Genomic DNA, 114,865 nt, shown 5'->3' on the forward strand with positions numbered 1-114,865 from the left:
GGAAGAACGAGGCGAGCACGCCGAAGGCGGGGACGAGGGGCATCAAGGGCAGGCGGAAGGTGCGGGGAGCGTCAGGCCTGGTCTTCCTGAGGACGATGACCGAGGCGCATACAACGACGAAGGCGGCGAGGATGCCGATATTGGTCAAGTCTGCCACCACGCGGATGGGGAAGACACCGGCCAGGAGTGCGGAGACGACCCCCACGATCCAGGTGGTTCGCTGCGGGACACCGCGCTTTGCGTCCGTTTTGGCGAACCACTTCGGCAGCAGTCCGTCCCGGCTCATGGAGTACCAGACCCGGGTGACGCCGAGCATGAAAGTGAGCATGACAGTCAGGATGGAGACAACGGCAAAGGCGGAAATAATCGTGGCGATGGTTGGCATGCCTACCGCATCGAAGGCGGAAGCAAACGCACTCTTCGGGTTGATCTCGGTGTATTTCTGCATCCCGGTCAACACCACGGTGGCCAGGACATACAGCACCATGGCGATGGCCAGGGACAACAGGATGGCCTTGGGCATGTGCTTCTTGCCGTCGACGGCCTCTTCTGCCGCGGTGCTCATCGCGTCGTAACCGAACACTGCGAAGAATACTGTCGCTGATCCTGCCAGGACCGGGCCGAAGCCGCTGGGCATAAACGGGGTGAAATTGTCTGCGTGGACGTGGAAGACGCCGATCCCGATGATGGCCACAATGACGAGGATTTTCAGGCCGACCGCTACCAGTTCAAAACGCCCGAAACTCTTGGAGCCGCGGCTGAGGATCCAGGTGACAATGAGGCAGGTGAGGATGGCCGGGACATTGACGACTCCATCGGGCGTCTCGGGGGTCCGGGCGTAAGCCAGTTCAGCCGGCAAGGGGATCCCGACGCCGGCGAGGAATGCGGAGGCATAACCGGAAATGCCGATGGCAACAACGGACACAATGGCTGTGTATTCCAGTAAGAGGTCCCAGCCGATGAACCATCCGATGATTTCACCCAGTGCGACGTATCCGTAGGTGTAGGCAGAGCCGGCCCGGGGGATCATGCCGGCGAACTCGGCGTAGGAGAGAGCAGCTGCCGCGCTGGCAAGCCCCGCAATCAGGAACGAGATGATGACGGCTGGCCCGACGGCAGGATTGACGCCGTCGCCCCGAGCCACTACGCCTGCAAGTGTGAAGATGCCGACTCCGATGATGCCGCCGACACCGATGGCCGTCAGCTGCCACAGACCCAAGGTCTTCAGCAGGCCACCGTGTGAGCCTTCATCAGTAATTTCGTCGATGGGTTTGCGACTCAGCACCGAGTGAAACGCAGGTCTAGACATGGGTCTCCTGAAGTAGAGGTCGGCCAGGATTCGGGCCGAAGGATGTACTGCCGGGGAGCAGGCAGCAGGGGCTTCCAAAGATTGTGGTTCGCGCCACGTAGTATTGTCAACAATAAGACATTCCTCTAGTCAGGGCGAAGGCGCTCAAGTATGATTGTTGACAATACTTTCGCCCTGTCCCGCTGAGGAGAACACATGAAAAGCCGTGAAGGGCTGCAACCTCTCGCCCAGGAGTCTGCGCCCGCAATGATTGCAGCGCAGCTCCGATCGCTGATCGCCCAGGGGACGATGCAGCCAGGTGCTCAACTCGTCGAGATGGACATCGCCGGCAAGCTGGGAGTGAGCCGGGGACCGGTTAGGGAAGCCATTAACCGCCTCACTCAGGAGGGGCTTCTGGTCAGCATCAGAAATCGCGGGGTCTTCGTCGCCGAATTCGGAGAGGCCGACATCCGGGACATTTATGAGGCGCGGACTGCCGTTGAAAAGGCCGCCGTCGGCATCCTTCTCGCAACCGACTGCCAGCGGGCAGGCCAGGAACTTCTGGAGCGCGTTGGGGATATGGAGGAGGCCAGATTGAGCCACGATCCCGAGGCGATGTCGGAAGCCGACATCGCATTCCATGAATCCCTGGTGGCCATGGCATCAAGCCCGCGGCTCTCAAGGATGCATGGCACCCTGCTCACAGAAACGCGGATGTGCCTGAACCGGCTTGAAGGCCGCTATGACGACGAGGCTGTCCGTGTTGCCGAACACCGGGCCATTGCCGAAGCACTTCGGGACGGCGACCACCTGCTGGTCATGACTCGGCTCGACGCCCACAAGGATGACGCACTGGACCGTCTGCTGCCTAATGGCTCGGGGACTCCCCTCGTTCACAGCGCCTAACACCCTGCAAACAGCGAAGGAGCAGAGTCATGCTTGATGACCTGCAGATGCGGGTGAACGACCTCGCCCAGATCCTTGGCCTCCCGGTTTCACTGACTACTCCAGAGCTGCAGTCAATCGTTTTCAGCCCCCATTCCGGAGCAATCATCGACGCTGTCCGGTCAAAATCGCTGTTAAGCCGGGACACGGATGACTGGGTTGTGCGGTGGTTCCGGAAAGCCGGCGTTGGGGGAACCACGGCACCTGTCTTCGTTCCCGGTATTCCGGAAAAAGAGGCAATGTCCAGATGGGTCGTCCCAGTCCACACAGGCAGCCGAATCATCGCATTCCTATGCATCCTTGATCCGGACGGCAGCTGCACTATGCCCGCACTGACCGCACTGTCCCCCCAGGTGGGCGAGATCAGCCGCATCATGCAGGCGGCGGAAGAATCAGCCATGGCAGCCGGAGCGCACCTGCGCCATCTCCTCACCGGCACTGACAGCGAGAAGTCAACAGCAGCAGTGGAGCTGTTCGACCGCGGGAACCGGACCGCTCAAGCGTGGACAATTGCCGTGACCGCGACGCTCAACCACCCGGGGCATCCTCTGGCAGGGGGCAGCCGTGCCCCCGAGCCGATGCGAGGGGCGACCTTGGCGGCAGGGGCACGTATTGTCACCTGCAGATTCGAGGATCACCACGCATTCCTGATAGAAGCAGCAGAAAACCCGCCCAACATCCAAGTCCTGGCCGACCTTACCCCTTGTTGTCCACGGCCCCTGGCGGCAGCCGGAAGTGCCGTTCAGCATCCGATGCAGCTGGCCCGCTCCTACCGCCAAGCCTTCGGAGCGCTTCGTTCCGCATCAGTCCAAAGGACACCTCCCCCCATGACTGCATGGAATGACCTGGGTCCGATCAAGGTCCTGGCACTGCAAACCCCTGAAGTCCTCACAGACATCACCCACGACAAAATCACCGCCCTCGCTCCATCGGACGCTGAGCTCATCGATACTGTTGCCCACTACCTTGAACAAGGACGCAAGCCGGACCTCGTGGCCAACAGTCTCCACATCCACCGCGGCACGCTTTACTACAGGCTGCGCAAATTCGAAGAAGCCACTGGCCTGAACCTCGAATCGGGGTCAGACCGCCTCACCATCCAGCTCTCGCTTGAAGCGCTCAAACTGATCAACGCGCCGAAATGGCAGCACGCCCTGTCCTAAGCGCAGTATGCCGGAAAGGCCCCCACATGATCCTCACCTACCTTATTCTTCGCCCTACCCCTGGCTCCTTGGAGCCCCTGGTGGAGTACTACCGCAGGGAAGGCGTCATCGAAGCAGCCGTCCCCTACGGACTGCTTCTCGGGGCACTAGCCCACCCCAGAAACAGCGCCGCCACAATCGCCGTCGGCTCCCTGTGGCCGGACACCAATGCCTATGACAGCTGGCTGGTTGCCCCTGAACGCGATGCCCTTATCAAGGGCATGAGCGGATATCTCGACGCTCTCGAACCGCCCATCGGCTGGGCCGAAGAAACGTCCATCGGCGCTGACATTGATTTCACGCCGGTGTATGGGGAACGTCAGCTCTCGGTCCGGCTGACCACCGGGCAGCCTGGGTTCCTTCCCCGCGCCTGACTTCGCATGCCACCAGCATGGTGCGCGGCCGGAACTGAACGGGCGTTGAACAGGCGGTGAAGATCACTGGTCCAGCGTCCATAGGACTGGCGTGACGCGGCTCATAGAGTTTCAGTCAACAATCCGACAATTTCCTGCAGGAGACTGAAAATGACCTCGTCAACCATCCTCGCCAATGCCAGGCTGATCAAAGGCGACGGCAGCGATCCGGAAGACAACGTGTTTATCCACGTTGAAGGCTCCCGCATCGTCAAGGTGTCCCGCCAGCCGATTTCACACGCTGGCGCGACCATGATCGACGGCTCAGGAATGACCGTCATGCCCGCGTTGATCGATACCCACACCCACATCTCTGCCGGCGACTACCTGAATAAAGTGCACCTGCTTCCCAAGGCAGTGAACGCTGCCCGCGGTTTCCGTGCCCTCAGCGAATGCCTGGACTACGGAATCACCACCATCAGGGATGCCGGGTTCACAGACTACGGTTTCAAGCAGGCCGTACAGGAAGGCAGTGCCGACGGGCCCAGAATGCGCCTGGCCATCGCCCCGCTCAGCCAGACCGGCGGCCACAGCGATTTCCGTACCCGGGAAGAAGACGACTACCGCCAGGCTGACGGAATTTACCATCCAGGGCTCGTGGCCGACGGACCCGATGGCTGCCGCCGGGCGGCCAGGGAAGTCCTTCGCCGGGGAGCAGACCAGATAAAGATCATGGCCAGCGGCGGTTGCACCTCCCCCACCGACAGCGTCGATCACTGCCAGTTCACGGATGAAGAAATGAACGCCATCGTCTACGAGGCCAGGGCACAGGACAAATACGTCATGGCGCACGCCTACACACCCCAGTCAATCCTCGCCTGCGTTGCCGCCGGAATCCGAAGCATCGAACACGGCAACGGTGTCGACGAAGAAGCAGCCGATGCAATGAAGGAGTCCGGCGTCTTCGCCGTCCCGACCATCGCCACCTACGAACTCCTGCTGCGCGACGGCCTGGCCGGCGGCATGCCCGAAGACCAGGTCACCATGGTCAAAAAAGTTCTCGGGACCGCCTACGAAGCACTCGAAATCCTCAAGGACCGCGGCGTCAAAATCGCCTCCGGCTCCGACGTCCTGGGACCCCACCAGGGCTACAAAACCTACGAACTCGAACTTAAAGCACGGGTTTTGGGCCCCCTGGCCACCATCACCGCCGCCACCCTCACCAACGCCGAACTTATCGGAATGAGCCAGGACCTCGGCACCGTCGAGGAAGGAAAGCTCGCAGACCTGATCGTCCTCTCGCGCGACCCCCTCGCCGACATCACCTCACTGCAGGACAAGAGCACCTTCCAGCTCGTCATGAGCGAAGGCCGCATCCTTCGCGACAACCGCGGCGCCTAGCCCCCAACTGAATTAAGGACAAGACCATGACAACCAGCAGCAGCACCATTTCACCACCGGATAAGTTGGAGGCAGCGCAAGCCCGCAAAGCCTACGTCGCCGCCGGCATCGGCTGGGGCCTGGACGGCCTCACCTGGACCATCTACGGATTCGCGCTCACCGCCGTAGGACCCGTCCTCGGCTTCACGTCCACCACAGCCGGCTGGATCACAGCCATCAGTATCGTCGCCTCGGCGTTCGGCGGCGCCCTTGGCGGCGTCCTCGCCGACCGCTTCGGCCGCGTACGGACGCTGACCTGGGTCATCCTCGGCTACTGCATCTTCACGGGCCTCACCGCCACCTCCCAGGACGTAACCCAATTCGCTATCTGGCGCGTCCTCGAAGGCCTCGCCTTCGGTGCAGAATGGGCCGTCGGCGCCGCTCTCGTCTCCGAATACGCACCCTCCCACAAGCGCGGGCGTATCCTCTCCGCCATCCACAGCTGCTACGCACTGGGCTGGGCGCTGTCCACCGCAATCTACCTGTGGGTCTTCTCCGTCACTGACCCCGCAGTGGGATGGCGCTACCTGTTCTTCATTGGCGTGATACCGGCAATCGTGGCCTTCTGGATCCGCCGCACCGTTAAGGACAAAGTCCAGGTCGCACCCAAGGAAAAGGGCGCCAAACTGCCCCTGACGATGCTCTTCAGCCGCGGCCAGATCCGCACCACCATCCTGGCCACTGTTCTTGGCATGGGCGTCCAGGGCATCTACTACTCAGTCTTTGTCTTCCTCCCCCTCTTTTTGAAGACGGAACGCGGACTCAGCGTCGTCGGCACCGCCACCTACACGTGGACCGTCATCATCGGATCCTTCCTCGGCTACGTCATCTCCGGGCACATCCATGACCGGTTCGGACGTCGCCCCACCTTCACATTCTTCTTCCTGGCCTCCATCGCCAGCATCGTCCTGTTCGTCCTTACCCCGGCGGCCCAGCCCTTGATTGCTCTGCCTGTGTGCTTCTTCCTGGGCTTCTTCGCATCAGGCCAGGCCGGTGGCCTGGGCGCATTCCTCGCGGAACTGTTCCCAACGCAGATGCGAGCAACCGGACAAGGGTTCGCCTACAACGTTGGCCGTGGCGTAGCCGCCTTCGGCCCGCTCTCGATCGGCCTGTTCACCGCCAGCATCGGCCTCGGCAACGCCATCATGATCGTGGGCAGCATTGGCGCAGCACTTGCCCTCTTCGCGGTCTGGTCCCTCCCGGAAACCCGCAACAAAGACATCCTTCACTAATAATTTTTCCGTAGGATTGTTGACAATCAGGCAATCGTGAAACCACAATGGAACTAGGCGGAAAGGTTCGCTAAAGAACCCCCAATCCCGACGAGTTTCACCCACCTTTGAGAGTGCAGACAATGTCGGCATCCTCACCTCACACCACCAAAGGGAAAGCACAATGTTCGAAGAATTCGACGCTCTTAGCTTCGACTGCTACGGCACACTCATCGACTGGGAAGCCGGCATCGCCGCGGTCCTCGGGCCCTGGGGCCGTGCCGCCAGGCCGGAACTGACGGACGAAGACCTGCTGCTCGCGTACGCGGACGAGGAAGCCCGCGTGGAGCAGGAAAAGCCGACGGCCCTCTACCCTCAGGTCCTGGCAGAGGCATTCCGTGCCACCGGCGCCAAGCTCGGTATTCCCGTTTCCGACACGGATGCAGACAAGCTCGCTTCCTCTGTCCCGGACTGGCCGGCCTTCCCGGATTCCACCGAAGCCCTTCGCAAGCTGGCCACCCGGTTCAAGCTGATCATCCTTTCCAATATCGACAAGAAGAGCTTCGCCGGCAGCAACGCCCGCCTGGGCGTCGAGTTCGACCGCATTATCACCGCCGAGGAAGTCGGCAGCTACAAACCGGCATCCAAGAACTTCGACGCTCTGAAGGAATACGTCGACAGTGAGGGCCTGAAGGTCCTGCACGTGGCCCAGAGCCTCTTCCACGACCATGTACCCGGCAGGAAGGCAGGCCTTAAGGGCGTCTGGATCAACCGCCGCCACAACCGTCCCGGCTGGGGAGCGACTCCCGACCCCGGGGCTGACATCACCCCCGACTGGACCTTCAACTCCATGGCCGAATTCGCAGACGCTGCGGTCTCCGAGACCGTCGCCTCCAAATAAGCCACCGGCTTACTCGAACCCGCGGCCAGCACCCTTGACGCCCCTAGAGGCAACGCAGGGTGCTGGCCGCACCACTATCGCATGAAGGTGTAACCCCCATGACTTCCCTCAGCCCCATCCTCAAGCAAGCAACCCCAGTGGTTGTCGACCATGCCCTCGGCAGCTGGATTTACGCCACCGACGGCAACGAGTACCTGGACTTCACCACCGGCATCGGGGTGACCAGCACAGGCCACTGCCACCCCAAGGTTGTCGCAGCCGCCCGGGAGCAGGTCGGCAAGATCATTCACGCCCAGTACACAACCGTGATGCACAAGCCCCTGCTGGAACTGACTGAAAAACTCGGAGACGTCCTGCCCGCAGGTCTGGACTCCGTGTTTTACGCCAACTCAGGATCTGAGGCAGTCGAAGCAGCCATCCGACTGGCCCGTATGGCCACCGGCCGGCCCAACATTGTTGTCTTCCAGGGCGGGTTCCACGGCCGCACCGTCGCTGCAGCCTCCCTCACCACCGCGGGCACCAAGTTCTCCGCGGGCTACGCCCCGCTCATGGCCGGTGTGCACATGTCCGCCTTCCCGTACGCCTACCGGTACGGCTGGGACGAAGCCACGGCAGTCGAATTCGCACTCCGGGAACTGGACTACCTGCTCAAGACCCGCACCGCACCCAATGACACCGCCGCATTCCTCATTGAACCGGCACTTGGTGACGGCGGGTACCTGCCCACTCCCCCGGCATTCATGGAAGGCCTGCGCGAGCGTGCTGACCAGCACGGCATCAAGCTGATCTTCGACGAAGTCCAGGCCGGCGTCGGCCGCACCGGCAAGTTCTGGGGCCACCAGCACTCAACCGCCACCCCCGACATCATCATCACCGCCAAGGGCATCGCCTCAGGCTTCCCGATCTCCGCGATTGCAGCCTCCACCGAAACCATGTCCAAGGCATGGCCAGGCTCCCAGGGCGGCACCTACGGCGGCAACGCCGTCGCGGCCGCTGCAGGCGTCGCCACCCTGGGCGTAGTGGAAGAAGAAGGCCTGGTGGAAAACTCACGTGTCCGCGGCGACCAGTTGCAGGCAGGCCTGAAAGCGATCCAGAGCCGTTTCCCCGTGATCGGCAACGTCCGCGGCCTGGGCCTGATGCAGGGCATCGAATTCACCTCCGAAGACGGTACCCCCGACGCCGCCACCGCCGCCGCCGTGCAGCAGGCAACCACCGAACAAAAGCTCCTCACCCTCACCTGCGGCCCGGAAGGCAACGTCGTCCGCCTTATCCCTGCCCTGGTTGTCACCGAGGGCGAAATCGAAGCCGGCCTGTCCCGTTTTGAAGCGGCAGTTGCCGCCGTTGTGGGCGCTGTGCCCGCCGAAGCTGGAGTCTAAGAAACGCCATGACCCACAATGTCCTCTCCGCCCCGGGGCGTGCACCGGTCCTTGACCTGCTCGAAGCTGCGGGCGTGCCCGCCGAAACGTCGGGCCACAGGATCGCCACGTACTCCTATGACGCGTCCAACTACCGGCTCCCGCCCGTAGGCGTGGTCTTCCCGCGCAATGCCCAGGATGTCGTCGCTGCCCTGGCGGCATGCCGGGAAACCGGGACGCCCCTGGTCAGCCGGGGCGGAGGGACATCCATGGCCGGCAACGCCATCGGCCCCGGCATCGTGCTGGACTTCTCCCGGCACATGAACCGGATCATCAGCATAGACGCAGCCACCAACACCGCCGACGTCGAGGCCGGCGTCATCCTCTCCAACCTCAGCCGGGAGACCGAGACTGCCACCGGTGGCAGACTCACATTCGCGCCGGACCCTTCGTCAAAGAACCGCGCCACCATCGGCGGCTCCATCGGCAACGACGCCTGCGGCAACCACTCCGTACGCTACGGCCGGACCTCCGACCACGTCGTGGAGATCGACGTCATTACGTCTGACGGCGCTCAGTTGACCGCCACGGTCACCGGCCTTCGCGCAACCGACCCCGCCGATGCATTCTCCGTCTCCCGTGCCTTCGAACTGGGTGAGGAGCTCAAGCAGCTGGCCCAGGACAACCTGGCAGCCTTCCGCGTCGAGCTTGGCCGCATCCAGCGCCAAGTGTCCGGTTACCACCTGGCCAACCTCCTGCCCGAGAACGGGCTCAATGTTGCCCGCGCGCTGGTAGGAACAGAAGGCACCTGCGCCGTAGTTGTCCGCGCCCGCATGAAGCTTGTACCCAAGGCGCCCAGCGCGCTGCTGGTATGCCTGGGCTACGCCGACGTCGTGGACGCAGCCAAAGATATCGAAACCATTCTGGAATTTGCCCCCGCGGCCGTTGAAGGAATCGATGAAGCCATCGTTGACACGATGCGGCTGCGCCGCGGACCGGACTCGGTCCTCGGCCTGCCCGAGGGCAAAGCATTCCTCTATGTCGACCTGGATGGAGACAACCCCGATCAAGTAGCCCGCGAAGCTGAACGGCTCCTTGAACGCCTGGCCGCCAACGGGCGGCTCGTTGATGGACGCGCCGTGCCCGACCTGGTGCAGCGGGCAACGCTCTGGCGGGTCCGTGAAGACGGAGCTGGCCTCTCCTCCCGCCCGGCAAGCGGCGGCGAATCCCAGGCCGGCTGGGAGGACTCCGCCGTCGCCCCGAAAAACCTTGCCGCCTACCTGGCTGACTTCCGCAAGCTCCTGAACGAATACGGCCTGACCGGGATCATGTACGGGCACTTTGGTGCCGGCTGCATGCACATCCGCATCACCTACGACCTGCGCAGCGAAGAAGGCCGGACGGTTTTCCGCAAGTTCACCCAGGCCGCGGCAGAGCTGGTGGTGTGGCATGGAGGTTCACTGTCCGGTGAACACGGCGACGGTCGCGCGCGCTCCGAATTTCTGCCCGTCATGTACTCCCCCGAGATGATCACCGCATTCGAGACCTACCGCGGCCTCTGGGACACAGCCGGCATCCTGAACCCGGGATCCATTACCGATGCCGACCCGATGGACGCCAACCTGGCACACGAAGGTATTCCCCAGCGCGAGTGGCGGACCCACTTCGAGCTCCGTCCCGTCGAGGCTGCAGCAGCCGGCGCCGACCCCTGGGTCCACGCCGTCCAGGCCTGCATCGGCGTGGGCCGGTGCCGCTCAGACGCCGGTGGCGTTATGTGCCCCAGCTACCGCGCCACAGGGGATGAAAAGGACTCCACGCGCGGCCGTTCCCGCGCCTTGCAGGACATGGTCCGCGGTGCCAAAAGCATCGATGAGGGCTGGAAATCAGAGGACGTCCGCGAAACCCTGGACCTCTGCCTTGCCTGCAAGGCATGCTCCAACGACTGCCCTGCCGGTGTGGACATGGCGACTTACAAGTCCGAGTTCTTCTCCCACTACTACGAGGGCAAAATGCGGCCGATGTCGCACTTCTCCCTGGGATGGCTGCCGCGCTGGCTGAAGCTCACCACGGTGATCAGCCCCCTCGTCAACCTCGTCATGGGGAGTCCCCTGGGCAAGGTCGTTGCCGCCGCCGGCGGCCTGACCACCAAGCGTTCCATGCCGAATTTTGCCTCCCGCAAGATGCTTAAGGATGCGCTCGGACCGTTCAGCAAGAACAGCGCCCCAGCAGACACGGTGTTGTTCATCGACTCGTTCACAAAAGGTTTCCGCCCTGAAGTGGCCGGGGCGGCTGCCCGCGTTATCGAAGGCACGGGACGTCAGGTGTCCTGCGAGAGCGACGCCTGCTGCGGGCTGACCTGGATCTCCACCGGCCAGCTGGACACCGCCAAGAAGATGATGGCCAAAACCGTCGAGAAGCTTGATGACGGCACGGATACGCCGATCGTCGTCATCGAACCCAGCTGCGCCTCAGCACTGCGGAAGGATGCCCCCGAACTCCTCGGCACCGAAGCAGCTGAACGCGTCTCACACCGCATCCAAAGCTTCGCCGAAGCGGTAAAGGGATGGATCGACGCCGGCTGGCAGCCGCCGGTCGTGCCGCAGGCAGTTACCGTGCAGACCCACTGCCACGAATACTCGACCTTCGGAGCGACCGTCCAGCGCAAGGCACTCGCCGCCCTCGGCGTGGCCAACGTCAATGAAGCCACCGGCTGCTGCGGCGTGGCCGGCAACTTCGGCTTCGAAGCCAACCACTACGACCTTTCCATGAAAGTCGCCGAACAGGCCCTTGCCCCGGCCCTGAAAAACACCCCAGCGGAAACGCCGGTCCTCGCCGACGGTTTCAGCTGTGCCATGCAGGTCAAACAGCTCGACCCGGACCGCAAGAGCCTGCATCTGGCCGAACTCCTCGATCCCCAGACCACCCCTCGTACTAAAGGACAGTCATGACCACCATTACCCAGGCCCCGGCAGGGCTGAAGACCGAACTCTTCATCAACGGACGTTGGGAGGACCTTCCCGACCGGCCCCGCATCCAGGTAAAGAACCCGGCAACCGGAGAAACCATCGCCTCCATCCCCGATGCCAGCCCGGAAGACGGACGCCGCGCAGTTGCCGCAGCCAACGCCGCCCAGGCCGGTTTCGCAGCGATGTCCTCACGCGCCCGCGCCGACATCCTGCTCGCCGCACACAAGCTGCTGCTGGACTCGAAGGACGAGCTCGCGGCAATCATGACCGCCGAAATGGGCAAGCCGCTGGCCGAAGCCCGCGGCGAAATCGAATACTCCGCCGGTTACCTCCAGTGGTACGCCCAGGAGGGCGTGCGTGTACAGGGATCGCACGCCGAATCCCCCAGCGGCAGGGGACAGATCGTCCTGTCCCGCGAACCCGTTGGAGTGTCGCTGCTCATCACCCCCTGGAACTTCCCCCTGGCCATGGGCGCGCGCAAGATCGCTCCCGCCATCGCCACCGGCTGCGCCGTCGTCGTCAAGCCCGCCGAAAAGACCCCTTTGACGATGCTGTTCCTCGCGAAGCTTCTCGAGCAGGCAGGTGCGCCGGCAGGTACGGTCAACGTGATCACGACCTCCAGCTCCAGCGCTCTGGTCGCACCCCTCCTTAGCGAAGGACAGGTACGCCACCTTTCATTCACCGGTTCCACCTTTGTCGGCAGCAAGCTGCACAGCCAGTGCTCCGACCACATGATCCGGACCTCACTCGAGCTCGGCGGCAACGCACCGTTCATCGTCTTCGACGACGTCGACCTGGACAATGCCGTTACAGAGATCACCGCAGCCAAAATGCGCAACATGGGCGAGGCCTGCACCGCGGCCAACCGCGTTCTCGTCCACGAAAGCATCGCCGAGGAACTCACCGCCCGGCTGGCCGAGAAGTTCGCCTCGTTGCGTGTCGGCAATGGACTGGAAAAGGGCACGGACATCGGCCCCATGATCGATGACACCAGCGTCGAACGCATTCAGTCGCTCGTGGATGACGCCGTATCCCGTGGCGCCGACATCCGCACCGGCGGGGCCATCCCTTCGGGGGCAGGGTCGTTCTACCCGCCCACCGTGCTCGCGAACGTGCCGCGCGAGTCCCGGCTCATGCAAGAGGAGATCTTTGGGCCGGTTGCACCAATCATTTCGTTCACCGACGAAGATGATGCCGTTACCCTCGCCAATGACACCGCCTACGGGCTGGCCGGTTACCTCATGACCAATGATCTCGCCCGAGCCCACCGGGTCGCCCGGCGGATGGAGGTCGGAATGGTAGGCATCAACTCCGGCATCATCTCCGACGTCGCCGCGCCTCTGGGAGGCGTTAAGGCGTCCGGAATCGGACGTGAGGGCGGCGTGCTTGGGATCGACGAATTCCTCGAGTACAAGTACACCTTCATCCCCCACCAGTGACGAAGTGCAACGCGATCACGGTCGTGATTGCCAAAGCCTAAGACCTGCGGCAGCAGGAACCACTGCCCCCTAAACTGCGGCCCGCGCCGCCCCGCCATGGCACTGTGTCAGTGCGGCGCGGTTCGCTCCCACCACCAATCAGATCGGATATCAGATGAAAAAGAGAACGCACCAGCCCCCGCTGCCGCCCTTGACCCTCGCTCCCGTGCACACCCGCAGACGGCAGGGTAGGAACGCAGATCAGACACCAAGGCATTTTCCTGCTGAGTCCCCGGCTCAGAGTGCACCCTTCCAGGAACAGCGAAGTTCTTTGGCGCCACAGGTCCACGCGCGCCAGGACCCGATAACAGCCCGGTAGTTCGTCGGGAACAGTGACAGGTTCGCCGCATTAAGCACAAGGGAAAGACCCCGCATTCGTTCAAGTGAGGAAGCCACATGGAAGTCGACAACCATGCCCTTGCCGCAGACATCCTCAACGGCTTTTTTGCGGGGCTGGCCTCCGCTGGCGTGCGCAGCATAGATCCCCAGCCTGCGGAATTCGAAGCCGCGTTCTCCCACGCCTGGGCGGACTGGCCACCAGCCTCATCGGGGCAGCTGGCCCACTTCAAAGCAGGGCGCTACGGATACAAATCGCTCCTTTACAGGGCTCGAAGGCCAGATTCCATCTTCTGCGACTATCGCACATCCATCGAGACTCTCCCGAACTGGCTCACTATCGAGCAAATCCTCAACGACTGCGCGGCACATGCCACACCGGATCAATGGCACGACCTCGCCAACCTCTATCTCCGGCACTCCAGGGGAAAAGTCGGCCCGGTGTCGCGGGAACTCGCAATCAAGACTGAGCAGGCCCGCCCGCCTTCGAAACCCGTGACTGTTCCGGTTGTGCAGCGGAACGGGATACGGGTCCCGGGCGGGATCATCAGGCGTTCAAGGAGCACTACAACGACGAACGGTAATTTTTCGGAAAGGTAAGACGGTGGCTACCAGCAAACACATCACCTCCAGCGGTTCACTTCAGGACCCTCCGAGCAGCTCCGTCGATGCGCAGTTCAAGCCTCACTCTTTCCCAAGCTCTTCAAGCATTGTTTTCCACGATCCGCTCGCTCATCCCAATCATTCGGCCTATGCGACTGAAGCCCCACTCCCGTCTTCTTCGACTGATCCAGTAGGAACAAAGCCGACTGATGCCAAAATACGGTCGCGAGCTGACGCGATAAGAGCCGTGGAACGAGACCTGACGAGGTTGTCACTGATGGTCAGGCCATAGGTGTGCATGCACCACCTAGCGGAGTCCGGTCCCTGCTTCCCGGAACCAAAGGATTCACCCCGCATAGGTGGCTCAGGTATTCATCCCTTGGTTTCGTGAACCAAGAGGAACACCACCCCAGAGCTGCACGCCACCCGGGGACAAATGAGCGAGTCCACCAAATCCCAGCAAAGGATAGAAATGTCTCAAGTCATTGATAGTACTTATGTCCTCGAAGTCAGAGGTGACAAGCAACGCCAGCTATGGGAAGACGTTGACCGCGCCGTCGAGCAAGCAATTGCCCACGCCATCGAGATCGGCCATCACGGAGTCTTGGTAACCCAACACAATTGCCACTTCTACAGCGTCACCCTCAGCAAGAACGTCCCTTACGGGCAAACCCAGGAGCTTCGATCAACGCCGTTCGAAAGCGCGAAAAGAGCGACCGAGCTGCTGCCAGTTGTTGACAGTTCGCGCTGAGGACCAATAGGCCCACACCTGTTCGAAGCAAGCAGAATCTCCTCGTGGATTCTTGAGTTGACGCCAGCGATGAGAGCATCGTCCCGAGCTGCGATTGCTTCCTCCGCTTCACTCAGTACGGCGTTCAAGCCGGCCGCCACGGCCCCTCGGGCGCACTCCGCAGCCGCTAGCCTCGCCGGTATGGACGGCTCAGAGTGCCCTCACTTCCGGCAGCGGTATCAGCAAGCACGACTTAGTCGGCCCAAGCAGGTTGACGGAGGCGCGGTTATTGGCTCTTTGGCTTGGCTGCTGGAAGGGGGCCGGTAACGCGCCCCTTCGCCGCCCTTGTTTCATTCGCCCGCTTGAGCTGTCGGTGGCATCCCTAGCGCGGGCCGTTGGTTTCTAATTCCCTACAGAAGCGGCGAAACCCCGGCGCCTAAATTTTCGAAATCCCGGCAGGGTTCGGTGACAAGGCTGACTTGGCCACGCTAGGCCCTCGGCACCACCTGTGAAGCGAGGGTCGCAGCGGAGATGAGTTCCTCCCTGGGTGCCCCGGAGGCGGCTTCAACGCTCAGGCCATAAACTGCGGCCATAACGTAGCGGGCCAGGCTCGAGCAGTCCGTGCCAGCCGGCAAATCCCCGTCTGCGAGAGCCTTCTCGAACCGATCCAGCACGGTTTGCCGCATCTTCTCGCGTGCGGCGGTGAGGAGATCGACTATTTCATGGTGCGGCTCTCCGGAAGCCAGCCCAGCTTGGACAGTCATGCAGCCGAAAGGCCGACCCGGGGCAGTGAACACTTCCGCTCTTCCCGTGAGGAGGTGCAACACCGCCTGATGTGCCGTGGGCTGCGACATCGCTTGCTCAAGTTGAACGCTGCGTTCGCACATGTACCGGTCCAGCGTCTTCTCGAACAGGTCCCGCTTACTGCCAAAGGCGGCGTAAAGGCTCGGGGGGTTGATACCCAAGGCCTTAGTCAGATCAGCGACGGATGTGCCTTCGTAGCCCTGGCGCCAAAACAACTCCATGGCCGTCTGCAAGGCCTCTTGGTCATCGAATTCGCGCTTCCGGCCTCCCGGCATCTCAGGCCTTCCTGGTCTAGCAAGCTCGTCGTTTGCGTTTTCTGTAATAACCACTACAGTATAACCCATGAGTTCTATAGTGATCGCTACAGAATCTGGATCTGGCTGGTGTCGAGACGGCAGGGATCACGGGAGCGACGTCGGCCGGCGACAGCATTGCTGTCGGGGTCCGCTCGTGCATCTCACCGTCGCCACGAGCAGGGTGGTCTCCGATTCTGTTCCTCGCTGCGGACGATTACAGCTTCGCGCAGGAACAGGTCTGGCCGTTAAGTGCCTGACCGCTCGGCTTTATAAGTTCCAGCTGGGTGACCACCTGGCACCGCCCAAAAGCCTCGAATTCAGCGTCACTCCACTACTACTTCCCACCACGGCAGAGCCTTCTTGCTGAGTTCGTAATCCTGCCCTTATCAACAGATGAAAGAGGTACCCATGTCTGTACGATCAACAACCACTGCGGCGTTCCAAGCCGATGTCCTCCAGAACGACCTGCCGGTCCTCGTCGATTTCTGGGCGCCGTGGTGCCCGCCATGCCGTGCCGTGGGGCCCGTTCTCGATGAGTTGGCGCAAGAGCAGGCCGGAAAGGTCGCTGTCATCAAAGTGAACGTCGATGACAACCCAGAGCTCGCCCAGAGGTACTCCGTCTCCTCGATTCCCGCTTTTCGGGTGTTCGACAACGGGGACGTCGTCGGTTCGTTCGTTGGGGCCATGCCAAAGGAAGCATTCGAAGATCGCTTGGCCCCTTACCTGAGCTCAGAAGTCCGCAACTGACTTAAACGAACCTGCAACCAGGAACCGGACACCGAATTCCGTCACTCCCACCACCTTGCCTCCCACACGAAGGAAACCATGGGCTACCACGAGCACACAGACCACCGCTACCTCCGCCACCTCCGGAACGCTGCCCCTGAGGCCGTGAAGTCCTTTCTGGCATTGGACCAGGAAGTACTGAACGGCAGCAGCAAGGCCATCTCCCGGAAGAACACCGAACTCATAGCCGTCGCCGTGGCCCTCACCACACAGTGTGCGTACTGCATTGAAGCGCACGTCAAGGCCGCCAAGGCTGAAGGTGCCACCGAAGAGGAACTGGCCGAAACCGTCATGATCGCTTCATTACTGCGCGCCGGCGGCAGTTTCTCCCACGGCTTCATGGCCATGAAGTTCTTTGAAGGCGCACCGGATCCGGCGGCAGCAGCACACACCCACGCTGCCGCCGGAGTTTCCTAGGCTCCGCGCAATACCACGGTTCCGGCACAAGGGCGGGAAGTCCTGGGGTACAGCTGGTGCCCCCAGGTCTGCCACCTAGGGCCTAGCAGACTCCACCCTGCGCTTTTGAAAGGCAACATACATGCTGTTTTCCCCCATGACCCTCGGCGGGCTTGAGCTGCCCAACCGGCTGGTGATGGCACCTTTGACCCGGACACGCTCCGGAGACGAAGGCATCCCCGGCCCCCTGATGGCTGAACACTACCGCCAGCGGGCTTCCATGGGCCTGATCGTGAGCGAGGCCACCTACCCGGGCCCCGCGGGACGCTCATGGCCTGGCCAGCCCGGACTACACACCACAGGCCAGATCTCCGGCTGGAAAAAGGTCACCGACGCCGTTCATGCTGAAGGGGGCAGGATCTTCGCCCAAATCATGCACGGCGGCCGGGTCTCACACGAGGAAATCACCGGCGGCCACCGCATCGTAGCGCCCAGCGCCCTCGCCATGGCAGGTGAAGCCCGGACCCCTACGGGCAAAAAGCCGTACCCTGTTCCGCACGCCCTCACCATCGAGGAACTGCCAGTGGTTATCCAGGAAACCGTCGCCGCCTCACTCAACGCCATCGAAGCCGGGTTCGACGGCGTTGAACTGCACGCCGGCAACGGGTTCCTCCTGCACGAATTCCTTTCACCCGGAACCAATACGCGCACCGACAATTACGGCGGCACCCCGAAAAACCATGCCCGTTTCGTCATCGAAACCATCAAGGCGGTGACAGCAGCCATCGGGGCGCAGCGCGTCGGCCTCCGCATCTCCCCCGAAAACGAACAACACGACATGAACGAAGCCAACAACGCCACCGCGCGCGCCGCCTACCAGGTGCTCGTGGCCAGCATCTCTCCACTCAAGCTCGCGTACCTGAGCATGCTCCACCACGACCCGTCAGGTCACTTTGTCCAGAACCTCCGGGCCCATTTTGCGGGGCCCTTCCTGGTCAACAGCGGCTTCGGCATCGTCACCACCCGCGACGAGGCAATCTCCCTTGTGGCCGACGGCCACGCAGATGCCGTAGTCGTTGGCCGGCCCGCCATCGCCAACCCCGACCTCGTCCGCCGCTGGCAGGACGCTCTTCCACTCAACGAGCCGGATCCATCCACGTTCTACGGGGAAGGCGCCACAGGAGCCAGGGGCTACACCGACTACCCCATATACCAGGGATCTTTCTCCTAAGACGGCGTTCCTCGAGAGGCCGATTGGCAACACGCCTCAGCTGTGGAAGGCCTGATGGACCGCATCAACAAACACATGAAAGGAAACGAAACACCATGACCGAAATGACTACCCTGCGCACAGAGGCTTTCGCAAACCTCAAGGCTATCGAAGCGACAGTGGCAGCCGTCACCGAACAGCGCGAGCTTGGCAAGGTCACCTTCAGCATGCTCAGCGAGTCAGCCGGAGGTTTGACCGCCGAAACCATCACCGGACCCCTCACGCAGGCAGGCATCGCCGACGAATCGCGCCGCGGTAAGTTCACGCTGCACAGCGATGAGCCGGTCTCCCTGCTGGGTACCGACACGGCTGTCAGCCCTGCCGAATACATCCTCAAAGCCCTCGCTGGCTGCTACATGGTCACTCTGGCATCCCTGGCCGCAGCTAGGATAATCCCGCTGAAGCACGTCGCACTGACCCTGGGCTTCGACATCGATCTCAGCGGCTTCCTCGGAATTGACGACAGCGTCCGCAAGGGCGCCCAGCAGATCACCGTGGACGTCCAAATCGACAGCCCCGGAACTTCCCGCGAAGACCTGGAAGAACTGATCGGCGCACTCGAAGCGACCTCACCAATCCGCGACACTCTGACCAACCCTGTCCCCATCATCACCCGCCTCGGCTAACCCCCGACGCTCCCACGGCTTTCGTTTCACCGGAAGGAAAAACATGGCAACTACCAACATCACCGGAGAACAATTCACCGCCACGATCGAGGGCAACGACATAGTTCTCGTGGATTTCTGGGCCGCCTGGTGCGGACCATGCCGCCAATTCGGCCCGATCTTCGAAAAAGTCTCGGAAAAGCATGACGACGTCGCTTTCGCGAAGGTAGACACAGAGGCCGAACGGGAACTCTCCGGAGCGTTGGGAATCACTTCAATTCCCACCATCATGGGCTTCCGCGAGAACGTCCTGGTGTTCTCCCATGCGGGCCTTCTCAGCGAACCCCAACTCGGCAACATCGTCGACGCCATCGCCGCGCTCGACATGGCCGAAGTCCACGCCAAACTCGCGGCTTCACCGTCCCAGCTCTGACCGCATTTCAAACTTGGTAAGACCCTGAGTGGCTGGGACACCGCCCTGCGCCTCAGCCACTCAGGCGACGGCACTCAGACAACTTTCGATCGGTCTTCGCCAGAGGGTGCGATGGCAGTACATCGGCTCCCCCGGGCCGGCCCCGTTCAGGGCTGTACGAATGACGGCCCCTCCTCGCGCTGTACGCAGAAAAGGAGCACCAATTTTGAGGCAAATCTTGATCATCGGTTCGGGCCCTGCGGGCTATACCGCGGCCGTCTACACAGCACGCGCCAATATGCGCCCGCTCCTCATCGCGTCGTCCGTAGAGGCCGGCGGCGATCTGATGAACACTACTGAGGTGGAGAACTTCCCCGGATTTCCCGAAGGGATCATGGGCCCGGACCTGATGGCAAAGATGCAGTCCCAAGCGGAAAGGTTCGGCACCGACGTCCTCTACGAGGACGTTACAAGCGTTGACCTGGCCGGTCCGGTCAAGAGCGTTACCCTCGGGTCAGGTGTGGTCCACGAAGCACTGAGTATCGTCTTCGCCACGGGTTCCGCCTACCGGAAACTCGGATTGGCTGATGAGGACCGTCTCTCGGGTCGAGGAGTTTCGTGGTGCGCAACGTGCGATGGCTTCTTTTTCCGCGACCGAACCATTGCTGTTATAGGTGGCGGGGACTCAGCCCTTGAGGAGGCGATGTTCCTCACCCGCTTCGCGGAGAAGGTCTACCTGGTTCACAGGCGTGGCAGCCTCCGGGCGTCCAAAATCATGCAGGACCGCGCTTTCGCTAACGACAAGATCGAATTTGTCTGGAACTCCGAAGTCATCTCCATCAACGGCGAGGATCAAGTGGAAGGCATCACAGTCCGTGATGCCGGTACGGGCGGACAGCAAAACCTGGAGGTACGCGGTGTGTTCATTGCGGTCGGGAACGACCCCCGAGTCCACCTGATCCACGGGCAACTTGATCTGACGGCCGAGGGCACGATCGCCGTTGAAGGCCGCAGCTCGCGGACGGCCCTTCCTGGAGTGTTCGCCGCCGGTGACGTTACCGACCCGACCTACCGCCAGGCAGTCACCGCGGCCGCCTCGGGGGCCGTAGCCGCCCTTGACGCAGAGCACTACCTGGCCACGCTTTCGCCCGAACTATTGGGCAGCGCCGCAGAGGACTCCCCCCGCAGCGTCGCAGCCACTACTGCCTAGCGGAACCTGGTCCGCCGGGCCCTGTAGAACCGATTGCCTTGGAATATCGCTTCCTGGCCCTTGAATCGTGGATCTTTTGCCGAGCTTGCGGGCCACCGCGGTCTTGAGACGCTATGAGTTACAAGTCGCTTTGCTACGAGCCCGTCATCAAGTTGGTTGCCTGGCCCGGTTTCCACACAGCTACTAGCCTGGACCAGGAGCCGCCCCAAGAAGCCTGCAGAGCCGCCAACCGGAGACGCGCTCCGCGCCCAGCTTCAGTATCAGCCCTAGCTGCGTACCTACCAGCACGGGGAAATTGGCTATCGGCGACGAAGGAAGTGTCCCTACAACCGGAAAACACGACGCCGGATGCAAGGCTGATCACTTGGCTAAAGGCTAGGCACACCGGTGGGAAGGCAGCATCAAATGAGTCGGAGGAGCATCGCTTGTCCTAGTCCTCCTCCTCCGCATATCGCGGCTACACCGAATTCCTCCTCCCGGTCCCTCATTTCCTGTGCGAGGGTGAGTATGAGCCGGAATCCCGTAGCCCCAAGGGGGTGACCCAGCGCGACGGCACCTCCGTTGACGTTTACCCGGTCCAGGTCGATTCCCAGTTCACGTGTGGATGCTATGACCACCCCGGCGAAGGCCTCGTTGATTTCCCACAAGCCGATATCTTTAGCGGCGAGCTTATTTTTGGTGAGTAGTTTCCGCGCTGCGTCCGCTGGTTTAAGGTGCAGTGAGAAATCAGGGCCGGCGACAGTTACGGAGTCCACAATTTCTACGATGCCGGACAGCCCCCGGTTTCGGGCGCCCGCCAGGTCCATTACGACTCCTGCCGAGCCTGCATCAGACATTTGGGATGCGTTCCCGGCCGTGATGCTCCCGTCTTCTGAAAATGCGGACTTCAGCTGCGCGAGCCGGTCCAGCGTCGTGCCCGGACGGATTCCTTCGTCTTCGAGGAGTCCCTGGAAGGGAGTAATTTCCTTCTTAAGCCGGCCCTCTTCGGCAGCCCGGGCGGCGCGGTGGTGGCTTTCCAGTGCAAAGGCATCCTGGGTGTGACGGGAGATCCCTAGTTCTTTGTTCGCTTCATCGGAGATAGCGCCCATGCCTAGGCCAGTCAGGGTGCACCGCAGGGCGTCCTGTGAGAGCAGATCGATAATTTCGCCGTCTCCGACTACGGGTGCCTGCCGCATCTGGATGCCGTGAAGGGTCCGGCTCATTGAGTCGAATCCGCCCACGAGCGCGCTGCCAATTTCACCTGAGCGGATGAGGCCTGCGGAGAAGCTGACGGCGGTCATGCTCGCAAGGCAGGCGTTGTTCAACGTGATAGCCGGGACCGTTGAGGGAACCCCTCCTTTTATCGCTGCGTTACGGGCGGGATTTTGCCCGTTTCCTGCTTGGATGACGTTTCCCATGAACACATGGTCCGGGACAAGTCCCCCCAGTGGTTCGAGGGCTCCTGCCACGGCCGCTGCACCCAGATCGATTGCCGAAACCCCTCGGAAGCCTCCATTGAACTTTCCTACCGCGGTGCGTGCGGCGGAAACCAGGACAGGCGTGTTCGTGTTGGCCGCCATCAGTTTTCCTCCAAACCGAGGTCCATGGTGTAGCAGACCACGTTTCCTTCAAGGACGACGGTCCCGTCGTTACGTACGACCCACGTGCGGAGCTTGGTGATCGGTTTGTCGGCACGCACCTCTGTGACTTCGACGTGTCCGGTGATCACGTCTCCCGGTCGGACGGGGGCTTTGAAGTCCCAGTTCACGTTTAAAAACACGGTACCCGGCCCGGGTAGTTCCTCGGCAAGGACGGCGTTCAGGATGGCGCTGGTCACTCCGCCCTGGACGATGATTTCGCCGAATCGGGATGCCTTGGCCGCCGCGACGTCATAGTGCAGGGGGTTGCGGTCGCCGCTGATTTGTGTGAAAAGCACGATGTCGCTGTCAGTGATCGTGCGCGACAACTGGGCCGTCTGTCCGACTACTGGCATGGTGCGGGTCTGAGTGCGTGTCATGGTTGGTCTTTCTTGCGTTGGATTCGATTTTTGCCAGGGTGTGCATTGCTAGGACGCCGATGAGTGGGCCTGGAAGCAGCAGCACGAATGCGTACTGCCATCCAACGACTGCGGCGAACAAGGGGACGAATTGGATGGTTGCTACTGTCAGAAGGAAGCCGATAGCAGTCTGGGCGGTGAGTGCGGTTCCTATGTAGCGCGGATCCGCGTTTTCACTTAACGATGCCGAGAAGACGCCGGAATCGGCGATCACCGCGGCTCCCCAAACGATGAGAAAGGCGAGCATCGGTATACCTTGCGTCAAAAACATCAACGGAGACAGAAAGCAACACATTCCGCTTACCGCCAGTGCTACTGCGGCAGATTTGGGGCGGCCCCAACGGTCGGCAGCCCATCCGCCTACTACCGCTCCCAAGACGCCTCCTAGCCCCATCGCGATGAATAGCGTCGTGCCTGTTTCGAGCGCTCCGCCTTCACCGGCAGCCTGGCTGGCCTGGAGATACATTGGGATCCACGTCCACAGTGCATACAGTTCCCACATGTGACCGAAGTAGCCGATATTGGCCAGGCGCGGACGATGTTCCTTGAACATGGCCAAGGCATAGCGGGGGTTTGGCCGGTTGATGCTTTTTCAGCGTAGGGTCCTGGGCGGATGGCCAGAACAGACGTTATGGAACCTGCTGCTGCCAAAGCGGCGGCAACGGCGATGACGGTCCGCCACGGTAGATCTCCGGTGCTGCTGATGAGATGTGGCGTGGCTGATCCGAGCGTCAGTGCCCCTATAAGGATTCCGAAGGCCTTACCCCGGAACGCCGGTTCAGACCAGGACACCATCAGTTTCATGCCCACTGGATAAACTCCTGCCAAGAAGACACCGGTCAGGAACCGAAGGCAGATGGCCGGAGCGAGACTGTCCACAACAGCTGCTAGAAGGGCTGTAGTGAGTGCTGCCCCGGCGCCGCAGGCACCGAGTAGCAGATGGGGGCGAAATCTATCGGCCAGGCTGAGTGCTGTTGAAGTGACTGCGCCGACCACGAAGCCGATTTGTACGGATGCCGTCAGCCACACACCTGCGGCAGGGCTGATACCCCATTCGTGCTGCAGGGCAGGACCTACTGCAGAGGCAGAAAACCAGACAGCGAGGCCGAGGATCTGCACGATGGCGATCAAGGCCTGCTGCCGGTTCAGTCGGTTGACACGCATGATCAGCTGCGTCCTGCCTTAGTGGATGAGGGGGTGAACTGAAGCAGGGTTTGGTTATCTGTCTCCTCCCTGCCGGGACGAAGCCGTACTGCCTGCCCGCAATAAACGGAGTCAGGAGGGCAGCCGACGATGTTAGTCATCAGCCGGGGTCCTTCCTCGAGTTCGACCAGAGCCAAAACGTACGGGACCTGCGAGCTCCAGGCAGGATGACCGGGAATGGTGACCACAGTAAACGTCCAAACGGTGCCTGTGCCGGTGGCCGGTTGCCAAGTGAGATCGTGGGACCAGCAACGGATGCAGAGGTTTCGTGGGTAATGCTGAAGGTGGCCGCAATCCCTGCAACATTGCAGGAGCAGTTCGCCCTCCCCCGCCTGCTGCCAGTAGGCAGAACTCAGGGGCGTGGATATAAATCCCGGCTTGGGTATCAATGTGGGTTCCCACGAAGTTTTCACGTGTTGGCACCTCCTAGGACGAGGGCGACTTCTTCGCTCATTGTTGCTCCGTTCCCGGTAACGAGGGCGGTGTTGGGGTTCGGAATCTGGCGGTCCCCCGCTTCTGTTCGGAGTTGGCGGACCGCCTCCACTATGTGTCCCATTCCCCCGGCCAGATCGGCCTGACCGCTGGAGAGCTGGCCGCCGTGCGGGTTGATGGGCAGCTTGCTGCGGATGGAGAAGTCGTGAGACTCGAGCCACGGCCCACTTTCGCCCTTGCGGCAGAACCCCGCGTCTTCCACTGTGATAGCCACGACAATGGAGTAACAGTCGTAGATGGAGAGGAAGTCGATGTCGCGGGGTCCAACACCTGCCATTGAGTAGGCTTTGCCGATTGCGGGGGCCAGCGGGGACGTAGTCAGGCCAGGTGCCTGGCTCAGGGCGCGGTGGGTTACGCGTTCTCCGGCTCCGAGCAGGTATACAGGCGCTTTTTTCCTGTCTTCCGTCCGGTCCACTGCGGTCACGATGACAGCCGCCCCTCCACCGCAGGGCATGACGACCTCCAGAAGCCGCAGGGGCGACATCACCATTGGCGAATTGAGTACGTCATCGACGCCGATGGACTTGCCGTGGAAGACCGCGGCAGGGTTGAGCATGGCATTGGCCCGTTGTTTGACGGGAACCTGTGCGAGCTGTTCCGGGGTGGTACCAAACTCCGCCATGTGCTGCCGGGCAATCATGGCGTACGCCGGGTTGGCGCCGCTGGCTCCATAGGGGACGTCAAACTCGCGGATCGGGTTGCGGTTCGGTGACCGCGATATGCTTCCAGGATCTCGTGTATTGCCGAGGACGCATAGGACCGTTTCGCACATGCCGGCAGAAATGGCGGCAGCTGCACGCCACACCATTCCCGCGCCAGTGGCTCCGCCAAGGTCAACGATGTCGGCGAAGCGGGGTTGCAGGCCCAGATACTCTGCGACTGTCGCCGGGACATGCTGGGGAGTTTCCCCCACTTGCGGCCCGACGATTAGGCCATCGATGTCCTCCGGGGTCAGGCCGGCATCCTGAAGGGCCATTTTGGAAACGCGGGCGATCATCTCCAGCGTGGTGACGCCGGGCGTTGTCCTTTCGGGGGGTATCTCTGCAACTCCTACCAGGGCGCACCTCTTACGAAGCGTCACTGGCACCTTCGATTACCAAGAGCGAGCTGGGGTCCTCAAGTGAGGACGTGTCCCCTGACGGATTCCCCAAGTAGACGGAGCGGATGAGTCGCCGGAGAATTTTCCCGCTCCGTGTCTTGGGCAGCGTGTCCACGACGTGGACGAGCTTCGGCCGGAGGGGCTTGCCCAGGTCTTTTGACACGACGTCGGAGATCATCCGGGCCAGGTCGTCCGCGTCTGCGGCGCCCGGTGCTACCCGTGCAAAAACGACCAGGGCTTCGCCCTTGACGGAGTCCGGGATGCTGATTGCTGCAGACTCCACCACGGAGGGAATGCCGTTGACAACGGACTCGACCTCGGCCGGGCCAAGGCGCTTGCCGGCGATTTTGAGTGTGTCGTCACTGCGGCCACGCACGTACCAGACCTTCTCGTCGCTTACCTCCACCCAATCACCATGGAACCAAGTGCCGGGCCAACGATTCCAGTAGGTGGAGAAGTAACGCTCCGGAGCTCCCCAGAACGTGATTGGCATACCTGGAGAGGGACGCCGCAGCGCGAGCTCACCCATACCGGTTCCCAGGCTAATGCCGTCGGTGTCTACTACATCGGCAGCCATGCCGGGCAGCGGGCCAGCGAAACCGCACGGATGGATGGGCAGAGCGGTGAAGTTGGACAGGATAGCCCCGGAAATTTCAGTGCCGCCGCTGTAATTGATAACCGGAAGTTCACAGCGGGCTACTCGCTCGAATAGCCACTCGTAAGCGTCAGGAGTCCACGCCTCGCCACTTGAAGCAAGCACGCGCAGGTCGCCCAAGTCGATGTCGGCTGGATCAGCATCCTGCGTCATGAGAGACCTGATCAGCGACGGTGATACCCCGAGCATGGTGACGTTGAGATTCCGGACCACATCCCAGATTCGATTTGAAGAAGGGAAGTCAGGGCTCCCGCCGTAGAGGGCGACGGAGCTCCCCGCTATTAGGCCTCCCAGAACAATTAGCGGGCTCACGATCCAGCCCGGATCAGTGATCCACATGACTACGTCGCCGCGTCCAACATCAAAGCTGAAGGCGACGTCGCTGGCCGCTTTGACTGCAAACCCTGCATGGCTCAGGACAATGCCTTTAGGTGCACCCGTTGTTCCGGAGGTGAAGGCGATGAGAAGGGGATGATCGGCAGGGCATTGAGCTGCCTGAAGCAGAGCTTCCGGGTCTTCGGTTCCAAGGACTTCCCAGGGTACTTCGCCCGGCAGAGCAGGTTCGCTGTTTCCAGGTACCAAAGAGACGACGATGGTCGTGCGAAGGGATTCGACGCCCTGCAAAGCGACTGCTGCTTCAGAACGCAAGGCCACCTCCCGGCCGCGCCGGTAGAACCCGTTGGCCACGATGTGGGCTGTCGCTCCCGCAATCCTCAGCCGGTCCGCCACAGCGGTCGCTCCGAAACCGGAAAAGACCGGCACGGAGATGGCCCCTATTTTGGCGCAGGCAAGTTGCGCCACGGCAGCCTCCTTGACCATCGGCAACTGCATCCCCACCGTGTCGCCGAACTTCACGCCTGAAGCCAAAAGACCTCGGCCGACCCGGTCGACCTCGCGGGCGAGTTCGTTAAAGGTCCATTTCCCGGTTTCGCCGTTTTCCTCTTCCCAAAGGAGGGCGGTTTCATCCCCTCGCCCGGCTTTCACCCAGCGGTCCACCGCATTGGCCGTGACGTTGAATTTGCCGTCTATGAACCATTTGGTGGCATGAGGTTCACTGAGCTGATCGAGGACAGCCGTCGGGGGCTCCTGCCAATCGAGCTCCAACCACTCGGAGACGGTCCCCCAAAACCAGGATGGTTTTTCATACGCTTTGGCGCCGAGGTCGTCTATGGTCGCGCAACCTGCGGCGGCAGCGAACTTCAGAATCCTGCTGCGGTCAATTTCGGTGGGGCCGGGCTGCCACACCAATCCTTGGGGCTTGCTCACAGATGTGGTTGTCAAAACTTCTCCTGATGCTCTTCATTGGGTTACAGGTCACGACGTCGGTCAAACCACGGTACGAGCAGGGAACCGAATGCGTCCCTACGCTTAAACGCGAACGTTTACAGAAGTTCTTTGCGTTTTACGCAAAATGACTGGTCACCTTGTTCCCCACCGCGGAACATAGTTTCGAAATAATCCGTTCACAGCGTCTTACGAGCGATAAAGCAGGACATATTTTCCGAGCTATGGACTTAAGTTCCCAAATGACTTTAGACTCCTTCCGGTTGTAGGCGTGAGGTCTATCACTTTGTGCGGCCTTCCCATTCAGAGCCCCAACTTGCTTCGCCGGCACACACGCGGCAAAAAGCGCCTCCTGTGGCACCATGCCGGCCTTTTCCCCAGCTCACGCCTCCAAGTGCACAGAAACCCATTTCAAGGAGGAAATGAACAGTGTCTGTAAGTGAGAAAGATTCTTTAGTACTTGATGAAACACCCACAACTGGTCTCCAACGCCTGGCCAACCGGGTCACCATCTTTACCGAACGTTGGTTTCCGGATGCCTATGTCATTGCCCTGGCTGCATTGCTCATCGGATGCCTCGCCGCACTGGCCATCGGCGCCTCGCCCACGGCAATCGTCCAGTCCTTTGGCAGCGGGTACTGGAACTTAATCCCGTTCACCTACCAAATGGCCATGGTTCTCATCGCCGGTTTCGCGATGGCCTCATGCAGGCCACTGAGGAAGGGACTGAATCGTCTGGCTGACATCCCAAAGACGGGACCCACCGCGATTGTATTTGTCATTTTGATAAGCGTGATTACCGGCCTCATCAACTGGGGATTCGGCATGATCTTCTCGGGCTTCATCGTCCTGGCCCTTGCCCGCCGGGAAGAACTCCGAATGGACTTCCGTGCAGCCGCTGCTGCAGCACTTGTGGGCACCTCGACGATTTGCATGCTCGGGCTTTCCTCAGGACCGGCCTTGATGCACTCCACTCCGGCCAGCACACCTAAAAACATCCTGGATGTTGCCGGGGTCCTTCCATTCTCAACCACCATCTTCTTGTGGCAGAACCTTGTGGTAATTCTCGTCGTGACGGCAACCGCCATGGTGATCGGCTACGTAACGGCACCTCGTGGGGCAAACGTGCGTACCGCGCAGGACCTTGGCATCGCCGTCGAAAAAATCGGGACCAACGACGCAGATGAGTCAACGGTTGACCGTCGTCCCGGCGACTGGCTTTCCCACAGCCCCCTTCTGACAATAATCATTGTGGCCATGTCGATTGGGTGGCTTGTTCTGCAGTCAAACGCCATCGGATTCGACAAGACGATCTCCAATCTCAACAACTACATCTTCATCTGCTTGACAGTGGCGCTGCTGCTGCACTGGCGCATTCGCCGGTTCCTGAAGTCCGTCTATGACGCCGTCCCGGCTGTGGGCCCGACACTGATCCAGTTCCCCATCTATGCCGCCGTCGCCTCTGTCGTTGTAACAGCCGAGAACTCTACAGGGCACTCAGTGGCGACCTATCTCGGGGAATTCTTTATCGGAGCTGGCCAGGGCGGCCTGCTGCACCCACTTGTTGGCATCTACTCAATCGTCATGGGCTTGTTCATCCCGGCAGCAGGAGCCAAATGGGTTTTGGAGGCACCTTACGTCCTGGCGGCGGGCAATGAAACCGGGAGCAACCTTGGCTGGCTCGTCACCACGTACAACGGAACCGAAGCCCTGGCAAACTTCCTTAACCCGTTCTGGATGCTTCCGATCCTTGGGCTCCTGTCCCTCAAAGCGCGCAACGTCGTTGGGTTTACCTTTGTTTACTTTATTTTCATCGCGCCGGTAATGCTCGCGGCTTTCTGGGGGCTTAGTTACACGCTCCCATACGTGGCCCCCGTCTTGCCCTAGCCGTGGCCCAAACCGCCCGTGGGCAGTCCACCATCATCAAGAAAGGGAGAAATCCATGGAAACCCTAGAATCAGATTCGCCCCAGGCCAGTACCGGCCAGACAACGAAGCGCGTGGTCGTCACAGATACCCCCTTCAAGGAACTCAAGGGCGAACGGGCAGTCGCGCACAGCAACGGCGCGGTATTTGAAGTGTTCCAGTGCAAGTCAGAGCAGGAAACCGTGGATGCTGTTGCGGGTGCGGACGTGGTCATGGTGACACACGTTCCAATCACTGCAGCGGTGTTGAAAGCACTTGCCCCAAACGCTGTCATTGTTCGCTACGGAGTTGGCGTGGACAACATTGATGTTGACCGGGCCCATCAACTGGGTGTCCGCATTGCCAGCGTCCCAGATTACGGAAGCGAGACGGTGGCGGACCACGCATCCGCCGCCCTCCTCAGCCTCATGCGCCGACTGCCTATGTATGACAGGGCAGTCAGGGACGAAGGTTGGACGAACCCTGCAGCGCTTTCCCCTCTGCCAGACCTGTCTAACTCCACTGTGGGCATCATTGGGATGGGAAGGATTGGGCAGGCGGTGCACTCTCGGCTAGCACCCTTTGGCTTCACGTTCCTCGCCTATGATCCTGTGGCGGATCCGGAAGAGGCAAAAAGGAGAGGGATCCGCCTGGTTGAGCTCGCTGAACTCCTTGCCCAATCGGATGCGGTGACGCTTCATGTTCCGCTGCTGCCGTCGACATATCACCTGATCTCGAAGGACACGCTGGCGCTGATGCAGCCAAACGCTGTTCTCGTTAATACTGCTCGCGGCGCCCTTGTTGATGGCGCCGCCCTGGATTCCGCACTTCGATCAGGCATCATCGCCGGAGCCGCGCTGGACGTCTTTGAGGAGGAGCCACTGTCCTCAGAGTCGCCGCTCCGGTCAGCACCAAATCTGCTGCTGACCCCGCATGCGGCTTTCTATTCAGACGATTCACTGGTCCGCCTCCAGCACAGCGCCGCCGACGAACTGGAACGGGCACTGTCAGGGCGCCCGTTACGATGCCCGGTACTCCCACCAGCCAGCCAAATGGGGTAGAAGAACGGTCGAGAGCCGATATCTTCCTATGGGTAATCATCCGGTTGATGGGCGTGGGGAATAGCCCCAGGCCCATCAACTGGCAATGCTCTCGCTTATCAGACCACGGGAACCCCTACTCAGCCGCCGACTGGGCACCGGGAAACTTGCCCTAAAGCTCGAGTGCCGCCGACCCGCCGGGAAGGTGAGACCGGACGTTTCAGCCTCCGAAGTCGTCCGTCTCCCGCGGTCGCACATCCGAAGAAACCCTCGGGCACGGACGGGACCCAGAAAAAGCGGAGAAAGCATCTGAACGAAGAGCACAGGAAAGCAAAGTACACAATTATCCCGGGTTGCGCTGCCTGCTCAGGCAATGTGGCAGGTCAAGAACCCTTGGCTCAAACTCATATTCCGATGAAGAAATAGAAGGGTTCTTATGTCAAGAATGCTTATTATCGGTCCCCCAGGTTCTGGAAAGGGCACGCAAGCGGAGCAGGTATCCCATCAACTAGGAATAGTTCCAATATCTACCGGAGATGTCTTCCGCACCAATATCAGGAACTGCACTGATCTGGGCCTCGAGGCCCAAAAGCATGTAGACCGCGGTGACTTCGTGCCGGACAGCATAACTAACGCCATGGTCGTGGAGCGATTGAGCCAAGCAGACACTCAGAAGGGCTTCCTACTCGATGGATACCCCCGCACGATGCACCAAGTAGACAGGCTGGACACCTTTCTTGCTCAAGCTGATTATGAGCTTGACCTGGCTATCGAACTCCAGGCCAACAGCGAAGTCCTCATCCAGCGCCTCACGCAGAGAGGAAAGCAGTCCGCCCGAAGCGACGACAACGAATCCGTAATCCGGCACCGGATCGATCTTTACGAGGACCAGACCAGGCCTATCGTTTCGGTGTACGCCGCTCGTAAGATTTTGGTCCAGATCGACGGCATTGGTGAGCCCGGGGAGGTCACGGACCGAGTGTTGAGAGCAATTGCCGGCCACATAGCCTTTCCAAGAAATATGCAAGCCGGAATGAAGCCAGGCTGTGAGCCTCCGTCTGGGATTCCGGAAAGTCGGATCCGGGGCTGCGCCGTCATACATTGACCCCCTCCAAACAGCTACGACAGGGTCCGCGGGGCCGCGCCTCCTGTCTCGGGATGGCCGTCACGGCTCCTGGCGGCCGTCCCGAGCCGTACTTCTGGCTGCTCCGTAAAGATGCGTCGGTAACAATGAGCCAAAACCTACCCAGGAAGTATCCATACTCAACGAGAGCATAGGAAACTTGAGCATCCTGGCGAGAAGTTCGGCCAGTTTCCTAAACCCTTGAAGTCAGACTTTGGGCTCCGGAAGGCAAAGCTCCTTGCTTTTATGGAACATCGCTTTGGTCCTCGGTGTTTTGAAGCCTGAGGGCCAATGCAAGTAGTGTGAGATCTTCAGAGTTGAAGGGGTCGTGCCCCGTGACGTCCTGAATCTTTTGGAGCCTATATTTCACCGTGTTCGGCTGAACCCGCAGGGACTCCGCTGCTTGCACAAGCTTAAAGTCCGCCTTGACGTATGCCTGCAGCGTGGCCAGCAGCGAAGTGCGGCGGGCCTCATCGTGCCTTCGTAGCGGAACCACCGTCTCTTCCGCCAGATCATGGCGGAACGGGCTGGTGCGCACCAGGTGGTCCAGGAGTGTATCGGAGTACAGGTAAGCACGTGGTTCTGTTTGCCTGGTAGGCACCGAGGTGATTGCATTCTGGGCCTCTACATAGCCGCGCGCAATTGACGCCAGCCCGTCGTGGGGTCTGCCTGCACCAACAATGAAGTCGGGTAAGGCGGCCGCCAAGTCATTGAAGCGGGCACGGAAACTTTCCCCTGTAGGTGAGCAAATGTCCTGGATTGCCACGATTTCTTCGTTCCGTACGCCAGCCAACGCCAGATGGTATGGCGGTTTTGACAGCCGTTGTTTCACAATGTCAAGGGACTCGCGGATGGATGCAGCAGCAGCCGCCGGCCCCGCTCTTCGTCGGAGCAGCACCACCATGTAGCGACCATCAACCTCCAGCTTATGCAGCTTCGCGTGCCGTGAAATTCGAGGCACATTCCCCTCGACCAGCGCCTCCAGTAGATCGCGTTGACCCATCTCCCTGTCGTGCATCACGCCGGCTGCTTCACTCAGGTACGCCTGGGCTACGGCCGTTGATACAAGATCGACATGTTTCATGATGCGACCCGCGATTATCAGGGCACAGTCAGGATTATTTCGAGTTTGCGGCGCCGATCGAACTTCTTCCCAGACAGTGTGTCCCCACAGCCGATACGCCTGTAAAAGGGCTTGAATCGGAATCCCTTGGCGAAAGCGACGGATGGCACTTTCTCTAAAAGGAAGCAATTGGTCACTATTTAAATCCTCCCCAGATTCGATGCCATGGAGCATCACCTCAAGGTTTTGCCGAGCGGTCGGGGCTATATCCTGCTCTATGAATCCCTCGGGCAAAGAGCGGTACTCAACAATTTCTTCCCGAAAGCGCCGGGCGAGCAACTCTCCAATCTCTTCCGCTCGGTGCTTCAATAGCGATACAAGAACCGCTTCGTGCTTTTCGGTCAGTCCAGAATGATTTTGGCTCAGCATGCGTGCGTTACTACCTTCTGCCGGAAGTTCTATGGCCAGCTATCGCAGAAGTTTGGATGCCAGCCAGCTTCAGTGTGTCCGTGAGGTCTCCGGTTGATGCTCTGTGCGGCCGGGCTGGTAGTAGAACAAGCTGGTCCACAGACTGTAGCCTTGAGCTTTTTCGATGAACTCTCTGGAGTGGATTCCGTCAGCGGCAAGCCAAATACCTGAGTCGTCGGGCATAACGGCATCGACTAAACCGACGCGGTACAGGCACCGGCCCAGCCGGACTTCAACCATCGCGCCTTGAAGCAAATGCCATTCCTTGCAGGGTTGCAAGCTCATAAATACATCTTTCGTTGTTGGATTCCGCATCTTTAGTGAACAAGCGACCGTGCAAAGCCGGGGCGACCGGGCTTTCCTGGCCTGCCTTGTTCAGGCCTTGCCGTGAGTCGCCGCTCATTTCGGCTGAACTCCTTACGGTCCCTCTCTGCCGGCTATGCTCGCGCGATAACCGAACAGACCAGGTTGGCCTCCTGTGTGGAGGAACAGGATGTCGCTGGCGCAGCCAAACCCGTGTTCCTTTTTCCGGATCCCGGCAACCAGACCTGCCATGGCCTTGCCGGTGTATACCGGGTCCAGAAGTATTCCTTCGGTTCGGGCCAAGAGGTGCACGACGTCCAACATGTCATCAGTGGGTAATCCGTAGCCGGGGCCGATGAACCGGTCATCCACTATGACTTCGTCCATCGTTGGGCTGTTGACCTGATCGGCACCCAGCAGGGCGGACGTGTCCAGGGCTAGCCGGTGGACTGCTTCACGCTGGGGATGTTCCGGGAAGGCTACGCTGAAGCCGATCACCGGGGTCGTATCACCTGAAAACCGGAATCCGCTCAGAAGCCCTGCCTGGGTACCTCCGCTGCCGGTACCCAATGCGACTGAGTTGAATCCAATTCCCGTGGCCATGATCTCTTGTGCGCATTGGACGTATCCGAGTCCCGCGTGGGCGGTGGAGCCGCCTAGGGGAATAGCGTACGGAGTTTCGCCGCGCTCACGGACAGATTCCACTGCGAGCTGGAGCTCCTCGGCGAGCGTTAGCTCCGAACCGACGAACTTGATCTCTGCACCGAACATGCGGTCAAGAAGTACGTTGCCTGAGTTGCGGTAGTCCGCATCGGAGAGCGCTCCTGGTCCGAGTACAAGGACGCATTTAAGGCCGACCCGGGCTGCGGCCGCGGCAGTCTGTCTTGCATGGTTCGACTGCATTGCCCCGCACGTCACCAACGTGGTTGCTCCAAGGCGCTGCGCCTGGCCGAGGAGGTATTCGAGCTTGCGGACCTTGTTGCCTCCAAGCGCGAGACCGCTTTGATCATCCCTCTTAATCCAGATCCGTGTGGGACTCCCAAGAGCCTCCGAGAACCGGTCGAGCGGGTGCAAGGGCGTTGGGAAGTAGCCCAGCCCGGTCCTTACCTCGAGTGCTTCAGCAACCACGGTTATGATCCAATCTTTGCGTCTATTCCGGAGCGCGGGTCTTCCTGCCATAAGGGCGTGGCACCCGTGATAAAAGTCAGCCTGTGGCTGCCAGCCGTGCTGGCCGCGGAAGGGGGCAGAGGGATTTTGGGTGCCACCAGTGACCAGGGGTGTTGCCTCGGCTCCTGCCAAACCTCGCAGGCCGCGGCCAGCATCGTTTTATGTTCGGCTGCGTCCCACGCAACGAGGACCTTGCGCGATCGCTTGTCCGTCAGCTTCGATGAGGCAACAGTTTCAGTGAGCGTTCGCTTCTTATCGCGGACCGGTTCAGCTGTTGACGCTGAGGCGGCGCATGCTGCTGTTGCTGAAGCGGGGATCAAGTTCGATCAGGGCTTCCGAGAAGGCGGCAGCCTCCTGCTGCAACCACTCGACGATTTGAGAGCGCCTGGGCTCGGTCATGCGCGGTTCTATTGCTGCAACGCTGAGCGACGCTACGGGGTCTCCGTCCGATCCCAAGACGGGAACTCCAAGACCGGCAGAGTCCGGGATCAGGAGCCCGGGGAAATACGCATATCCGTTGGCCCGGGCTTCATCGACCATTTGACGCACCACGGTGGATTCAAGGCCAAGATTTCCACCCGGATGATCAGCATCGTCCCGGATGATTCGTTCGATGTCATCGTCACCGAGCCATGCCAGCAGGGCAAGGCTCCCGGCGCAGGTACCGAGGCGTAGCCGGTCGCCAACGCGCGGGTTGAGAGTGCGGATGGGGAAAGACCCTACGGCCTGGTCAATGCAGAGGGCCTTGTTGCCGGCACGCACCGAAAGGTAGACAGTGTCTCCGGTCAGTTCAGCGAGGCGGAGCAGGTGTGGTTCAGCTACGTCAAGTAGTCCGTGCCTGTCTGCTGCGGCGCTTCCGTACCCAACCAGGGGCATGCCCAGGAAGAATGTCCCTGAATCGTCGTCCTGCTCGACCCAGCCAATTTTGGAGAGCGTCGCCAGCAGCCGGTGAACTGTGGTCTTGGAGAGTTTGGTTTCAGCGGCTATGTCGACCAGGCGGCTGCCGCTGCGGCCCGCGGCGGAGATCGCCTGGATCACAGCGGCAGCCCGCTCCACACTTCGGATGCTGTCCGTGGCCCCAGCTAGCGCAGGCCCCTGCTCTTCGGGCGTCGTCATGGAATCAGAGTATCCGGTATTGACATGCGAAGATCCGGGCGCTGTCATGGCTACCGCTTTATCCCGAGATAGGCAGTTCGTTTTACAGCCGGTCGCGAAAGGATCGCCTCTTCAATGGGTTCTGTCCCCCACCCTGGCCGGCCGGGCACCTGCAGCCGGTCCCCGCGCAGAACCGGCGCGTGAGTGAAGAGTTCATCGTCGAATTCAAGGCGGTCCACATCGTGTTCCATAATCCGCAGGTTCGGTGCAGCTGCCGCGAAATTAGCGGACATCATGGTCGAGAGGTGGCTGTAGAAGTTGTGCGGGGCAACGTTAACGTCGAAGGCTTCGGCGGTGTTGGCGATCTTCATTGCCTGCCAGGCGCCGTTCCAGATGACGTCGACAATGCCGACGTCCAAGGATTGCCGTTTGAAGTACGGCAGGAACTCGCGGACTCCAAAGAGGGTCTCGCAGGAAGCGATGGGGACGCCGCTTTGTTCCCGGATGTGCGCCAGGGCATCAGGGTTGTACAGGTCGAGCTCAGCCCAGAAAAGGTTGGCGTCCTTCAGTGCACGCAACAGACGCAGGTATCCCTCAGTGCGGGCGTTGAAGTTCATGTCCAGGAGAATCTCGACCTCATCCCCCACGCCCTCTCGAAGGGCCTCGATGTGGGCCACGACGTCCTTGATGAGCTTCAGATCGATGTTCAGTCCTGGTTCGTAGGGGTTACCGAAGCCGGCGCCCCAAGACTTGGGGCCGTTGGGACCGTACGAGAACATGTTGGTCTTGACCGCTCCGAAGCCGCGATCACGCGCTTCCCGCCCGGCATCAGTGACACCGGCCAGGTCCGAAATGCGCGAGCCATAGTGATCGGGGTGGCTGATGCGCCAGCTGGCGCAGTGGGACCAGTAGACCTGAATTTCATCCCGGTGCTTGCCACCGAGCAACTGGTGGACAGGAATACCAAGGATCTTGGCCTTGGCATCAAGCATGGCGTTCTCGATCGCGCCAAATGCCTCTGCCGGCAGCCCGGAGGGGGCCGGCCGTGCCGTTGCGGCGACCTGCATGTAAGTGCGCTCATGGTTGAAGATATCGGCGCCCACAAAGAGGGGGGCATAGAGCTCGATCACGTTGGTAAGGCCCCGGGGGCCGAAGTCTTCGTCGAACTCGGACCAACCGACGACGCCGTCCTCGGTCGTGAGTTTAACGAAGTGGTAATTACGCCACCCCGCATCGCAGGACAACGTTTCGATGCTGCGGATTCGTACGGTCACTTCATCGTGGTTCATCTTGCCTCCATCGGAAAGAATTTAGTGTGTGGTGTGTTGACCGGGTGGGCAACCTGCTGGCCGTTCAACAGGCGGGCTACATCGGCAAAGGCACTCGTGCTGACCTCTTGTAAAGAGTCAGCGGAGAGATACGCGATATGCGGCGTCAGGGTGATGGCGGGCTGGGACCGCAGGGGGCTGGCCGCCTGAAGCGGTTCCTGCTCGAAAACGTCCAGGGCCGCCCCAGCCAAATGTCCGGAACCGACGGCCTCTGCCAGGGCGGCTTCGTCGATGATGCCGCCCCGGGCTACGTTGACCAGGAAGCTGCCTTTTTTGAATCGGCGCAGGGTGTCTTCATCGATGAGGTTCCGTGTCTGGTCGGTCAGGGGGAGGTGCAGCGACACGATGTCCGCTGTGGCGATGAGCTCCTCAAATCCCACCGCTTTCACCTCAGTTGAAGCCGTGTTGTCCGGTTTGGTACGTGGGCTGTGAACGCGGATGGAGAAGCCGATGGGTGCCGCGATCTCTGCCAGCCGTTTCCCTGAGCGCCCGTAACCGACGATCCCGAGGGTCAGTTCGGACGGCCGTCGAATGGTTCGGCCGATCTCCTGCCCGTTCCATCCATGCGCCCGGACATCGGTGTCGAAGTCCCTGATCCGGCGTATGCCGCTGAGGATGAGTGCGAGGGCGTGGGTGGCAACGTCTGTGTAGTTGCCGTCCGGCACGTTGGTTACCTGTACCCCAAGTTCGGTTGCGGCGGCCATGTCGATTGAATCGACACCAACTCCGGGCCGTGCAATCACTTTGAGGTGCGGCAGGGCTTCCAGGACGGTCCGCGTGATGGGCTCGGTCATGACGACGAGCCCATCCGCGTCCCTGCAGTTCGCGATGATTTCGGCCTCCGTTGCAGAGGGCCGTGCCTCGAATGAAACACCGAGTTCTTGGAAACCCTTCACCGTTGCCTGGTCGACAGCGATTGGGGAGGCATCAATTTTGTATACCCGGTGCATCACGAACGCTTCCTATTCTGCGGTTTGTCGATCTGGTGTCGGACTACGCGAGTGTCGTGACCACATCAACGGGGCGGATGAGGGTGTCCCGGATCGGGGACCGCTGCTGCACCGTTTCGACCAAGTCCTCAAGTTCCTCGCGGGTCGCCGTCGGAGCATCGAGTTCGACCGTGACGCGGATCTGGCTGGCGCCGGGGTGCTCTTCAGGTGCAATGCCCAGGAATGAGGCCAGGTCGAAGTCTGCCTCGAGCTGCAGCTTGTAGCTTTTCAGTTCGATGTTTCGGGCGGCGGCGTTGGCCGTGAGGGTGACCGTGTAGCAACCTGCGAGGGCCTGCAGAACGTATTCGGCGGGTGACACGGCGGTGTCTGTTCCGAGGAGGCTGGCCGGCTCGTCGCTGCGCATCTCGAACTTACCTGCACGGGACGCGTCCTTCTGGCCGGCCTGGGTGAGCGCGCCGGTGGCGGACCGAAGCTTGAAGCCGTCTTCCCATTCGCCCTCTACGGAAAACGTGACTTCACCGAGGGTCCGCTCGCCCCGCACGGCGTCGATGGTGGCCGTGAGCTGGTCCAGATCGACGCCATTGACGATGCCGCGCTGTGTGTTGGTCTCTGTTACAGACATTGATGATCTCCTGTTTGTTCTGGCAAGTGCCAAGTCCATGTAACCATAGTTCCGATGTGCGGAACAGGGTTCCGTTTTATTTTATAGCTACGGGTGCGTGAGCGAGTTCTTCTGCCGCTACTTTCGCGTTCTTGATGATCCTGGCCCGGGCGACCAGGACAAGGGCGCCTGACAGCAGTGTGAAGGCGCTGGCAACGAGCATTCCGGGCTGAAGGCTTCCGGTCATGTCCTTGAAGTATCCGGAGATGTAGGGGGCGAAGAATCCGGCGAGGTTACCGATGGAGTTGATCAGGCCGATACCCGCGGCCGCAGCTGTGCCGGTCAGGAATGTGGGGGGAATCTGCCAGAACACTGGAATGGAGCAGAAGACTCCAACAGCCGTGATGCAGATGCCGATCATGCTCAGCAGGGGTGAGCCAAGGACCAGTGATACGGCGAGGGCGGTTCCGCCCAGGAAGCAGGTAATTGCGACATGGATGAAGCGGGACTGCGTCTTGTCTGAGTGCCGTGACCAGGGCAGCATGACGGCAGTGGCGACGGCATAGGGGATTGCCGAAATCAGGCCGATCTGGGTGAGGTCGAACTTCACGCCGTACGTTGCCTGGAAGCCGGAAACAATCTGCGGGAGGAAGAACCCTACTGCGTAGACACCGTATGCGATTCCGAAGTAGATGAATCCCAGCATGAAGACACGGGGGCTGAAAGCCTTGCGGATTGAGTGCCCGTCGTGGGCAGCGTCAACTGCCGCGTCTTCGGCCGCAATGGTGGCCTCCAGCCGTTCGGCGTCGGCCTTGTTGAGCCATTTGGCCTTGGTGGGGCGATCAACAAGGATGAAATAGCCGATGACTCCCGCGAGCACCGTAATCACGCCCTCGATGAGGAACATGAAACGCCAGCCGACAAGTCCGAAGATGCCGTCGCCGTACTGCATCATCATGGTCGAAATTGGCGATCCCAGGAGGAATGAGATCGGAGCTGCGATGTAGACGAAAGCTACGATGCGTGCCCGCTGTCCGCGGGGGAACCACATGCCAAGGAAGTAGATGATACCGGGGAAGAACCCTGCCTCGGCAACGCCGAGCAGGAAGCGCAGGATATAGAAACTGATCGGTCCCTGGACGAAGGCCATCGCGGCAGCGATGGCGCCCCAGGTCACCACGATTCGGGTGATCCAGATGCGCGCACCGAACCTATCAAGCATGAACTGGCTGGGTACTTCAAAGAGGAAGTACCCGATGAAAAATACGCCTGCTCCCAGCCCATAAGCAGTTGCGCTCAGCCCCAGGTCAACATTCATGGTCAGAGCGGCGAAGCCTACGTTGACACGGTCTACGTAGCTGAGGAAATACAGAATCATCAGCATGGGAAGTAGGCGCACAGCGACCTTCTTCAGAACTGGTTTGTCGATGTCGGCGATAGTCATCGAGGGTGCCTCCTACAACGTCAATGTTGTTTGTGAATATGACAAGTTTCGTTTCCACCAAGGTGGAATCTTTGTAGTGCCGCCGGCATCAGTGCGCGGTGACTCAAGCTCTTCAGTCAACTGGACTGGGGATAAAGCGGATCCGAACGGACTCGTTTGCCTTACGCCTTTAGTGAACCAGCTCACGTAGGGTTCGTCAAGAAAAAGTTTCACTAGGCGGGTTTATGTACTGCGTGGCGGAACGCGCGCCTGACACGATGGGCATTAGCTCCTATGAAGAGCGGCCCCTGCGGAAGCGGGGGTAACGCCCAGGTTGATTTACGATCCGAAGTGATAGCCCCAGTAATGAACAGGCCGCCTGGAGTTGTCCGTGGCTGGGACACGGCCAAAGCCAGGACCGACCATGCAGACCCCGCCACTGCCGCTGGAGTTTCGCGGGCTACGGTTTCCCTGGTGCTGATGGTCTTCTCCGCGGGCTCCATCCCCGTCGAACAGGAACACGGCGATACCGAAATCCATGCGGGTAATCATCTTGCTTTCCCGGCCTCGCGGCAGTACGCCTACGTCGACGTCGGCGCCACCCGAGCAGGCTTCGTGCGTGTCGCAGAGTAGATCCTGCCTTCGAAGCGCTCATTGGGTGGAGGACAGACGGAACGGTGAAGCGGGAAAACCTGGCGTATGCCTGTCTCTGAATCGCCATCAGCGCTGGCCGTGGATATGGAAAGCCGCGAAGCACCCCCGTGTGCCCGTGTATTTGAACAGAGTGTTAAAATTCTAGGACTGAGTGCGGTGGATTCAACAGTTTTGCAACGGAGGACTAGCATGAGCAGTCAGATGAGAGACACGATGGCGCCAGCTCCAGAAGGCCTCCGGGGAATGGATGCTGAATCAATCAACTGCGTTCTCGAGCTTCTGGTGGAGCCTCTCCAGGCTTCTGTTCCGCAACCGACGGAGGTTGTACTGCACGATTTGCAGCGAATCCCGGACACGGTCCGGGCCATTGCCGGGGTAGTGACCGGTCGGCGCATCGGCGACCCGCCCACGGACAAACTTCTGGAACGGGTTGCTGCGGGAGACCTGAGCCACGAGATTGGGTATCGGTCGCAGTTGCCCGACGGGCGGATACTTCAGAGCACCACGATCATCTACTCTGACCGGGACGGTCGTGCCGCAGCAGCACTATGCCTGAACACAGATGTGTCCGCCTGGGTTACGTTGCGTGCAGCAATGGATCGTTTTGTCTTGGGCCACGAGGCGGCACCTGCGCAGACGCAGGCTTCGCTGGCTGCGCACCGGTCGGCGCCATCGTCGGGGGCGGTGAACGGAAGTGAGTACTTTCCACACAGTGTTGAAGAGCTGAGCGGTCGACTTGTTGATGCAGCGATTTCGACTGTTGGGGTGCCGCCCGAGAAGATGCGCAAGGAGCATAAGGTCCAGGTAGTGGCTGAACTTGACCGGCGTGGCTTCTTTTTGATCAAGCAGGCCGCGGAGACGGTTGCTACCGCGCTGGGAGTCACCAGGTTCACGATTTACAACTATCTCAATGAAGTGAACGGATCGGCCGAACAAAGCGCTTAAGCAAAAGCAGGCCCGGGACTCTTTCCCGGGCCTGCTTTCTTGGTTTCAGGGACGGACCCGTCCCATTCGTTCGACAGCTTCAGTCAGGATCGTCTGGGACGTCGCGAAGTTCAAGCGCACGTGACCCTCACCGCCACTTCCGAATACGTGCCCTGAGCTCAATGCCACCCTCGCTTTGTCCAGGAACAGCTGCGCCGGCCCGGCCAAATCACTGACCACGGCCAGCCCGCCGGGGCTCTGGTGTGTTTGTACTCCGAGGTGCCGGCAGTCCAGCCAGGCCAGATAGGTACCTTCGGGCTCTTTGTAGCCAACGTCCGGCAAATGTTCTGCAAGCAAGTGCCTAAGCAGGGTTCGGTTCGAGTCCAGGCCCTGAATCAACGCCTTGAGCCACTCCTGCCCGTGCTCGAGCGCCGCTGTGTGGGCGATGAGCCCCAGATGGCTTGGTCCGTGACTGACTTCTTCGGGCATGCGGGCGAGGTCTGCAGCAGCGTCGGGGCCGGCCACAGCCAGTGCGGCTTTCAGCCCGGCCAGGTTCCATGCCTTCGAGGCCGACATCACGGCAAAGGCGTTCTCGGAGCCGGGGACACTCAGGAACGGGATGAACGTGGAGCCAGGCAGAACGAGCGGAGCATGAATCTCGTCCGAAACGACCCGCACTCCGTACTTGTTCGCTAGTTCAGCCACCGCCGTCAGCTCGCGGAGCGTGTGAACCGTGCCAGTGGGGTTGTGCGGATTACTCAACAGGTAGGCGGCCCTGCGTCCCTCCTGCTTGATGCGGCTGAAGGTTTCCTCGAGGGCAGCCAGGTCAATCCGCAGATCTTCGCCCAGGGGTGCTTCCAGAACCTGCCGGTTGTCATGGGTAACGAAGGCATAGAAGGGTGCATAGACCGGGGAATTGACGACAACTGCGTCACCGGGACTGGTAATCAGTCGCAGAACTTCCACGACGCCCATCATCACGTCAGGAACAATCGCAGTCCTGCTGACCTCCAACCCTCTCCACGCCCAATGCGAGGCCGCGAAAGCAGCAAAGGCCTCGGCATAGGCTGTGCCGACCGGATAACCGGTGTCACCTGCGTCGATAGCACGATGGAGTGCCTCGGCGACGGGGGGCGCAAGTCTGACGTCCATCTCCGCAACCCACAGCGGGAGGACGTCATCCGGGTGGGTCCGCCACTTCATGCTTGTGCGCTGACGAAGATCGTTCAGGCTCAGCTCCTCCAGAGGGTTGGGAAGCTGGCTGGCGACATCGGCATGCATGCCATCAATTCTCTCTGTGATCAGCATTGGACTGCCAACTCAATTTCCACGCAAGCCCCCAACGGAAGAGACGCCACACCCAGCGCCAATCGCGCATGCCGGCCCCGCTCCCCCAAAGCATCCAGAATCAGTTGGGATGCCGCATCCACAACTGCAGGCGCATTACTGAACCCTTCTCCGGCAGCGACATACCCGCCCAGCCGGGCGACACCCTTCACCGCATCCAGGGAACCCAACGTCTCACGGATCACCTTGAGGCAGTTGCTGGCGGCCAGGGTCGCCGCCTCCCTGGCCTGTTCCACGGTTACTTCCGTCCCCACCTTGCCCGGATACAGGACACCGGACCCGTCCACAGGAAGCTGACCCGAGACAAACAGCAGGTCACCGACGCGCATTGCGCGGGCGTAAAGGGGAGGGGCAGTTACTGGCGTTGTCATAGTGAGGCCTTCCATACATTCAAGAATCAGGGCAGACACACCAGCGCTGCAGCGTATTCATGGCCGAAGCTTCGATAGGCATCTGTGGGTGGTGGTCGAAGATCATAATTACACAAAAAGTGTAGGCGTGGAAGCGGCAGGACTGCCATGTGCAGCGGAATGGGCAACTTTCGTGACCTTTGCTTGAATTTTTTACAACGGAGTGTTGATTCTTCTGTGACTTGGGGCATATCCTCAACTCTGAATTGAAAGTACGAAGGTGCCCCTCGCTCTCGACCTTCAATCCGGATCCTTGCTCCTTCGCCTTCCTGTGCTCTTGCACGCCCGGTTAGGGATGCGGGAAAACCCTTCGACATCTCCACGGCAGATGCTCCCATCCTGACAACCCCTCCTACGGTTGACCGGAATCGGTCGCATCACCGGCCAATGAAAGGTCCCCATGTCCGTTCCTTTACCTGACCTTGACCTGCCACCAGAGCGGGAAACCACCCGTGAAACCCGCTCTGTTCACGCTGAAGACGCCGGCTATCAGAAGAGTCTGAAGCCACGCCAAATCCAGATGATCGCCATCGGCGGCGCCATCGGGACCGGCCTGTTCCTGGGCGCCGGCGGCCGCCTTGCGGCCGCAGGACCGTCGTTGATCCTGGCCTACGCCCTTTGTGGATTCTTCGCTTTCCTCATCCTGCGCGCTCTTGGTGAACTGGTACTTCACCGACCGACATCTGGCTCGTTCGTCTCCTACGCCCGGGAATTCTTCGGCGAGAAGGCCGCGTTCGTCTCCGGCTGGTTCTACTGGCTTGTCTGGGCCACGACGACCGTGGCTGACACCACCGCCGCAGCCCTCTACATGAACTTTTTCGGCAACTATGTACCGTGGATCGGAGCAGTTCCGCAGTGGGCCTGGGCACTTATTTCGCTCGTGCTGGTGCTCGGCCTGAACCTGATCTCGGTCAAGGTATTCGGCGAGATGGAATTCTGGTTCGCGTTCGTGAAGGTGGCGGCGCTCGTTATCTTCCTCCTTGTAGGCACCTACTTCGTTGTCTTCGGCACTCCCACAGGTTCACCTGTCGGTATCCAGTTGATCCTCGATAACGGCGGGTTCTTTCCCACCGGTGTGCTGCCCATGATTGTCCTGATGCAGGGTGTCATCTTTGCCTACGCCTCGATCGAGCTGGTCGGCACGGCCGCCGGTGAAACGAAGAACCCCGAGAAGATCATCCCCAAGGCCATCAACTCGGTGGTCTTCCGCATCGCAGTCTTCTACGTCGGCTCCGTCATCCTGCTTTCTCTCCTGTTGCCCTACACCTCCTACCAAAAAGGTGTCAGCCCCTTCGTAACGTTCTTCGGTTCCATCGGCATCCAGGGCGTAGACGTCATCATGAACCTTGTCGTCCTCACCGCCGCCCTGTCCTCCCTCAACGCCGGGCTCTACTCCACCGGCCGGATCCTGCGCTCCATGTCCGTCAACGGCTCAGCCCCCAAATTCGCCTCCCGTATGAATAAAGCCGGTGTCCCCTACGGCGGCATCGCCATCACCGCGGTGGTCTCCCTCCTGGGTGTCCCGCTGAACTACTTGCTTCCGGGCGAGGCCTTTGAAATCGTCCTCAGCGTTGCGGCGGTCGGCATCATCACCACCTGGGCCACCATTCTCCTTTGCCAGATCCAGCTCAAACGTTGGGCTGACAAGGGTTGGCTCAAGCGCCCTTCCTTCCGCATGTTTGGCGCCCCCTACACCGGGTACCTCTCCCTCCTCTTCCTGGGCGTGGTGCTTATCATGATCTTTATCGACACCCCCGCGACGCTCCTCGTCACGATCGTGGCTGTGGCCCTCATGGTGGTCGGATGGTTTGCCTGCAGGGACCGCATCAGGACCATTGCAGAGACACGGGAGGGCTTCACCGGCGCGGATTCAGCCATACTCAGCCCGGACCACCAGAAGTCATAACCCCTCCCCCGCGCCGTCCGGCGGGGTGCTTCTTCCCAGCCCAGTGTCGTGTGATCGGTTGAAACCCCACGACTAGCAAACTCAAACGCCGGGTTTCGGTGAGACCGAAACCCGGCGTCAAGAAAACTTCGTCTTAGACAACCTCTGAGATGCAGGAGACGAAGTTTGCCTTCACGCCTAGAGGAGTAGTTGCAAGCCCACACGTCTAGAAGAGGCCTCGCAAAGGATGTGAGTTCGAACGTCGTCCCCTACATAGACGCGCGGGCTTCTTGCCGCAACGAGTCCGGCCACATCACGTGCCATTACGAAGGACAAACATGAAGCTCGAAAATTACAACCAGTGGAGCGCCCTCATCGGCGCACGCGTGGAAATCCGCCACAACGGGGTCGCCATCAGGAACGGCACTGTCGATGATGCAACGGATGATTCCTCCGTTCTCTGGATTGCTGCCGAGGGCGTCCAGCCACGAACTATGTATGAGGCAGCTTTGGGGTACCAAGCCTGGGTCAAACCCCAAGAGCTAGACGGGACCAGCTGCTTCCGATACCGGATGACAACGGCTCATCTCTACCCGTTCAACCAAGCACCCGCCCTCAGCAATGCCCGGTGAGTACGGATAACAGACGGACATGTGAGTGTCCTTCCAGTTAGGGCACACCCCAACCTGACGTCAGACCATCATCCAAAAACTGTCAGGTTAGGGTCTGTAACGGCTTCCAGCAGACGCCTCATGGACAGCCCTAGATTCCAAACTGACACCTGGCAGCGGTACGGCCGCACCGGCCTTGGCACCCACAAGCCTTTCGGGCTCGACTCCTGCCTGGCGCAGGCAGACCCGGCCGCTCCACTCCCGGCACATCAGCAGGTGTACCGGCCGCGCCGGGGAGGCCATCGAGGCCAACGGCCGCCCCGACTCACACCTTGAAGTACTTCGCCTCCGGGTGGTGGAACACAAACGCGTCGGTGGACTGCTCGGGGTGCAGCATCAGCTCGTCGCTGAGGATCACGCCCATGCGCTCGGGCTTCAGCAGTTCCGTCACCTTGCGGCGGTCCTCCATGTCCGGGCATGCGGGGTAGCCCAGGGAGAACCGGGCACCGCGGTAGTCGAGCTTGAAATACCCTGCCGTGTCCTTGGGCTCCTCGGCCGCGAAGCCCAGCTCCTTGCGGATCCGCGCGTGCCAGAACTCGGCCAGCGCCTCGGTGAGCTGCATGACCAGGCCGTTGAGCTCGTAGTAGTCGCGGTACTGGTTGGCGGCGAACATCTTGGACGTGAACTCCTCGATCTTTGAGCCGGCGGTGACCAGCTGCACCGGCAGGACGTCGATCTGCCCGGATTCGCGGGACTTCACAAAGTCGGCGAGGCACAGGTGCCGGTCGCGGCGCTGGCGCGGGAAGTCGAAACGGAGCCGGTCGGTGCCGATCGGACCGCCTGAACCACCGTCGGGGGCGAGCAGTCCCGCAGCGCCGAGGACGCCGTCGCGGTCCTCGCCGTGGTGCAGCACCACTACCTGTTCGCCTTCGGAGACCACCGGGAAGTAGCCGTAGGCGACGGAGGCATCGAGCATTCCCTCGCCGAGGATGCGGTCCAGCCAGTAGCGCAGGCGCGGCCGGCCTTCGCGTTCCACCAGCTCCTCGTAGGAGGCGCCGTCTTCGCCGCGGCCGGGCTTGAGCCCCCACTGCCCCATAAACGTGGCGCGCTCGTCGAGGAAGGCAGAGTAATCGTGGAGCGAGACGCCGCGCACGATGCGCGTGCCCCAGAACGGCGGGGCGGGCACGGGGTTGTCGGAGGCGACGTCGGACCGGCCGGGCATTGCCTCCGGCTCGGTCACCGTGAACTTGGCCCCTCCCTTGTGGATGCGCTTCTTCAGCGGCGGCAGGCCGACGTCGTCCGGCGACTCACCGCGTGCCACGCGGACCAGCGGCTCCATCAGCGAAAGGCCCTCGAAGGCGTCCTTGGCGTAGCGGACGACGCCGTCGAACTGCTCGGCCAGGTCCTGCTCCACGTAGGCGCGCGTCAGGGCTGCGCCGCCGAGGATGACGGGCCACTTCTTCGCCAGGCCGCGGGACTGCAGCTCGGCGAGGTTTTCCTTCATCACCACGGTGGATTTCACCAGCAGCCCGGACATGCCGATCACGTCGGCGTTGTGCTCCTCGGCCGCGGCCATGATCTCGGCGATGCCCTGCTTGATGCCGATGTTGACCACTTTGTAGCCGTTGTTGGTGAGGATGATGTCCACCAGGTTCTTGCCGATATCGTGCACGTCGCCGCGCACGGTGGCAATCACCATGGTGCCCTTGCCGGAGGAGTCCGACTTCTCCATGTGCGGTTCGAGCAGGGCGACGGCGTTCTTCATCACCTCGGCGGACTGCAGCACGAACGGCAGCTGCATCTCGCCTGCGCCGAAGCGTTCGCCCACCACCTTCATGCCCTCAAGCAGGTGGTCGTTGATGATGCCGAGCGGGGTCATGCCCTCGCTGCGGGCCAGATCGAGGTCCGCTTCGAGGCCCTTGCCTTCGCCGTCGATGATGCGCCGTTCCAAGCGCGCGCCGGTGGGCAGCGCCGCGAGTTCAGCGGCGCGCTGGTCCTTGAGCGCTGCGGTGTCGACGCCGGCGAACATGTCCAGCATGATGGCCAGGGGGTCGTAGGTGGTGTTGCCGTCGGCGTCGTATTCGCGGCGGTCCCAGACGAGGTCCAGGGCCACCTTGCGCTGCTCTTCCGGCAGGGACGCGAGCGGCACGATCTTGGCGGCGTCGATGATGCCGCTGGTCAGGCCTGCCTGCACGGCCTCGTGCAGGAACACGGAGTTCAGGACGACTCGAGCTGCCGGGTTCAGGCCGAAGGACACGTTGGAGACGCCGAGCGTGGTGTTGATGCCGGGGTACTTCGCGGTGATCTGGCGGATGGCCTCGATGGTTTCGATGCCGTCGCGGCGGGTTTCCTCCTGGCCGGTGGCCACGGGGAAGGTCAGGCAGTCGACGATGATGTCCTCGACGCGCATCCCCCATTCGCCCACCAGGGCGTCGACGAGGCGTGAAGCGATGGCAACCTTGCCCTCGGTGGTGCGTGCCTGGCCCTCTTCGTTGATGGTCAGGGCGATCACGGCGGTGCCGTGTTCCTTCACGAGCGGCATGATGCGCGCGAAGCGGCTGTCCGGGCCGTCGCCGTCTTCGTAGTTGACGGAGTTGACCACCGGGCGGCCGCCGATGTGCTCGAGGCCGGCCTGCAGCACGGCCGGTTCGGTGGAGTCCATGACCAGCGGGAGCGTGGAGGCCGACGCGAAACGCGAGACGATCTCCTTCATGTCGGCAACGCCGTCGCGCCCCACGTAGTCGATGCAGACGTCCAGCAGGTGGGCGCCGACGCGGATCTGCTCGCGGGCGATGTCCACGCAGTCGTCCCAGCGCTCTTCGAGCATCGCCTGGCGGAACGCCTTGGAGCCGTTGGCGTTGGTGCGTTCGCCGATGGCGAGGTAGGAGGCGTCCTGGTCGAAGTTCACGTGCTGGTAGAGGGAGGCGACGCCGGCTTCACGTTCGGTGGGGACGCGGGCTGGCTTGCCGCTGTCGGTGACCACGGCTTTGGTGCGGAAGGGCTCAAGGCGTTCGACGACGGCGGCCATGTGCTCCGGCGTCGTACCGCAGCAGCCGCCCACCAGGCCCAGGCCGAATTCGCGCACGAACTGCTCGTGTGCGGTGGCGAGTTCGGTGGGGGTGAGCGGGTAGTGCGCGCCGTTGGCGCCGAGGATGGGCAGGCCGGCGTTGGGCATGCAGGCGATGGCCACGGAGGACTGCTTGGAGAGGTGGCGGAGGTGCTCGCTCATCTCGTCCGGGCCGGTGGCGCAGTTCAGTCCGATGGCGTCGACGCCGAGCGGTTCCAGGGCGGTGAGGGCGGCGCCGATTTCGGAGCCCATAAGCATAGTTCCGGTGGTTTCGACCGTCACCTCGACGAAGATGGGGAGGCGGATTCCCTTGGAGACGATGGCCTGCTTGCAGCCGTTGACCGCGGCTTTGGTCTGCAGGAGGTCCTGGCTGGTTTCGATGAGGAAGGCGTCGGCACCGCCGTCGATGAGGCCCTCGGCCTGCAGGGCGAAGGTCTGCTTGAGGTAGTCGTAGCTGGTGTGGCCGAGGCTGGGGAGCTTGGTGCCGGGGCCCATGGAGCCGAGGACCCAGCGCATGCGGCCGTCTGTTTCTTCTGCTGCCTCGGCGCGTTCGCGGGCGATCTTCGCGCCTTTGAGGGCGAGTTCTGCGATGCGGTCATCGATGCCGTAGTCCGAGAGGTTGGACCAGTTGGCGCCGAAGGTGTTCGTTTCGACGGCGTCGATGCCCGTGGCGAAGTAGGCGTCGTGGATGTCCGCAATGACGTCCGGGCGCGTGTCGTTGAGGATCTCGTTGCAGCCCTCGAGGTTCTGGAAGTCCACCTCGAGCGACAGCTCCCGGCCCTGGAGCATCGTGCCCATGGCGCCGTCGGCAATGACGACGCGGTGGTTCACTGCGTCCAGAAGCTCTTGCGCACGGACAGGGCGGGGCACGGACTCAATATCAAGCGCAAAACGAGGCATCTATTCAGGTTACGGGCGACACGCCGAAACATTGCTTCGTATGTCAGTGTGCTACGGCGGGCGGATTGTCACCGGCGCCGGTCGTGAGGCTCGCCCAGGCATGACCGCCGGAAGGACTTAGCCCGTTAAGAGGCAACGATGATTCCGGCAGCCGGAGCCTCTGCAAGCCACGATAAGCTCGTTGGTCAGTCAAGTGCTCTCCTATCCAAGAACTCAGAGTGGAGGTTTTGCCACTACCATTCAGCCCGTTCGACTTACACCCGCTCTCCCCTACTCCTGCCCTCTTGCTTGTAACCATCGCGGACGCTCCTTGTCGCCACTACGCAGGCGGTCTTCCGCGAAGTTAGGCAGAAGACCTGCCATGCAAAAACCGAAGCCAGCCAATGCGCGGAGCAAATGAAGCTCGCCCCTTTCCCTACGCTTGAGAAGTGTGGCCTCCCCTACCCAGTAAGTTAGAGGCATGATCGCGGAGCCCATCAACGTCAAGTTATTACTCGAGTCGAGAAGCGAGTTCTCCGATTCCAATATCTGGCCGATGCAGCCGATGGACATCGACCCGGCGGGGTGGATGAGCAACTTTGACGAGGAAGACAGGCCGGTGGCGGCAGCTCTTCTGGAGTCTTTCGTATTCTTCAATGACGAAATGGTCTCATCGCTCTTGCGTTCTGCGCTGGCCTCAATTGCAAGCCATCCAGATTTCGAAGCCGGTATAGCTGCTTGGGAGGCCTTCTTAGATCAAGTGCTTGTATCGTTCCCGACGGGTGAAGAACCTAGCCCCACTGACTCCGGATACCACTTTGTAAGAAAAATGCGACAATTCGGGTTCGACGAGGATCGGATTCTCGACCCCCAAGGAATGGTGAATCGGATTGAGCACCAACAAAATTCCGTCTCCTTGATATTGGTCGATGACATCATCGGCAGCGGAGACCAGCTCGTAGCTTCATGGAATCGTGACTATCCACTGCGAAGCGGCGGATATACATCCTTGGCCGCCCATTGGGAGGAAAAGAAGATCGACGCCGTGTACGTCATCGCTCCCGTTGTGTCTTGGGAAGCTAAACAGCGCTTGGGGGAAGACCTACCATTCATGCGTGTCCGTGCGGCTCACACTCTCGGCCAAGAGTATTCTGCTCTGAGCGAGCACACTCTCTTGGTGCCCGGGATCTTACGCAAGCAGTTGAAGGACGTAGTCATCAAGTATGCACCTCGCATAGGCTTTTCGGAGGACGAGGCTTTTGGACATGGGCGGTTCGGGCTAAACCTCGCCTTCGGCCACTCGACACCGGATCTCACTCTGCCTTTGATTTGGTCAACCGCGGAGGGTTGGAAGCCGCTCAGGAGAAGAAACTGATGGCGCGGGAGGGGTCTGCTGACGTTTCCGCCAGGATCCAACGGTATTTGGGCCAGTACCGTGCCGAGTACCTACGCGACAAAATTTTTGACCTCTTCTCTGAACCCGCCTACTGGGACCGCTTGTCGGATACAAAGCCCTGTCTGATTGTTGGTGGTCGTGGAACAGGAAAAACAACAACGCTTCGGCAACTCGCTTATGAGGGTCAATATCGGCTTCACGGATCGGATATTGCTAGCTGGAGTGCTCTGGGACTTTACTGGCGAATCGAAACAAATTTAACGGCAACCTTTCAAGGGACAAGGCTTTCCGAAGCAGACTGGATTCGCACGTTTTCTCACTACATCAATCTGCAATTCGTAGATATGCTCGTTTCATTTGTCACTTGGCGCCAGTCCACCATGGGGGAAGCTACAAGACTCAATCCGCGCGAGCTACGCAGGACCTGTCTTGCCCTCAGGATGGACGAGACTACCGATTTTTCGGTATTTGCCGACCAAGTCAGTGACCAGATCCTCCGATTCGAATCGGCAATAAACGGATTAGGCACGCCTCTTTCCGATTTGGACCTATCAGTTCTTGGCCGCCCAGTAGCTTCAATGGTAGCTGCTATCTTGGATGACGAATCAATTGGGCATTCAGACATAACTTTTTGTCTTGATGAATACGAAAACTTAGAACCGTATCAGCAACGCGTTATCAATACGTTAATAAAGCACGTTGGCGATCGAGGCTTCACGTTCAAGATCGGCATGCGTCAAAACGGCCTACATGAACGCGCAACTCTCAGTTCATCAGAATTCTTGGTAGAACCCGCCGATTTCGTAAAAATCAACATCGAAGATGAGATCAAGCAGAACGGTTTTGGCCGTTTTGCTGCGTCCGTCTGCAATGATCGACTAGTCAAAATGTCCCTTGAAGACCGCGAGTTCTCAGCACTCCGACTCCTCACCGTGCAGGACCTCCTGCCAGAGATGTCACTTGCGTCAGAAGCATCACTGTTGGGCGCAAGCAGAATAAGAGACGATGCGCGTAATCAGCTACTCCATGAAGGCGTGGCAGCCGAAGACCTGCGCCGCTTTGACTCTATGGATGATCTTGAGGCTTGCTTCGTTGGGTTCTGGGCTGAGTCCCAAGACACATCCCTTTCAAGTGTACTTACAGAGGCACTAGCGAAGCCTGGCGAGTGGAAAACGCGTGTAGGGAATCATGGCTACGCCATGCTCTTTTCGCTCCGACCTGGGCGCACGGGCCTATCCAAGTACTACTGCGGCTGGTCCACGTTCCTAATGCTTGCGGACGGCAATATTCGTTACCTTCTGTACCTCGTGACAGAGGCACTAATACAACATGTAAAGCAGGGTGGCGATCTCTTATCGCCCGTTTCCGCACATAACCAAACCGTCGCTGCGCAGGCTGTTGGTGAACGAGTGGTATTCGAGCTCGCTGGTTTACATAAGCGCGGCACCCAGCTGACACGCCTTGTTCTTGGTCTCGGTCGAGTATTTGGAGTGATGGCAAAGCAACCACACGGTCACGCACCCGAAGTCTCGCAGTTTCGAATCACCGACAACAAGTCCAACGAGGAAATTAAGGAATTGCTGACAGCCGGCGTTATGCATAATGCTCTTGTTAGATTTACTGGAGATAAGATGGCCGCAGTTTCTCCGGAAACGAAAGACTTCGATTATCAGCTTCATCCAATTGTATCTCCATTTTTCGTGTACAGCCCAAGACGCAAGAGACGCATGAATCTTCGCTCCGAAGACTTTTTGGGCCTTGCTAGCACTGATTCTACAAAGTACATCCGGAAACTTTTATCGCGAACAAACAGAGAAATTGAGAGCGAGCCGCCAGCGCAGATGTCACTGTTTTCGGAGTTCTTCAATGGTGGCTAAAATATATCCTGGCCTAACCCAGGAGTTGCGGCGTGAGAATTTCCTGCTGCCCGCCGGTTCTTCTTACCTCTACAAATGCGCTGGAGCGGAGGAGCGAGCACTTGTCGACGCGACCTGGCTTGAAACCCAGGCTAGCCGCGGAGTAAACATCGTGGAGCTTTCAGCTGAGACGAAAGAGTCTGCGTCGTTCCGGCATCAGTCGGGGGGTCAGAACGTGGAACTTTCTCTTTTCAACCTTGCCGAGGTCCAGGAATATCTGAAGCCGCTACCCCAACCAATTTATATTGACATAACAGGTGCCGCATTTGGCACATGGGCGGTTTTGGTTCGAGCTGCGTTGACCTCACAACTTGATCTCAAGGTACTTTACGTCGAACCAAAAGATTACATGAGAGCGGATTCGCCTGTTGGGAGTTTGAAGTACAACCTTTCCGAAAGGACGGACGGAATCTCACCTTTGCCGGGCTTTGCTCGACTTGCCAGAGCACGCCGCTCTGGTGGTGACATACTTGTGCCTTTGCTGGGATTCGAGGGGGATCGATTAGCGCGAATCTTTGAAGAGGTTCAGCCCTCAGATTCTTCCACCTACCCGGTGGTCGGCCTTCCGGGCTTTCGGCCGGAGTACCCCTTTCACACCATCGAAAGCAACATTCGTTACTTGGATGAACAACGTTCAATGTCAAAGATGCGTTTTGCCCCGCGCCAATTGTCCCTTCAGTCTTTATGCGCTGTTGTCGGAGTTAGCTTCATACTTTCCTGACCGCCTTATTCAGATCGCAGTTCTTGGCACGAAACCCCACGCACTGGGCGCCGCATTATTCGTGATGTCACGTCCACATCAAGCAGCGCTTTTATACGACCACCCCATACGTTCCCAGGGTCGGACAAGCGGCTCCGGAAGACTTTGCATTTATGATATTGAGAAGTTCCAGTCATTCAAACCCCTTCTCATGGGCAAGGCTTGAGGATTAGTTTGGACCGTTTTTATTCTCCTAATTGGATGGCTCAAGCTTTATGCGAGCCATTCGATCTAGTTTCTGGTACAAGAGTTTTCGATCCAACAATGGGTGAAGGCGCATTACTACTCGCTGCCGAGGAAGGTGGTGCCGGGAACTCGGTTGAATTGATGGGCTGCGATCTTGATCCCTTAACTGTCAAGGGAGTTCAAGAAAGGCATCCGGGGTGGCGGGTTGGCCGAGCCGACATATATTCGAAGGCATCCCGGGTAAGCAGTCCGGTTTGGCGAACCGCGCGGCAAGGAGTGGACCTCGTGGTCCTAAATCCGCCTTTCTCATACAGAGGAAAGCAACGCAGAACGATTAGTTTACTGGGCTCCTCGTATCGAGCTACTCCGGCGGTTGCGGCATTAGCGATCGTACTTGACGAAGTGAAGACTTCCCAGGGTGTGGGCGTTGTTCTTCCTGAGGGGAGTTTCCACGGCGAGATTAATGAAGAAGTGTGGCAGGGTATACACGCAAATTTCGACGTTGATCTGGTCCAAAAACTTCCGCGTGGCTCTTTCCGCAACGCAAAGGCATCGTCCGTTCTCTTGACAATCCGCGGGCGGGACAAGTCACTACGAACCGTGATTCCACCGGCGACCAGATTAGGAGGAACCTCTTATTCGAGAGCCTGTCGGTGTGTAGACGTTATCAGAGGACGCATTCATAATTCGCGGTTGTGGGAGCACCCGGATGCTGGCGCACGTTTCGTTCATACAAGTAACCTGTTGAACGGCCGGATTTCCCGGGTCGAGCGATTTCAGTCACCGCAACTTGCAACGCGGGGCCCCATGGTGTTGTTGCCCCGCGTCGGACGTTTTTATCCGGAAAAGGTTGTCATGGTGGAGTCGGAAGAACTCGTACTGAGTGACTGCGTAATTGCCCTCCGAGTCAAGGAGCCATCGAACTTGTCTGCGCTGAAGTCAACGTTGCTTCATCCAGCGACAGGGCTTTCCCGCCAATATAGTGGTACAGGTGCGCCTTACATAACAGTCCGCGACGTCATGGCACTGCTGGAATCCGCAGGACTTAACCCTCGTCACATAACGAACCTTGAAGATTCATTCACATGCCTTTGCGGGGCCGAGTTTGCGACCTCTCAGAGCGCCAGTTAATAGTTCTTGGTTGTAGTCCCGGCCGGAACGCAGAGCTTCCGCTTATGGGTACTCAGAGGACAGTCGGCCGGATGCCATTTATACGCGTTCACTAAACCTCCGCCGCAGGCGCCGCAAACTGCGCCTCATACAGCCGCGCGTAAGCCCCACCCGCGGCCAGCAATGAAGCGTGCGTCCCCTGCTCCACGATCTGGCCGGCCTCCATCACCAGGATGAGGTCGGCGTCGCGGATCGTGGACAGGCGGTGCGCGATGACAAAGGAAGTCCGGTCGCTCCTCAAAGCACTCATTGCTTTCTGCACCAGCACCTCGGTCCGGGTATCCACCGAAGAAGTAGCCTCGTCCAGGATCAGCACTGACGGCCGCGCCAGGAAAGCCCGCGCAATCGTCAGCAGCTGCTTCTCCCCAGCTGACACGTTCCCACCCTCATCTTCAAGAACAGTGTCGTACCCCTCGGGCAGCGACCGCACGAACCGGTCCACATACGTCGCGCGCGCCGCCTCCAGGATCTCGTCCTCAGTAGCCCCAGGCCGCCCGTACGCAATGTTGTCCCGGATGGTCCCGCCGAACAGCCACGTATCCTGCAGCACCATCCCCAGCCGCGAGCGCAGCTCGCGCCGCGGCACGGAGGTGACGTCCACGCCGTCGAGCGTTATCCGCCCGGCATCCAGCTCGTAGAACCGCATCATCAGGTTCACCAGAGTGGTCTTGCCCGCCCCGGTGGGCCCCACAATGGCCACCGTCTGCCCCGGCTCCGCCACCAGAGACAGCCCCGAAATCAGCGGCTTGTCGGGTGAATACGAGAACGAAACATCCTCGAACACCAGCCGCCCCCGCCCAAACACAGGCCCGGCAGAAGGCGCAGGCTCAACAGATTCCTCGTCTTCGTCCAACAAAGAGAACACCCGCTCAGCCGATGCCACCCCGGACTGCAGCAGGTTGGCCATGGACCCCAGCTGCGCCAGCGGCATGGTGAACTGCCGCGAGTACTGGATGAACGCCTGCACATCGCCCAGCTGCATGGCCCCGGACGCCACCTGCAGCCCGCCCACCACGGCAATCCCCACGTACACCAGGTTCCCGATGAACGTCATGGCCGGCATGATCAGCCCGGAAATGAACTGCGCCCCGAAGCTCGCGTCATACAGCTCCGCGTTCTTCTGCCGGAACCGCTCCTCCACCTCGCGCTGCCGGCCGAACACCTTCACCAGCGCATGCCCGGTGTACGTCTCCTCGATCTGCCCGTTCAGCTCCCCCGTGTTCTTCCACTGCGCCACAAACAGCTTCTGCGAGCGCTTGGCAATCAGCGCCGTGATCCCCAAAGTCAGCGGAATGGTCACCAGCGCAATCAGCGCCAGCGTAGGCGAAAGGATCACCATCATCACCAGCACACCAACTACGGACAGCACCGACGTCACCGCCTGGCTGATGCTCTGCTGCAGGCTCTGAGAGATGTTGTCCACATCATTGGTCACCCGGCTGAGGAGCTCGCCACGCTGGATCGAATCGAAATACCGCAGCGGCAGCCGGTGGATCTTCGCCTCGATCTCCTCGCGCAGCCCGAAGACCGTCCGCTGCACCACCCCGTTCAGCACATACGCCTGCACCCACATAAACCCCGACGCCAGAACATAGAGCACCAGCGCCCACGTCAGCACACTGCCCAGCGCGGCAAAGTCGATCGCCCGCCCCGGCGTCAGCGCCATCGGCGTCAGCATGTCCGCCTTCTGGTTCTCCCCCGCGGCCCGCAGCTGCGCGATCAGCTGCTCCTTGCTCACCCCCGCGGGCAGCTCCTTGGACACCACGCCGGCGAAAATCAGGTTGGTGCCCTCCCCCAGCAGCCGCGGCCCGATCACCTGCAGCGCCACGCTGATCACCGACGCCGCCAGCACCAGCAGCAGCCACGCCCGCTCCGGCCGCAGCTTCCCCAGCAGCCGCGTGGCCGACGGCCAGAAGTTCATCGCCTTCTCCGCCGGGACGTTCATCCCGGCGAAGGGTCCGCCCCTTCCGGGTCCGCCCACCGGACGGGGAATGCGTACGACGTCGGCACTTGCAGTTTTGGACGCTGGCCCGGCCTTGGTGCCTGCTCCGGGAGTGGGTTCCGGGCTCATACCGTCTCCTCCGCCGCCAGCTGGGAGTTCACGATCTCCCGGTACGTCTCGGACGTCTCCAGCAGCTCACTGTGCGTTCCGCGCCCCACGATCCTGCCGTCGTCGAGCACTAAGATCTGGTCCGCATCCACGATGCTGGACACGCGCTGGGCGATGATCACCAGCGTGGCACCTGCGGTACTGCGCTTGAGTGCCTGCCGGAGACGGGCGTCGGTGCCGGTGTCCAGGGACGAGAATGAGTCGTCGAAGATGTACAGCTCGGGCCGCTTCACCAGGGCCCGGGCGATGGCCAGCCGCTGCCGCTGCCCGCCGGAAACGTTGGTGCCGCCCTGCGAGATCGGAGCATCCAGTCCGCCCTCCATCTCCTCCACGAAGCTCCGCGCTTGGGCGATCTCCAGCGCTTTCCAGCATTCGTCGTCGGTGGCGTCCGGTTTGCCGTACTGCAGGTTGCTGCGGACGGTGCCGGTGAACAGGTAGGGCCGCTGCGGGACCAGGCCGATGTGCCCCCAGAGCAGGTCCGGGTGCAGCTCGCGCACGTCCACGCCGTCGATGCGGACGGAGCCGGTGGTGGCGTCGAACAGCCGAGGCATCAGGTTCACCAGGGTGGTTTTGCCGGCGCCGGTGCTGCCGATGATCGCCGTCGTCTGCCCCGCTTTGGCGGTGAAGCTGATCCCGGAGAGGACCGGCTGGTCGGCACCCGGGTAGGCGAATCCGGCGTCGACCATTTCCAGCTCGCCGCGCCGCACGTTGCTGCTGACGGGCTTCGTCGGCGGCCGGACGCTCGACTCCGTGCCCAGCACCGCGCCGATCCGGTCCGCGGAGACGGACGCGCGTGGAATCATCACGGCCATAAAGGTGGCCATCATGACGGACATCAGGATCTGCATCAGGTAGCTGAGGAACGCGATGAGGGTGCCCACCTGCATGGACCCGTCCTCGATCCGGAACGAGCCGAACCAGATCACGGCCACGCTGGACACGTTCATCACCAGCATCACCACGGGGAAGGCGAGCGCCATCAGACGGCCGGCCCGGAGTGCGGTGTCCGTGACGTCGTCGTTCGCCTGGGCGAAGCGCGCGGTCTCGATGTCCTCCCGGACGAACGCGCGGACCACGCGGATGCCGGTGAGCTGCTCGCGCAGGACCCGGTTCACGGTGTCGATCCTTTTCTGCATCTTGCGGAACAGCGGCACCATCCGGAAGATAATGAGCCCCACGCCGGCCAGCAGCACGGGCACGGCGACGGCGATCAGCCAGGACAGCTGCACATCCTGCCGGACTGCCATGATCACGCCGCCGATGGCGAGCATGGGCGCGGCCACCATCATGGTGGCGCCCATCAGCACCAGCTGCTGGACCTGCTGGACGTCGTTGGTGGAGCGGGTGATCAGGCTGGGCGCACCGAACTTGGTGACCTCCTGCTCGGAGAACTCCCCCACCCGGGAGAAGATGGCCCCGCGCAGGTCCCGGCCCGTGCCCATGGCCGCCTTCGCCCCGAAGTACACGGCGATCACGGCGCAGGCGATCTGCAGCAGCGTGATCCCCAGCATGAGCCCGCCGAGGTTGAGGATGACGCCGGTATCACCCTTGGCCACGCCCTCGTCGATGATGTCCGCGTTGAGGGTTGGCAGGTACAGCGACGCGATGGACTGCGCCAACTGGAAAACGACGACGGCGATCAGCAGCTGCCGGTGCGGCCGCAGGTATTCAACAAGCAACTTCCAGAGCATGCGCAGCTCCTGCCTGACACAGTGTCCACAAGTGGTGGTGCGAAGGTCAGTTTACGTCTGGGAGCTGGGAACGATCCGTGCCTTGGAGGAGAAGTTGGCGCGGTTCACCGAGGGCGTAGCCGCTCCCGGGCAGCACGTTCGTCCTATCGCTTTGGCCGGCCTATCGGGACTGCAGAGCATCCAGTGCGACTGCCATTGCAGCCGCAACGCGGCCGTCGAGTCGTGCACCCGGAAGGGTGATGAGGTAGCGGTCGCGCAAGGACTTTTCTCGTTCTGAGGTCATGAGCACTTCTCCGTTCGTGTCGACAAAGTCGAAGTGGAAACGGAAGGGCGAAGGGACCACATCACCAATCGGCGTCGCTTCCCATATGCGCCGGCCGAGGGCGACGCCAACGTTGCGTTCACTTCCGGTGACTTTCAGCCCGGACGCTTCGAGGTGCCACGTCGACCGCAGCAGGGATTTGGCAAAGTCCTTGCGGAAACTGCCGATTGGTTGTCCATTAGCGTCCAGCACGTCGTACGTCGCGCCGAGGTCGAGGCGCTGCCGGGCCTTGAAGGAGAAGATCGGCAAGGTCCTCGACTCGTCCTGGTAGAAGGTCACCTGCTCCTTGAAAGCGGCCCGCTTCTGCTGGGCGACGGCGAGCAGGTGCCCGGCTTGCCCGTCTCCGGTGGCGGAACGTATTTCGTAGCGATTCACCATCAGGGTGAGCTTCTGTGTCACGGTGAAGCGCTCGATGCCCTGTAAAAGTTCTGCGGTCATGTTAGTCCTCGTTGTTGGAGCGGTCTCGGATAGTTTGACCTAGCCAGCAGGTCGCCGGCTGGCCTGGACGATGTTGTTCTTACCCCAAGGATCCTCCGTGCAGCGGGTGATGATGACAAGACGGGAGTAACCGGGCGGTGAACAGATGACATGAGGAAGCACGGGAGCATATTCTATAAGTGAATACCATTCGCTTAATGTCTTCGAAGCGTACCGATGGTGGCGCGCCTCGATCCCCACCGCCGCATCCAATGGAGGAGAAGCATGGCAAACGCAGGTCTTGAGCAAAGCAGGGTCACCGCCGGGAACTGGCAGGAGCCGGAAAGTCTGCGGTGGTCGTTCCTGCATATGGATGAACTGTTTCCGACTGCTCCCATCGAGGCCACGGGCTCCCCCGCTACTGGGCTGCTGGAAAATCCAAGAGATTTCCGTGGCTTGAAAGTAACGCTGCCGGACGGCTCACCCAGCACCGTCGCCCAGATCCTGGCAGCCACCAACACAGACGCCTGGATGGTCCTGCACGGCAACGAGATTCGCGCCCAGGAGTATTACGGCGCCATGGGCCCCGCCACGAGGCACCTGCTCATGTCCGTCAGCAAGTCCATCGTGTCCGCGGTGGTGGGCGTCCTGGTGGAGCAGGGAAAGCTCGATACGTCCGAACGGATAGACCACTACATCCCCGAACTGGCCGCCAGCGGCTACCGTGCTGCCACTGTCCGGGACGTGCTGGACATGCGCAGCGGCATCAGGTTCTCCGAGGAGTACCTGGACGAATCTTCCGAGGTGCGGCAACTGGACAGGGCGGTGGGCTGGGCACCCCGGAGCGGCGGGGATGCGGCCACGCTCAAGGAGTTCCTGGCGGGTTTGGAGCAGGAGCGCGAACACGGCGGCCATTTCGCCTACCGCAGCTGCGAGACCGATGTCCTGGGTTGGCTGTGCGAGGCAGCGAGCGGCCGGAAATTTGCCGATCTCGCCTCCGATGTCCTCTGGACACGGCTTGGCGCACGCCACGACGCCTACATCGCCGTCGATGCCGCAGGCACCGGAATGTTCGACGGCGGTATCTGCGCCACGCTGGAAGACATGGCCCGTTTCGGCGCGATGATTCGCGACGGCGGACTGCCGTTGGATGGGCAACGGGTCCTTGAATCCGCCTGGGTTGAAGACATCTTCGCCGGTGGGCCCGATTCAGGAGCGGCATTCGCGGCGGCCACGGAATCAAAAGTAATGCCCGGCGGGAAATACCGGAGCCAGTTCTGGTTCCTCTCGGACGACTGGGAGACGGCTTACTGCCTGGGCATCCACGGGCAGATGGTTTACATAAACCGCAATTCAGGCGTGGTGGGGGTCAAGTTCTCCTCGACCGCACTACCCGTGGATCCCGTGGCCGGTCCTGCGGCAGCAGCGATGTTCAAGGCCATCAGCGACGCCCTTATTTGACGGGAATGGACTGCCGGCGGGGCGGCGTCAGGGCGCCCCGCCGGATGTCACGTTGTCAGGCTGCCGAACCTGCTCCAGCCACGGACACCTGCTGGTCCACCACCACTTCACCGTCAACCATGGTCAGGATGACCGGCGCCTGGGCGAAGTCGTCCGGCGCAGTCGTCAGCGGGTTGCAGCCAAGAACCGTCAGATCCGCCCGCGCACCCACTTCCAGCACGCCGCCCTTCTCGCCCACCGACTTCCAGTACTGGCTTGTATACCCTTCCAGGGCAGCGCGGGCCGAGAGTGCCTGCTGCGGCTGGACGGGTTCGACGTCGGGCCGCCCCGCCGGCCGCCGGGTCTGGGCGGCGGCAATGATCCCACGGGGATCAAAGGACGCGATGGGCCAGTCAGAACCAAGGGCAACAACTGCCCCGGCCTCACGAAGGTCGCCTGTCCGCCAGGCATTGTTTGCGCGCTCCGTGCCCAGCCGGCGCGACCAGTTGTCGCTGTGGTCCGCCCGGCTGAAATGCGCGCAGTGGGTGGGCTGCAGGCTGGTGGTGGCACCGGCGTCGACGATTGCTTTCAGAACGGGGTCAGGTATGGACTCGACGTGCTCAATCCTGTGCACTGTCCCGTTCGGTGCCAAGGCCCCGATGGTCTCTGCCACGAAGGCAACAGCCTTGTCCCCGATCGCATGCGTCGCCGTGGGGATGCCGTTCCCATGGAAGAACTTCATGGCTGCGGCCAGTTCCTCGGGTTGCCGCCACAGGGGATGCAGTGATTCACCGTGGGTGTCGGCGTCGAAAAGCCATGCGGTGCCGTTGTCGATGGTGCCGTCCATCATGAGCTTGATGCCGTGGACGTGCCACCGGCGTCCCCGCCGGCCCTGGAGCTCCAGCATCGCGTCAAGGTCCTTCTGCGTTGCCCCAGGCATGATCCACGGAGACACCCGCAGCCTGATCGCGAGCTCACCGCGCTCTTCCAGTGCTTCAAGCACTTCAAGGGAATCGGCATGGCCGAAGTCCAGCATGTGGCCTGCCACCAGGCCCGACTCGGCCATCGAGCGCAGGAGCCGGTCGAGTGCCTCCACACGCTGGTCGAATGAGAGCTCCGGAAGGATGTCGCGGACCAGGTCCATGGCCGCCATTTCGTAGAGCATGCCTGTTGGCTTCCCCTCGGAGTCCACCCCGACATATCCGGAACTTTCCAGCTGCTCCTGGCCGGTTACTCCGGCAAATCGGAGGCCGGCATCGGATACCAACGCCGCATGCGCATCGAACAGGGTGATAAACACCAGCTCATCATCCAGGATGCCCCGGAAGAGGCTGTTGCTGAAGTCCTCATCACCAAAAATCACCGGGTCGAGCCCCCACGCGAACAGCCAGTCCGTGCCCGTGGCGTGAGGTGTTGCCGCAGCGTAGTCCGCGAGAGCGGTACGGACGGTCTCGATTTCGGTGATCCCGTTCAGGTCCAGGCCGCGGGCCACGCTAGCACCAAGGATCGGGTGGATGTGGGCGTCAACCAGCCCCGGTGTGATGGTGGCGTCACCGACGTCGACAACGCGTGCGGCCCGGGCCATCCAGTCCGGCGCATCCCAGGATGGACCGACGGCGGCGATACGTCCTTCCGCGACGGCCACGAATCCCGCCACTTCCTGGAGCTGTGGACCGTAGAGGATGCTGGACGAGAGGAGGACGACGTCGATGGGCTGGGGGGTGTTCAAGGCTGGCTCCTGTTGGGGTTGGCTGGATTCCGGCAACCCCTGCGGAAACTCAGGTGTCGCCGTCGATCGCCGCCCGCAGTCCGGCCGACAGGACATCGGCGAGGAACGCGAAGCGGTCCACTGGGCTTGTGGTCACGGCTTGCTGGGCCGCAGACAGATGGGGAAAGGTTGGCCGGTCCTCCTCGGCAATGCTCCAGGCGGCCTCCATGGAGATGGCGTCGAGGCTCGCGCCGATTGCGGCGCTGTCCAGCGTCTCCAGAGTGGGCACCACAAGGTGGCCTGGCACCCCTGCGCGGACGAATGCCTCCGCGAACCGGTCGTAGAGGGCCAGTGCCGCCGGATGGGACACCGGTTGGGTGAGCAGTTCCGGGAGAAGCGAAGGCACCTGGCCGTAGGCAACTCTGAGCGCGCCGAAAATGTTGCGGACCGCCGCATCCAGGTCGCCGGATGGCAGTTCGGGGATCCGGACTTTCTCCACCAGGGATCCCCGGGCGAGCTCCACAATTTCCTGGCGACCAGAGACGTGCTTGTAGAACGAGGACTGCCGGACCCCCAGCCGCTCTGCGAGGCGGGGAATGGAGAGCCCTTCCTCCTTCTCGAACATTTCCAGCGCCGCACGTCCGATTGCTTTCCGGGAAAGCCTTGGGCTGAGCGGCCGCCCCATTCGGCTGGTTTTTTCGGGAGTCTGCATGTCTCAAGACTAGGCTCAGCAATCCGCGTGGCCGATTCGATGGTACGCGGCCGGGTTCACGCGCCGCATCACCAGGGCCAGGATGATTCCGGCGAGGCATACCAGCGGGGCGGTGACCAGGAGGATGGTGTTGATGGGGTCCCCGTCAGGGAGGCCGGTGATCAACTCGGCGTTATCCATCATCAGGTAGGCCACAACGATCATGATCAGGCTGGCTGCCACGGCCGAGGGGACGACGTACCAGCGCAACCCGTTATTCTTGCGCCGGGCAAAGAAGACCACCACGCCGACGCCGGTGAGCGCCTGCAGGAGCAGGATTCCCACAACGCCTGGCGTGTTTGTCCAGATGAGGAACTGGGTGAACGGGTCGAGTTGGAGCAGGGCTGCGCCGGCTACGAGGACCAGTGAGAGCAGGGTCTGTTCGAAGCCCGCGGCGGACGGTGTGCCGTGGCGGGGGCTGATCCGGCCGGAGCGCTTGGGGAAAATACCTTCGCGGCTCAATGAAAGCGTGTATCGGTTGATGGTGTTGTGGAAGGACAGTTGGGACGCGAAGATGCTGGTGACGATCAGGACGCTCATGAGGTTCACGCACCATTCACCGGCAAACGTTCCGGCCATGATGTAGGCGGTGTCGCCAGTGTCCAGGTGTCCTGCGGCGAAGGCCTGGATGGTGTCCGGTCCGAAGGCCTGGACGATGACCCACACTGCGAACGCGTAGAAGGCGCCGATGAAGGCGATGGAGATGTAGGTGGCACGGGGGACGCTCTTGTCCGGGTCGCGGGCTTCTTCGCGGTAGAGGGCGCCGGATTCAAAACCCATGAACGCAGAGAAGCCGAGGCCGATAACCGCGGCAAACTGCGGGGAGAAAATGGCGTCCGGGCTAAAGGATTCGAAGCTGATGCCTTCCGCACCGCCTTGGGCCAGGACGTAGGCGGCAACGAGGGCAACGATGGCGGTTTCGAGGGTGAGCAGGACAGCGAGGACCTTGGCACCGACGTCGATACCGCGCCACCCCAGGTACCAGACTGCGCCGATTGCCACCACGGCGTAGGCCCACCACGGCAGTTCTATGCCGGTGAGGGATTTCATCGCCAGGTCGGCTTGGATGCCCAACAGTCCGTAGAGGCCAATCTGGATGCCGTTGTAACTCATCCAGGCGGTGAGTCCGGAACCGAGCCCGATCACACGTCCCAGGGATTTGGCGATGTAGCCATAGAAGCCGCTATAGGACTGGATATGGCGGGTAAGCGCCATGAAGCCTATGGCGAAGAGGGACAGGCCCAGGCCAGCGGCTATATAGATGACAGGGGCACCCACGCCGCCCACCGCCAGGGCGAGCGGGGCAATGCCCACCACGATGGTCAGCGGCGCTGCCGCTGACACCAACATGAACACAATGTCGCGGGTTCCGATTGCGTTCTTCTTCAGTCCGGCCGCAGGGGCGGATTGTGTGGGCGGCACCGTTGCCGCCGTTCGATTAGTGAAAGCCATTCACTTATTGTTGACCTGGGTCACACGCCACGTCAAGAGCACGGCCTAGCCCGATCCTCCACGGGACAGGAGCCGGCGTGAGGCGCGTCAAGCGCCACGCGGGCAATCCACTCCCCGATTTCTGACGCGCATGAATTCCCTGCTAAAACGTGCCTTCCATCGGCCTTCTTGGGCAGCAGGCCCTTTCTGCCTCTTCTGGATTGTGCATAACGCACCCGGTTCCGAAACCCCTCTTGTCTAGCGTGATCTTCCACACACCAAGTTCCACCCCAGAACCATGAGGAGATCAACATGCCGAACTACAGGGTGTCGATGGATATCGGCGGAACGTTCACGGACATCGTGGCCTACGACCAGGTCGCAGGGACCTATGAGGCGACGAAAGCCTCCACCACGCCGGGCAACCTGAGCGCCGGCGTCATTGCCGGCCTCGAATCGATTGTTACCGACCTTTCCGACATTGAATTCCTGGTGCACGGCACCACGCAGGGCCTGAACGCATTCCTTGAGCGCCGCGGCGTTCCCGTGCTGCTGCTGGCCACGGCCGGCGTCGAAGACTCTTACCACATCGCCCGCGGCCCCCGGCTGGAGCTCTACAACGCCCAGTACCGCAAGCCGGCTCCCCTGATCGAGCGGAAGGACGTCATCGGCGTCGGCGGCCGCCTTGACGGCCAGGGCCAGGAGATCCGGCCGCTGGACGAAGTGGCCGTCCGCCAGGCGGCCCGCCGGGCACAGGAGGAAGGGTACGGCGCCGTGGCTGTCGCCTTCCTCTTCAGCTACAAGAACCCGGCCCACGAACTTCGTGCCCGCGAAATCCTGCTCGAAGAACTGGGCGAAGACTTCACCGTCTCCCTTTCGCATGAAGCAGCCAAGGAATGGCGCGAATACGAGCGCACCTCGTCCGCCGTCGTCGAGGCCTACACGGGCCCCGTGGTCCGCAACTACCTCCTGGACCTGGAGGAGAAGCTTGCCGACCGCGGCGTGGAGGCTCCCCTGCACATCATGCAGTCCTCCGGCGGCGTGCTCACCGCCGAGTCCGCCCGCAAGCGTCCCCTCCAGACGCTGCTGTCCGGCCCGGTCGGCGGCGCAATGGGCGACGTCGAACTGGCCGGCGTGTCAGGCAACCGCAACCTCATCGGCGTCGACATGGGCGGCACCTCCTTCGACGTCTCCCTGGTAGTCGACGGCAAACCCGACGTGTCCACCGAAGCCCACCTCGAAGGCCTGCCGATGCTCATGAGCGTCGTCAACATCCACACCGTGGGAGCCGGCGGCGGCTCCGTGGCATGGCTCGAAGCCGGCGGTCTCCGGGTGGGCCCGCGTTCGGCCGGGGCCACCCCCGGCCCGGCCTGCTACGGCCGCGGCGGCACCGAACCCACCGTCACCGACGCCAACCTGGTGCTCGGCCGGGTGGACCCCGACTGGTTCGCAGGCGGACAGGTAGCCCTGGACCGGGAAGCAGCCATCACGGCCCTCAAGACCGTGGGAGACCAGCTCGGCCTGGACCCGATCGCCATGGCCGAGGGCATCTGCGACGTCGCCAACTCCCAGATGGCCCAGGCCATCAGGACCATCACCATCTCCCGCGGCATCGAACCGCGCGACTTCGCCCTCGTCGCATTCGGCGGCGCAGGACCCATGCACGCGGTCTTCCTCGCCAAGGAGCTCGGAATCCCGGAAACCGTGGTACCCCGGTTCCCCGGCGCCTTCTCGGCATGGGGCATGCTGCAGACGAATATCCGCAAGGACTTCTCCGAGCCGTACTTCTTCCTCGACGAGGACATCGACGTGGCCGACATGTCCGGTGTCCTGCGAAAGATGGAAGTGGAGGGGCTGAGCTCCCTTGTCTCCGAGGGCGTGCCCGAAGAAAGCCGCCTCACCACCGCTTCCGTGGACGTTCGCTACCAGTCGCAGGAATTCTCGCTGAACGTCCCCCTGGCCTCCGCCGACGAACCCGAGTCAGAGGGCTTCGTCGACAACCTGGCCGCCCGCTTCTCCGCGATGTACCACGAGCGCTACGGGCACTCCAACCTGGGCGCCCCCATCGAAATCGTCGCACTGCGGACGCAGGCGGTGGGCGACCTGGGCCGGCTCGAGGCACCGCTCTTCGCAACGGCACAGAGCCCGGAGTTCAAGCACGAAGTGCGCCCGGTGGTCTTTGACCACGAGGAACACGAGACCACGGTGGTCCGCCGCGACGACCTGGCCGCAGGGCACGCCTTTGAAGGTCCCGCGATCATCGTGGAGCAGACCGCCACCACCGTGGTGCCGCCCGGGTTCAACGTCAAGGTCGACGAGTTCGGCTCCCTGGTCATCCGCACTGAAGACGCAGAAGGAAATTGAGGTACCACAAATGACAATCGCCGCAGTCAAAACCCTGGATCCCGTAACCGTGGAAATCATCCGCAACGCGCTCACCAGCGCCGCGGACGACATGAACGCCACCCTGATCCGCTCCGCCTACTCACCCATCCTCTACGAGGGCGGTGACTGCGTGGTGGCGCTGCTGGACAAAGAACACCGCGTCCTCGGACAGTCCGCCGGGCTCCCGCTGTTCCTCGGCAACCTGGAAACGTGCTCCATCGCAGTGGAGGAGCTGTACGGCCGTGAGGTCTGGCAGGAAGGGGACGTCTGGATCCTCAACGACTCCTACCTCGGCGGAACGCACCTGAACGATGTCACCATCTTCGCGCCGATTTTTGACGACGGTTCGGTAGTTGGCTTCGCCGCCACCCGCGCGCACTGGATGGACATGGGGTCCAAGGATGTGGGCGGCTCGATGGATGCCACGGACATCTTCCAGGAAGGCTTCCGCATGGGGCCGGTCAAGCTCATGGAAGCCGGCATTGAGACCTCCGTGGTGGACCTGATCCGCACCAACGTTCGTTTCCCCTACCAGACCATTGGCGACATGCATGCCATGATCGCCGCACTCCGGATGGGAACCACCCGGATGAAGGAACTGGTGGGCCGGTACGGCATGGAGCAGCTCGATGCCGCCCGTGATGAGATCTTCCGCCAGACCGAGGAAATCGAGCGCGAAACCGTCCGCAACATCCCGGACGGCGTCTACGAAGCCGAAGGCGTGCTGGACAACGACGGCATCAACCTGGACACCCCCATCCCCATCCGGCTGAAGATCACCGTTTCAGGCGACACCGTTGACTTCGACGTCACCGGCTCCGCCGACCAGACCATGGGCCCGGTGAACTGCGGCGCCGCCCAAGCCGTCTCGGCCCTGCGTGTGGGCTACAAGCTGTTGGTCAGCCCGGACTCCAACTCCAACGGCGGATCCTTCCGCCCGCTGACCACACAGGTCCGCTCCGGTTCCGTGCTCGGCGCCGTGGCACCTGCACCCTGCCAGTGGTACTTCTCCCACCTGGGACTGCTGATCGACCTGGTCTCCAAGGCCATGGCCCCAGCCATGCCTGACCGTGTGGCCAGCGCCAGCCACGGCGACTCAATGATCATCACCGCCGCCGGCTTCGATCCCCGCTTCGGCCGGAACTTCGTCAGCATGGAAGCCACCCTGGGTGGCTGGGGCGCCTGGCAGGGCACCGACGGCGAATCCGCCATGATCAACAACGTCAACGGCTCGCTCAAGGACCTGCCCATCGAAATGATGGAAACCCGTTACCCGCTGCGGATCAACGAGTACTCCATCCGCCCCAACTCCGGCGGCCCCGGCCAGTGGCGCGGCGGCAACGGAGTGGTCCGGGAATACGAGTTCCTGGCCGACTGCGTGGTGGGCCTCTGGTTCGAAAGGTCCAAGACGCCGGCATGGGGCCTCTTCGGCGGTTCTGACGCCCAGGGCCCGGAAGTAGTGATCAATCCCGGCCGCCACGACGAAGTCCGGACGCTGAAGGCCAACGCACGGAAAATCAAGGCCGGCGACGTGGTCCGCCTGGCCGTCGGAGGCGGTGGGGGTTTCGGAGATGTCTCCAAACGTACCCGCGAAGACATTGAGTACGACATTGTCAACGGTTTCATCACCGAGGACTTCGCCAAAACCCACTACGGCTACTAAAAAGCCCAGAAAGGATTGACCGTGAAAATCACCAAACGTCCAGCCGCAGCAATCGCCCTCATGAGCCTCGCCCTGCTGACGTCGGCATGCTCCCCGCCCGCCCAAAGCAGCACCACAGAAGCAGCGGCTGCCGGCGCGGACCAGAAACTCAACGTTGGATTCTTTGGTTTTGCCAAGTCCAACGGCTTTGCCCAGGGCACGTACCTCGGAGTGGAGCAGGCGGCCAAGGCCAACAACGCCAGCGCAACCTTCGTGGACTCCAACTTCAGTGCCCAGACGCAGGTCCAGCAGATCCAGGATGCCGTCACCTCCAAGCAGTTCGAAGTGATCGTAGTCCAGGCAAATGACAACCAGGCCCTCATCGCACCTTTGACGCAGGCCGTACAGGCAGGCATCACGGTGGTGGTCGAGTTCTCGGTCATCGGGCCAAAGTTCGACACCGTCGAGCCGCAGGTTCCCGGTGCCGTCAGCATCGTGGACCTGCCCACCCGCAACGGCAAGGTGCTCGGCGAGATGGGCAAGGAAGCCTGCGCCACGGTGCAGGGCGACACCTGCAAGGTGGCCTACCTTGAAGGCTTCAAGTCCCTGCCCCTGGACAACGCCCGGACCGATGCCGTGAAGGCGGAACTGGCCACCGATCCGAAAATCCAGCTCGTGGCCAGCGTGGAAGGCGGGTACACCCAGGACAACGGCCGCCAGGCATTCCAGAACGTCTCCCAGGCCAACCCTGATGTTGACGTCGTCATTGGTGCATCCCAGGCCATCACCGGGGCCGCCGCAGCCGCCGGGAACAGTGACATCAAGTTCATCGGCAACGGTGCCTCCGTTTCCAACGTGGAAGCGGTCCGGTCCGGCAAATGGTTCTCCATCTACGTCAGCGACGTCGTGGCCAACGGCGCCAAGGCCACCGAACTGGGGCTCGCCAAGGCCCGGGGCAAGCAGGTGGAAACTGCCATCGACGAGGCCAGCCTGTCCCCCAACACCGGCAAGGGCACCAAAGAGGCACTTGATGCCCTGAACTACGTCTCAAAGTACTCGGACTAGTCCAGCCCCTCCCGGGCAAACCCGGGGCCGGAGCCTGACCGCTCCGGCCCCGGCGGCCCTGGCCCTAAAGTCCCTTCCATCTCCAGAGGTCAACATGGCTATACAACAGTTGGAAAAGCGCGAGCATGCCAGCCGGAGGACCGCCCCGGAAATCACCGTCTCCGGAATCGGCAAACGGTACGGTGCAACCACCGTGCTGCAGGACGTCACCCTCTCGGTCACGCCCGGGGAAATCCACGGCATCATGGGGGAAAACGGCGCAGGGAAAAGCACCCTGCTGAAAATCCTGGGCGGTGCCATCATGGCGGACTCCGGCACCATGGAATTGGACGGACACCCGGTCAGGATCACAACACCCCGAGATGCCATCTCCCAGGGGATTTCCCTCATCTCCCAGGAACTGGCACTGATCCCCAACCTGTCGGTGCTGGAGAATGTCTTCCTGGGCCGCTGGTCGAACAGGGGGAGCCTCCTCCGCCGCAACAAGGACGGCGAGCATTTCGCCCGGCTGTTGGAAGAAACCGGTTTTGTCCTGGACCCGCGGGCAACCGTGGGGAACCTGCCCATCGGCCAACAGCAGCAGGTGGAAATCCTGAAGGCGCTCGCCCGCGGGGCGAAGGTGCTGTGCATGGACGAACCCACGGCGGTGCTCAACGAGGCCGAGAAGGAAAAACTCCTCCAGGTCATCAAGAGGCTGGCCCAGACCGGGACCACAGTCCTCATCGTCTCCCACTACCTGGAAGAAGTCCTGGAGTTGGTTGACCGGGTGACCATTCTGCGCGACGGACAGCACATCATCACCGAGGACGCCGCCGGCCACACGCCGGAGTCGCTCGTACGGCTGATGGTGGGCCGGGAGGTGGATTTCCTCCTCCCCGAAGTTCCGCAGGTCCAGTCCGAAGCTGAGACGGTTCTCCGGGTTGATGGATTGACCAGTGCCAAGGTCAAGGACATCTCCTTTGAGGTCCGCAGCGGCGAAATCCTGGGCATCGCCGGGCTGGTGGGCAGCGGCCGCAGCGAAACCCTGCTCGCCGTTTTCGGTGCAGACCGGGCCACCGGCGGCCACGTCGAAATCAACGGCCGCCGCATCCGCGCCGGCTCCATCAGGGACGCCATCAAGGCCGGTATCGCGCTCATTCCCGAGTCGCGGAAGGAACAGGGCCTGGTCATGTCCCGGCCGGTCGCCGAGAATATCGCCCTCTCCACCCTGTCCCAACGCTCATGGGCCGGCTTCGTCAGCGGAAAGCGGGAAAAGGCGGCCGTCAAGGACGTCAGCACGTCCGTTGACCTGCGCGGCGCCCGCCCGGGACAGCCCATAGCCAACCTTTCCGGCGGGAACCAGCAGAAGGCGCTTTTCGCCAAATGGCTGTTGAACCCTCCGGCGGTGCTGTTGGTGGATGAACCCACCCGCGGAGTGGACATCGCCGCCAAGGCCCGCATCCACAGCATCATCGTTGAACTGGCTGCAAAAGGTACCGCAGTCATCGTGGTCAGCTCCGAGCTCGAGGAAGTGCTCGGCCTGTCCCACCGTATCCATGTCATGAGGCACGGGCGCATTGTTGCCGAGTTCGACCGGAACGCCTCCCGCGATGAAGTCATGACTTCCGCTTTTCTGAAATAGGTGAATCCAAATGACAACAACGTCAGTTGCCGTGCCCTCGACGGCAGAGAAAAAATTCAATCTGAACCTCAAAGATTTCGGGATAGTTTTTGGCCTGGCCGCCATCATGCTTTTCCTGGCCCTGAACACCGGAACATTCCTCACGGGCCGCAATTTCATCAACCTGTTCGACCAGGCCGCCGTGGTGGGGCTGCTCGCCGCGGCAGCCACGCTGTGCATCATCAGCGGGGTCTTTGACCTCTCCTCAACCGCCACCCTCGCGGTCTCCGCTATTTCGGGCGTGATGCTCACCCAGCACTTCGGTGTTGCGGCCGGTTTCTTCGGAGCTTTGCTGGTGGGCGCCCTGCTGGGGACTATTACCGGGCTGATCGTGGTCAGCACGAAGGTCAACTCGTTCATCGGGACGCTGGCGGTGAGCATCATCTACCGGGGCCTGGCGATTGTGATCACCGGCGGCGCGATTGTCGCACCGCTGCCTGACCAGCTCGTCTCCTTCCAGACCTGGACCTGGCCCAGCCTCTTCGGCCTCACCGCCGGCTCGGTATTGATGCTGGCGATGACCACGGTGCTGGGCATTGTTCTCTGGCGCACCACCTTCGGCCGCAGGATCTACGCAGTAGGCGGCAACCAGGAAGCTGCCCGCCTCAGCGGCATCCGTACGGGGTCAATCCACGTTGCGGTCTTCGCAATCAGCGGCCTCTGCTCTGCAATGGCCGGGATGATCCTGGCCTCGCGAGCAGGCTCGGCGCAGCCGGCCATGGCCATCGGCATCGAGCTCACCGCCATCGCCGCCGTAGTCATCGGCGGCACCAGCATCCTGGGCGGGCAGGGCGCCATGTGGAGGGCCTTCGTGGGAGTCATGATCCTCACCGTCATCAGCAACGGATTCAACCTGCTGCATTGGGATACCACCTACCAGCAGGTGGTCACGGGCGTCCTCATCCTGGTCGCGGTCGCAGCCGACGGATTGTTCTTCCGCAAAGCCGCCAGATGACCGTCCAGGGTGGACCCTAGAGATATGGCAAGGACAGGCTGGGCAGGGGCCCGGCAGGACATTGAACAGGAGGCCCGGCAATGCGGATAGGACTGATGCTCCAAGGCAGCAGTTGCCGGGCGCTTGTCCTGGAGGGACGTTCCGTCGTCTCCGTGGCCGAACAGCGGCAGGCCGGCAGCCTGGCCGAAGCGCTTGACACCGTACTGTCCTCGTTGCGCCTGCAGTTCGGAAACCGGATCACGGACGTAACGGCCGACGTCGGACGCGTCCTCGCCGCGGGGCGGCCGGGGGACGTCGTCGCTGTCCGCATTTCTCCCCGTCCTCCGGCTGACCAGTTCCACAACATCAGGCTGCCGGCGGGCATTGAGCCCGCAGTCACCAGGACCGTGCATGTCCGCGGCGGCCACGACCTGCGGGGACGGCCGCTGGCGCCGCTGGATCTGAACGCCTTCCTGGTGGAATTGCCCGCCATCGTCTCTGGAGGCTTGCGGAATGTTGCCATCACCGCCGTCGGGTCCACCGCCTCCCCCGAGCACGAAACCCGCATCGCGGATGCCATCCTGTCCAACAACAGCGACATGCGGATCAGCATCTCCAGTGAGTTCTACTCAAGCGTGTTCCGCGACCGTGACTACACCGCCGTCCTTAACAGCGCCCTGATGGAATCGGGCGAAGAGCTGGCAGCAATGCTGGAAGAGGCCGGGCAGCGCCACTTCCCCACCGCCGCCCTGTCCTATGCCAGGAACGACGGCGGCCGGGCACCCCTTGCGCGGCTGGCGGTTGCCCCCGTGCACGGTCTCCGTCCGGAACCCGCCATGGCCATCCTCGGCGCGGCAACGCTGGGCGGGCTGTGTGACGGCGAAGTGGTGGTCTGCGCGGATGAGGGAGTGAGCGTGGGCACCATGCGCGGCGGCCTCCCCGTTGCGCGCAGCCTTATCCCGCAGGGGTATGAAGCGGGCCTCGCTAGCAATGCCGCCATTATGGAGCCCTACACCGCCAACCATCCGGTCCGGCCCGACATCCCGTCAGTGATCGTCGACGCCCGCACCAGCCAGGTCACCCCGCCTGAATACGGCCTGCTGCCAACAATTCCAGATGCCCGGGACCTGCCCCTCATAGGCTGTGCCGCGACGCCCCTGACGGCGTGGATCGACAGGCTCGATAGGGTCAGCGGACAAGCCGACCTGCAGCGGGTGCAGCACCGGGCCGAGGAGGAAGCCAGCTCGGCTGCGGTACAGCTCGGCGCGAGCCCCGCGGATACCCGCATCATCGAGTCAAACGTCTTCGCCATGCCCTACGGGAACCCCGGAATTGTGCGTATCCGGGTCCAGGCTGCGGGTGGGACTTCCAGCCCTGAAGAACAAGCGTTGGCCGCACAGGCCATGGGAGCCACAGCATGAGCAGCGTCCTCACAGCCGAAGACGTAGGACATCTCCGGACCGGTGCCCATTTCCTGGCCTGCGCCATCGATCCCACCGCCATCCACATCTACGCAGGCATGATCCAGGAGGCAATGCAGAACCGGTCTGTGGAGCTCATCAGCGTCGATGAACTCGCTCCGGAGGACCTCGTAGTGGCAGTGGGCATGGTGACCCAAGGCCTGTTCATTGCTGACATGCCACCGGTGGGTGACGAGTTCACAGGCTGTATTGAGGCAATCGAAACCAGGCTCGGCCGCAAGGTTCGGGCCATCTATTCACTCGCCGCTGCCAACATCAACGGAATCATTCCGCTGATGGTGGGGCTGCAGTCCTCCCTTCCCGTGATCGACTCCGATCCCATGGGGCGGGTCTTTCCCCTCATCAGCCAGACCACCTTGAACATCGGCGGGGTCGCCATCGGCCCCATAGCACTCATGGGGGTAACCGGCGAGCGCGCCGTGGTGGAGGCAGGTGATCCGCAGCGCGCCGAGACGCTGGTCCGCGCACTCGTCACCGAGCTGGGCGGTTGGGCCGCCACCGTGATGTACCCCTGCTCTGCCCGGGAGCTGGCAGAGCACGGAGTCCACGGCTCCATCAGCCGGATGATCCGCATAGGTCAGATCCTCGACGCCGGCACCTCGGCGGAGAGCAAATTCCTGTCACTTGCCGACCTCCTGGGCGTGACACGGATTGCCCGGGCGCGGGTGAGCCACATCGAAGGCCTCTCCCGCCCTACTGACCTGGGACTGCCGGCGCAGCCCTCCAGTGTGACCCTGGAGGATGAAACCACCGGACAGATCATCCGGCTGGAGATCCAGAACGAGATTCTGCTGGTGCTCGTGGACGGTGCCGTAGCGGCGGCCGTCCCGGACATGGTGACGCTGCTCAACTCCGAGCACGGCTCTGTGGCCAGCCTTGACGACCTCAGGGTAGGCAACGTGGTGGATGTGCTCAAACTCAATGCCGCGCCGCAATGGTATTCGGAAGCGGGCCTGGACCTGGCTGAACCGGCTGCGTTCGGCATCCCCCTCAAGCATCCGAGGCGGCGCAGTGGCTAGGTCGATGAAGGACACCCGGCTCGACGTTGCCGGCCTGCTGGCGCACGGGTCGCTGCGCGGCACCACCCCGCTGTACCTCACCCCCACCAGCGCCCTGATTGAAAGCGTGGTCCTGGTCTCCCAGCTCGAGGCGATCCAGCGGGTGCGGCCGAACACGGTTGTGGTCCTCTCCGCAGAAATGGGCTCGGGCGGCTGGCTCGTCTCCGCCGCGCTGAGGCATGCCTGGGAGCGGCGGGCCAGCGCCGTCGTGGTGGCCGGAAGCACATATTCCAGCGCGGTGACCGGCCTGGCTGCACGGCTCGGCATCACCCTTTTGGCTTCGGAAGGAAACCCCGCCGGAGTCGCGTTGGCCTTGGCCGCCGAAATCGGTGCCGCCCTGTCCGTCGTGGATGCCGAGCTCGCCCGCTTCGCGCGCGCCGTGGCCAAGGACAGTACGCTCACTGACGTCCTCAAGACCATCTCCGGGGAACTGGACGGCGTGGGCGTCTCGCTGGAATACGACGGCGTCGTCCTGGCCTCAGCGGGCACGGCACCGCGGGATCCGGCAGAAGTCATCACGGTTGATGTGGGCGTTGCCAACGCCGCCGTCCCTTCCGCCCTTACCGCGCGCGTGCCCGCCTCCGGCGTCCTTAACCTGCGGCTGGTCCGTTCGATCCTGGAGGTGGCTGCCCCTTCCGTCAAGGCCGCATGGTTGTTGGGCAACTCGCGGGACGCGGGCCGTGCTGTTCCCACTGCGGCACTGGCGGGGCTAAGCCAAAGCCCGGGTTCTTCCGGCGGAGCCTTCGAGGAGGACCACCGGCACCTCCTCTCACAGTTGGGTTGGCGCCGGCACGAACGCTATGCGGCCGTCTGGATCTGCCCCAGCGGCATCCACGCGCCAGGCAGCGACCTGACGGCGGTGCTGAGGCTGCTGTGGCGGAAAGTCGCTGCACGCAGTCCCCTGGCGGAGGTCGACGGCGGCTGGCTGGCACTTGTTCCGGCCGCACACGAGGCAGTTGTGCCCCAGCTTGAGCTCCGGCTCAAGGCACGGCTCCAGCCTGCCCTGGCCGAGCTGGGCCTGGTGGCCGGCCTGTCCCGCTGGGCGGAAGAGGCTCCGCCGCTTCCGTCCATCATCCAGGAGGCGCGACTGGCTGCTGTCTCCGCCCGGTCAGCGGGACAAGGCACAGTCCTGGGCTTCGCCGGCCTGGGCGTGGCTGCGGCCACTGCGTTCGTCGACAAAGACTCCGTGGCACTGGTGGCTGAGCTGACCCTGCCGCGGCTGATGCGTTCTCCTGACCGGGAGGCGGTAGTGGCTGCGGTAGCAGCCTTCCTTGACCACCACGGCTCGGTCAGTCTCGCAGCGGCGGCACTCGATGTGCACCGGAACACCCTCCAGGCCCGGCTGGGCCGGGCACGGGAACTGGGCGTCCCGTTGGACAATCCAGCCGAGTTGCTGTCCGTCCACTTGATCCTCGACGTGTTGCGGGCCGCAGTACATGAAAAACAAACTTCCAAAGATCCCCACGAAACCAGAAAGGACTCCCATGAGTTCCCAGTTTGAATCCTTCGACGACGTCTACGCCTCCGCGCAGGACACTGTCGGCGTCCGTCTCTTCACCGCCTCCGTCATTGCCGACGAAGGCAGCAGCATGGCGCGCGTCTACACCACCCACCCCGAGGTCTACCCGGTTGGCGGAAAGAAGACCCTCGCGGGAGATACCAATCCGGTGTGGTTGGAGCAGGTCCTGATCGGCCAGCAGCCATTCCTGGGCGCTGACCGGGAAGCGGTCAGGGACTTCTTCTTCGACTCGGCAACCATTGAATCGCTGGGGTGCGGCGCGATTGTCAATGTTCCGGTTGTGAGCGGCGGCCGAACCATCGGCTCCATGAACTTCCTGGCGCCCGAAGGCAGCTATGACAAGTCCTCGGTGGAGGCCGCCGTCGAGGTTGCGAAGCGCTCCGTCCAGCTCCTCGAAGACGCCCTGGCAGCCACCAGCTAGCGTGCGCCCTGCGACAGGAAGGAAACACAGCACATGATCCCCAACCTTCAGGGAAACCTGACCATCCGGAACGCCAGGATCTTCGACGGCGAATCACCCGAACTTATCGAGGGCTCCATCACTGTCCGCGATGGCAGGATCACCGCCGTAGGCGACGCCGAAGAAGGCAGTGAAGCGGCGCCTGCCGCCGGAACTGTACTCGACGCGGGCGGCCGGGTAGTAATTCCCGGCCTCATTGATGCGCACTTCCATGCCTACGCGCTCAGCCTGACCTCGGCCGTCAACGAGACCGGGCCGTTGAGCTATTCGGCGCTGGCCGGTGCCCGCAGGCTTGAGGCGGCGCTCGGCCGGGGCTTCACCTCCGTCCGGGACGTGGCCGGGGGTGACATAGGCCTGGCATCTGCCATCGAGGAAGGGCTGTATCCCGGTCCCCGCTACTTCTTTACCGGTCCCGCGCTCAGCCAGACCGGCGGTCATGGCGACATCCGCGCTGCGAACGATGGCAGCTGCTTCCATGGCGGCCACATGTGCGAGGTGGTGGACGGCGTCGAGGACTTGCTGCTGGCGGTGCGCCACCGGTTCCGGACCGGAGCCACTGCCATCAAGATCATGACCTCCGGAGGAGTGATCTCCCCGGTCGATCCCATCCGTGTGCCCCAGTACACCGCAGCCGAAATCCGCGTGATCACAGAAGAGGCATCGCGGCGGGGCAGCTACGCCACCGCGCACGCCTACTCGCCGGAAGCCATCAGGCATTCCGTGCTGAACGGGGTCCGCTGCATCGAACACGGCAACCTGCTGGACGCTGAAACGGCCCGCCTCATGGCTGAGCACGACGTATACCTGGTGCCCACGTTGGTAACGTACGACGCCATGGGCCGCCGCGGAGCAGAAATTGGATTGACGGAGGTGGGCACCGCCAAGAACCAGGAAGTACTGGCCGCCGGCAAGAACGCCGTCACGCTGGCGCGCGACGCCGGAGTCCGGATTGGTTTCGGCAGTGACCTCATGGGTGAGCTTGAGGATGAACAGCTGGCCGGGCTTCGCCTGCAGTGCGAAGTGCTGGGCGTCTACGACGCACTCCGCTCGGCGACGTCGACCAACGCGGCACTGCTCCGGCGCGACGACCTGGGACGCATCGCGGAGGGGGCCTGCGCCGACCTGGTGATTCTGGACGGCGATCCTTTCGAGGCGCCCTCAGTACTCTGGGACGAGAGCCGGAACCGCACCGTCATCAAGGCTGGCCAGGTTGTCACTGCCGGCGGCCTTCCCACCGGCCTGGAAGCGATGGACAAGGAGGTCAGCGGCGCTCACGGCTGACTGCTTGGGCTGGCCTGGATGATGATGTTCGTTCCCCACAGGTCTTCGGTGAAGCAGGTGATGAGAACAAGACGCCCCGGGACCTTGTCCCAGATGGCACTGGCCTTCAAGGTGTCCTTGTACTCCGTGGTGATTTCATCGACGGTGAAGACCAGGGGTCCTTGGGACGTGGTCACGGTCAGTTGATCGCCAGGTTTTGCTCTGGAACTGATCTCGTTAAAGGGGGAAGGACGGCCCTCCCAGCTGTGCCCGACGATGTAAGTGGTATTCGTGGACCCGGCACCGGGGACACCGTACGGGGTAAGCCAGTAGGCGTCAGCCGTGTGGGGAGGAACGATGGAGCCGAGGCTGGCCTCCCGCTCCGTCGGGGACAGCGGAAGGACGGCCTGATTCATCCCCACCGCCGCGTAGGTGATGTGAAGCGGCGGCGAGGCCGTAGCCTCCTCCGCGAGCGAACCGGCCGGCTGGCCGGCGTCAAGCGACCCCGGCCCAGGATTGACTGCTGGGGCCGGGGTTTGCACCGGGGCTGGACTGGAAGTAGTCGGACCAGCCGGCAAACTGGATTGCGGCGGAAGTTCAACACTTAGTGACTCTGGCACTCCACCTGCCAGGAGTACTGCGGCGAGGGATATCCCTCCTGCCAGCGCGAGGCCAGCCGCAACACCTCCAACCATCGTTGCCCTTAGTTTTCCGGGACCGGCGCCTTTGCCCGGTGACCAACGCTCCCCGTGATGCATTGGTCCGGGCAGGCGGCGGTGCCGGGCTTTTGGAGCGTGCCCCCGCCGCAAGCTCCTACTCCTGGCTGCTGCGGCGCCTGCCCGGCACCACCCTGAAGGCGAATACGATCACAGTGGTGATTGCAAGGCCGGCAATTACCAGGCCGAGGGCAGCCGCGCCGCCTCCCTGCAGGGTGTTTGCCGCCGTGTCAACGTTCGTGCCCTGGTTTCTTCCGCCGGCTCCCGTCCCGGCGAGCGGCGCTGCCGCTGCAGGGGCAGACGATTCGATGGCGCCGGAAATCGGGCCGTTGAGGATGGTTCCAGCGGCACTTGTTGTGGCAGTCGCCGTCGGGTTTTCCGTGGATGTTGCAGTGGCTGTTGCTGCTGCGGACCCGGGAGTTGTTGCGGTCGCTGTCCCGCCTTGCGTGGTTGTTTCCGTCGGGGTGGCAGTCACCGTCTCCGTCGGGGTCACGGTCTCCGTCGGCGTACCAGTGGTGGGCGGCGTGGTGGGCACAGGTTCGCAGCCAGGGTTGGTAATCACGTTCGTATCAAGGGAGACCTGCCCGTTACGGGCGAGCACCCGCCCCTCCACCCTTGCGTTGGTCTCCGCCGTTATCGAGGTGAGCGCAAGAATGGTCCCTTTGAAACTCGATGCTGTACCCAGGGTGGCCGAACTGCCCACCTGCCAGAAAACATTGCAGGCAAGGGCACCGTTGGTGAGGATAACGCTGCTGGCAGACGCGGTAACCAGAGTGGAAGCCACCTGGAAGACGAATACTGAATCGGGGTTTCCTTGACCGTCCAGCGTTAACTGCCCGCTGAGGGCCAATGAACTGGTGGACCTGTAGACACCGTCTGTCAGGGTCCGGCCCGCAAGGTCCCCTGCAACGCTGGTAGTCAGCGGCTGTCCCGCAGCCTCGTTATAGGCGATGGTGAGATCCGACTGCGCTTGCAAGGCCACCGCATCCGCTGCGTGCTTGCTCCCAGCTGCAATGCCCGGCGGGAACCCCGTGATGGCTGTCCCCGGACTGACGCCCAGGTCCCCTTGAAGTGTGGTTGGACCGGTGTTGGTCACTGCCGAGCCGGCGAGCACGGAGTATGAGGCCGCCGTGCCAAGGCCTACGGAGGTGGCCGCAAATGCCGGCGACTGCTGCCATACCAAGGCAATCGCGAGGAGGACTACGCCGGTGGCACCACCTGCCGTTGCTGCTGCCCTGCCACGCCCTGGCGCCTCCGGTGTGAGCCGATGTGACCCGTTTTGTTGCGCAGACCTGTGTTGCATGGCAGTTCCTTCCCCCAGCGGGCAGATGCCCAAAACACTGCCTGACAAATTGTGAGGGAGCGATACCGGGCGACACTACGCCTCAATCGCCGGTCCACCTAGGGCCTCCGCAAACTCGAAGACGCCCGTCAACAGGAAACAGAGCCGCCGTTCTTGCTTGAAAACCCTATCTTGCCTAGTCAGGGGGCTAGGGGGCGTGTTCATTGCCGTGCAAACTCCGGCAAAAGATTATTCAATTCGCCGGACATGTCCGTCGTGAGGCGTAGAGGGCACGCGAGGCCAGGGAACATCCCGGGCAACCCCGCCGTTGCAAACACGGGGACCAAGCCCCACCGAATCAAGGATTGTTTACATGAAGTGGATTCTTCTCGCCGGCGCCATCCTGAGTGAGGTGACGGCGTCGCTTTCCTTGAAAGCGGCCCTGGATAATCCTGTCTTCTTCATTGTGGTTGTGGTCGGCTACGCCGCTTCCTTCGGGTTCCTCGCGGCAGTCCTCCGCAAAGGCCTCGGCCTCGGCGTCGCCTACGGCATCTGGGCGGCCCTGGGGGTAACACTCACGGTGTTGCTGGCCGCCCTCATCTTCGGCGAAGCGCTGACCCCAATGATGATGGTCGGCGTCGCCATGGTCATCGGCGGCGTCCTCTGCGTTGAACTCGGTTCCCACAAAGAACCGGCCATGGAACCGGAGAAAGAAATGGTGGGCTCATGATGTGGCTGCTGCTGGCCGGAGCCATCCTGACCGAGGTGACCGCCACCCTGTTCCTGCGGGTCGCATCCACCGGCAAGCGCCGCTGGTACATCCCTGTCGGCGTCGGGTACGTCCTGGCATTCACCCTCCTCACATTGACCCTGGACCAGGGGATGAGCCTCGGCGTTGCCTACGGCATCTGGGCGGCTGCCGGCGTGGCACTGACCGCCGTTGCCAGCCGCGTCTTCTTTAAGGAAACCATCACACCCGTCATGATGCTTGGCCTCGGCCTCATCATCGGCGGCGTCCTGCTCATCGAACTCGGCGCAGCGCACTAAGGCAGGAAACATCCCGACGGCGCTTGGGCAGTTGCGGCTGCGGCATCAGACAAGGGGGCGGCTCCGGGCCTCCGGCCATACGCGTTCCGCCGGAGGGACTAGTACGTGCCGCCCGCGTCCGGCTCAATGGCCCAGGCGAGGCGGTGAAGCGCACTTGCCATCCGGCCGCGGAGGGCGGCCCGGCGGGACAGCCCGGACTTTTGGGCGCGGACCCTTCTCGGAGCACGCGGGAGCGCGCTGGTGGCAGTATCGTCATTCCTCGCAAGGAAGAGGGCTACAACGCTGGAACCGTCCATAAGTCATGTCCTGGGATGTCTGAAGGTCTTCACGCCGGGCGGGAAGATTGGATTTTGGCAGTGGGGTCCGGGGCTGCAGGCCCAGCGGTTGAACGCCGGCTGTGTTGCGGCCATACTCCGGGGGGTGCGGATTTGGAAGCGGGATTGGCAGTCAGGACTCGGATCCGCCCTTTGATTATTCGATGCTGCGGGGAGTGCCGGAAAATTGGTTGACTCACTGTTACGCGAAAGGCGTGAAGGTTCCCCAGGGGCGTGGCCCATGGCTGCCTTGCCCGCTTCGCCCGCGTTGACGTAACGGGCGTCACCATCATATCCTTGATGAATCGATTCAAGGGAAAGGGCTTTCCAGGGCTTTTGACCCTTCAAGGTCACGTCGACCATCCGGAACCTAACAGCTCCGGTTCCTTGCCAATGACGACGAAGGAATTCATCAGAATGAGCACCATCCCCCGTGAAAGCCGCCCCGTCCCGGATGCCAGTGCCGGCACGCGGGACCCGAAGAAAGCCGCGATGAGCGGCTGGATCGGCAGCGCACTCGAGTACTACGATTTCGCCCTGTATTCGCTGGCCGCCACGCTGATCTTCCCCGCCATCTTCTTCCCGTCCGAGAACAAGACAGTGGCCATCATCGCCTCGCTGGCAACCTACGCGGTGGGCTACGTTTCCCGTCCGCTGGGCGCGGTTGTCCTGGGCGCATACGGTGACCGGCACGGCCGCAAGCAGGTGCTGGTCTTTGCCATGCTGCTGATGGGCTTCGCCACCTTCGCCGTGGGACTTCTGCCCACGTACGGGCAGGTGGGGGCGCTGGCACCGATCCTCCTGGTGATCCTCCGCCTGATTCAAGGGTTCGCCGTCGCCGGCGAACTGGGCGGAGCCAGCGCCATGATCGTGGAGCACTCCCCCGATGCCAGGCGCGGCTTCTTCGCAAGCTTCAGCCTGCAGGGCACACAGGTGGGCTCCATCCTTGCCACCGCCGTACTGCTTCCCCTCGCCGCCATCCTCCCCGCCGACCAGTTCCAGTCCTGGGGCTGGCGCATCCCGTTCCTGCTCAGCGCCTTCGTTATCCTGGCCGGCTACTTCATCCGGCGCCGCGTGCAGGAGCCGCCGGCCTACCTGGCACAGACCGAAACGGGCAAGGCAAAGCCCCGCTTCCCCCTCGTAGACCTCGTGCGCAGCCACCCCTGGGTCCTGGTCCGCTGCGTCGTCATGACGTTCACCAACGTGGTGGGCATGGCGACGCTCATCTTCGGCGTCTCCTACGCCACCCAGGAGGGCTACGGCAACGGCTTCACCAGCAGCGAATTCCTCTGGGTGACACTCATCGCCAACGTGGCCGCCGTGCTGACCATCCCGCTGTTCGGCGCACTGTCGGACAGGATTGGCCGGCGGATGCTGATGGTGGCCGGCGGCCTCGGCGGCGGCGTGCTGGCCGGCGGATACCTGTGGGCCATCGAGCAGGGAAGCCTGGTGCTGGTTTTCGTCTGCATCGTGATCGTCCAGGGCATCTTCTTCCAAATGTGGAACGCCACCTTTGCCACGTTCTTCCAGGAGCAGTTCCCCATGCGGATCCGTGTCACCGGTTTCGCCGTGTCACAGAACTTGGGCCTCATGATCGCATCGTTCTTCCCGAGCATCTTCACCGCGATTGCTCCCCCGGGATCCACCAACGTCCCCGTGGTCATCGGACTGGCCACATTCGGCATCTGCGCCGTCGCGGCGCTGGCTGCCATCCTCTCCCCCGACACCAAGGGCAAATCGCTGCATGACCTCGAGGCGCACAAGGCTGATGCTGAAGCCTCAGTGCCCGCAACCGCCCGTGAGGGCGTGACGGCGCGGTAACGGATGCCACCCTGGGCGGGCTGACTTGAGCGGCAGCCCAGGCAAAGCGGCCGACGGCGGGACGTCCCGCCGTCGGCCGCTTTCGTTAAGCGCTGGTAACTTCCGGCCGGGCCTCTCCCGGTGCTCCCGCTCGTGGTTACATAGGAGGGTTGAACCGGCTGCCCGAGTCCGACCACGGCCTCGGCCATAGGGAAGGAAGCACATGACCGATCGACAGGACCACCCTCCGGTCCCCACCCCGGGAAGCGCCCAAGGCCTGGACAGCAAGGTCGAGGGCGGATGCCCGGTGGATCACGGCAGTGTCACCTCGCACGGCAGCGAGAGTGAAAACCCCGCTATTGACTCCCCGCAGCCCAAGGGACACCGGCCGCGGACGGTCGCGGATTGGTGGCCCAACCAGCTGGACCTCTCGGTGCTCCACAGCCATAACCCGAAGGGCAACCCCCTGGGGCCCTCGTTCAATTACCGCGAGGAGTTCCAAAAGCTCGATGTCGAGGCCCTCAAGCAGGACATCACCGAGGTCCTCACCACCTCCCAGGACTGGTGGCCCGCGGACTTCGGCCACTACGGCGGCCTGATGATCCGGCTGAGCTGGCACGCTGCAGGCACCTACCGCGTCCACGATGGCCGTGGCGGTGCCGGTGACGGCAGCCAGCGCTTCGCCCCGTTGAACAGCTGGCCGGACAACGCCAACCTGGACAAGGCACGGCGGCTGCTGTGGCCGGTCAAGCAGAAGTACGGCCAGAAGCTCTCCTGGGCCGACCTGCTGGTCCTCGCGGGCAATGTGGCCCTCGAGTCCATGGGCTTCAAGACCTTTGGCTTCGCGTTCGGCCGTGAGGACGTCTGGGAGCCCGAAGAGATCTTCTGGGGGCCCGAGGACACCTGGCTGGGCGATGAACGCTACATCGGCGAAGGCCAGATGTCCGAAGAAGTCGGTTCCACCGAGATGGGCTTGATCTACGTCAACCCCGAGGGCCCGATGGGCAACCCGGATCCGAAACTGGCGGCGTCGTTCATCCGCGAAACCTTCAAACGCATGGCGATGAACGACGAAGAGACCTTCGCGCTGATCGCCGGCGGCCACACCTTCGGCAAGACCCACGGCGCCGGTGACGCCGACGCCCACGTAGGCCCCGAGCCGGAAGGCGCCGACCTCGAAGCCCAGGGGCTGGGCTGGCTCAGCACCTACGGCAGCGGCAAGGGCGGCGACACCATCACCTCCGGCCTCGAAGTCACCTGGACGGACCGGCCCACCCAGTGGAGCAGCCGCTTCCTGGAAATCCTGTTCGAGTACGAGTGGGAGCTGGTCAAGAGCCCGGCCGGAGCGCACCAGTGGGTTGCCAAGGATGCTCCGGAGATCATCCCGGACGCGCACGACCCCGCGAAAAAGCACCGGCCCACCATGCTGACCACGGACCTGTCGCTGCGCTTCGACCCGGTCTACGAGGAGATCGGCCGGCGCTTCCTGAAGAACCCGGATGAGTTCCAGCTCGCCTTCGCCAAGGCCTGGTACAAGCTGCTGCACCGCGACATGGGACCTGTCGGGCCGCACATGCTCGGGCCCTGGGTCCCCGAAGCCCAGCTGTGGCAGGATCCCATCCCTGCTGTGAACCACGAGCTGATCGGCGAGCAGGACATCGCTTCGCTCAAGGCAAAGCTCCTGGATTCGGGCCTGTCCGTCTCCCAGCTGGCCAGCACCGCCTGGGCATCGGCGTCCACCTACCGCAAGACCGATAGGCGCGGCGGGGCCAACGGTGCCCGCATCCGCCTGGAGCCCCAGAGCGGGTGGGAGGTGAACGAGCCCGAGCAGCTTTCGACGGCGTTGCAGGCCATCGAGAGAGTGCAGCAGGAGTTCAACTCCGCCCAAGGCAACGGGCAGGTTTCGCTCGCGGACTTGATCGTCCTCGGCGGCTGTGCCGCGGTGGAGAAAGCCGCGAGCGACGCCGGGTTCCCCGTCACTGTGCCGTTCCGTCCAGGCCGCACCGATGCCGCCCAGGAACAGACCGACGTCGAGCAGTTCCAGTACCTGAAGCCGCGCGCGGACGGATTCCGGAACTACGTGCGCCCCGGCGAGAAACTCCAGCCGGAGACCCTTCTGCTGGACAAGGCGTACCTGCTGGACCTCTCGGCGCCGGAAATGACGGCCCTCATCGGCGGCATGCGTGCCCTGGGCACCAACGTGGGAGGTTCCAGCCACGGCGTCCTCACCGATAGGCCGCAGGTCCTGACGAACGACTTCTTCGTCAACCTCCTGTCCCCCGGCACCAAGTGGAAGGCATCGGAGTCGGAGGAGAATGTCTACGAGATCACCGATGTTGCCACCGGCGAACTGAAGTGGACGGCGACGCCGGTGGACCTGGTCTTCGGTTCCAACTCCCAGCTCCGGGCACTGTCCGAGGTTTATGCCAGCGACGACGCCCGGGAGAAGTTCGTCAACGACTTCGTGGCGGCCTGGGTAAAGGTTATGGAACTGGACCGCTTCGACCTGAAGTAAGCCTCCCGCAGTAAGGCAACCTCCGGGCCGGCTGCACTGCGCAGCCGGCCCGGACGCTCTTCCATTCCGTTAGCTCTAAACGCATTTCGCGCGGTTTGAGGAAGCGGGTTAGTCTGACGTTCATGGCGCATGGCCCCGGAGGTCCCCGAGGACTTGTGGCAGAACCTGCAGGAGCGCGGCTGATTCCGGCCTGACCTGCGCCGACAGAAGCCCGCCGCACGCCTCACCAAGAAAAATCTTGTTGAATCCCTCCAAAATGGGGCCGCCCGCGGAGAACTAGCGTCTGCTGTGAGGAACTTCCACGGCAAACATAAGGACCCCAATGACGATCCCGGCGAACGTACCCACCGGCCCGAATTCCGCGAGCGCCGGCACGGGCCACCATAACAGCGCGTACCGGATCCTGGAGACCGCCCGCCGGCAGGTTCTCGAGGACGGCATCGGCCTGACCCAGGCCCAGCTCGAAGAGGTCCTTCGCCTTCCGGACGAGGCGCTTCCCGCCGCCCTCGAACTCGCACACCAGGTCCGGCTCCGGCACTGCGGCGAGGACGTGGAGGTGGAAGGCATCATCTCCATCAAGACCGGCGGCTGCCCCGAGGACTGCCACTTCTGCAGCCAGTCCGGCCTGTTCGACTCCCCCGTCCGCGGCGTCTGGCTGGACATTCCGGAACTCGTCAAAGCCGCCAAGGAAACCGCCGCCACCGGAGCCACCGAGTTCTGCATCGTCGCGGCTGTCCGCGGCCCCGACATCAAGCTGATGAACCAGATCAAGTTCGCCATCGACCGCATCAACGAAGAAGTGGACATCAACATCGCCTGCTCCCTGGGCATGCTCACCCAGCGCCAGGTGGACCAGCTCAAGGACTGGGGCGTCCACCGCTACAACCACAACCTCGAAACAGCGCGCAGCTACTTCCCGGAAGTCGTGACTACCCACACCTACGAGGAACGGCTGGAGACCTGCGCCATGGTCAAAGACGCCGGCATGGAGCTGTGCTGCGGCGCCCTGATCGGGATGGGCGAAAGCCTGGAGCAGCGGGCCGAACTCGCCGCCCAGCTCGCAGCCCTCGAACCGCACGAAGTCCCGCTCAACTTCCTCAACCCCCGCCCGGGAACTCCCCTGGAAAACCAGGGCATCATGGACGGCAAGGACGCGCTCCGCGCCATCGCAGCCTTCCGCCTGGCCATGCCCCGCACTGTCCTCCGGTACGCCGGCGGGCGCGAACTCACCCTGGGCGACCTCGGCACCCGCGACGGCCTGCTCGGCGGCATCAACGCCGTCATCGTGGGCAACTACCTCACCACGCTGGGCCGCCCCGCCACCGCAGACCTGAACCTGCTGGTGGACCTCAACATGCCCATCAAGGAACTCCAGAAGACGCTGTGACGGAGGTTTCCACGCGCTCAACCACCGGGGACTTTTGCGGGCACTGCGGCGAGGCGGACGACGGCGGCGAAGGCCCGCCGTCGTCCGCTCACCAAGGCTGCCGCGAGCGCCTGGCGATGGAGCCTCCGCGGTACTGCCCGGTCTGCCGGCGACGCATGAAAGTCCAGGTGACACCGCTGGGCTGGACGGCGGAGTGCGCCCGCCACGGCATGTTTGCCTCCTAGGCAGCCGGACCTACGGCGGCCATTACAGAGTGCTCACGCTCAGCCCTCGACCGGGGGCTGCGGAATATCTAGACTTGAAAGCGCTGGATCTAGTGCGCCGGAAAAGCCCTTGACCGGGGGCGGTGCAGCTGCGGCCCATCTCAGACTCGTGACATCTCCTTGGCGGCGCCGTGAAATCGTCTTTAAGGCCCCTCCTCAGCACCTTTGCCGCAATGGTATTTATCCTCAGCGCCTGCTCCTACGCAGACCCGGCGCCCGTTCCGCCATCCTTCGGCACAGCACCGCCGCCCTTCCGGTCGATCGACAGAAGCATGCGCATGTTCGTTGACGAAGGGTCCGTGGCCGTGCTGGCGGAGGTCAAATGGCCGGGAGGAACATGGTCGCGGGCTTATGGCGTCCGGGACCTTGAGTCCAGGGAAGTGGCCACGCCGGACAACAAAGTCTTCGTTGCCAGCATCACCAAATCCTTGACAGCCGTCTCGGTGATGAAGCTGGTGGAAGACGGCCTGATCGGGCTGGATGATCCCGTGAATGCGGTCCTTGACAGCTTCGCCACGGTCCTGAAACCGCCTGCCCCCATCACTGTCCGCCAGCTCCTGGGGCACACGTCCGGCATGCGTTCCTTCCAGGAGGTCAACGAGGACACAGTCGACGACGTCCCGCGGGTCATCGAGGAGAACATCACCACGCAGCAAGCTTTGGAACTGACTGGTCGACTGCCGTGGGATGTGCGGGACGTGGGGTCTTTCCATTATTCCGATTCCAACTACATGGCGCTCGGGCAGCTGGTAGAGAAACTGCGGGGGCGGCCCTTCACTGAGGTGCTGCGCCAGGACATCATCGACCCCTTAAACATGGAGGACACGTCCGTTGAGCCTGCGGCAGCCGCCGACACCGCCTTGATCCGCGGCTACATCACTTACCGCAATGAGCGGCTTGATGTCACCGAAGCGCCCGGGGTTCTGGGCTCGCCTGCCTATGGTGCTATGTCTACCATGTCCGACATCAACGACTTTTACGGCGCCCTGTTTCGGGGGGAGCTCCTGTCCAAGGAGTCACTGCAGGAGATGACCCGCACCGAGGTATTCCCGCAGTACGGCCTGGGACTGTGGAAGTGGAACCAGCACTGCGACGGCGTCCACCGGTTCGGCGGCACAGGCGGATTCTGGACCTACCGCACAGCGTCCGTGGCGAGCCTCGACGGCCAGTACCAGGCCACCATGACGCTTGTACCGCCTCCTATGCCAACGCCACTCGAAGATCGTGAAACTGACGACAAGTTCAACGGCTGGGATGACCAGATTGCATCAGCATTGCAGGAGACTTTGGACAGACTTTGTCCCTGAGCGCTATTGCACTCCTCAGCGGAACAAACACCTCGCACGTAGGATCTTGTGATGGTCCAACTTATCGCTCCGCACGTTGAATTCCACTCGTCCTGGCTTGAAGCAGCCGCAGAGTTCGCCGGCACCCGGCAGGACGGAGCGGGCGCGGACGGCTGGTCTCCGGAGGACCTCCAGGACGCCCGGGCTTTCGGCCGCTTCGTTGACGCCCTCGTCAGCGATGCATTGCCCGGAAGCCCCAGGAAGCCCGGCATGGTGCCCTGCACCTACCTGTGGATCGTGGACGGCGGCACGTTCCTTGGCTCGCTGGCCATCAGGCATGAGCTGACCGAATACCTCCTCAACGAGGGCGGGCACATCGGCTACAGCGTCAGGCCGTCGGCGAGGAGGCGCGGCCACGCCGCACAGGCTTTGGCTGACGCGCTGCCAATAGCCCGGGAGCTGGGGATCCCGCGGGTGCTCGTGACCTGCAGCGAGGACAACACCGGCTCCCGGGCCACCATCGAGAAGAACGGCGGAACCTACGAGGACAGCCGCAGCGGCAAACGCCGCTACTGGATCAACACCGCTCCGCAAAGCGCCGGTGGCCCTTCAGCCTGAGCGTTTCCAGAAAGCGTCCTGCCCTAAACCCCCTGCCTCATGACGAAAGCCCCCGCGCGAGTCGGGCTCCAGCGCGGGGGCTTTCTGTGCTTCCAGGTTGGGGAACTAACGCGGAAACAGAGAGAAATCTACCGGCTGGTAACCGGGCCAATGGCCGATTTTCGCCTGGCTGCGCAATTCTTGATTAAACCTTGAGCCAATGGCCGGTGCGGCCGTGGGCCGCTGCCGCCAGCCGAAGGAATGATAGCTCAGTCGGTTTCAGGCGCGTCGGTTGCGTCCGGATCCTCTTCGGGCTCAAAGGTGTTCGCTTCCCCGTCGGCACCGATTCCCACGCCGTCCGCGCCGCCCGGGATACTGCCGTCGCTCGTGCCTTTGGAACCTCCACTGCCGCCTTGCAGTTCGTCATCGGGCAGCGAATCGGGTGAGTTGATCGTCATCGTTCCTCCATCAATGGCCGGGCCTCCACGCTAACAGCCTCCGGAGGGAAAGGCGCCGGCAGGGACCAAAAATTGTGCGGGCGCGGTTACTGCGCGTCCCACATTCCAGAACAAAAGAGCACACAAAACTACCAAAATCTCTTGACGTGCAGAGTCAGCGTGCGTTACAAATTTTGTAACGCGGGCATGGATCTTCAACACCCGCGCTCCCCCTTCAATTGCAGGGACCTTCTTGCCCGCTTTTGAATCGATACAAAACACGCGACGTTGTGGCCTGACTTCCACACGTCATCAAAGGAGATGCACGTGACCGCACCCTCTACGCTCCACCCCACCAGCAAACCGATCCGCAAGGTCCTTGCCGGCTGCCTCGCCACGGCCGCCCTGGCCACCGGGGCAGGGCTGACCCTCAACGCACCCGCTGCCTATGCCGAGCCGAGCAGCTACAGGTTCGATTTTGGCAACGGACCGGTGGAAAACGGCTACACCGGCGTCAGCGCCACCGCCGCCTACAGCCCCGAAGCCCGCTACGGCTTCAACACCCCCGAGCACATGGCGAACGTACCCGCGAAAGGCGCCGGTGCCGGCAGCGACGCCGTCCGCTTCCTTGCGTTCGGCACCAAAAGCGCGAACACGTTCAACGTGGACCTCAAGGAGGGCCTCTACAAGGTGACCGTCACCCTGGGTGACACCTCCCGCGCCAGCATCGCCGCCGAGGGCGTCTTCCAGGAGATGAACCTGACGGGCAACGGGGCCAAGGCATCCTTCGAACTCCCTGTCCTGGACGGCCAGCTGAACCTCCTGGTCACTGAGGGCAAGGTGGGAACTGCCTTCACCCTCAGCGCACTGGAGATCGAGAAGGTGTCCCGCCACCCCGAGATGGACCCCACCATCTGGGTGGGCGGTGACTCCACCGTGGCGAGCTACTACCCTCTGGAAACAAGCGTGCAGGGCGGCTGGGGCCAGATGCTGCCGCAGTTTGTGGATCCGGAGGCTTTCGACGTCCGGAATATGGCCACTGGCGGACAGATCGCCCGCGGCTTCCGCAACGACGGCCAACTCGAGGCAATCCTGCAATACATCAAGCCCGGTGACCTGTTCCTGCTGGAAATGGGCATCAACGATACTGCCGCCAAGAACGCCACCACCGAGGCGGAGTTCAAGGAGATCATGCGGGACATGGTCCGGCAGGTTGCTGCCACCGGAGCCACTCCCGTGGTGGTCACGCCACAGGGCCGTGCCACGGATTTCGTTGACGGCGTCCACTCCTCCGTGGACCGCTGGTACCGCCACTCCACGGTGGCCCTGGCCCAGGAGGAGGGCGTGCACCTGGTGGACCTGAACGTCCTGGCCTCGCAGTACTTCACGGAGATCGGTCCGGAGGAAACGCTGGCCTTGTTCATGACCGGCGACACGCTGCACCCCAACCGCGCCGGTGCCACCGAATTGGCGCGCCTGGTGGTTGAGGACCTGGCCCGGCAGGGCCTCTAACCCCAGCGATAACGACGGCGGGACGCGGCACTGTGCCGCGTCCCGCCGTCGCGCTTTATCCTCCGATGTGGTGCACGGTGAACGCGGTCAGGAACCCCACCGACGCCGTGAGCCCGGTGAGGTTGTGGTGCTGCTCGAAGGCCTCAGGGATCATGGTGTCCGCGAGCATCGCCAGGATCCCTCCAGCGGCCACGGCGGTAATGAGCGCAACAACCTCGCCTGGTGCGTTTTCCAGTGCTGCGTACCCAATCAGCGAGGACACCCCGCACAGCAGTGCGATCCCTCCCCACAGGCCAAAGACATACTTGGCGCTCCTGCCGGCCTTCTTCATGCCCGCCGTCCCGGACAGCCCTTCGGGAACGTTGGAGATGAACACCGCCGCCATCATGGCCGGGCTCACCGCTCCCCCGGCCAGCATGCCCACGCCCAGCACCACCGACTCCGGGACGCCATCCAGCAGCGCTCCCACCGCAATGGCCGTGCCGCTGCCGGGGTCCTCGGATTCGGAGGGCTGCTGGTCCCCGGAGCGCTTGCGGTGCTTGGCCCCGGCACGGGCCAGCATCATGTTGGCGCCGACGTACACCACGGCGCCGGCGAGGAATCCCACCACGGTGGGCCACAGCCCGCCGCCCTGCACGGCCTCGTCCACCAGCTCGAAGGCCAGGGCGGAAATCAGCACGCCGGCGCCGAAGGACATGATGGAGGACACCAGCTTGGGCGGGAGGGTCCACCGCCAGGACAAAGCCGCTCCCAGGACCAGGGCAGCTCCGGCCGCAGTTCCCCACAGCAGTGCCTGCATCCATACCGGCATGTTCCCGCTTCCCGGCTCCCCGCGGGGGCCTGTCTCACCACAGCGGCCGGCACTCGAAGCAGGCCAAGCCTCAAAAAGCCCAGCGTAGTACAGGCATCCTGCCGCACCGGCAGCCTCCCCACGGAGCTGAACACCGCACCATTCCGCCGCCTCATTGACACACCCTGTGACTAATGACATGCTCTTCACATGGACCTGTTGGACAGCTGGACAGCTAGACAAGAACCGGTGGTACGCGTTGGTGCGGCCGAAGCGGTTTTTGCCTCCCTCCGCGGCGCTATCGAGGCCGGCAAAATCCCGGTGGGCACCCGCCTGGACTCAGAAGCATCCCTGGCCAAGCAGTACGGCGTCAGCCGCACCATGGTCCGTGAAGCCCTCCGGTCCTGCACCGCACTCGGACTGACGGCCACGTACACGGGCAAGGGCACCTTTGTGATTGCCGACAAAGTGGCACAGGACCTCAAGCTCGGGAAATACTCAGCCAGCGCACTTGTGGAGGCCCGCCCGCACGTGGAAGTTCCCGCGGCCGGCCTTGCTGCACAGCGCCGTACCGGCGAGGACCTGGAAGCACTCCGGGAAATTCTCCGCGAGATGTCCGAGGCGAAAGACTTGCAGCAGTGGGTCCAGCTGAATACCGAGTTCCACGTCACCATCGCCCGTTCCAGCGGCAACGGCGTCTTCGAAACCTTCCTCTCGGACATCTGTGAGGCCATGGCCAATCAGTCCAACACCCTGAACCTCGTGGCCGACCGGCGCAAGGAATCCGGTGAAGAGCATGCCCGCATCTTCGAGGCCATCGAACGGGGTTCAGCGGAGGACGCATCCGAAGCCATGACCAGGCATCTGCACGGCGTGGAGTGTGCCCTGGGCACCGTCATCCCGGGCGGCGGGAAATCCCTGGCAGGCCATACCGGCTAGCCGCGCTCCCACCCCAGTTTTTCCACCTCAGCTTTTCCACCCCAACCGATACCGGCGGCTGCCTCGGCGTGCCGTCATCCGCGCCTGCTCCCGCGCGCCCTTTTCCGTACTACTTCCATGCCTCCGGCCTGCCCCGCCGCCACAAGAACTAAGGACACCATGACCACCGCGCATTCCCCCGCCACCTCCATTACCGGCGCACTTACCCGGTCTGAGCATGATCTGTTGGGGAACCGGGATGTTCCGGCCGGGGCGCACTGGGGCGTGCACACGCTCCGGGCCGTGGAGAACTTCCCCATCACCGGGCAGAAACTGTCCTCGAACATGCACCTGGTCCGCGGCCTGGCGGCGGTCAAACTCGCCGCGGCCCGCACCAACCGTGAACTCGGGCTGCTGGACGCTGAACGCGCCGACGCGATCGGGCAGGCCTGCCAGGACATCCTGGCCGGCAAACTCGCCGACCAGTTCGTGGTGGACGTCATCCAGGGCGGCGCCGGGACCTCCTCGAACATGAACGCCAACGAGGTCATCGCCAACCGCGCCCTGGAAATCCTGGGCCACCCCAAGGGCGACTACACCCGGCTGCACCCCAACGACCACGTCAACCTCTCCCAGTCCACCAACGATGTCTACCCCACCGCGGTAAAACTGGGCACCATCTTCGCCGCCCGCGAACTCCTCGACGCCCTGGCCGAACTCGAAGAAGCCTGTGCCGCCAAAGCCCTCGAATTCCGCACCGTCGTCAAAATGGGCCGCACCCAGCTCCAGGACGCCGTGCCCATGACCCTGGGCCAGGAATTCGGCACCTACGCCATCACCATAGGTGAAGACCGGCTCCGCCTCGCCGAAGCCGAACTGCTGATCCACGAAATCAACCTCGGCGCCACCGCCATCGGCACCGGCCTGAACGCCCCCGCCGGGTACGCCGACACCGCCTGCCGGCACCTGGCCCAGATCACCGGCCTGCCCCTGGTCACCGCCGTCGACCTGATCGAAGCGACCCAGGACGTCGGCGCCTTCGTGCACCTCTCCGGCGTGCTGAAGCGCGTGGCCGTGAAACTCTCCAAAATCTGCAACGACCTGCGCCTGCTCTCCTCCGGCCCGCGCGCCGGGTTCGGCGAAATCAACCTCCCGGCAGTCCAGTCCGGCTCCTCCATCATGCCCGGCAAGATCAACCCCGTGATCCCGGAAGTCGTCTCCCAGGTCGCCTACGAAGTGATCGGCAACGACGTCACCATCACCATGGCCGCCGAAGCCGGGCAGCTCCAGCTCAACGCCTTCGAACCCGTGATTGTCCACAGCCTCCATAAGAGCATCTCCCACCTGGAAGCCGCCTCCCGCACCCTCACGGCCCGCTGCATCCGCGGCATCACCGCCAACACCGAACACCTCCGCCGCACGGTGGAACAGTCCATCGGCCTGGTCACCGCCCTGAACCCCCACCTCGGCTACGCCACCGCCACCGCCATCGCCCAGGAAGCACTCGCCACCGGCAAAGGCGTCGCCGAACTTGTCCTCGAACACGGGCTCCTCACCGACACCCAACTCCAGGAACTCCTCAGCCCCGAACGCCTCGCCAACCTCAGCAAATAATCCCCACCCGCCCCCTCGCCTCGCAAGCTCCGCCAGGGAACCCGGCGGGCGTGGGCCCACCCACCCGCCCCCTCGCCTCGCAAGCTCCGCCAGGGAACCCGGCGGGCGTGGTCCCGCATCGCCAGCCCGATCCCGGCAACCGGGGCACATTGACGTGCCGCATTTCCGGCCGGGCCCTACCAACAACGGCACTCGATGACGAGGACCGTTCCGCCGCTGGGCCACCGCCCGGCTAAACCAAAGGATTGAGCATGAAGAACACATCAACCATGAGGAGACTGGCAGCCGAAGTGCAGGACGGCAGCCGGACGCCTGAGCACGCTTCGGTCCGCTGAGGGAGCAGCATGTCCTCCAAACTTCGCACCCGGACAACCCTTCTCAACGCAGCCGGACGGAGCCCCGTCAGGCGCTTGATCATCGATTACCTTGCAAGCAACGGTGCCAGCAAGGTGGCAGAAATCAGCAGTGGAATCTATGCCTCACGGGACTCCGTGCGGTACCACCTGGCTGCGCTGGAGCGGGCGGCCATCGTCCGGTCCAATATCTCCCCCGGCACCAGGGAGGGCTGTACGCCCTTCTACGCCCTCGCTCCGGAAGCATACTGACCGCGAGTCAGGCACTCTTGGAACCCAAACCAAGCCCCCTTCCCCGAATTGATGCGATCTTGCGGGAAACCTTGCTGGCAGTTGAAGTTGCAGGTCCACTCTGGAGGCATCGGACCAACAGATGCATCACAGCAACCAGCTTGTGGGGAGCAGGAAGTCATGGGAAACGAAGTAGCTTTTGATGAAGTCACCGCCGTAGGAGGCGTACTCACGGATCAGCATCCGCTCGACTTCTACACTTTGGGTGTCGCCGGCTGCATCGACCGGCTCACCGTGCCCCTCCGCCACCGTGGGACCGCGGTCCGCTGGGATACTCCGCACTGGGGTATCGAGATTCCGCCGCAGTGCGCCTACCTGCTGTACCAGTCGGCACGCGAGGCGCTCAGCAATGCGTTCAAATACTCCGGCGCGTCACAGCTGAACGTCCAGCTCGCTGCGGTGGACCACGGGATCCGCCTGGTTGTATCCGACGACGGCACGGGCTTTGACAGCAAACTCGCCACGTGCGGGCGTCACCACGGCTACGGCCTCCGGCTGATGTCCGTGGCCGTCCATGAGGCCGGCGGAACCGTGGACATCTGCTCCGCCCCCGGTCAGGGCACCAGCGTGACGGTCACCCTGCCACTCGACTAAGGACCCCGGAAGCCCGCCGTCGCTGGGACGGCGGGCCTCCGTATCTCCGTAACTTGTGCCGCTACCGCGTCAGCTTCGCACTGTCGTGCTCCAGGTCGCCGATGTGGCCGGGTGCGTTCGCAGCGAGGACGCGGGCCACGAAGGCGCTGTATTCCTCCATATAGTGGCCCAGGAACTTGGCCGTCCCCTCGTCCTTGACCTCGCCGCCCTCGCCAAACACGTCGGCGTTGTAGTGGATGTAGGCTTCCGGGGCGTTCAGCTGGGGGGCATCCAGGAAGCTGAGAACGCTGCGGAATGAGGACTGCATCACCGCAGTACCGATGCTGCCCACCGACGCGCCAATGATGCCGGTGGGCTTGCGGGCGAACGAGTTGCTTCCCCACGGCCGGGAGCCCCAGTCAATGGCGTTCTTGAGGGCACCGGGAATGGAACGGTTGTACTCCGGGGACACGAACAGGATTCCGTCCGAGGCTTCGATGGCTTCCTTGAGGGCGCGGCCTTCCGGCGGAAAATCGGCGTCGTAGTCGTAGCTGTACAGGGGTAGGTCCTTGATGGGAATTTCTGTGAACTCCAGGTCCTCGGGAGCCAGTTTGATCAATGCCTGGGAGAGAACGCGGTTGATGGAGCCGGTAGCGAGGCTCCCCACGAAGTATCCGATCTTGAACGGTGCCATGAGTGTTCCTTCCAATGGCCGGTCAGCGCCGGCCGTCCATATCCTGTTGGGAAAAGGTGCCGCCCTCGGCCGGGCGGCGGTTGGTGCCACTGCATCACCAGTCCAGCACAGAAGGCCAAGCGCGGCCAGAGGGGCTGCGGGTGCTTGACAGGCTGCACCGGTGAGCGCTGAATGATCTGTAGCGAAAGTCCCCGGCGTGGTCAGGAGCAGTCATGAGCGAAAATCCCCTGCAGGATGAGCGGGTCCATACGGAGGCACCCGCGGAAGGCGATCCGGATGCCGATGCCACAGAAATCCGCGTCCACACGCAGGATCCGGCCGAGGGGCCGGACACAGACGAAGCTGCCAAGTAGCAGCCGCACTGAAAGACCGGGCCTTTCATCGCGCCCGGCCCTTGCTTTTAACTCTCCCCGGATAGTGGCCGGGCCTTGCGGTGTTCCAGTTTCCGGATTATTTTGAAACGAATCAGAAAGCGCTTTCCCGCCTGATGGAAGTGGGTGCGGGAGCGTCGCTGCCTCGTGCTGCTGTACTGGCGCAGCGCATCAAAACAACGAATTGGATCACATGACGGACAAGACCCTCATCAGGTGGATCGACGGCGAGGCACCTGCGGAGATCAGCGGCGGAACCACGTGGGGCATGCCTTTCGCCCGCGGGACAGTGACGGCTTCAGACGGTATTTCGGTCCGCGGCGCCGACGGCACTGCTGTAGCAAGCCAGGCCTGGCCCCTTGCCACCTGGCCCGACGGTTCCCTCAAGTGGGCGGGGATCGCCCTTCCCGCCACGGACTCACCCTCCCGGGCTTATGAGGTGACGGCCGACGGCGGCACGTCGCCCACTGAAGGCAACTTCCCGCCGTCGGACGTCACGGCAGTCATTGTCAGCGAGACGGCCGAGGCACTGACGGTGGACACCGGGACGCTGCAGATGGTGATCAGCCGCAGCGGCCCCCACCTCTTCACCAGCCTTACCCGCGGCGGCACCGAAGTGGCACGGGACGCGCGGATGGTCAGCCTCCTGCAGGACAGCATCGCCGAGGAGTCTGGCAGCGCCGGCACGTTCGGCCGCGAAGCCTTCACGGGCGAGGTCACCGCCGTCGTGCTTGAACAGGACGGTCCGGTGCGCGCCGTGGTCCGGCTGGAGGGGCACCACCGGCCGGATGCGGCGGGCAGCGGCAGGCGCGCCTGGCTCCCGTTTGTGGTGCGGTTCTATTTCTACGCCAATGCCCGCAGCGTGCGGATGGTGCACTCGTTCATCTGGGACGGCGACGCTGAGCAGGACTTCCTGGCCGGGCTGGGCGTCCGCTTCACCGTGCCGCTGGCATCCGATCTGTACGACCGTCACGTCCGGATCGCCGGGGCCGACGGCGGCTTCCTCCTCGAAGGCGTGCGCGGACTGACCGGCCTGCGCCGGGATCCCGGCGAGGACGCGCGCCGTGCACAGGTGGACGGCCGCAGCACCCCGCCGCTCTCCGAATGGAACCCCGAAGTGTCCGAGCGGCTGCACCTGATCCCCGCCTGGAACGACTACACCCTGACCCAGCTCAGTGCGGACGGCTTCGAGCTGCGCAAACGCACTGCTCCCGGCCACGCCTGGGTGGGCATTTCCGGCGGAACCCGGTCGGCCGGATTCTGCTCCCTGACTGACACCCGCGGCGGTTTCGGCGTGGGCGTCAAGGACTTCTGGCAGTCGCACCCGGGCCAGCTCGATATCCGGAATGCCGCAACCGCCGAAGCATCCCTGACCGCCTGGCTGTACTCCCCCGAGGCACAGCCCATGGATCTTCGCTTCTACCATGACGGCCTGGGCCAGGACACCTTCGAGGAACAGCTCGAGGGACTCGAGATCACGTATGAGGACTACGAGCCCGGCTTCGGAAACGCCAGCGGAATTGCCCGCACACATGAGTTAACTCTGTTCGCCTACGAGGGCACCCCCGCCACGGAAAGCCTGGCCGCGGACGCTGCTGCCGCCTCCACTCCGGCCCTGCTCCAGGCCACCCCCGAATACCTGCACTCCGCAGGCGTCTTCGGCGATTGGGACCCGGTGGACCGCAGCACTCCTGCCCGTGCAGAACTTGAGGACCACCTGGACTTCCTCTTCGACTTCTACGCCGGCCAGGCGGAACAGCGGCGCTGGTACGGCTTCTGGAACTACGGCGACGTGATGCACACCTACGATCACGACCGGCATGTGTGGCGGTACGACGTGGGCGGCTACGCGTGGGACAACTCGGAGCTTTCCCCCGACCTCTGGCTCTGGTACTCCTACCTGCGCTCCGGCCGGGCGGACATCTTCCGCTTCGCCGAGGCCATGACCCGGCACACCGGCGAGGTGGACGTCTACCACCTGGGACCCCGGCGCGGGCTCGGGTCACGGCACAACGTCCAGCACTGGGGCTGCAGCGCCAAGCAACTGCGCATCAGCACTCCCGCCTACCGCCGTTTCTACTACTACCTGACCGCGGACGAGCGCACCGGGGACCTGCTCACCGAACTCGTGGACAGTGACCAGAACTTCCTCGGCCTGGATCCGGTCCGCAAGGTCCGTCCGGATGCCGATACCTACCGGCCCAACCGGAACGCCCTGGGCGTGGGCCTCGGCACGGACTGGGGCTCGCTGGCCGCCACCTGGCTCACCGACTGGGAACGCACAGGCAATCCTCGCTCCCGCGACCGGCTCCTGGGCACTATGGCGGACATCGGTGCCCTGAAGTACGGCTTCCTCACCGGCGAGGCCCTGTACGACCTGGACAAGGGGAGGTTCGATACCGGCCGCGAACTGATCCAGGTGTCGCACCTGAGCGCCGTGTTCGGACTGGTGGAAATCTGCAGCGAACTGGTGGACCTGGTGCAGGACCCTGACTTCGAACGGGCGTGGCTGCAGTACTGCCGGCTCTTCCTGGCCACCAAGGAGGAGCAGGTGGAAGCCGTGGGCCAGCCGCTGGCGGGCATCTACCTCACCCAGGCGCACAGCCGGCTCACGGCGTACGCGGCGGCCCGGCTGGATGACCCGGAGCTTGCCGCCCGGGCCTGGACGAGCTTCGCCGAGGGCGGGGAGCACCTGAACCACGAATCGGCGTTCACGCTGAACACCGTCCAGCCGCCGCACGTCCTGCTGCCCGTAGACGAGGCGTCCACCGTTTCCACGAACGACGCCTCCCAGTTCGGCCTCGCGGTGATCCAGAACCTGGCGCTGATCGGCAAGCAACTCCCCGCCTGATCTCGTACCGCCCGCCCCACAGGTAGCGCTCCTTTGCCCTGCTCTGGAAACCGGACCGCCCAAAAGGTATGTTGGTAAGCATGCTGATGATTTTTACGGAATCATCGGTTTCCGGTTACACAGCGAAGGAGACGTTATGAGCACGAAGGTGGAAAAACGCATTCTGGTGAACGTACCGGTGAGCACCGCTTACAACCAGTGGACCCAGTTCGAGGAATTCCCGCACTTCATGGGCGGGATCAAGAGTGTAACGCAGCTCAGTGACGACAGGCTGCAGTGGGTGGCCGAGATCGGCGGCGTCCGCAGGCAGTGGGAAGCCAAGATCCTGGAGCAGGTCCCGGACCGCAAAGTTGCTTGGGCGGCCACCGAAGGCGCCACCAACGCCGGCTCGGTGGACTTCGAGGACGTGGGCGGCGGCCAGACCTCCATCCAGCTGATGCTCGAATACGAGCCCGAGGGAATCATTGAGAAGGTGGGCGACAAGCTCAACGTGGTGGACCGCCAGGCCGAAGCAGACCTGCAGCGGTTCAAGGAGTTCATCGAGGACGAGGGCTACGCCAGTGGCGCGTGGCGCGGAAACGTGAGCTCCGGGGCTCCCGTCGGCACTCCGGGCGTGGAGGATGCAGCAGGATCACGCGGTGACTCGGGCAGGGCCGGCGTTTCGGGCAAGGTGGCTGCGGGCGTAGGCCTGGCAGCCGCAGCAGGCGTTGCAGCTGCCATGGCTGCCGGTGGCAAGAATGAGACGACCGAGGGTGCCGACGTCACGGTCACTCCAGCAGATACCGCAGGGCCGGTCACTGTCACCCCGGTCCCCACCGACACCACCGTTACCGGTGCCACAGACGTCACGACCACCGGAACCACCACAACAGGCACGACGGCGGCAGCCAGCTCCACCGGTTCGGTCGCCGACCTGGGTGACGACAGGATCGGGCACGCCTTCGACCAGACTAACGGCCTGGTGGACACCACCGGCGAGTCGGACGAGACCCTCGAGGGCGAGAACCTCAGCGCCGGCGAACGCCGTGAAAACGAGCGCCGGCCCGACGGCGGCCTGCCGCCCGTCGGCGGCAACCTCGGCCAGCACTGACGGCACCCTGACGGCCGAAGGACTGATCGGCTGAGGGACGCCCCGGCGTCGGAGGTTCCCCGGCAACGGGACGTTCCCGCAAAAGCACAGCGCCGCCCGCCTCTCCCCCGAGGCGGGCGGCGCTGTGCCGTTCCTGCTTCTAACTACTGCTGGCCGGCGTAGAAGACGGCGGGCGCTGCCGGGGTCTCCATGCCCTCGCCGATGAAGAAGCTCGGGTGCGGCGGCTGGTTGTAGGCGACGGCCTCGCGGGCAACGCCTGTCCGGTACATGGGATCGTGCATCAGGGTGCGGAGCCGGACCTCGGTGGGCGAGGTGCTGGTGTAGATCCGCAGTTCCGTGCTGTCCGACGACGGGAAGGCCAGCTCCTCGCGCCAGTCACCCAGGAGGTCCGCCTGCAGCGACGGGTTGCCCTTGGTGTGGTTGTTGGTCCTGGCGCCCGTGGCGGTCAGGAGCCGGTCGCTGGTTTCTGTTTCCCAGTTCCACTTCGAGATGGTGGGGACGCCGACGCCGGCTACTGCGTCGAAGTCGTGGTCCACGATTTCGCGGAGCAGGTCGCCGTCCCACCAGGCCAGGAAGTTGGCTGCCGGGATCTTCCCGGCGATCCGCTCCCCCTTCGCGGACATCAGGTAGCCCACCGGGGAGTTCCAGGCGGCATCGCCGCCAACAGCCCAGCCTTCGGCACCGGCATAGCGGGGGTCGATATCCCCGGCGGCGCCGCGGCCGGTATCCCGGGTGGCGGGAATGCTCCAGAGGACTTCACCGGTGGCGGCGTCACGGAAGGTGGCACCGCGGTTGCCGCTCTGGCTCATGCTCTCGTGCACGGCGAAGGTTTCCAGGCCCGGCCGGGACGGGTCGAGGTCGCTGGTGTGGATGGCGTCGCCGTGGCCCAGCTTGGTGTTGTACAGCGGCTTGCCGTCGTCGTCGATGGTCATGGAGCCGAAGACGAACTCGTCCTTGCCGTCCTGGTCCACGTCCGCAACGGAGAGGTTGTGGTTGCCCTGTCCCTTGTACTCGGCGCCGGCGATGTCCGAATCGAACGTCCAGCGCTTCACCAGTTTGCCGTCCGCCAGGTCGTACGTGACCAGGACGGTGCGGGTGTAGTAGCCGCGGCTGAACATCATGGAGGGGTGCTCGCCGTCCAGGTAGGCCACGCCGGCGAGGAAGCGGTCCACGCGGTTGCCGTAGCCGTCGCCCCATGCCGGGACGTTGCCGCGGGGCGGATCGTAGGGAACGGTGTCCATGACGGTTCCGGTGGCGCCGTTGAATACCGTGAGGAATTCCGGTCCGGACAGGACGTAGCCGGCGCTGTTCCGGTAGTCCGCTGCCGGGTCGCCGATCACGGTTCCGGCCCCGTCCGTGGTGCCGTCCGCCGTCTTCATGGACACCTCGGCCTTGCCGTCACCATCGAAGTCGTAGGCAAGGATCTGCGTGTAGTGGGCGCCGGCGCGGATGTTGCGGCCCAGGTCGATGCGCCACAGCTTGGTGCCGTCCATCTTGTAGGCGTCAACATACACGTTGCCGGTGTAGCCGGACTTTGAGTTGTCCTGCGCGTTGGTGGGGTTCCAGAGCTGGATGATTTCATAGGTGCCGTCGCCGTCCAGGTCCGCGACGCTCGAGTCATTGGCTGTGTAGCTGTAGGCCTGCCCGGTGGGGGTCACGCCGTCGGCCGGTTTGTCCAGCTTGATGGCCAGGTAGTTCTGGGCCAGCGGGGTGAACTCGGCACTGAGCTTGTCCTGCCCGTTGCCGTTGCCCACCGTCTTGATGACGTACTTCGACGTCGCCGTACCCGCAGGGTCAACGTAGGTGGTGGTATCGCGGATAGGCTCGTCGGTGAGCTGGACGCCGTCGCGGATCACATGGAAGCCCACGCTGTCCTTGTCCAGGCCCAGCATGCGCCAGCCCAGGGTGACGCCCTGGTCCGTGAGGACTGCCACTGGCGCACGGTCCAGGTTCTCCACCTGGCGCTTGAGCTCCGCGGCCTGCCCGGGCGCGGTATCGGGGTTTGCCTGCGCCAGGGGGACGCCGGTGAAGACGAGTGCGGCGGCCGTCAGTGAAGCTGCTGCGGCAAGCGGAGCCGCTCTCCACGCACTGCCGGCCCGGGATGAGGGTGAACACTTAGAGGGGTAAACCAAAAGAACATCTCCTTTGATGCGTCGGCAGCTGAGTCTGCCGGACGACAGTTGGAACGTTTCACTCCTCCTCGCCGGCGAACCTTTCTGGGTGGTCCGGGCGGGGTGAAGCAGGAGGGAAAGCGCTTTCTGCCCTTTAGGTTTACCAGCGGGCGGCAAGAGGGGTCAAGGCTTTTCCGTTACTAAATGGGCGAATTTGTTCCATTGCTATTCGTGATGGCTCCGCCCCGGCGCCGGCTTCGAGGCGAAGCACGAGGGCGTCCTGCCGCCGCGAGCAGATGGCGGCAGGACGCCGTCGTACGCTTTTTCAGCGCCGTTTATTCCCCGACGTCCCCTGAAATATCTGCGAAGGAGGTGCTGTTGGGGCCCATATGACAACAATCGGAATCATCGGTGCAGGACACATTGGAAGCGCAGTTGCCAGGCAGGCGGTGGAGCTGGGGTATGAGGTGGTGATCAGCAACTCCCGCGGGCCGGAGACGTTGGCGGACCTCGTGGCCGAACTTGGCCCGAAGGCGCGGGCCGCCACGGCTGCGGAAGCAGCAGCGGCAGGCGATTTCGCCGTGGTCACCGTGCCGCTCAAGAATTACAAGGACGTCCCGGTGGAGCCCCTGGCCGGCAAGATCGTGATCGACACCAACAACTACTACTGGGAGCGGGACGGCCGCATCCCGGAGCTGGACAAGGGCGAGGCCACCACCTCGGGGCTGCTTCAGGAGCACCTGCCGGAATCCAAGGTGGCCAAGGGCTTCAACCACATCATGGCCAGCGAAATCGCCACCGACGGAACGCCTACGGGCACCGAGAACCGCCGGGCACTGGCAACGGCCAGCGACTACCCGGAAGCCGCCGAACTGGTCACGCGCCTGTACGACGAATTCGGCTTCGACACCGTGAACATCGGGCTGCTGGAGGACAGCTGGCGCGTGGAGCGGGACCGGCCCGCATACGTGGTGCGGCAGAACGCCCAGGAGCTGAAGGACAACCTGGCCAAGGCGACCAGGACGGTCTAGCAGCGGGTTCCGCACTAAAAAGTGGCTGGCAGCAGACGTCGCGAAACCGCGTAGTCCGCTGCCAGCCACTTTTGGTTTTAGCTAGTCACGCGCAGGAACCAGCACCACCTCGTACTGGGTTGCCTTCTTGCCGAACTTCGCATTGACCGCGGCGAGGGTGTTCCCGAACTTGGCCACCGTCGTCGGAATGTCGAAGGCTTTGCTCTTGATCACTTCCTCGACCGTGAACGAGGACAGGTCGCCGGACAGCTTGAGCCGGCTGATCTGGTTGGACATGTTCTGGACTGCCCACAGGGTACGGCCCTTGACCAGGATGCCGTCGATGTTGGGCAGGCTGTCCCCCTTAACCAGGGCGCTTTCGCCGGTGTCCGGATCAACGGTGTAGAGCTGGGAGTTGCCCGAGTGCGCCACGATCAGCACGCGGCCACCCTTCGCCGAAGCGATGCCGTTGAGGTTGAAGGCGTCACCGGCGTCGCTCGCCGGGCCTTTTAGCTGCAGCGTCTGCACTTCGCCGGCCAGCTTGCCGTGCCGTCCCACCGGAACAAAGTACAGCTCAGCAGCGGCGGAGTTGGTGAACCAGGCGCCGTGATCAGTGAGGGTCACGTCATTGATGAACTGGTTTGCCTTCGTGGTCAGCGCAACCTCGGCCACCGTCCTGCGGGTATGCGTGCTGTAGACGTACGCTTTGCCGGTGCTCCCGCCTGCCACGAAGAGCAGGTCCTTATCAACGTCCGCCTTCATACCCGCGGCCATCCGGCCGTCCGGCACGTCGATAAGGCGCTTGGCCTTGCCGTCACGGATATCACCGCGGAAGATGTCGCCCGTCATCAGGTCCCCGGCATAGAAAGTCTTCCCCTCCCCGGCTGCGATGCCTTCGGCGGAGGTGGCGCCGTCGAGCACTATGACATCGTCCCGGCCGGGCGGCGACGCCGCTGCCGGCAGGGCCGAGGGTAAGAACAGGGCAAGAAGAGCGATGAACCCGACGGCGGTACGGCGTTGCACTGTTCGGCGCATGATGCTTCCTCGATATGGATTAATGCGCGGGGCCAATCTGCGGCAGCTCCGCACGATGGTGCTGCCAGTTTAAGCACGTGCAGGAGGCCCCGCCAGAGCCCGGTGCCCCCTTCATAGAGGAGGGGGCAAGGCACGCGGACCGGCATTCACCTCCCGGTTCTGCTTACAATCGAAACCTCAATCAACTACTGAGGGACCCATGAAGAAACTCGCCACAGCCTTGATCGCCGCCGGACTCGTTGTCTCCGCCACGGCCTGCACCGCCTCGAACCAGCTCACTACCGCGGAAACCTGCGAGCGGATCCAGAGCGTGGTCTCCAATCCGGCCAACAACGCAGGCAAGACGGGAATGAACCGCCTCGCCAACCAGATCCGCCCCATCCACGAGGTTGCGTCCGACGACCTCAAGCCCGCCCTCGAGTCCATCATCGAATACACGGACGAGCAGGCCAAGGAAACCCCGGACGAAGCCAAGATTGCAGAGCTGCAGGCTGGCTATGAGGAAGCCGGAACCACCTACCAGAAGTTCTGCAGCTAGCCTTTAGCCGCTGATGTGCTGCTGGCCGGGCCCGGCCACCCTACAAGGTGGCCGGGTCCGTGTTCGCTCCGCACAAAATGACCGCCACCCGCTCGCCCGGTTCCGGCACGTACGCGCCGGAGGTGAGGGCCGCGTATGCCGCGGCGGCGCCGTGTTCCACCACCAGCCGGTAGTCGTTCCAGAGGAGCGAACGCGCGGCGGCGATCTGGTCATCTGACACCAGGACACTGACGACGCCGGTGCGTACCGCGACGGAGAATCCGATGTCGCCGATGCGGCGGGCGCCCAGGGAGTCTGCGGCGATGCCCGATACCGGCACGTCGACGGGTTCCTTCGCGGCCAGGGCGGAGTACAGCGTCGGGGCATTCTCCGGTTCCACGCCCACCACTCGGGCGCGGCCTTCCACGGCTGCGGCGATTCCGGCCATGAGTCCGCCCCCACCCACCGCCACCAGCACGGTGTCCACAGCGGCGATTTGTTCCAGCAGTTCAGTTCCCACGGTTCCGGCCCCGGCGGCGATTTCCGGCTGGTCGTAGGCGTGGCAGTAGACGGCACCGGAGCGGCCGGCATGCGCCACGGCGGCCTCGTACGCCTCGGCATATTCGGCACCGCCCTGGATCACGGCGGCGCCGATTACCTTGAGCTTCTGCACCTTCACGGCCGGAGCAGCGGCCGGAACGAATACTGTTGCCGGCACTCCCAGCTGGGCCGCCGCGTAGGCGTTGGCCAGCCCGGCGTTGCCGCCCGAGGCCACCACCACACCCACGGCCGGATCCAGCTCGCCGCGCTCCTTGGCGGCAAGGATGCGGTTCAGTGCGCCGCGGGCTTTGAAGGTGCCGGTGTGCTGCATAAATTCGCACTTGAACCAGACCTCACCCGGGAACGCCCCTGCATCGGTCTGCACCACTGGCGTTAATCGGGTGAGGCCGGCCGTCCGCCGGGCCGCCTCATCAACATCGGCGCGGGTAATCATCTCAGACGTCGTCATCCCAGGTGCCGGGCTCGTCCAGGGCTTCCTCGGGCTTGTGCTCCTGCGGCGGTTCTCCGCTTCCGGAGTACGACGCCGGCACGGTTCCGGGTGCGTGGGCCTGCTGCTCCTCGCGGATGTTGCTGGCGCCGGGGAGTTCAGGGTGCTGTCCGCTCTGCGGCGCCTGTGCAGGCTGCTTTGCTTCGTCGGGGTCGCCCAGGCCGCGAAGGTCGGCGGTGTTCTGGGGCTCTTCATTGGACGTGGTCACGGGTCCTGCCTTTCACCTGTTTACCGGCTGCTTTCCATCCCGGACATCGTGCCCGGGCCAGGACTCCAGCCTACGGTCCCTGCAGTCACAAACGGTTAATACGGCGCGACCCTTGGAAGGAGCGCTTTCGCATTATGGAATTGCAATTTCCCCTTGCGGAAATAGTGTGACCGGGGTTACGTTTAGCCCAAGGCCCGGATCAGCGGGCACATCCCCCAATTGGATAGGTAAAGGTCAATGAAGATCCCCAACCCTGAGGCACTGAAGGCGAGTTCGGTGCCCGCGAAGAGGAAGCCGCTGTACAAGTCGCTCTTCTTCCAGATTCTGATCGCCGTCGTGGCAGGTGTCCTCATAGGGCATTTCTGGCCGGACCTCGGATCACAACTGAGGCCGCTCGGAGATGGCTTCATCAAACTGATCAAGATGATCATCGCGCCGCTGATCTTCCTGGTGATCGTTACCGGAATTTCGGCCGTAGGCGACGTTAAGGCGGTGGGAAGGGTAGGGGTAAAAGCCCTGGTCTATTTCACGGCAGCCACCCTGTTCGCCCTGGTCTTCGGCCTGGTGGTGGGCAATATCGTCCAGCCCGGCGCCGGGCTGAACATTGATCCCGCCACGCTGTCACAAGCGGACCTGGATGCCAAGACCGGATCGGCCGCGCCCAAGGACGCAGCGTCCTTCATCCTGGATGTCATTCCAGCGAGCGTGATCGGCGCCTTCGCCAGTAACAGCCTCCTGCAGGTGCTGTTCTTCTCAGTATTCTTCGGCGCTGCAATCGTGGTTATTGGCCGCGAGCGCTGCATGCCCGTGATCAGCCTGATGGAAACTGTCTTGGAACTGATCTTCAAGATCATGTCCTGGATTATGAAAGTGGCGCCCATCGGCGCGTTCGGCGCCATGGCCTTTATCATCGGCCAGTACGGGCTGGATACGCTCAGCACCTACGCGCTGCTGATCACCGCCTGCTATGCGGCGGCAATAGTCTTCATCGGCCTGCTGTTTGTGGTGGCTTGGGTCACCGCCCGCGTCCCGCTCTGGCAGTTCCTCAAATACACCCGGGAAGAATTCCTCCTGGCCCTGGGCACAGCTTCCACCGAAGCCGTGATGCCCCGCATCATGACCAAGCTGACCAACGCCGGCTGCTCCCGCGCCACCACCGGCCTGGTTGTCCCTACCGGATACTCCTTCAACCTGGACGGTGCCGCGATCTACCTGTCCATCTCACTGCTGTTCCTGGCGCAGGCCTTCGGCCACAACCTGGACCTGGGCCAACAGCTGGCCGCCCTCGGCGTGCTGCTCCTGACCTCCAAGGGCATGGCCGGCGTCCCGGGGTCGTCCTTCCTGGCCCTCTCGGCCACCGCCGCCGCCCTGGGCATCTTCCCGGTTGCCGGCGTGGCACTCCTCCTGGGAGCGGACCGGCTCATGGACTCCATGCGGGTAGTGGTGAACCTGTTGGGCAACTGCGTTGCCACGTTTGTGGTCTCCAAATGGGAGGGCCAGTTCGACCGCAGCGTTATGCTCCGCGCCTTCAAGGGGGAAATCACCAACCACGATTCCGCCATCATGCTGGGCAAGGAGGAAGTCTTTGAAGGCCAGGAACTCCAGCGGCTCAGCGAGGGGCAGGATCCTTCCCCCAAGTTCCGCGGCGGGCCGCACCCCGAGGACATTCCGCAGTTCCAGATGAGCAAGGCCGAGCGCGCCAAGGCCGGGATCACCCCCGCGGAATAACCGCACACACAAAGCATGGGCGGGCAGGACCATCAGGTCCTGCCCGCCCATGCTGCAACCAAGGGAGCTAGCGCGAAGCGGTGGGCGATGCCGTCCCGCTGTCCTCGGTCTCCGACGCCATTGAGGTGGCGGTAGGGGACGCTGACCGGCTCGGTGAGGACGTGCCCGTGGAGCCGGAGGTGCTGGTGGAGGTGGGGCTGGAAGTCGCGCTGCCGCCGTCGGCCTTCTCCAGCACGTCATTGATCAGGTCCTCGAGTTCCTTCTGGTCCGGATCCCCCAGGTTTGCGCCGCTCTTGGTGGCCACCACCAGCAGCCGGCCCTCCGCCGCGGAGACCTGCATCAGCTTCTGCTGGTTCTCCCCGCTGCGGGAGCTGAGCGTGGCAAAGGTCTTTTCGGCATCCGTGTCCGCCTTGAGCTCCTCGCTCTTGACCTCATAGGTCTGTCCCAGCGCGGTCACGGAGAACGTGGCGCACTGGCTCATCTTGCCGCTGATCCCGTTCAGGACCTCGACGGCGTCCGGCCCCTCGCTGCCCGACTGGGCGGACAGGGTGCGCGGCTGGTCGCCCTCGGACAGCGCAACGGCCACCTCGCCGCTTTCAACCTTGTCCAGCAGCCCCGCGGTGGCAATATCCTTGCAGTCGGAGGGGTCCACGGTTGCCGTGCTCAGTAGCAGGTTGGCGATATTGCCGCCCTGGTCCACCTGCTCCTTGGAGTACAGCTTCAGCTCGTTGCCGTCCCCGTCCTTCATGCCGGAGATCAGTTCACGGAGCTCATCCTCCGTGTAGACCTTGGCTTCGGCCGTCGCGCTTGGTGAGGCACTGGTGGTGCTGGCCGAAGGGCTTGCCGCACCCCCGCCGCCGCCCGTGCAGCCCGCAAGGGCAATCATCGCCGCCGCCATCACTCCGAGTGCAGGAACTTTTCGCATCAGGTTCAACCCCTTTGACAATAGGAAGCATGCTTAGTGTTTCCAGCTTAGGGGCCTGGGCCGGGCTTGGGAAATAACTAAGCCTGACTTTTTACCTCGCCGCGGGAGCAGTGCGATGTCACGCCGGCTGGACTCCCGCTTCCCGGGCGGGATGCCGCCACGCCCCGCTCGCCGTTGCCCGGTGGCCCAGGCTGCGGGAGATGGCGCGGGCTGCGGCCCGCACCAGGGGAACCAGCTCCTGGGCGGGCGTTGCCGCGTCCGGAACCACGATGGACAGGGCGGCCAGCACCTCGCCGCCGGCCGCGTAAATGGGCGCCGCAACCGATACAGTGCGGGAGGGGTGGGTTCTGCGGACCACGGCGGCACCGGACTGCTTGACCCCGGCCAGCACCGGGCGGAGGTCACCGGCCGGCAGCTCCCCGGACCCCGGCTCGGCGCCGGCGGTCCGCGCCAGCAGTTCCTCCAGGACATCGGGAGCGGAGTAGGCCAGCAGGACCTGCCCCACGGCGGTGGTCCGGAGGGGCATCCGGCCTCCCACCCGGTAGGCCACCTCGGTGGCATTCCGTGACGAGAGCCGGTCAATAAGGACCGCGTCGCTTCCGTCCCGGACAGAGAGCAGCACGTGGTGGCGCGTCACCTCGTACAGGTCTTCAAGGTAGGGAAGCGCTATTTGCCGGACACCGTGGCCCCGTGGCGAAAGTGAGGCTATTTCCCACAAACGCACGCCCACCACGTACCGGCCGTCCTTCAGCCTTTCCAAGGCACCCCATTCGGTCAGGTGCCGGACCAGCCGCAGTGCTGTGGCCGGGGCGAGGCCCGCGGACCTGGCCAGCTCGGACAAACCCAGCGCCCGGCGTCGTTCGGTGAACTGCTCCAGCAGGCTCAACGCCCGCACCACCACGGGCTGGCCGGGGCCTCCCTGAAGCCCCCTCGCCCCGCCTGCTCCCGCCACGATTCCTCCAGAACTTGCCTTGGTGTCCTTTAAGCCTGCGCGGTGTGGCCCGCGCCACAAAGTGCATTTTCACTCAGTGAAAAGTACAGTCACCGGAGCAGGGCCAGGGAGCCAAGCTGGTGCACGTCCCACCGGCGGCTTTGCCTGCCGTCCCCTTGACCCGATTGGAATCAACGATGAACTCCAATGCCCCTCGAAAATCCCTTGCCGGAATTTTTGTACTGTGCTGGCTTGGCCTGCTCGCCGACGGTTACGACCTCTACGTTTACGGCGCCACCCTGCCCGGCCTGATCGGCCGGCAGCCCTTCAACGTCACGCCTGCGGGAGCGGGCGCCGTGGGCTCCCTGGCGCTGGTGGGAATGCTGCTCGGCTCACTGATTGTGGGCACGTTGACTGACCGGCTTGGCCGCCGCCGGATCTTTGTCAGCGCCCTGGCCTTGTTCTCGCTGGCCATGCTGGCCTGCTCGGTGGCCCCGACATGGGAGTTGTTTGCGGTGTTTCGCTTTATCGCCTGCTTCGGCGTGGGAGGCCTGCTTCCGACGGCGGTGGCCCTCACCAACGAGTTCGCCCCGCCGGGCAGGAAGTCACTGGTCCTGGGGGCAGTCCTGACTGGACCTGCCACAGGCACCGTAGTTGCTTCGTTGACTTCGCTGGCCCTGTTGGAATCGAGCGGGTTCCGGCCGGTCTATGCGATCGGGGCTGGCGGCCTTTTGCTGGTCCCGTTCGCCTGGTTCCTGATGCCGGAGTCACCGTCGTTCCTGCGGACCCAGCTCCGCAATGCCGAAGCGGACCGCATTGAAGCCGCCTACGGACTCCCGAAGACAGCAGAAGCACCTGCCTCCACCGTCCGCGTTTCGCCCACCCGGGCCCTGTTCGCCAACGGCACCGGCCGGACCACCGTACTGCTCTGGGCCATCACGGCGCTGAGCCTGCTGACCATCTTTGGCGTCAGCACCTGGCTCCCCCAGATCATGCGGACGGCCGGGTTCGGCGTCGGCTCCTCCGTGTCATTCCTGCTGGCCTACTCGGTAGGCGCCGTGGTGGGCACGGTCCTGGCATCGGTTGCCGGCCAGAAGTTTGGGCCGCGGCCCCTGGTGATTGTTGGCTTCATCAGCGCCGCGGCAGCCCTGCTGCTGATGTCCGCCAATCCGCCGGCCGCGCTGATGACCGTCCTCGCCGCCGTCGCCGGCTTTGGCGGCCTGGGCACGCAGAACATGATCAACGACTACATCGCCCAGTTCTACCCGGCAGCCACCCGCGCCACGGGCCTGGGGTGGGCGCTGGCAGTGGGACGCATCGGAGCGATTGCCGGCCCCACCTACGGCGCCCTGCTGGTCAGCTTCGGCGGCGGCGTTCCGGTGGCTGCCATGGCATTCGCGGCGCCGGCGCTGGTGGGGGCCATCCTGATGCTTGCCCTGCGGAGCCGTGCAGCCAAGCGGTCCGTACTCCAGGAAGCGGAGCTGGTGGCCTGACCATCCCCTTCGCCCACAGGCTGTGTGGAATAATCCGAAGGAGTGGTCCTCACCGGACCGCTCCACGGATCTCGAAGGGGCCAATGTGCCAGCCACAGCACCAATAAGGAGCAGCGCTCCGGCGGCGAGCGCGGCCATCAACAACACCCAGGTCCCCAAGCATGAGCAGCTGCGCTTGATCATCCTCAGGCTGGCCAAGGAGGAACTGGAGCCGGGCGCCCGGCTTCCCAGCGAGCGCACGCTCATGGACTCGTACGGCGTCAGCCGGATCACGGTGCGTGCAGCCATTGGCCGGCTGGTCAACGAAGGGCACCTGGTGCGGGTTCCCGCCAAGGGCACGTTTGTGGCGGACTCCCCCGTGCAGTCCACCCTGCACCTTGCCTCCTTCACCCAGGAGATGGAGGCCATGGGGCACGTTCCCAGCACGGTGGTGCTGGTGGCGGAGGCCGCCGCAGCCCCGGACGATACGGCCGAGGCCCTCAGTTTGCCCCCGGGCTCGGAAGCCTTCCACCTCAAGCGCCTCCGCCTGGCGGACGGCCGCCCGGTCAGTGTTGATGACGCCTGGTACAACCCCGCGCACGCCCCGGGACTGCTGGAAATCGACCTGACGGGGTCCGTCTACAAGGCCCTCGCCGCGCAGTTCGGGCACCAGATCGACCGGGCCCGGCAGAGCGTCAAGTCCGAGGGCGCCCCGGCAGACGTCGGGGCGCTCCTCGGCACGGGAACCGGAGCGCCGGTCCTGGCGTTCGACCGCGTTTCCTATTCCGGCCAGCTGGCCATTGAACATTCACGTTCCTGGTACCGCTCCGACCGTTACTCCCTGAACATGGAAGTCCGGCTTTAGGCCCACCGCCTGCTAGTCCAGCGAGAACAGTTCCTCACCCGCGGCCACGCTGCCGGCCGCAGCCAGGGTTGCCGTGTCCGGCTTGGTATCGAGTACGACGACGGGACTCACCATCGAGTATCCGGCTGCGAGGGCGGCGGTGGGATCAACACGCATCACGGAGGCGCCGGCCTCGACGGTATCGCCCTGCGCAATGAGCAGCTTGAAGCCTTCGCCTTTGAGCTTGACCGTATCGATGCCCACGTGCGTGAGGACGCCGCGCCCGGTCGACTCCACCACAACAAAGGCGTGCGGCAGGAGCTTGACCACCTTTCCCGCAACGGGAGACACGACGTCGAACATCTCCCCTGCCGGCGGCTCGACGGCGGCGCCGGACCCCACCATCTGGCCGGCGAACACGGGGTCCGGGACCTCCGCAAGGGGAACCACGGTGCCGGCGATGGGCGCGAGGACCACCAGGGACTGCGCCACTAGAGCAGGTCCTCGATGTCTTCGGCCAGGGTGTCGGCCTCAGGCCCAACAATCACCTGGACGGCCGTGCCGGAGGCCAGCACGCCGTGCGCTCCGGCGGCTTTCAGGGAGGCCTCATTCACGAGGGAACCGTCTTTGACCTCGGTGCGAAGCCGGGTGATGCAGGCCTCAATCTCCACGATGTTGCCGGCTCCGCCCAGGCCTTCAATGATCTTTTCTGCTTTGGACATGGCTGCCCTTTCTGACGGTGCCCGCTCGCGGGCACTGCTTCCTCACCGGGGCCGGCGGCCCAAGTGCGACCAATTATGGCTTTCGCTGCCGGCCATTTGAATAGTCCGGCAGGTTTCGAACTGCCTTGACAGGCGCTCGTGGGATGGATCACACTGAACTGGTCATAACCAGACAGTACCGGCTGGACCCCCTCCTTTACAAGCCCCACCTGAACCCGCAGAGGTGCAATCATGTCAACATCCGAGACCGCCGCCTTGGCTCCCGAGAAGAAGCCAAACAAGGCGTTTGCCACCCTGCAGCGCCTGGGCCGCACCCTGATGCTGCCCATCGCTGTTCTTCCCGCCGCAGGCATCCTCCTGCGGATCGGGCAGGCCGACCTGCTCGGCGCCATCCCCGGCTTCGAAGGGGGCGCCGCCGTCATCTCCGCGGCAGGCAATGCCGTCTTCACCTGGCTGCCGCTCATTTTCGCCGTGGGCATTGCCATCGGCTGGGCCAAGAAGGCCGACGGTTCAACCGCACTGGCCGCTGTGGTGGGCTACATGGTGATCGACGGCGTCTTCAAGGCCATGTCACCGCTGGTCCTGGCCGGACAGGTCGACCCGGCCGGCAAGCCCGCGATGATCAACTACGGCGTCCTCGCCGGAATCGTGGTTGGCCTGCTCTCCGCATCGCTGTGGCAGCGCTTCTACCGCACAAAACTGCCGGACTTCCTCGGATTCTTCAGCGGCCGCCGGCTGGTGCCCATCCTGACCTCCGTCTCCAGCCTGGTGGCCGGCGTCCTCCTTGCCCTGGCATACCCGCTCTTCAACGCAGGGCTTTCCGCAGTGGGCCAGGCCGTAGCCAGCAACGCGGTTGTGGGCGGCGGCATCTACGGCTTCGCCAACCGCATGCTGATTCCCGCCGGACTGCACCACATCCTGAACTCCGGCGTCTGGTTCCTCATCGGCGACTACACGGACGCCTCGGGCCACCTGGTCCGCGGTGACCTCAACCGCTTCTTCGCCGGCGACCCCTCCGCGGGTATCTTCATGACCGGCTTCTTCCCCATCATGATGTTCGGCCTTCCGGCGGCAGCACTTGCCATCTGGCGCCACGCCAAGCCCTCGCAGAAGAAGATCGTTGGCGGCATCATGCTCTCCACCGCACTGACCGCCTTCTTCACCGGCATCACCGAACCGCTCGAGTACGCCTTTATGTTCGTAGCCTTCCCGCTCTACATCGTCCACGCCGCGCTGACCGGAACGTCCATGGCC

99 protein-coding genes and 2 pseudogenes (2 of these 101 running past the window's edge) are annotated in these 114,865 nt (G+C 62.9%); 61 read left to right on the plus strand and 40 right to left on the minus strand.

Features of this window, described 5'->3' with window-relative positions; genetic code table 11:
- Positions 1-1,309, minus strand: the 5' portion of a protein-coding gene (locus AC3A4Z_RS07730; RefSeq protein ID WP_498711033.1) for an amino acid permease. 185 nt of this gene lie to the left of the window's left edge; the window shows 1,309 of its 1,494 coding nt (coding positions 1-1,309); it begins with the start codon at positions 1,307-1,309; its stop codon lies beyond the left edge, outside the window.
- 195 nt (positions 1,310-1,504) lie between these two features.
- On the opposite strand from AC3A4Z_RS07730, the gene AC3A4Z_RS07735 reads away from it, so the two are divergent.
- The 11 genes from AC3A4Z_RS07735 (at position 1,505) to AC3A4Z_RS07785 (ending at position 14,829) form a co-directional block, all read left to right on the plus strand.
- Positions 1,505-2,194, plus strand: coding sequence for a GntR family transcriptional regulator (locus AC3A4Z_RS07735; RefSeq protein ID WP_498711034.1), 690 nt, complete (start codon positions 1,505-1,507; stop codon positions 2,192-2,194).
- A gap of 29 nt (positions 2,195-2,223) precedes the next feature.
- Entirely contained in the window at positions 2,224-3,396 is a 1,173-nt protein-coding gene (locus AC3A4Z_RS07740) for a PucR family transcriptional regulator (protein WP_498711035.1), read from the plus strand.
- Positions 3,397-3,422: 26 nt separating this feature from the next.
- Positions 3,423-3,809, plus strand: a complete 387-nt coding sequence (locus AC3A4Z_RS07745) for a hypothetical protein (protein ID WP_498711036.1) — start codon at positions 3,423-3,425, stop codon at positions 3,807-3,809.
- Between the two features lie 150 nt (positions 3,810-3,959).
- Entirely contained in the window at positions 3,960-5,189 is a 1,230-nt protein-coding gene (locus AC3A4Z_RS07750) for a metal-dependent hydrolase family protein (RefSeq protein ID WP_498711037.1), read from the plus strand.
- A 26-nt stretch (positions 5,190-5,215) separates the two neighbouring features.
- Positions 5,216-6,460 (plus strand): MFS transporter, encoded by a 1,245-nt coding sequence (locus AC3A4Z_RS07755; protein ID WP_498711038.1) that lies wholly within the window; start codon positions 5,216-5,218, stop codon positions 6,458-6,460.
- A gap of 163 nt (positions 6,461-6,623) precedes the next feature.
- Positions 6,624-7,340 (plus strand): haloacid dehalogenase type II, encoded by a 717-nt coding sequence (locus AC3A4Z_RS07760; RefSeq protein ID WP_498711039.1) that lies wholly within the window; start codon positions 6,624-6,626, stop codon positions 7,338-7,340.
- Positions 7,341-7,438: 98 nt separating this feature from the next.
- Complete coding sequence (locus tag AC3A4Z_RS07765; protein ID WP_498711040.1) at positions 7,439-8,716, plus strand: aspartate aminotransferase family protein; 1,278 nt, start codon at positions 7,439-7,441, stop codon at positions 8,714-8,716.
- Between the two features lie 8 nt (positions 8,717-8,724).
- Positions 8,725-11,643, plus strand: a complete 2,919-nt coding sequence (locus AC3A4Z_RS07770; protein WP_498711041.1) for an FAD-binding and (Fe-S)-binding domain-containing protein — start codon at positions 8,725-8,727, stop codon at positions 11,641-11,643.
- Positions 11,640-13,100 carry an NAD-dependent succinate-semialdehyde dehydrogenase gene (locus tag AC3A4Z_RS07775; RefSeq protein ID WP_498711042.1) on the plus strand — a complete coding sequence of 487 codons (1,461 nt, stop codon included), beginning with the start codon at positions 11,640-11,642 and terminating at the stop codon, positions 13,098-13,100. The genes AC3A4Z_RS07770 and AC3A4Z_RS07775 overlap by 4 nt, the downstream gene beginning before the upstream one ends.
- Before the next feature lie 435 nt (positions 13,101-13,535).
- Positions 13,536-14,075, plus strand: a complete 540-nt coding sequence (locus AC3A4Z_RS07780) for a hypothetical protein (RefSeq protein WP_498711043.1) — start codon at positions 13,536-13,538, stop codon at positions 14,073-14,075.
- A gap of 475 nt (positions 14,076-14,550) precedes the next feature.
- The gene (locus AC3A4Z_RS07785; RefSeq protein ID WP_498711044.1) at positions 14,551-14,829 is read left to right on the plus strand and encodes a hypothetical protein; all 279 of its coding nucleotides are present in this window, start codon (positions 14,551-14,553) and stop codon (positions 14,827-14,829) included.
- 467 nt (positions 14,830-15,296) lie between these two features.
- On the opposite strand, the gene AC3A4Z_RS07790 is transcribed toward AC3A4Z_RS07785, so the two are convergent.
- On the minus strand, positions 15,297-15,956 hold the full coding sequence (locus tag AC3A4Z_RS07790) for a TetR/AcrR family transcriptional regulator (RefSeq protein ID WP_498711045.1): 660 nt from the start codon (positions 15,954-15,956) through the stop codon (positions 15,297-15,299).
- Between the two features lie 345 nt (positions 15,957-16,301).
- Between AC3A4Z_RS07790 and trxA the strand changes: the two genes are divergently transcribed.
- From trxA to trxB, 6 genes are all read left to right on the plus strand, one after another.
- Complete coding sequence (gene trxA, locus AC3A4Z_RS07795) at positions 16,302-16,655, plus strand: thioredoxin (protein ID WP_498711046.1); 354 nt, start codon at positions 16,302-16,304, stop codon at positions 16,653-16,655.
- A 78-nt stretch (positions 16,656-16,733) separates the two neighbouring features.
- Positions 16,734-17,111 (plus strand): carboxymuconolactone decarboxylase family protein, encoded by a 378-nt coding sequence (locus AC3A4Z_RS07800; protein ID WP_498711047.1) that lies wholly within the window; start codon positions 16,734-16,736, stop codon positions 17,109-17,111.
- 121 nt (positions 17,112-17,232) lie between these two features.
- Positions 17,233-18,321: an alkene reductase gene (locus AC3A4Z_RS07805; RefSeq protein WP_498711048.1), complete on the plus strand. Its 1,089-nt coding sequence runs from the start codon at positions 17,233-17,235 to the stop codon at positions 18,319-18,321.
- Between the two features lie 95 nt (positions 18,322-18,416).
- Positions 18,417-18,986 (plus strand): OsmC family protein, encoded by a 570-nt coding sequence (locus AC3A4Z_RS07810; protein ID WP_498711049.1) that lies wholly within the window; start codon positions 18,417-18,419, stop codon positions 18,984-18,986.
- 43 nt (positions 18,987-19,029) lie between these two features.
- Complete coding sequence (locus AC3A4Z_RS07815) at positions 19,030-19,398, plus strand: thioredoxin family protein (protein WP_498711050.1); 369 nt, start codon at positions 19,030-19,032, stop codon at positions 19,396-19,398.
- Between the two features lie 205 nt (positions 19,399-19,603).
- Positions 19,604-20,587 carry a thioredoxin-disulfide reductase gene (gene trxB / locus AC3A4Z_RS07820; RefSeq protein WP_498711051.1) on the plus strand — a complete coding sequence of 328 codons (984 nt, stop codon included), beginning with the start codon at positions 19,604-19,606 and terminating at the stop codon, positions 20,585-20,587.
- A 401-nt stretch (positions 20,588-20,988) separates the two neighbouring features.
- Here trxB and AC3A4Z_RS07825 read toward each other — a convergent pair whose 3' ends face one another.
- The 7 genes and pseudogenes from AC3A4Z_RS07825 to AC3A4Z_RS07855 all read right to left on the minus strand — a co-directional run bounded on the left by AC3A4Z_RS07825 (position 20,989) and on the right by AC3A4Z_RS07855 (position 27,352).
- Positions 20,989-22,146 carry a thiolase family protein gene (locus AC3A4Z_RS07825; protein ID WP_498711052.1) on the minus strand — a complete coding sequence of 386 codons (1,158 nt, stop codon included), beginning with the start codon at positions 22,144-22,146 and terminating at the stop codon, positions 20,989-20,991.
- Positions 22,146-22,559, minus strand: a complete 414-nt coding sequence (locus AC3A4Z_RS07830; RefSeq protein ID WP_493975360.1) for a MaoC/PaaZ C-terminal domain-containing protein — start codon at positions 22,557-22,559, stop codon at positions 22,146-22,148. The genes AC3A4Z_RS07825 and AC3A4Z_RS07830 overlap by 1 nt, the downstream gene beginning before the upstream one ends.
- Entirely contained in the window at positions 22,513-23,175 is a 663-nt protein-coding gene (locus AC3A4Z_RS07835) for an MFS transporter (protein WP_498711053.1), read from the minus strand. The genes AC3A4Z_RS07830 and AC3A4Z_RS07835 overlap by 47 nt, the downstream gene beginning before the upstream one ends.
- A 32-nt stretch (positions 23,176-23,207) precedes the next feature.
- Positions 23,208-23,786, minus strand: a pseudogene (locus tag AC3A4Z_RS07840) (MFS transporter); the annotation flags it as partial.
- Positions 23,787-23,788: 2 nt separating this feature from the next.
- Positions 23,789-24,238: a Zn-ribbon domain-containing OB-fold protein gene (locus AC3A4Z_RS07845; protein ID WP_498711054.1), complete on the minus strand. Its 450-nt coding sequence runs from the start codon at positions 24,236-24,238 to the stop codon at positions 23,789-23,791.
- Positions 24,235-25,398: a thiolase family protein gene (locus tag AC3A4Z_RS07850; RefSeq protein WP_498711055.1), complete on the minus strand. Its 1,164-nt coding sequence runs from the start codon at positions 25,396-25,398 to the stop codon at positions 24,235-24,237. Before AC3A4Z_RS07850 ends, AC3A4Z_RS07845 begins: the two co-directional genes overlap by 4 nt.
- Positions 25,385-27,352, minus strand: a complete 1,968-nt coding sequence (locus AC3A4Z_RS07855) for an AMP-binding protein (protein ID WP_498711056.1) — start codon at positions 27,350-27,352, stop codon at positions 25,385-25,387. The genes AC3A4Z_RS07850 and AC3A4Z_RS07855 overlap by 14 nt, the downstream gene beginning before the upstream one ends.
- A gap of 432 nt (positions 27,353-27,784) precedes the next feature.
- On the opposite strand from AC3A4Z_RS07855, the gene AC3A4Z_RS07860 reads away from it, so the two are divergent.
- The 3 genes and pseudogenes from AC3A4Z_RS07860 to AC3A4Z_RS07870 form a co-directional block, all read left to right on the plus strand.
- Complete coding sequence (locus AC3A4Z_RS07860) at positions 27,785-29,242, plus strand: TIGR00366 family protein (RefSeq protein WP_498711057.1); 1,458 nt, start codon at positions 27,785-27,787, stop codon at positions 29,240-29,242.
- Between the two features lie 55 nt (positions 29,243-29,297).
- Positions 29,298-30,320 (plus strand): C-terminal binding protein, encoded by a 1,023-nt coding sequence (locus tag AC3A4Z_RS07865; protein ID WP_498711058.1) that lies wholly within the window; start codon positions 29,298-29,300, stop codon positions 30,318-30,320.
- A 424-nt stretch (positions 30,321-30,744) separates the two neighbouring features.
- Positions 30,745-31,293, plus strand: a pseudogene (locus AC3A4Z_RS07870) (adenylate kinase); the annotation flags it as partial.
- A 373-nt stretch (positions 31,294-31,666) separates the two neighbouring features.
- Here AC3A4Z_RS07870 and AC3A4Z_RS07875 read toward each other — a convergent pair.
- The 8 genes from AC3A4Z_RS07875 to AC3A4Z_RS07910 all read right to left on the minus strand — a co-directional run bounded on the left by AC3A4Z_RS07875 (position 31,667) and on the right by AC3A4Z_RS07910 (position 39,841).
- On the minus strand, positions 31,667-32,914 hold the full coding sequence (locus AC3A4Z_RS07875) for a PucR family transcriptional regulator (RefSeq protein WP_498711059.1): 1,248 nt from the start codon (positions 32,912-32,914) through the stop codon (positions 31,667-31,669).
- A 69-nt stretch (positions 32,915-32,983) separates the two neighbouring features.
- The gene (locus tag AC3A4Z_RS07880) at positions 32,984-33,238 is read right to left on the minus strand and encodes a hypothetical protein (protein WP_498711060.1); all 255 of its coding nucleotides are present in this window, start codon (positions 33,236-33,238) and stop codon (positions 32,984-32,986) included.
- A gap of 132 nt (positions 33,239-33,370) precedes the next feature.
- Positions 33,371-34,384 (minus strand): D-cysteine desulfhydrase family protein, encoded by a 1,014-nt coding sequence (locus AC3A4Z_RS07885; RefSeq protein ID WP_498711061.1) that lies wholly within the window; start codon positions 34,382-34,384, stop codon positions 33,371-33,373.
- Between the two features lie 306 nt (positions 34,385-34,690).
- A complete protein-coding gene (locus AC3A4Z_RS07890) occupies positions 34,691-35,539 on the minus strand; it encodes an IclR family transcriptional regulator (protein ID WP_498711062.1) in 849 nt (282 codons plus the stop codon).
- A 50-nt stretch (positions 35,540-35,589) separates the two neighbouring features.
- A complete protein-coding gene (locus AC3A4Z_RS07895) occupies positions 35,590-36,807 on the minus strand; it encodes a mandelate racemase/muconate lactonizing enzyme family protein (RefSeq protein WP_498711063.1) in 1,218 nt (405 codons plus the stop codon).
- The gene (locus tag AC3A4Z_RS07900; protein ID WP_498711140.1) at positions 36,804-37,796 is read right to left on the minus strand and encodes a C-terminal binding protein; all 993 of its coding nucleotides are present in this window, start codon (positions 37,794-37,796) and stop codon (positions 36,804-36,806) included. Before AC3A4Z_RS07900 ends, AC3A4Z_RS07895 begins: the two co-directional genes overlap by 4 nt.
- A gap of 43 nt (positions 37,797-37,839) precedes the next feature.
- The gene (locus AC3A4Z_RS07905; RefSeq protein WP_498711064.1) at positions 37,840-38,418 is read right to left on the minus strand and encodes an OsmC family protein; all 579 of its coding nucleotides are present in this window, start codon (positions 38,416-38,418) and stop codon (positions 37,840-37,842) included.
- Between the two features lie 76 nt (positions 38,419-38,494).
- On the minus strand, positions 38,495-39,841 hold the full coding sequence (locus AC3A4Z_RS07910; protein WP_498711065.1) for an MFS transporter: 1,347 nt from the start codon (positions 39,839-39,841) through the stop codon (positions 38,495-38,497).
- A 345-nt stretch (positions 39,842-40,186) separates the two neighbouring features.
- Between AC3A4Z_RS07910 and AC3A4Z_RS07915 the strand changes: the two genes are divergently transcribed.
- Together AC3A4Z_RS07915 and AC3A4Z_RS07920 are read left to right on the plus strand one after the other, a co-directional pair.
- The gene (locus AC3A4Z_RS07915) at positions 40,187-40,453 is read left to right on the plus strand and encodes a hypothetical protein (RefSeq protein WP_498711066.1); all 267 of its coding nucleotides are present in this window, start codon (positions 40,187-40,189) and stop codon (positions 40,451-40,453) included.
- Between the two features lie 210 nt (positions 40,454-40,663).
- Complete coding sequence (locus AC3A4Z_RS07920; RefSeq protein ID WP_498711067.1) at positions 40,664-41,419, plus strand: helix-turn-helix transcriptional regulator; 756 nt, start codon at positions 40,664-40,666, stop codon at positions 41,417-41,419.
- A gap of 45 nt (positions 41,420-41,464) precedes the next feature.
- Here AC3A4Z_RS07920 and AC3A4Z_RS07925 read toward each other — a convergent pair whose 3' ends face one another.
- Both AC3A4Z_RS07925 and AC3A4Z_RS07930 read right to left on the minus strand, forming a co-directional pair.
- On the minus strand, positions 41,465-42,679 hold the full coding sequence (locus AC3A4Z_RS07925) for a MalY/PatB family protein (RefSeq protein ID WP_498711068.1): 1,215 nt from the start codon (positions 42,677-42,679) through the stop codon (positions 41,465-41,467).
- Positions 42,680-42,699: 20 nt separating this feature from the next.
- Entirely contained in the window at positions 42,700-43,116 is a 417-nt protein-coding gene (locus AC3A4Z_RS07930) for a RidA family protein (RefSeq protein ID WP_498711069.1), read from the minus strand.
- Positions 43,117-43,555: 439 nt separating this feature from the next.
- Between AC3A4Z_RS07930 and AC3A4Z_RS07935 the strand changes: the two genes are divergently transcribed.
- Positions 43,556-45,061: an amino acid permease gene (locus AC3A4Z_RS07935; RefSeq protein WP_498711070.1), complete on the plus strand. Its 1,506-nt coding sequence runs from the start codon at positions 43,556-43,558 to the stop codon at positions 45,059-45,061.
- Positions 45,062-45,378: 317 nt separating this feature from the next.
- A complete protein-coding gene (locus AC3A4Z_RS07940) occupies positions 45,379-45,672 on the plus strand; it encodes a hypothetical protein (protein ID WP_498711071.1) in 294 nt (97 codons plus the stop codon).
- Between the two features lie 304 nt (positions 45,673-45,976).
- On the opposite strand, the gene metH is transcribed toward AC3A4Z_RS07940, so the two are convergent.
- The gene (gene metH / locus AC3A4Z_RS07945) at positions 45,977-49,618 is read right to left on the minus strand and encodes a methionine synthase (protein WP_498711072.1); all 3,642 of its coding nucleotides are present in this window, start codon (positions 49,616-49,618) and stop codon (positions 45,977-45,979) included.
- A 460-nt stretch (positions 49,619-50,078) separates the two neighbouring features.
- Here metH and AC3A4Z_RS07950 point away from each other — a divergent pair, with 460 nt between their 5' ends.
- The 4 genes from AC3A4Z_RS07950 (at position 50,079) to AC3A4Z_RS07965 (ending at position 54,986) form a co-directional block, all read left to right on the plus strand.
- On the plus strand, positions 50,079-50,972 hold the full coding sequence (locus AC3A4Z_RS07950; RefSeq protein ID WP_498711073.1) for a phosphoribosyltransferase-like protein: 894 nt from the start codon (positions 50,079-50,081) through the stop codon (positions 50,970-50,972).
- Positions 50,945-52,870, plus strand: coding sequence for an ORC-CDC6 family AAA ATPase (locus tag AC3A4Z_RS07955; protein WP_498711074.1), 1,926 nt, complete (start codon positions 50,945-50,947; stop codon positions 52,868-52,870). Before AC3A4Z_RS07950 ends, AC3A4Z_RS07955 begins: the two co-directional genes overlap by 28 nt.
- Positions 52,860-53,630, plus strand: coding sequence for a hypothetical protein (locus AC3A4Z_RS07960; protein ID WP_498711076.1), 771 nt, complete (start codon positions 52,860-52,862; stop codon positions 53,628-53,630). The genes AC3A4Z_RS07955 and AC3A4Z_RS07960 overlap by 11 nt, the downstream gene beginning before the upstream one ends.
- Positions 53,631-53,843: 213 nt before the next feature.
- Positions 53,844-54,986, plus strand: a complete 1,143-nt coding sequence (locus tag AC3A4Z_RS07965) for an N-6 DNA methylase (protein WP_498711141.1) — start codon at positions 53,844-53,846, stop codon at positions 54,984-54,986.
- Positions 54,987-55,077: 91 nt separating this feature from the next.
- Here AC3A4Z_RS07965 and AC3A4Z_RS07970 read toward each other — a convergent pair whose 3' ends face one another.
- From AC3A4Z_RS07970 to AC3A4Z_RS07980, 3 genes are all read right to left on the minus strand, one after another.
- A complete protein-coding gene (locus AC3A4Z_RS07970; RefSeq protein WP_498711077.1) occupies positions 55,078-57,096 on the minus strand; it encodes an ABC transporter ATP-binding protein in 2,019 nt (672 codons plus the stop codon).
- Positions 57,093-58,826 (minus strand): ABC transporter ATP-binding protein, encoded by a 1,734-nt coding sequence (locus tag AC3A4Z_RS07975; protein WP_498711078.1) that lies wholly within the window; start codon positions 58,824-58,826, stop codon positions 57,093-57,095. The genes AC3A4Z_RS07970 and AC3A4Z_RS07975 overlap by 4 nt, the downstream gene beginning before the upstream one ends.
- A gap of 160 nt (positions 58,827-58,986) precedes the next feature.
- The gene (locus AC3A4Z_RS07980) at positions 58,987-59,586 is read right to left on the minus strand and encodes an LURP-one-related family protein (protein WP_498711079.1); all 600 of its coding nucleotides are present in this window, start codon (positions 59,584-59,586) and stop codon (positions 58,987-58,989) included.
- Between the two features lie 264 nt (positions 59,587-59,850).
- Here AC3A4Z_RS07980 and AC3A4Z_RS07985 point away from each other — a divergent pair, with 264 nt between their 5' ends.
- Positions 59,851-61,026, plus strand: coding sequence for a serine hydrolase domain-containing protein (locus AC3A4Z_RS07985; protein ID WP_498711080.1), 1,176 nt, complete (start codon positions 59,851-59,853; stop codon positions 61,024-61,026).
- A 55-nt stretch (positions 61,027-61,081) separates the two neighbouring features.
- Here AC3A4Z_RS07985 and AC3A4Z_RS07990 read toward each other — a convergent pair whose 3' ends face one another.
- Genes AC3A4Z_RS07990 through AC3A4Z_RS08000 form a run of 3 tightly spaced genes read right to left on the minus strand, consistent with a single transcriptional unit; the run spans position 61,082 to position 64,916 of the window.
- Positions 61,082-62,734, minus strand: a complete 1,653-nt coding sequence (locus AC3A4Z_RS07990; RefSeq protein WP_498711081.1) for an amidohydrolase — start codon at positions 62,732-62,734, stop codon at positions 61,082-61,084.
- A 49-nt stretch (positions 62,735-62,783) separates the two neighbouring features.
- Positions 62,784-63,425, minus strand: coding sequence for a TetR/AcrR family transcriptional regulator (locus tag AC3A4Z_RS07995; RefSeq protein ID WP_498711082.1), 642 nt, complete (start codon positions 63,423-63,425; stop codon positions 62,784-62,786).
- Positions 63,426-63,440: 15 nt separating this feature from the next.
- Complete coding sequence (locus AC3A4Z_RS08000) at positions 63,441-64,916, minus strand: APC family permease (protein WP_498711083.1); 1,476 nt, start codon at positions 64,914-64,916, stop codon at positions 63,441-63,443.
- A gap of 291 nt (positions 64,917-65,207) precedes the next feature.
- Here AC3A4Z_RS08000 and AC3A4Z_RS08005 point away from each other — a divergent pair, with 291 nt between their 5' ends.
- The 10 genes from AC3A4Z_RS08005 (at position 65,208) to AC3A4Z_RS08050 (ending at position 78,380) form a co-directional block, all read left to right on the plus strand.
- Complete coding sequence (locus AC3A4Z_RS08005) at positions 65,208-67,259, plus strand: hydantoinase/oxoprolinase family protein (RefSeq protein ID WP_498711084.1); 2,052 nt, start codon at positions 65,208-65,210, stop codon at positions 67,257-67,259.
- A 10-nt stretch (positions 67,260-67,269) separates the two neighbouring features.
- The gene (locus AC3A4Z_RS08010) at positions 67,270-68,943 is read left to right on the plus strand and encodes a hydantoinase B/oxoprolinase family protein (RefSeq protein WP_498711085.1); all 1,674 of its coding nucleotides are present in this window, start codon (positions 67,270-67,272) and stop codon (positions 68,941-68,943) included.
- 21 nt (positions 68,944-68,964) lie between these two features.
- Positions 68,965-69,987: a sugar ABC transporter substrate-binding protein gene (locus tag AC3A4Z_RS08015; RefSeq protein ID WP_498711086.1), complete on the plus strand. Its 1,023-nt coding sequence runs from the start codon at positions 68,965-68,967 to the stop codon at positions 69,985-69,987.
- Between the two features lie 94 nt (positions 69,988-70,081).
- Positions 70,082-71,608, plus strand: coding sequence for a sugar ABC transporter ATP-binding protein (locus AC3A4Z_RS08020; protein WP_498711087.1), 1,527 nt, complete (start codon positions 70,082-70,084; stop codon positions 71,606-71,608).
- 10 nt (positions 71,609-71,618) lie between these two features.
- Entirely contained in the window at positions 71,619-72,602 is a 984-nt protein-coding gene (locus AC3A4Z_RS08025) for an ABC transporter permease (protein ID WP_498711088.1), read from the plus strand.
- Positions 72,603-72,682: 80 nt separating this feature from the next.
- Positions 72,683-74,002: a hydantoinase/oxoprolinase N-terminal domain-containing protein gene (locus AC3A4Z_RS08030; RefSeq protein WP_498711089.1), complete on the plus strand. Its 1,320-nt coding sequence runs from the start codon at positions 72,683-72,685 to the stop codon at positions 74,000-74,002.
- Positions 73,999-75,081, plus strand: coding sequence for a DUF917 domain-containing protein (locus AC3A4Z_RS08035; protein ID WP_498711090.1), 1,083 nt, complete (start codon positions 73,999-74,001; stop codon positions 75,079-75,081). The genes AC3A4Z_RS08030 and AC3A4Z_RS08035 overlap by 4 nt, the downstream gene beginning before the upstream one ends.
- Positions 75,074-76,621 (plus strand): helix-turn-helix domain-containing protein, encoded by a 1,548-nt coding sequence (locus AC3A4Z_RS08040; RefSeq protein ID WP_498711091.1) that lies wholly within the window; start codon positions 75,074-75,076, stop codon positions 76,619-76,621. The genes AC3A4Z_RS08035 and AC3A4Z_RS08040 overlap by 8 nt, the downstream gene beginning before the upstream one ends.
- Positions 76,605-77,060 (plus strand): GAF domain-containing protein, encoded by a 456-nt coding sequence (locus AC3A4Z_RS08045; RefSeq protein ID WP_498711092.1) that lies wholly within the window; start codon positions 76,605-76,607, stop codon positions 77,058-77,060. The genes AC3A4Z_RS08040 and AC3A4Z_RS08045 overlap by 17 nt, the downstream gene beginning before the upstream one ends.
- Positions 77,061-77,093: 33 nt before the next feature.
- Positions 77,094-78,380, plus strand: coding sequence for a metal-dependent hydrolase family protein (locus AC3A4Z_RS08050; RefSeq protein WP_498711093.1), 1,287 nt, complete (start codon positions 77,094-77,096; stop codon positions 78,378-78,380).
- On the opposite strand, the gene AC3A4Z_RS08055 is transcribed toward AC3A4Z_RS08050, so the two are convergent.
- Entirely contained in the window at positions 78,371-78,901 is a 531-nt protein-coding gene (locus AC3A4Z_RS08055; protein ID WP_498711094.1) for a class F sortase, read from the minus strand. The two genes, AC3A4Z_RS08050 and AC3A4Z_RS08055, sit on opposite strands and share 10 nt — an antisense overlap.
- 271 nt (positions 78,902-79,172) lie before the next feature.
- Complete coding sequence (locus AC3A4Z_RS08060) at positions 79,173-80,378, minus strand: ice-binding family protein (RefSeq protein WP_498711095.1); 1,206 nt, start codon at positions 80,376-80,378, stop codon at positions 79,173-79,175.
- Positions 80,379-80,730: 352 nt separating this feature from the next.
- On the opposite strand from AC3A4Z_RS08060, the gene AC3A4Z_RS08065 reads away from it, so the two are divergent.
- Positions 80,731-81,087 carry a DMT family transporter gene (locus tag AC3A4Z_RS08065; protein ID WP_498711096.1) on the plus strand — a complete coding sequence of 119 codons (357 nt, stop codon included), beginning with the start codon at positions 80,731-80,733 and terminating at the stop codon, positions 81,085-81,087.
- Positions 81,084-81,404 (plus strand): DMT family transporter, encoded by a 321-nt coding sequence (locus AC3A4Z_RS08070; RefSeq protein WP_498711097.1) that lies wholly within the window; start codon positions 81,084-81,086, stop codon positions 81,402-81,404. Before AC3A4Z_RS08065 ends, AC3A4Z_RS08070 begins: the two co-directional genes overlap by 4 nt.
- Positions 81,405-81,502: 98 nt before the next feature.
- On the opposite strand, the gene AC3A4Z_RS08075 is transcribed toward AC3A4Z_RS08070, so the two are convergent.
- Positions 81,503-81,700, minus strand: a complete 198-nt coding sequence (locus tag AC3A4Z_RS08075) for a hypothetical protein (RefSeq protein WP_498711098.1) — start codon at positions 81,698-81,700, stop codon at positions 81,503-81,505.
- Between the two features lie 435 nt (positions 81,701-82,135).
- Between AC3A4Z_RS08075 and AC3A4Z_RS08080 the strand changes: the two genes are divergently transcribed.
- From AC3A4Z_RS08080 to AC3A4Z_RS08105, 6 genes are all read left to right on the plus strand, one after another.
- On the plus strand, positions 82,136-83,539 hold the full coding sequence (locus AC3A4Z_RS08080) for an MFS transporter (RefSeq protein ID WP_498711099.1): 1,404 nt from the start codon (positions 82,136-82,138) through the stop codon (positions 83,537-83,539).
- Between the two features lie 202 nt (positions 83,540-83,741).
- Positions 83,742-86,033 carry a catalase/peroxidase HPI gene (gene katG / locus AC3A4Z_RS08085; RefSeq protein WP_498711100.1) on the plus strand — a complete coding sequence of 764 codons (2,292 nt, stop codon included), beginning with the start codon at positions 83,742-83,744 and terminating at the stop codon, positions 86,031-86,033.
- A 322-nt stretch (positions 86,034-86,355) separates the two neighbouring features.
- Positions 86,356-87,420: a biotin synthase BioB gene (bioB, locus tag AC3A4Z_RS08090; protein WP_498711101.1), complete on the plus strand. Its 1,065-nt coding sequence runs from the start codon at positions 86,356-86,358 to the stop codon at positions 87,418-87,420.
- Entirely contained in the window at positions 87,417-87,644 is a 228-nt protein-coding gene (bsaP, locus tag AC3A4Z_RS08095) for a biotin synthase auxiliary protein BsaP (protein ID WP_498711102.1), read from the plus strand. Before bioB ends, bsaP begins: the two co-directional genes overlap by 4 nt.
- A gap of 212 nt (positions 87,645-87,856) precedes the next feature.
- The gene (locus AC3A4Z_RS08100) at positions 87,857-88,990 is read left to right on the plus strand and encodes a serine hydrolase domain-containing protein (RefSeq protein WP_498711103.1); all 1,134 of its coding nucleotides are present in this window, start codon (positions 87,857-87,859) and stop codon (positions 88,988-88,990) included.
- A gap of 51 nt (positions 88,991-89,041) precedes the next feature.
- The gene (locus AC3A4Z_RS08105) at positions 89,042-89,587 is read left to right on the plus strand and encodes a GNAT family N-acetyltransferase (protein WP_498711104.1); all 546 of its coding nucleotides are present in this window, start codon (positions 89,042-89,044) and stop codon (positions 89,585-89,587) included.
- A 248-nt stretch (positions 89,588-89,835) separates the two neighbouring features.
- On the opposite strand, the gene AC3A4Z_RS08110 is transcribed toward AC3A4Z_RS08105, so the two are convergent.
- Positions 89,836-90,024: a hypothetical protein gene (locus tag AC3A4Z_RS08110; protein WP_498711105.1), complete on the minus strand. Its 189-nt coding sequence runs from the start codon at positions 90,022-90,024 to the stop codon at positions 89,836-89,838.
- Between the two features lie 306 nt (positions 90,025-90,330).
- Between AC3A4Z_RS08110 and AC3A4Z_RS08115 the strand changes: the two genes are divergently transcribed.
- On the plus strand, positions 90,331-91,515 hold the full coding sequence (locus AC3A4Z_RS08115; protein ID WP_498711106.1) for a rhamnogalacturonan acetylesterase: 1,185 nt from the start codon (positions 90,331-90,333) through the stop codon (positions 91,513-91,515).
- A gap of 55 nt (positions 91,516-91,570) precedes the next feature.
- Here the strand turns inward: AC3A4Z_RS08115 and AC3A4Z_RS08120 are convergent, their stop codons facing one another.
- On the minus strand, positions 91,571-92,326 hold the full coding sequence (locus AC3A4Z_RS08120) for a ZIP family metal transporter (RefSeq protein WP_498711107.1): 756 nt from the start codon (positions 92,324-92,326) through the stop codon (positions 91,571-91,573).
- Between the two features lie 189 nt (positions 92,327-92,515).
- Here AC3A4Z_RS08120 and AC3A4Z_RS08125 point away from each other — a divergent pair, with 189 nt between their 5' ends.
- The 4 genes from AC3A4Z_RS08125 to AC3A4Z_RS08140 all read left to right on the plus strand — a co-directional run bounded on the left by AC3A4Z_RS08125 (position 92,516) and on the right by AC3A4Z_RS08140 (position 96,075).
- A complete protein-coding gene (locus tag AC3A4Z_RS08125) occupies positions 92,516-93,244 on the plus strand; it encodes an FCD domain-containing protein (RefSeq protein ID WP_493973114.1) in 729 nt (242 codons plus the stop codon).
- 159 nt (positions 93,245-93,403) lie between these two features.
- Complete coding sequence (locus AC3A4Z_RS08130; protein WP_498711108.1) at positions 93,404-94,837, plus strand: aspartate ammonia-lyase; 1,434 nt, start codon at positions 93,404-93,406, stop codon at positions 94,835-94,837.
- 344 nt (positions 94,838-95,181) lie between these two features.
- Positions 95,182-95,442, plus strand: a complete 261-nt coding sequence (locus AC3A4Z_RS08135; protein WP_498711109.1) for an ArsR family transcriptional regulator — start codon at positions 95,182-95,184, stop codon at positions 95,440-95,442.
- Between the two features lie 159 nt (positions 95,443-95,601).
- The gene (locus AC3A4Z_RS08140) at positions 95,602-96,075 is read left to right on the plus strand and encodes an ATP-binding protein (protein WP_493971945.1); all 474 of its coding nucleotides are present in this window, start codon (positions 95,602-95,604) and stop codon (positions 96,073-96,075) included.
- A 61-nt stretch (positions 96,076-96,136) separates the two neighbouring features.
- On the opposite strand, the gene AC3A4Z_RS08145 is transcribed toward AC3A4Z_RS08140, so the two are convergent.
- On the minus strand, positions 96,137-96,748 hold the full coding sequence (locus tag AC3A4Z_RS08145; protein WP_493971944.1) for an NAD(P)H-dependent oxidoreductase: 612 nt from the start codon (positions 96,746-96,748) through the stop codon (positions 96,137-96,139).
- A gap of 212 nt (positions 96,749-96,960) precedes the next feature.
- Here AC3A4Z_RS08145 and AC3A4Z_RS08150 point away from each other — a divergent pair, with 212 nt between their 5' ends.
- From AC3A4Z_RS08150 to AC3A4Z_RS08160, 3 genes are all read left to right on the plus strand, one after another.
- Entirely contained in the window at positions 96,961-97,101 is a 141-nt protein-coding gene (locus AC3A4Z_RS08150; RefSeq protein ID WP_493971943.1) for a hypothetical protein, read from the plus strand.
- 211 nt (positions 97,102-97,312) lie between these two features.
- Positions 97,313-99,970 (plus strand): exo-rhamnogalacturonan lyase family protein, encoded by a 2,658-nt coding sequence (locus AC3A4Z_RS08155; RefSeq protein ID WP_498711110.1) that lies wholly within the window; start codon positions 97,313-97,315, stop codon positions 99,968-99,970.
- A gap of 136 nt (positions 99,971-100,106) precedes the next feature.
- Positions 100,107-101,060, plus strand: coding sequence for an SRPBCC family protein (locus AC3A4Z_RS08160; RefSeq protein ID WP_498711111.1), 954 nt, complete (start codon positions 100,107-100,109; stop codon positions 101,058-101,060).
- A 143-nt stretch (positions 101,061-101,203) separates the two neighbouring features.
- Here AC3A4Z_RS08160 and AC3A4Z_RS08165 read toward each other — a convergent pair whose 3' ends face one another.
- A complete protein-coding gene (locus AC3A4Z_RS08165) occupies positions 101,204-103,192 on the minus strand; it encodes a rhamnogalacturonan lyase (RefSeq protein ID WP_498711112.1) in 1,989 nt (662 codons plus the stop codon).
- 368 nt (positions 103,193-103,560) lie between these two features.
- Between AC3A4Z_RS08165 and AC3A4Z_RS08170 the strand changes: the two genes are divergently transcribed.
- On the plus strand, positions 103,561-104,202 hold the full coding sequence (locus AC3A4Z_RS08170; protein ID WP_498711113.1) for an NADPH-dependent F420 reductase: 642 nt from the start codon (positions 103,561-103,563) through the stop codon (positions 104,200-104,202).
- Between the two features lie 81 nt (positions 104,203-104,283).
- Here the strand turns inward: AC3A4Z_RS08170 and AC3A4Z_RS08175 are convergent, their stop codons facing one another.
- On the minus strand, positions 104,284-105,216 hold the full coding sequence (locus tag AC3A4Z_RS08175) for an SMP-30/gluconolactonase/LRE family protein (protein WP_498711114.1): 933 nt from the start codon (positions 105,214-105,216) through the stop codon (positions 104,284-104,286).
- Positions 105,217-105,415: 199 nt separating this feature from the next.
- On the opposite strand from AC3A4Z_RS08175, the gene AC3A4Z_RS08180 reads away from it, so the two are divergent.
- A complete protein-coding gene (locus AC3A4Z_RS08180) occupies positions 105,416-105,754 on the plus strand; it encodes a hypothetical protein (RefSeq protein WP_498711115.1) in 339 nt (112 codons plus the stop codon).
- A gap of 40 nt (positions 105,755-105,794) precedes the next feature.
- Here AC3A4Z_RS08180 and AC3A4Z_RS08185 read toward each other — a convergent pair whose 3' ends face one another.
- The gene (locus AC3A4Z_RS08185) at positions 105,795-106,727 is read right to left on the minus strand and encodes a threonine/serine dehydratase (RefSeq protein WP_498711142.1); all 933 of its coding nucleotides are present in this window, start codon (positions 106,725-106,727) and stop codon (positions 105,795-105,797) included.
- A 1-nt stretch (position 106,728) separates the two neighbouring features.
- Complete coding sequence (locus AC3A4Z_RS08190) at positions 106,729-106,989, minus strand: hypothetical protein (protein ID WP_498711116.1); 261 nt, start codon at positions 106,987-106,989, stop codon at positions 106,729-106,731.
- 237 nt (positions 106,990-107,226) lie between these two features.
- Here AC3A4Z_RS08190 and AC3A4Z_RS08195 point away from each other — a divergent pair, with 237 nt between their 5' ends.
- Complete coding sequence (locus tag AC3A4Z_RS08195; protein ID WP_498711117.1) at positions 107,227-108,717, plus strand: cation:dicarboxylate symporter family transporter; 1,491 nt, start codon at positions 107,227-107,229, stop codon at positions 108,715-108,717.
- 67 nt (positions 108,718-108,784) lie between these two features.
- On the opposite strand, the gene AC3A4Z_RS08200 is transcribed toward AC3A4Z_RS08195, so the two are convergent.
- Positions 108,785-109,642: a hypothetical protein gene (locus AC3A4Z_RS08200; RefSeq protein WP_498711118.1), complete on the minus strand. Its 858-nt coding sequence runs from the start codon at positions 109,640-109,642 to the stop codon at positions 108,785-108,787.
- Between the two features lie 118 nt (positions 109,643-109,760).
- On the minus strand, positions 109,761-110,594 hold the full coding sequence (locus tag AC3A4Z_RS08205; protein WP_498711119.1) for an IclR family transcriptional regulator: 834 nt from the start codon (positions 110,592-110,594) through the stop codon (positions 109,761-109,763).
- Between the two features lie 176 nt (positions 110,595-110,770).
- On the opposite strand from AC3A4Z_RS08205, the gene AC3A4Z_RS08210 reads away from it, so the two are divergent.
- Together AC3A4Z_RS08210 and AC3A4Z_RS08215 are read left to right on the plus strand one after the other, a co-directional pair.
- Positions 110,771-112,066 (plus strand): MFS transporter, encoded by a 1,296-nt coding sequence (locus AC3A4Z_RS08210; protein ID WP_498711120.1) that lies wholly within the window; start codon positions 110,771-110,773, stop codon positions 112,064-112,066.
- Positions 112,067-112,151: 85 nt separating this feature from the next.
- Positions 112,152-112,910, plus strand: a complete 759-nt coding sequence (locus AC3A4Z_RS08215; RefSeq protein ID WP_498711121.1) for a GntR family transcriptional regulator — start codon at positions 112,152-112,154, stop codon at positions 112,908-112,910.
- Positions 112,911-112,922: 12 nt separating this feature from the next.
- Here AC3A4Z_RS08215 and AC3A4Z_RS08220 read toward each other — a convergent pair whose 3' ends face one another.
- Together AC3A4Z_RS08220 and AC3A4Z_RS08225 are read right to left on the minus strand one after the other, a co-directional pair.
- Positions 112,923-113,381 carry a glucose PTS transporter subunit IIA gene (locus AC3A4Z_RS08220; protein ID WP_493971930.1) on the minus strand — a complete coding sequence of 153 codons (459 nt, stop codon included), beginning with the start codon at positions 113,379-113,381 and terminating at the stop codon, positions 112,923-112,925.
- Complete coding sequence (locus AC3A4Z_RS08225; protein ID WP_050053469.1) at positions 113,381-113,611, minus strand: PTS sugar transporter subunit IIB; 231 nt, start codon at positions 113,609-113,611, stop codon at positions 113,381-113,383. The genes AC3A4Z_RS08220 and AC3A4Z_RS08225 overlap by 1 nt, the downstream gene beginning before the upstream one ends.
- Positions 113,612-113,842: 231 nt before the next feature.
- Between AC3A4Z_RS08225 and AC3A4Z_RS08230 the strand changes: the two genes are divergently transcribed.
- Positions 113,843-114,865, plus strand: the 5' portion of a protein-coding gene (locus AC3A4Z_RS08230; protein WP_493971929.1) for a PTS transporter subunit EIIC. 228 nt of this gene lie beyond the right edge of the window; the window shows 1,023 of its 1,251 coding nt (coding positions 1-1,023); its start codon is at positions 113,843-113,845; the stop codon falls past the right edge of the window.

The sequence above is a fragment of the Arthrobacter sp. Soil_C_49 genome, assembly GCF_057656635.1.

What these genes read in the sequence shown, in the direction of transcription:
- AC3A4Z_RS07735 (WP_498711034.1), top strand. Translation starts at nt 1,505, where the DNA reads ATGAAAAGCCGTGAAGGGCTGCAACCTCTCGCCCAGGAGTCTGCGCCC.
- AC3A4Z_RS07740 (WP_498711035.1), top strand. Translation starts at nt 2,224, where the DNA reads ATGCTTGATGACCTGCAGATGCGGGTGAACGACCTCGCCCAGATCCTT.
- AC3A4Z_RS07745 (WP_498711036.1), top strand. Translation starts at nt 3,423, where the DNA reads ATGATCCTCACCTACCTTATTCTTCGCCCTACCCCTGGCTCCTTGGAG.
- AC3A4Z_RS07750 (WP_498711037.1), top strand. Translation starts at nt 3,960, where the DNA reads ATGACCTCGTCAACCATCCTCGCCAATGCCAGGCTGATCAAAGGCGAC.
- AC3A4Z_RS07755 (WP_498711038.1), top strand. Translation starts at nt 5,216, where the DNA reads ATGACAACCAGCAGCAGCACCATTTCACCACCGGATAAGTTGGAGGCA.
- AC3A4Z_RS07760 (WP_498711039.1), top strand. Translation starts at nt 6,624, where the DNA reads ATGTTCGAAGAATTCGACGCTCTTAGCTTCGACTGCTACGGCACACTC.
- AC3A4Z_RS07765 (WP_498711040.1), top strand. Translation starts at nt 7,439, where the DNA reads ATGACTTCCCTCAGCCCCATCCTCAAGCAAGCAACCCCAGTGGTTGTC.
- AC3A4Z_RS07770 (WP_498711041.1), top strand. Translation starts at nt 8,725, where the DNA reads ATGACCCACAATGTCCTCTCCGCCCCGGGGCGTGCACCGGTCCTTGAC.
- AC3A4Z_RS07775 (WP_498711042.1), top strand. Translation starts at nt 11,640, where the DNA reads ATGACCACCATTACCCAGGCCCCGGCAGGGCTGAAGACCGAACTCTTC.
- AC3A4Z_RS07780 (WP_498711043.1), top strand. Translation starts at nt 13,536, where the DNA reads ATGGAAGTCGACAACCATGCCCTTGCCGCAGACATCCTCAACGGCTTT.
- AC3A4Z_RS07785 (WP_498711044.1), top strand. Translation starts at nt 14,551, where the DNA reads ATGTCTCAAGTCATTGATAGTACTTATGTCCTCGAAGTCAGAGGTGAC.
- AC3A4Z_RS07790 (WP_498711045.1), bottom strand. Translation starts at nt 15,956, where the DNA reads ATGGGTTATACTGTAGTGGTTATTACAGAAAACGCAAACGACGAGCTT.
- trxA (WP_498711046.1), top strand. Translation starts at nt 16,302, where the DNA reads ATGAAAGAGGTACCCATGTCTGTACGATCAACAACCACTGCGGCGTTC.
- AC3A4Z_RS07800 (WP_498711047.1), top strand. Translation starts at nt 16,734, where the DNA reads ATGGGCTACCACGAGCACACAGACCACCGCTACCTCCGCCACCTCCGG.
- AC3A4Z_RS07805 (WP_498711048.1), top strand. Translation starts at nt 17,233, where the DNA reads ATGCTGTTTTCCCCCATGACCCTCGGCGGGCTTGAGCTGCCCAACCGG.
- AC3A4Z_RS07810 (WP_498711049.1), top strand. Translation starts at nt 18,417, where the DNA reads ATGACCGAAATGACTACCCTGCGCACAGAGGCTTTCGCAAACCTCAAG.
- AC3A4Z_RS07815 (WP_498711050.1), top strand. Translation starts at nt 19,030, where the DNA reads ATGGCAACTACCAACATCACCGGAGAACAATTCACCGCCACGATCGAG.
- AC3A4Z_RS07825 (WP_498711052.1), bottom strand. Translation starts at nt 22,146, where the DNA reads ATGGCGGCCAACACGAACACGCCTGTCCTGGTTTCCGCCGCACGCACC.
- AC3A4Z_RS07830 (WP_493975360.1), bottom strand. Translation starts at nt 22,559, where the DNA reads ATGCCAGTAGTCGGACAGACGGCCCAGTTGTCGCGCACGATCACTGAC.
- AC3A4Z_RS07835 (WP_498711053.1), bottom strand. Translation starts at nt 23,175, where the DNA reads ATGTTCAAGGAACATCGTCCGCGCCTGGCCAATATCGGCTACTTCGGT.
- AC3A4Z_RS07865 (WP_498711058.1), top strand. Translation starts at nt 29,298, where the DNA reads ATGGAAACCCTAGAATCAGATTCGCCCCAGGCCAGTACCGGCCAGACA.
- AC3A4Z_RS07875 (WP_498711059.1), bottom strand. Translation starts at nt 32,914, where the DNA reads ATGCTGAGCCAAAATCATTCTGGACTGACCGAAAAGCACGAAGCGGTT.
- AC3A4Z_RS07880 (WP_498711060.1), bottom strand. Translation starts at nt 33,238, where the DNA reads ATGAGCTTGCAACCCTGCAAGGAATGGCATTTGCTTCAAGGCGCGATG.
- AC3A4Z_RS07890 (WP_498711062.1), bottom strand. Translation starts at nt 35,539, where the DNA reads ATGACGACGCCCGAAGAGCAGGGGCCTGCGCTAGCTGGGGCCACGGAC.
- AC3A4Z_RS07895 (WP_498711063.1), bottom strand. Translation starts at nt 36,807, where the DNA reads ATGAACCACGATGAAGTGACCGTACGAATCCGCAGCATCGAAACGTTG.
- AC3A4Z_RS07900 (WP_498711140.1), bottom strand. Translation starts at nt 37,796, where the DNA reads ATGCACCGGGTATACAAAATTGATGCCTCCCCAATCGCTGTCGACCAG.
- AC3A4Z_RS07905 (WP_498711064.1), bottom strand. Translation starts at nt 38,418, where the DNA reads ATGTCTGTAACAGAGACCAACACACAGCGCGGCATCGTCAATGGCGTC.
- AC3A4Z_RS07910 (WP_498711065.1), bottom strand. Translation starts at nt 39,841, where the DNA reads ATGACTATCGCCGACATCGACAAACCAGTTCTGAAGAAGGTCGCTGTG.
- AC3A4Z_RS07915 (WP_498711066.1), top strand. Translation starts at nt 40,187, where the DNA reads ATGAACAGGCCGCCTGGAGTTGTCCGTGGCTGGGACACGGCCAAAGCC.
- AC3A4Z_RS07920 (WP_498711067.1), top strand. Translation starts at nt 40,664, where the DNA reads ATGAGCAGTCAGATGAGAGACACGATGGCGCCAGCTCCAGAAGGCCTC.
- AC3A4Z_RS07925 (WP_498711068.1), bottom strand. Translation starts at nt 42,679, where the DNA reads ATGCATGCCGATGTCGCCAGCCAGCTTCCCAACCCTCTGGAGGAGCTG.
- AC3A4Z_RS07930 (WP_498711069.1), bottom strand. Translation starts at nt 43,116, where the DNA reads ATGACAACGCCAGTAACTGCCCCTCCCCTTTACGCCCGCGCAATGCGC.
- AC3A4Z_RS07935 (WP_498711070.1), top strand. Translation starts at nt 43,556, where the DNA reads ATGTCCGTTCCTTTACCTGACCTTGACCTGCCACCAGAGCGGGAAACC.
- AC3A4Z_RS07940 (WP_498711071.1), top strand. Translation starts at nt 45,379, where the DNA reads ATGAAGCTCGAAAATTACAACCAGTGGAGCGCCCTCATCGGCGCACGC.
- metH (WP_498711072.1), bottom strand. Translation starts at nt 49,618, where the DNA reads ATGCCTCGTTTTGCGCTTGATATTGAGTCCGTGCCCCGCCCTGTCCGT.
- AC3A4Z_RS07950 (WP_498711073.1), top strand. Translation starts at nt 50,079, where the DNA reads ATGATCGCGGAGCCCATCAACGTCAAGTTATTACTCGAGTCGAGAAGC.
- AC3A4Z_RS07960 (WP_498711076.1), top strand. Translation starts at nt 52,860, where the DNA reads ATGGTGGCTAAAATATATCCTGGCCTAACCCAGGAGTTGCGGCGTGAG.
- AC3A4Z_RS07970 (WP_498711077.1), bottom strand. Translation starts at nt 57,096, where the DNA reads ATGAGCCCGGAACCCACTCCCGGAGCAGGCACCAAGGCCGGGCCAGCG.
- AC3A4Z_RS07975 (WP_498711078.1), bottom strand. Translation starts at nt 58,826, where the DNA reads ATGCTCTGGAAGTTGCTTGTTGAATACCTGCGGCCGCACCGGCAGCTG.
- AC3A4Z_RS07980 (WP_498711079.1), bottom strand. Translation starts at nt 59,586, where the DNA reads ATGACCGCAGAACTTTTACAGGGCATCGAGCGCTTCACCGTGACACAG.
- AC3A4Z_RS07985 (WP_498711080.1), top strand. Translation starts at nt 59,851, where the DNA reads ATGGCAAACGCAGGTCTTGAGCAAAGCAGGGTCACCGCCGGGAACTGG.
- AC3A4Z_RS07995 (WP_498711082.1), bottom strand. Translation starts at nt 63,425, where the DNA reads ATGCAGACTCCCGAAAAAACCAGCCGAATGGGGCGGCCGCTCAGCCCA.
- AC3A4Z_RS08000 (WP_498711083.1), bottom strand. Translation starts at nt 64,916, where the DNA reads ATGGCTTTCACTAATCGAACGGCGGCAACGGTGCCGCCCACACAATCC.
- AC3A4Z_RS08005 (WP_498711084.1), top strand. Translation starts at nt 65,208, where the DNA reads ATGCCGAACTACAGGGTGTCGATGGATATCGGCGGAACGTTCACGGAC.
- AC3A4Z_RS08010 (WP_498711085.1), top strand. Translation starts at nt 67,270, where the DNA reads ATGACAATCGCCGCAGTCAAAACCCTGGATCCCGTAACCGTGGAAATC.
- AC3A4Z_RS08020 (WP_498711087.1), top strand. Translation starts at nt 70,082, where the DNA reads ATGGCTATACAACAGTTGGAAAAGCGCGAGCATGCCAGCCGGAGGACC.
- AC3A4Z_RS08025 (WP_498711088.1), top strand. Translation starts at nt 71,619, where the DNA reads ATGACAACAACGTCAGTTGCCGTGCCCTCGACGGCAGAGAAAAAATTC.
- AC3A4Z_RS08030 (WP_498711089.1), top strand. Translation starts at nt 72,683, where the DNA reads ATGCGGATAGGACTGATGCTCCAAGGCAGCAGTTGCCGGGCGCTTGTC.
- AC3A4Z_RS08035 (WP_498711090.1), top strand. Translation starts at nt 73,999, where the DNA reads ATGAGCAGCGTCCTCACAGCCGAAGACGTAGGACATCTCCGGACCGGT.
- AC3A4Z_RS08045 (WP_498711092.1), top strand. Translation starts at nt 76,605, where the DNA reads ATGAGTTCCCAGTTTGAATCCTTCGACGACGTCTACGCCTCCGCGCAG.
- AC3A4Z_RS08050 (WP_498711093.1), top strand. Translation starts at nt 77,094, where the DNA reads ATGATCCCCAACCTTCAGGGAAACCTGACCATCCGGAACGCCAGGATC.
- AC3A4Z_RS08060 (WP_498711095.1), bottom strand. Translation starts at nt 80,378, where the DNA reads ATGCAACACAGGTCTGCGCAACAAAACGGGTCACATCGGCTCACACCG.
- AC3A4Z_RS08065 (WP_498711096.1), top strand. Translation starts at nt 80,731, where the DNA reads ATGAAGTGGATTCTTCTCGCCGGCGCCATCCTGAGTGAGGTGACGGCG.
- AC3A4Z_RS08070 (WP_498711097.1), top strand. Translation starts at nt 81,084, where the DNA reads ATGATGTGGCTGCTGCTGGCCGGAGCCATCCTGACCGAGGTGACCGCC.
- AC3A4Z_RS08075 (WP_498711098.1), bottom strand. Translation starts at nt 81,700, where the DNA reads ATGGACGGTTCCAGCGTTGTAGCCCTCTTCCTTGCGAGGAATGACGAT.
- AC3A4Z_RS08080 (WP_498711099.1), top strand. Translation starts at nt 82,136, where the DNA reads ATGAGCACCATCCCCCGTGAAAGCCGCCCCGTCCCGGATGCCAGTGCC.
- katG (WP_498711100.1), top strand. Translation starts at nt 83,742, where the DNA reads ATGACCGATCGACAGGACCACCCTCCGGTCCCCACCCCGGGAAGCGCC.
- bioB (WP_498711101.1), top strand. Translation starts at nt 86,356, where the DNA reads ATGACGATCCCGGCGAACGTACCCACCGGCCCGAATTCCGCGAGCGCC.
- AC3A4Z_RS08100 (WP_498711103.1), top strand. Translation starts at nt 87,857, where the DNA reads ATGGTATTTATCCTCAGCGCCTGCTCCTACGCAGACCCGGCGCCCGTT.
- AC3A4Z_RS08105 (WP_498711104.1), top strand. Translation starts at nt 89,042, where the DNA reads ATGGTCCAACTTATCGCTCCGCACGTTGAATTCCACTCGTCCTGGCTT.
- AC3A4Z_RS08110 (WP_498711105.1), bottom strand. Translation starts at nt 90,024, where the DNA reads ATGACGATCAACTCACCCGATTCGCTGCCCGATGACGAACTGCAAGGC.
- AC3A4Z_RS08120 (WP_498711107.1), bottom strand. Translation starts at nt 92,326, where the DNA reads ATGCCGGTATGGATGCAGGCACTGCTGTGGGGAACTGCGGCCGGAGCT.
- AC3A4Z_RS08125 (WP_493973114.1), top strand. Translation starts at nt 92,516, where the DNA reads ATGGACCTGTTGGACAGCTGGACAGCTAGACAAGAACCGGTGGTACGC.
- AC3A4Z_RS08130 (WP_498711108.1), top strand. Translation starts at nt 93,404, where the DNA reads ATGACCACCGCGCATTCCCCCGCCACCTCCATTACCGGCGCACTTACC.
- AC3A4Z_RS08135 (WP_498711109.1), top strand. Translation starts at nt 95,182, where the DNA reads ATGTCCTCCAAACTTCGCACCCGGACAACCCTTCTCAACGCAGCCGGA.
- AC3A4Z_RS08140 (WP_493971945.1), top strand. Translation starts at nt 95,602, where the DNA reads ATGGGAAACGAAGTAGCTTTTGATGAAGTCACCGCCGTAGGAGGCGTA.
- AC3A4Z_RS08145 (WP_493971944.1), bottom strand. Translation starts at nt 96,748, where the DNA reads ATGGCACCGTTCAAGATCGGATACTTCGTGGGGAGCCTCGCTACCGGC.
- AC3A4Z_RS08150 (WP_493971943.1), top strand. Translation starts at nt 96,961, where the DNA reads ATGAGCGAAAATCCCCTGCAGGATGAGCGGGTCCATACGGAGGCACCC.
- AC3A4Z_RS08155 (WP_498711110.1), top strand. Translation starts at nt 97,313, where the DNA reads ATGACGGACAAGACCCTCATCAGGTGGATCGACGGCGAGGCACCTGCG.
- AC3A4Z_RS08160 (WP_498711111.1), top strand. Translation starts at nt 100,107, where the DNA reads ATGAGCACGAAGGTGGAAAAACGCATTCTGGTGAACGTACCGGTGAGC.
- AC3A4Z_RS08170 (WP_498711113.1), top strand. Translation starts at nt 103,561, where the DNA reads ATGACAACAATCGGAATCATCGGTGCAGGACACATTGGAAGCGCAGTT.
- AC3A4Z_RS08175 (WP_498711114.1), bottom strand. Translation starts at nt 105,216, where the DNA reads ATGCGCCGAACAGTGCAACGCCGTACCGCCGTCGGGTTCATCGCTCTT.
- AC3A4Z_RS08180 (WP_498711115.1), top strand. Translation starts at nt 105,416, where the DNA reads ATGAAGAAACTCGCCACAGCCTTGATCGCCGCCGGACTCGTTGTCTCC.
- AC3A4Z_RS08185 (WP_498711142.1), bottom strand. Translation starts at nt 106,727, where the DNA reads ATGATTACCCGCGCCGATGTTGATGAGGCGGCCCGGCGGACGGCCGGC.
- AC3A4Z_RS08195 (WP_498711117.1), top strand. Translation starts at nt 107,227, where the DNA reads ATGAAGATCCCCAACCCTGAGGCACTGAAGGCGAGTTCGGTGCCCGCG.
- AC3A4Z_RS08200 (WP_498711118.1), bottom strand. Translation starts at nt 109,642, where the DNA reads ATGCGAAAAGTTCCTGCACTCGGAGTGATGGCGGCGGCGATGATTGCC.
- AC3A4Z_RS08210 (WP_498711120.1), top strand. Translation starts at nt 110,771, where the DNA reads ATGAACTCCAATGCCCCTCGAAAATCCCTTGCCGGAATTTTTGTACTG.
- AC3A4Z_RS08225 (WP_050053469.1), bottom strand. Translation starts at nt 113,611, where the DNA reads ATGTCCAAAGCAGAAAAGATCATTGAAGGCCTGGGCGGAGCCGGCAAC.